The 112,357-nt window shown below is 56.8% G+C and carries 109 protein-coding genes, 7 tRNA genes and 2 pseudogenes (2 of these 118 running past the window's edge); 39 read left to right on the forward strand and 79 right to left on the reverse strand.

Annotation, left to right across the window (positions count from 1 at the left end; translation table 11 throughout):
- From nuoC to lrhA, 4 genes are all read right to left on the reverse strand, one after another.
- Positions 1-908 carry the 5' portion of an NADH-quinone oxidoreductase subunit C/D gene (nuoC, locus tag JEM67_RS19235; protein WP_004947275.1) on the reverse strand. It extends 889 nt beyond the left edge of the window, so the window shows 908 of its 1,797 coding nt (coding positions 1-908); it begins with the start codon at positions 906-908; its stop codon lies off the left edge, out of view.
- A gap of 96 nt (positions 909-1,004) precedes the next feature.
- Positions 1,005-1,679, reverse strand: a complete 675-nt coding sequence (locus JEM67_RS19240; protein WP_004947278.1) for a NuoB/complex I 20 kDa subunit family protein — start codon at positions 1,677-1,679, stop codon at positions 1,005-1,007.
- A gap of 29 nt (positions 1,680-1,708) precedes the next feature.
- Positions 1,709-2,146: an NADH-quinone oxidoreductase subunit A gene (locus tag JEM67_RS19245; RefSeq protein WP_004947282.1), complete on the reverse strand. Its 438-nt coding sequence runs from the start codon at positions 2,144-2,146 to the stop codon at positions 1,709-1,711.
- Between the two features lie 710 nt (positions 2,147-2,856).
- The gene (gene lrhA / locus JEM67_RS19250) at positions 2,857-3,792 is read right to left on the reverse strand and encodes a transcriptional regulator LrhA (protein WP_199636202.1); all 936 of its coding nucleotides are present in this window, start codon (positions 3,790-3,792) and stop codon (positions 2,857-2,859) included.
- Positions 3,793-4,653: 861 nt separating this feature from the next.
- Between lrhA and JEM67_RS19255 the strand changes: the two genes are divergently transcribed.
- Positions 4,654-5,868 (forward strand): pyridoxal phosphate-dependent aminotransferase, encoded by a 1,215-nt coding sequence (locus tag JEM67_RS19255; protein WP_013813895.1) that lies wholly within the window; start codon positions 4,654-4,656, stop codon positions 5,866-5,868.
- Between the two features lie 111 nt (positions 5,869-5,979).
- Entirely contained in the window at positions 5,980-6,579 is a 600-nt protein-coding gene (gene yfbR, locus JEM67_RS19260) for a 5'-deoxynucleotidase (RefSeq protein ID WP_013813896.1), read from the forward strand.
- A gap of 26 nt (positions 6,580-6,605) precedes the next feature.
- On the opposite strand, the pseudogene JEM67_RS19265 reads toward yfbR, so the two are convergent.
- The 4 genes and pseudogenes from JEM67_RS19265 to yfbV form a co-directional block, all read right to left on the reverse strand.
- A pseudogene (locus tag JEM67_RS19265) lies at positions 6,606-8,438 on the reverse strand (SLC13 family permease).
- A 99-nt stretch (positions 8,439-8,537) separates the two neighbouring features.
- Entirely contained in the window at positions 8,538-9,194 is a 657-nt protein-coding gene (locus JEM67_RS19270; RefSeq protein ID WP_013813898.1) for a sugar phosphatase, read from the reverse strand.
- A gap of 17 nt (positions 9,195-9,211) precedes the next feature.
- Positions 9,212-9,706, reverse strand: coding sequence for a YfbU family protein (locus JEM67_RS19275; RefSeq protein ID WP_006326874.1), 495 nt, complete (start codon positions 9,704-9,706; stop codon positions 9,212-9,214).
- Positions 9,707-9,851: 145 nt separating this feature from the next.
- Entirely contained in the window at positions 9,852-10,307 is a 456-nt protein-coding gene (gene yfbV / locus JEM67_RS19280; RefSeq protein ID WP_013813900.1) for a terminus macrodomain insulation protein YfbV, read from the reverse strand.
- A gap of 356 nt (positions 10,308-10,663) precedes the next feature.
- Here yfbV and ackA point away from each other — a divergent pair, with 356 nt between their 5' ends.
- Both ackA and pta read left to right on the forward strand, forming a co-directional pair.
- Positions 10,664-11,866 carry an acetate kinase gene (gene ackA, locus JEM67_RS19285; RefSeq protein ID WP_013813901.1) on the forward strand — a complete coding sequence of 401 codons (1,203 nt, stop codon included), beginning with the start codon at positions 10,664-10,666 and terminating at the stop codon, positions 11,864-11,866.
- Positions 11,867-11,939: 73 nt separating this feature from the next.
- The gene (gene pta / locus JEM67_RS19290; protein ID WP_013813902.1) at positions 11,940-14,096 is read left to right on the forward strand and encodes a phosphate acetyltransferase; all 2,157 of its coding nucleotides are present in this window, start codon (positions 11,940-11,942) and stop codon (positions 14,094-14,096) included.
- A 72-nt stretch (positions 14,097-14,168) separates the two neighbouring features.
- Here the strand turns inward: pta and yfcD are convergent, their stop codons facing one another.
- Positions 14,169-14,726, reverse strand: coding sequence for an NUDIX hydrolase YfcD (gene yfcD, locus JEM67_RS19295; protein ID WP_004947308.1), 558 nt, complete (start codon positions 14,724-14,726; stop codon positions 14,169-14,171).
- 90 nt (positions 14,727-14,816) lie between these two features.
- Positions 14,817-15,368 (reverse strand): phosphodiesterase, encoded by a 552-nt coding sequence (yfcE, locus tag JEM67_RS19300; protein ID WP_199636201.1) that lies wholly within the window; start codon positions 15,366-15,368, stop codon positions 14,817-14,819.
- A 314-nt stretch (positions 15,369-15,682) separates the two neighbouring features.
- Between yfcE and yfcG the strand changes: the two genes are divergently transcribed.
- The 3 genes from yfcG (at position 15,683) to JEM67_RS19315 (ending at position 17,730) form a co-directional block, all read left to right on the forward strand.
- A complete protein-coding gene (gene yfcG / locus JEM67_RS19305) occupies positions 15,683-16,312 on the forward strand; it encodes a GSH-dependent disulfide bond oxidoreductase (RefSeq protein ID WP_199636200.1) in 630 nt (209 codons plus the stop codon).
- A 104-nt stretch (positions 16,313-16,416) separates the two neighbouring features.
- Complete coding sequence (folX, locus tag JEM67_RS19310; RefSeq protein ID WP_004947317.1) at positions 16,417-16,788, forward strand: dihydroneopterin triphosphate 2'-epimerase; 372 nt, start codon at positions 16,417-16,419, stop codon at positions 16,786-16,788.
- Positions 16,789-16,815: 27 nt separating this feature from the next.
- Complete coding sequence (locus tag JEM67_RS19315; RefSeq protein ID WP_199636199.1) at positions 16,816-17,730, forward strand: TIGR01777 family oxidoreductase; 915 nt, start codon at positions 16,816-16,818, stop codon at positions 17,728-17,730.
- Between the two features lie 42 nt (positions 17,731-17,772).
- Here JEM67_RS19315 and hisP read toward each other — a convergent pair whose 3' ends face one another.
- The 15 genes from hisP to JEM67_RS19390 all read right to left on the reverse strand — a co-directional run bounded on the left by hisP (position 17,773) and on the right by JEM67_RS19390 (position 32,449).
- Positions 17,773-18,546, reverse strand: a complete 774-nt coding sequence (hisP, locus tag JEM67_RS19320; protein WP_006317049.1) for a histidine ABC transporter ATP-binding protein HisP — start codon at positions 18,544-18,546, stop codon at positions 17,773-17,775.
- A gap of 18 nt (positions 18,547-18,564) precedes the next feature.
- Entirely contained in the window at positions 18,565-19,269 is a 705-nt protein-coding gene (locus JEM67_RS19325; RefSeq protein ID WP_199636198.1) for an ABC transporter permease, read from the reverse strand.
- Complete coding sequence (locus JEM67_RS19330) at positions 19,266-19,952, reverse strand: histidine ABC transporter permease HisQ (protein WP_004947330.1); 687 nt, start codon at positions 19,950-19,952, stop codon at positions 19,266-19,268. Before JEM67_RS19330 ends, JEM67_RS19325 begins: the two co-directional genes overlap by 4 nt.
- 85 nt (positions 19,953-20,037) lie before the next feature.
- Positions 20,038-20,820 carry a histidine ABC transporter substrate-binding protein HisJ gene (gene hisJ / locus JEM67_RS19335; protein ID WP_004947333.1) on the reverse strand — a complete coding sequence of 261 codons (783 nt, stop codon included), beginning with the start codon at positions 20,818-20,820 and terminating at the stop codon, positions 20,038-20,040.
- Positions 20,821-21,122: 302 nt separating this feature from the next.
- Entirely contained in the window at positions 21,123-21,695 is a 573-nt protein-coding gene (locus JEM67_RS19340) for a UbiX family flavin prenyltransferase (RefSeq protein ID WP_013813906.1), read from the reverse strand.
- Positions 21,696-21,827: 132 nt separating this feature from the next.
- On the reverse strand, positions 21,828-23,345 hold the full coding sequence (purF, locus tag JEM67_RS19345; protein ID WP_013813907.1) for an amidophosphoribosyltransferase: 1,518 nt from the start codon (positions 23,343-23,345) through the stop codon (positions 21,828-21,830).
- A 21-nt stretch (positions 23,346-23,366) separates the two neighbouring features.
- Complete coding sequence (gene cvpA, locus JEM67_RS19350) at positions 23,367-23,867, reverse strand: colicin V production protein (protein WP_004947341.1); 501 nt, start codon at positions 23,865-23,867, stop codon at positions 23,367-23,369.
- 233 nt (positions 23,868-24,100) lie between these two features.
- On the reverse strand, positions 24,101-24,904 hold the full coding sequence (gene dedD, locus JEM67_RS19355; protein WP_199636197.1) for a cell division protein DedD: 804 nt from the start codon (positions 24,902-24,904) through the stop codon (positions 24,101-24,103).
- The gene (gene folC, locus JEM67_RS19360; RefSeq protein WP_199636196.1) at positions 24,905-26,170 is read right to left on the reverse strand and encodes a bifunctional tetrahydrofolate synthase/dihydrofolate synthase; all 1,266 of its coding nucleotides are present in this window, start codon (positions 26,168-26,170) and stop codon (positions 24,905-24,907) included.
- Between the two features lie 208 nt (positions 26,171-26,378).
- Complete coding sequence (gene accD / locus JEM67_RS19365) at positions 26,379-27,287, reverse strand: acetyl-CoA carboxylase, carboxyltransferase subunit beta (RefSeq protein ID WP_004947349.1); 909 nt, start codon at positions 27,285-27,287, stop codon at positions 26,379-26,381.
- A gap of 234 nt (positions 27,288-27,521) precedes the next feature.
- A complete protein-coding gene (locus tag JEM67_RS19370; RefSeq protein WP_013813910.1) occupies positions 27,522-28,184 on the reverse strand; it encodes a DedA family protein in 663 nt (220 codons plus the stop codon).
- Between the two features lie 208 nt (positions 28,185-28,392).
- A complete protein-coding gene (gene truA / locus JEM67_RS19375) occupies positions 28,393-29,214 on the reverse strand; it encodes a tRNA pseudouridine(38-40) synthase TruA (protein ID WP_199636195.1) in 822 nt (273 codons plus the stop codon).
- Positions 29,214-30,224, reverse strand: coding sequence for an aspartate-semialdehyde dehydrogenase (locus tag JEM67_RS19380; RefSeq protein WP_013813912.1), 1,011 nt, complete (start codon positions 30,222-30,224; stop codon positions 29,214-29,216). Before JEM67_RS19380 ends, truA begins: the two co-directional genes overlap by 1 nt.
- 151 nt (positions 30,225-30,375) lie before the next feature.
- Complete coding sequence (pdxB, locus tag JEM67_RS19385) at positions 30,376-31,497, reverse strand: 4-phosphoerythronate dehydrogenase PdxB (protein ID WP_199636194.1); 1,122 nt, start codon at positions 31,495-31,497, stop codon at positions 30,376-30,378.
- A 178-nt stretch (positions 31,498-31,675) separates the two neighbouring features.
- The gene (locus JEM67_RS19390; RefSeq protein WP_199636193.1) at positions 31,676-32,449 is read right to left on the reverse strand and encodes an AraC family transcriptional regulator; all 774 of its coding nucleotides are present in this window, start codon (positions 32,447-32,449) and stop codon (positions 31,676-31,678) included.
- A gap of 123 nt (positions 32,450-32,572) precedes the next feature.
- Between JEM67_RS19390 and JEM67_RS19395 the strand changes: the two genes are divergently transcribed.
- Complete coding sequence (locus JEM67_RS19395; RefSeq protein ID WP_199636346.1) at positions 32,573-33,472, forward strand: DMT family transporter; 900 nt, start codon at positions 32,573-32,575, stop codon at positions 33,470-33,472.
- Here the strand turns inward: JEM67_RS19395 and JEM67_RS19400 are convergent.
- The 3 genes from JEM67_RS19400 to JEM67_RS19410 all read right to left on the reverse strand — a co-directional run bounded on the left by JEM67_RS19400 (position 33,469) and on the right by JEM67_RS19410 (position 36,078).
- Complete coding sequence (locus tag JEM67_RS19400; RefSeq protein WP_199636192.1) at positions 33,469-34,887, reverse strand: sensor histidine kinase; 1,419 nt, start codon at positions 34,885-34,887, stop codon at positions 33,469-33,471. The genes JEM67_RS19395 and JEM67_RS19400 overlap by 4 nt on opposite strands.
- Positions 34,874-35,548: a transcriptional regulator TctD gene (gene tctD, locus JEM67_RS19405; protein WP_013813917.1), complete on the reverse strand. Its 675-nt coding sequence runs from the start codon at positions 35,546-35,548 to the stop codon at positions 34,874-34,876. The genes JEM67_RS19400 and tctD overlap by 14 nt, the downstream gene beginning before the upstream one ends.
- A gap of 203 nt (positions 35,549-35,751) precedes the next feature.
- Entirely contained in the window at positions 35,752-36,078 is a 327-nt protein-coding gene (locus tag JEM67_RS19410) for a hypothetical protein (RefSeq protein ID WP_199636191.1), read from the reverse strand.
- 276 nt (positions 36,079-36,354) lie between these two features.
- On the opposite strand from JEM67_RS19410, the gene JEM67_RS19415 reads away from it, so the two are divergent.
- From JEM67_RS19415 to JEM67_RS19425, 3 genes are read left to right on the forward strand one after another with little or no spacing between them, the layout of a single operon-like run.
- Positions 36,355-37,335, forward strand: a complete 981-nt coding sequence (locus JEM67_RS19415) for a Bug family tripartite tricarboxylate transporter substrate binding protein (RefSeq protein ID WP_013813919.1) — start codon at positions 36,355-36,357, stop codon at positions 37,333-37,335.
- A gap of 14 nt (positions 37,336-37,349) precedes the next feature.
- Positions 37,350-37,781: a tripartite tricarboxylate transporter TctB family protein gene (locus JEM67_RS19420; protein ID WP_004947383.1), complete on the forward strand. Its 432-nt coding sequence runs from the start codon at positions 37,350-37,352 to the stop codon at positions 37,779-37,781.
- An 11-nt stretch (positions 37,782-37,792) separates the two neighbouring features.
- Positions 37,793-39,310 carry a tripartite tricarboxylate transporter permease gene (locus JEM67_RS19425; RefSeq protein WP_041416268.1) on the forward strand — a complete coding sequence of 506 codons (1,518 nt, stop codon included), beginning with the start codon at positions 37,793-37,795 and terminating at the stop codon, positions 39,308-39,310.
- Positions 39,311-39,348: 38 nt separating this feature from the next.
- Here the strand turns inward: JEM67_RS19425 and JEM67_RS19430 are convergent, their stop codons facing one another.
- Together JEM67_RS19430 and JEM67_RS19435 are read right to left on the reverse strand one after the other, a co-directional pair.
- On the reverse strand, positions 39,349-39,978 hold the full coding sequence (locus tag JEM67_RS19430; RefSeq protein ID WP_199636190.1) for a CatB-related O-acetyltransferase: 630 nt from the start codon (positions 39,976-39,978) through the stop codon (positions 39,349-39,351).
- Between the two features lie 156 nt (positions 39,979-40,134).
- The gene (locus tag JEM67_RS19435; protein ID WP_199636189.1) at positions 40,135-41,130 is read right to left on the reverse strand and encodes a DMT family transporter; all 996 of its coding nucleotides are present in this window, start codon (positions 41,128-41,130) and stop codon (positions 40,135-40,137) included.
- 170 nt (positions 41,131-41,300) lie between these two features.
- Between JEM67_RS19435 and JEM67_RS19440 the strand changes: the two genes are divergently transcribed.
- Positions 41,301-42,758, forward strand: coding sequence for a PLP-dependent aminotransferase family protein (locus tag JEM67_RS19440; protein WP_199636188.1), 1,458 nt, complete (start codon positions 41,301-41,303; stop codon positions 42,756-42,758).
- An 8-nt stretch (positions 42,759-42,766) separates the two neighbouring features.
- Here the strand turns inward: JEM67_RS19440 and JEM67_RS19445 are convergent, their stop codons facing one another.
- Genes JEM67_RS19445 through JEM67_RS19460 form a run of 4 tightly spaced genes read right to left on the reverse strand, consistent with a single transcriptional unit; the run spans position 42,767 to position 46,424 of the window.
- Positions 42,767-43,267 (reverse strand): protein disulfide oxidoreductase, encoded by a 501-nt coding sequence (locus JEM67_RS19445; RefSeq protein ID WP_004947398.1) that lies wholly within the window; start codon positions 43,265-43,267, stop codon positions 42,767-42,769.
- Positions 43,260-43,976: a DsbA family protein gene (locus JEM67_RS19450; protein WP_199636187.1), complete on the reverse strand. Its 717-nt coding sequence runs from the start codon at positions 43,974-43,976 to the stop codon at positions 43,260-43,262. The genes JEM67_RS19445 and JEM67_RS19450 overlap by 8 nt, the downstream gene beginning before the upstream one ends.
- Complete coding sequence (locus JEM67_RS19455) at positions 43,973-46,009, reverse strand: protein-disulfide reductase DsbD family protein (protein ID WP_199636186.1); 2,037 nt, start codon at positions 46,007-46,009, stop codon at positions 43,973-43,975. Before JEM67_RS19455 ends, JEM67_RS19450 begins: the two co-directional genes overlap by 4 nt.
- A 49-nt stretch (positions 46,010-46,058) precedes the next feature.
- Positions 46,059-46,424 (reverse strand): copper resistance protein, encoded by a 366-nt coding sequence (locus JEM67_RS19460; RefSeq protein ID WP_199636185.1) that lies wholly within the window; start codon positions 46,422-46,424, stop codon positions 46,059-46,061.
- 182 nt (positions 46,425-46,606) lie between these two features.
- On the opposite strand from JEM67_RS19460, the gene flk reads away from it, so the two are divergent.
- Positions 46,607-47,638 (forward strand): flagella biosynthesis regulator Flk, encoded by a 1,032-nt coding sequence (gene flk / locus JEM67_RS19465; protein ID WP_013813927.1) that lies wholly within the window; start codon positions 46,607-46,609, stop codon positions 47,636-47,638.
- A gap of 4 nt (positions 47,639-47,642) precedes the next feature.
- Here the strand turns inward: flk and JEM67_RS19470 are convergent, their stop codons facing one another.
- Complete coding sequence (locus tag JEM67_RS19470; RefSeq protein ID WP_199636184.1) at positions 47,643-48,098, reverse strand: rhodanese-like domain-containing protein; 456 nt, start codon at positions 48,096-48,098, stop codon at positions 47,643-47,645.
- A gap of 92 nt (positions 48,099-48,190) precedes the next feature.
- Here JEM67_RS19470 and JEM67_RS19475 point away from each other — a divergent pair, with 92 nt between their 5' ends.
- Positions 48,191-49,624 carry a PLP-dependent aminotransferase family protein gene (locus JEM67_RS19475; RefSeq protein ID WP_370576162.1) on the forward strand — a complete coding sequence of 478 codons (1,434 nt, stop codon included), beginning with the start codon at positions 48,191-48,193 and terminating at the stop codon, positions 49,622-49,624.
- 22 nt (positions 49,625-49,646) lie between these two features.
- Here the strand turns inward: JEM67_RS19475 and JEM67_RS19480 are convergent.
- Both JEM67_RS19480 and JEM67_RS19485 read right to left on the reverse strand, forming a co-directional pair.
- A pseudogene (locus JEM67_RS19480) lies at positions 49,647-50,167 on the reverse strand (arabinose transporter); the annotation flags it as partial.
- Between the two features lie 44 nt (positions 50,168-50,211).
- Complete coding sequence (locus tag JEM67_RS19485; RefSeq protein ID WP_199636182.1) at positions 50,212-51,108, reverse strand: endonuclease/exonuclease/phosphatase family protein; 897 nt, start codon at positions 51,106-51,108, stop codon at positions 50,212-50,214.
- Between the two features lie 216 nt (positions 51,109-51,324).
- Between JEM67_RS19485 and pepT the strand changes: the two genes are divergently transcribed.
- Positions 51,325-52,557: a peptidase T gene (gene pepT, locus JEM67_RS19490; protein WP_199636181.1), complete on the forward strand. Its 1,233-nt coding sequence runs from the start codon at positions 51,325-51,327 to the stop codon at positions 52,555-52,557.
- Positions 52,558-52,592: 35 nt separating this feature from the next.
- On the opposite strand, the gene JEM67_RS19495 is transcribed toward pepT, so the two are convergent.
- A complete protein-coding gene (locus tag JEM67_RS19495; RefSeq protein ID WP_199636180.1) occupies positions 52,593-53,705 on the reverse strand; it encodes an SLC13 family permease in 1,113 nt (370 codons plus the stop codon).
- Between the two features lie 155 nt (positions 53,706-53,860).
- Here JEM67_RS19495 and apbE point away from each other — a divergent pair, with 155 nt between their 5' ends.
- Entirely contained in the window at positions 53,861-54,892 is a 1,032-nt protein-coding gene (gene apbE / locus JEM67_RS19500; RefSeq protein WP_199636179.1) for an FAD:protein FMN transferase ApbE, read from the forward strand.
- A 66-nt stretch (positions 54,893-54,958) separates the two neighbouring features.
- Here apbE and JEM67_RS19505 read toward each other — a convergent pair whose 3' ends face one another.
- Both JEM67_RS19505 and fabB read right to left on the reverse strand, forming a co-directional pair.
- Positions 54,959-55,180: a hypothetical protein gene (locus JEM67_RS19505; protein ID WP_004947462.1), complete on the reverse strand. Its 222-nt coding sequence runs from the start codon at positions 55,178-55,180 to the stop codon at positions 54,959-54,961.
- Positions 55,181-55,387: 207 nt separating this feature from the next.
- The gene (gene fabB / locus JEM67_RS19510) at positions 55,388-56,602 is read right to left on the reverse strand and encodes a beta-ketoacyl-ACP synthase I (RefSeq protein ID WP_199636178.1); all 1,215 of its coding nucleotides are present in this window, start codon (positions 56,600-56,602) and stop codon (positions 55,388-55,390) included.
- 170 nt (positions 56,603-56,772) lie between these two features.
- Between fabB and mnmC the strand changes: the two genes are divergently transcribed.
- Positions 56,773-58,794, forward strand: a complete 2,022-nt coding sequence (mnmC, locus tag JEM67_RS19515) for a bifunctional tRNA (5-methylaminomethyl-2-thiouridine)(34)-methyltransferase MnmD/FAD-dependent 5-carboxymethylaminomethyl-2-thiouridine(34) oxidoreductase MnmC (protein ID WP_199636177.1) — start codon at positions 56,773-56,775, stop codon at positions 58,792-58,794.
- Positions 58,795-58,838: 44 nt separating this feature from the next.
- On the opposite strand, the gene JEM67_RS19520 is transcribed toward mnmC, so the two are convergent.
- The 6 genes from JEM67_RS19520 to prmB form a co-directional block, all read right to left on the reverse strand.
- Positions 58,839-59,120 (reverse strand): YfcL family protein, encoded by a 282-nt coding sequence (locus tag JEM67_RS19520; protein WP_013813937.1) that lies wholly within the window; start codon positions 59,118-59,120, stop codon positions 58,839-58,841.
- 32 nt (positions 59,121-59,152) lie between these two features.
- Positions 59,153-59,710, reverse strand: coding sequence for an elongation factor P hydroxylase (locus tag JEM67_RS19525; RefSeq protein WP_199636176.1), 558 nt, complete (start codon positions 59,708-59,710; stop codon positions 59,153-59,155).
- A 66-nt stretch (positions 59,711-59,776) separates the two neighbouring features.
- The gene (locus JEM67_RS19530) at positions 59,777-60,577 is read right to left on the reverse strand and encodes a sulfite exporter TauE/SafE family protein (RefSeq protein WP_062868135.1); all 801 of its coding nucleotides are present in this window, start codon (positions 60,575-60,577) and stop codon (positions 59,777-59,779) included.
- Between the two features lie 3 nt (positions 60,578-60,580).
- Positions 60,581-61,408, reverse strand: coding sequence for a penicillin-insensitive murein endopeptidase (mepA, locus tag JEM67_RS19535; RefSeq protein ID WP_199636175.1), 828 nt, complete (start codon positions 61,406-61,408; stop codon positions 60,581-60,583).
- A gap of 5 nt (positions 61,409-61,413) precedes the next feature.
- Positions 61,414-62,499, reverse strand: a complete 1,086-nt coding sequence (gene aroC / locus JEM67_RS19540) for a chorismate synthase (RefSeq protein ID WP_199636174.1) — start codon at positions 62,497-62,499, stop codon at positions 61,414-61,416.
- A 61-nt stretch (positions 62,500-62,560) separates the two neighbouring features.
- Positions 62,561-63,493, reverse strand: a complete 933-nt coding sequence (gene prmB / locus JEM67_RS19545) for a 50S ribosomal protein L3 N(5)-glutamine methyltransferase (protein ID WP_006326964.1) — start codon at positions 63,491-63,493, stop codon at positions 62,561-62,563.
- A 183-nt stretch (positions 63,494-63,676) separates the two neighbouring features.
- Here prmB and smrB point away from each other — a divergent pair, with 183 nt between their 5' ends.
- The gene (smrB, locus tag JEM67_RS19550) at positions 63,677-64,207 is read left to right on the forward strand and encodes an endonuclease SmrB (protein ID WP_013813943.1); all 531 of its coding nucleotides are present in this window, start codon (positions 63,677-63,679) and stop codon (positions 64,205-64,207) included.
- A 67-nt stretch (positions 64,208-64,274) separates the two neighbouring features.
- Here the strand turns inward: smrB and sixA are convergent, their stop codons facing one another.
- The 4 genes from sixA to JEM67_RS19570 form a co-directional block, all read right to left on the reverse strand.
- Entirely contained in the window at positions 64,275-64,757 is a 483-nt protein-coding gene (gene sixA, locus JEM67_RS19555) for a phosphohistidine phosphatase SixA (RefSeq protein WP_199636173.1), read from the reverse strand.
- 408 nt (positions 64,758-65,165) lie between these two features.
- Entirely contained in the window at positions 65,166-67,331 is a 2,166-nt protein-coding gene (gene fadJ, locus JEM67_RS19560) for a fatty acid oxidation complex subunit alpha FadJ (protein ID WP_199636172.1), read from the reverse strand.
- Positions 67,331-68,641, reverse strand: a complete 1,311-nt coding sequence (fadI, locus tag JEM67_RS19565; protein WP_199636171.1) for an acetyl-CoA C-acyltransferase FadI — start codon at positions 68,639-68,641, stop codon at positions 67,331-67,333. The genes fadJ and fadI overlap by 1 nt, the downstream gene beginning before the upstream one ends.
- Before the next feature lie 191 nt (positions 68,642-68,832).
- Positions 68,833-69,129: a YfcZ/YiiS family protein gene (locus JEM67_RS19570; protein ID WP_199636170.1), complete on the reverse strand. Its 297-nt coding sequence runs from the start codon at positions 69,127-69,129 to the stop codon at positions 68,833-68,835.
- A 405-nt stretch (positions 69,130-69,534) separates the two neighbouring features.
- Between JEM67_RS19570 and fadL the strand changes: the two genes are divergently transcribed.
- Entirely contained in the window at positions 69,535-70,857 is a 1,323-nt protein-coding gene (fadL, locus tag JEM67_RS19575; protein WP_199636169.1) for a long-chain fatty acid transporter FadL, read from the forward strand.
- Positions 70,858-70,963: 106 nt separating this feature from the next.
- Here the strand turns inward: fadL and mlaA are convergent, their stop codons facing one another.
- The 10 genes from mlaA to ccmA form a co-directional block, all read right to left on the reverse strand.
- Positions 70,964-71,725, reverse strand: a complete 762-nt coding sequence (gene mlaA / locus JEM67_RS19580) for a phospholipid-binding lipoprotein MlaA (protein WP_013813948.1) — start codon at positions 71,723-71,725, stop codon at positions 70,964-70,966.
- A gap of 35 nt (positions 71,726-71,760) precedes the next feature.
- Positions 71,761-72,972, reverse strand: coding sequence for a c-type cytochrome biogenesis protein CcmI (gene ccmI, locus JEM67_RS19585; protein ID WP_199636168.1), 1,212 nt, complete (start codon positions 72,970-72,972; stop codon positions 71,761-71,763).
- Positions 72,972-73,439 carry a cytochrome c-type biogenesis protein gene (locus tag JEM67_RS19590; protein WP_006326986.1) on the reverse strand — a complete coding sequence of 156 codons (468 nt, stop codon included), beginning with the start codon at positions 73,437-73,439 and terminating at the stop codon, positions 72,972-72,974. Before JEM67_RS19590 ends, ccmI begins: the two co-directional genes overlap by 1 nt.
- Positions 73,436-73,987, reverse strand: a complete 552-nt coding sequence (locus JEM67_RS19595; protein ID WP_199636167.1) for a DsbE family thiol:disulfide interchange protein — start codon at positions 73,985-73,987, stop codon at positions 73,436-73,438. Before JEM67_RS19595 ends, JEM67_RS19590 begins: the two co-directional genes overlap by 4 nt.
- Positions 73,984-75,954, reverse strand: coding sequence for a heme lyase CcmF/NrfE family subunit (locus tag JEM67_RS19600; protein ID WP_013813952.1), 1,971 nt, complete (start codon positions 75,952-75,954; stop codon positions 73,984-73,986). Before JEM67_RS19600 ends, JEM67_RS19595 begins: the two co-directional genes overlap by 4 nt.
- On the reverse strand, positions 75,951-76,445 hold the full coding sequence (gene ccmE, locus JEM67_RS19605) for a cytochrome c maturation protein CcmE (RefSeq protein ID WP_004947520.1): 495 nt from the start codon (positions 76,443-76,445) through the stop codon (positions 75,951-75,953). The genes JEM67_RS19600 and ccmE overlap by 4 nt, the downstream gene beginning before the upstream one ends.
- Complete coding sequence (gene ccmD, locus JEM67_RS19610; protein WP_004947521.1) at positions 76,442-76,678, reverse strand: heme exporter protein CcmD; 237 nt, start codon at positions 76,676-76,678, stop codon at positions 76,442-76,444. Before ccmD ends, ccmE begins: the two co-directional genes overlap by 4 nt.
- Complete coding sequence (locus tag JEM67_RS19615) at positions 76,675-77,412, reverse strand: heme ABC transporter permease (protein ID WP_013813954.1); 738 nt, start codon at positions 77,410-77,412, stop codon at positions 76,675-76,677. Before JEM67_RS19615 ends, ccmD begins: the two co-directional genes overlap by 4 nt.
- Positions 77,413-77,530: 118 nt before the next feature.
- The gene (gene ccmB / locus JEM67_RS19620; RefSeq protein ID WP_004947525.1) at positions 77,531-78,190 is read right to left on the reverse strand and encodes a heme exporter protein CcmB; all 660 of its coding nucleotides are present in this window, start codon (positions 78,188-78,190) and stop codon (positions 77,531-77,533) included.
- Positions 78,190-78,810, reverse strand: coding sequence for a cytochrome c biogenesis heme-transporting ATPase CcmA (gene ccmA, locus JEM67_RS19625; protein ID WP_062868144.1), 621 nt, complete (start codon positions 78,808-78,810; stop codon positions 78,190-78,192). The genes ccmB and ccmA overlap by 1 nt, the downstream gene beginning before the upstream one ends.
- A gap of 253 nt (positions 78,811-79,063) precedes the next feature.
- Here ccmA and JEM67_RS19630 point away from each other — a divergent pair, with 253 nt between their 5' ends.
- The 3 genes from JEM67_RS19630 to dsdC all read left to right on the forward strand — a co-directional run bounded on the left by JEM67_RS19630 (position 79,064) and on the right by dsdC (position 81,352).
- The gene (locus JEM67_RS19630; RefSeq protein WP_199636166.1) at positions 79,064-79,993 is read left to right on the forward strand and encodes a formate/nitrite transporter family protein; all 930 of its coding nucleotides are present in this window, start codon (positions 79,064-79,066) and stop codon (positions 79,991-79,993) included.
- A 129-nt stretch (positions 79,994-80,122) separates the two neighbouring features.
- Positions 80,123-80,197 (forward strand) — tRNA-Arg (locus tag JEM67_RS19635).
- 225 nt (positions 80,198-80,422) lie between these two features.
- A complete protein-coding gene (gene dsdC / locus JEM67_RS19640) occupies positions 80,423-81,352 on the forward strand; it encodes a DNA-binding transcriptional regulator DsdC (RefSeq protein WP_199636165.1) in 930 nt (309 codons plus the stop codon).
- A gap of 31 nt (positions 81,353-81,383) precedes the next feature.
- Here dsdC and JEM67_RS19645 read toward each other — a convergent pair whose 3' ends face one another.
- From JEM67_RS19645 to JEM67_RS19655, 3 genes are all read right to left on the reverse strand, one after another.
- Positions 81,384-81,686, reverse strand: coding sequence for a hypothetical protein (locus JEM67_RS19645; protein WP_199636164.1), 303 nt, complete (start codon positions 81,684-81,686; stop codon positions 81,384-81,386).
- Between the two features lie 3 nt (positions 81,687-81,689).
- Positions 81,690-82,613 carry a DMT family transporter gene (locus JEM67_RS19650; protein ID WP_199636345.1) on the reverse strand — a complete coding sequence of 308 codons (924 nt, stop codon included), beginning with the start codon at positions 82,611-82,613 and terminating at the stop codon, positions 81,690-81,692.
- Between the two features lie 95 nt (positions 82,614-82,708).
- A complete protein-coding gene (locus JEM67_RS19655; RefSeq protein WP_199636163.1) occupies positions 82,709-82,999 on the reverse strand; it encodes a hypothetical protein in 291 nt (96 codons plus the stop codon).
- A 422-nt stretch (positions 83,000-83,421) separates the two neighbouring features.
- Between JEM67_RS19655 and JEM67_RS19660 the strand changes: the two genes are divergently transcribed.
- Entirely contained in the window at positions 83,422-84,573 is a 1,152-nt protein-coding gene (locus tag JEM67_RS19660) for a porin (RefSeq protein WP_199636162.1), read from the forward strand.
- Positions 84,574-84,629: 56 nt separating this feature from the next.
- Here the strand turns inward: JEM67_RS19660 and mltB are convergent, their stop codons facing one another.
- Positions 84,630-85,718, reverse strand: a complete 1,089-nt coding sequence (mltB, locus tag JEM67_RS19665; protein WP_199636161.1) for a lytic murein transglycosylase B — start codon at positions 85,716-85,718, stop codon at positions 84,630-84,632.
- 286 nt (positions 85,719-86,004) lie between these two features.
- Between mltB and JEM67_RS19670 the strand changes: the two genes are divergently transcribed.
- The 3 genes from JEM67_RS19670 (at position 86,005) to ypdK (ending at position 87,606) form a co-directional block, all read left to right on the forward strand.
- Positions 86,005-86,454, forward strand: coding sequence for a DUF805 domain-containing protein (locus JEM67_RS19670; protein WP_199636160.1), 450 nt, complete (start codon positions 86,005-86,007; stop codon positions 86,452-86,454).
- 75 nt (positions 86,455-86,529) lie between these two features.
- Positions 86,530-86,970, forward strand: coding sequence for a hypothetical protein (locus JEM67_RS19675; RefSeq protein ID WP_199636159.1), 441 nt, complete (start codon positions 86,530-86,532; stop codon positions 86,968-86,970).
- Between the two features lie 561 nt (positions 86,971-87,531).
- On the forward strand, positions 87,532-87,606 hold the full coding sequence (ypdK, locus tag JEM67_RS19680; RefSeq protein ID WP_086012885.1) for a membrane protein YpdK: 75 nt from the start codon (positions 87,532-87,534) through the stop codon (positions 87,604-87,606).
- A gap of 66 nt (positions 87,607-87,672) precedes the next feature.
- On the opposite strand, the gene JEM67_RS19685 is transcribed toward ypdK, so the two are convergent.
- From JEM67_RS19685 to JEM67_RS19695, 3 genes are all read right to left on the reverse strand, one after another.
- Entirely contained in the window at positions 87,673-88,197 is a 525-nt protein-coding gene (locus JEM67_RS19685) for a cytochrome b (protein ID WP_199636158.1), read from the reverse strand.
- 110 nt (positions 88,198-88,307) lie between these two features.
- Positions 88,308-89,543 carry an alanine transaminase gene (gene alaC, locus JEM67_RS19690; protein ID WP_199636157.1) on the reverse strand — a complete coding sequence of 412 codons (1,236 nt, stop codon included), beginning with the start codon at positions 89,541-89,543 and terminating at the stop codon, positions 88,308-88,310.
- A 116-nt stretch (positions 89,544-89,659) separates the two neighbouring features.
- A complete protein-coding gene (locus JEM67_RS19695; RefSeq protein ID WP_199636156.1) occupies positions 89,660-90,199 on the reverse strand; it encodes a GNAT family N-acetyltransferase in 540 nt (179 codons plus the stop codon).
- 171 nt (positions 90,200-90,370) lie between these two features.
- Between JEM67_RS19695 and JEM67_RS19700 the strand changes: the two genes are divergently transcribed.
- The 3 genes from JEM67_RS19700 to JEM67_RS19710 all read left to right on the forward strand — a co-directional run bounded on the left by JEM67_RS19700 (position 90,371) and on the right by JEM67_RS19710 (position 94,148).
- Positions 90,371-91,615, forward strand: coding sequence for a DUF1479 domain-containing protein (locus tag JEM67_RS19700; RefSeq protein ID WP_199636155.1), 1,245 nt, complete (start codon positions 90,371-90,373; stop codon positions 91,613-91,615).
- Positions 91,616-91,725: 110 nt separating this feature from the next.
- On the forward strand, positions 91,726-93,417 hold the full coding sequence (locus tag JEM67_RS19705; RefSeq protein ID WP_233527712.1) for a sensor histidine kinase: 1,692 nt from the start codon (positions 91,726-91,728) through the stop codon (positions 93,415-93,417).
- Positions 93,414-94,148 carry a LytR/AlgR family response regulator transcription factor gene (locus JEM67_RS19710; protein WP_013813970.1) on the forward strand — a complete coding sequence of 245 codons (735 nt, stop codon included), beginning with the start codon at positions 93,414-93,416 and terminating at the stop codon, positions 94,146-94,148. Before JEM67_RS19705 ends, JEM67_RS19710 begins: the two co-directional genes overlap by 4 nt.
- Before the next feature lie 9 nt (positions 94,149-94,157).
- On the opposite strand, the gene JEM67_RS19715 is transcribed toward JEM67_RS19710, so the two are convergent.
- Positions 94,158-94,499, reverse strand: coding sequence for a DUF2502 domain-containing protein (locus JEM67_RS19715; protein ID WP_006327015.1), 342 nt, complete (start codon positions 94,497-94,499; stop codon positions 94,158-94,160).
- Between the two features lie 396 nt (positions 94,500-94,895).
- Between JEM67_RS19715 and JEM67_RS19720 the strand changes: the two genes are divergently transcribed.
- Entirely contained in the window at positions 94,896-96,122 is a 1,227-nt protein-coding gene (locus JEM67_RS19720; protein ID WP_199636153.1) for an L-lactate MFS transporter, read from the forward strand.
- Between the two features lie 65 nt (positions 96,123-96,187).
- Here the strand turns inward: JEM67_RS19720 and glk are convergent, their stop codons facing one another.
- Positions 96,188-97,153, reverse strand: a complete 966-nt coding sequence (gene glk, locus JEM67_RS19725; RefSeq protein WP_143760067.1) for a glucokinase — start codon at positions 97,151-97,153, stop codon at positions 96,188-96,190.
- A gap of 342 nt (positions 97,154-97,495) precedes the next feature.
- Between glk and JEM67_RS19730 the strand changes: the two genes are divergently transcribed.
- Positions 97,496-98,743, forward strand: coding sequence for an ion channel protein (locus tag JEM67_RS19730; protein ID WP_199636152.1), 1,248 nt, complete (start codon positions 97,496-97,498; stop codon positions 98,741-98,743).
- Here JEM67_RS19730 and JEM67_RS19735 read toward each other — a convergent pair.
- Positions 98,740-99,432 carry an aspartate/glutamate racemase family protein gene (locus JEM67_RS19735; RefSeq protein WP_199636151.1) on the reverse strand — a complete coding sequence of 231 codons (693 nt, stop codon included), beginning with the start codon at positions 99,430-99,432 and terminating at the stop codon, positions 98,740-98,742. The two genes, JEM67_RS19730 and JEM67_RS19735, sit on opposite strands and share 4 nt — an antisense overlap.
- 67 nt (positions 99,433-99,499) lie before the next feature.
- Positions 99,500-99,952, reverse strand: a complete 453-nt coding sequence (locus tag JEM67_RS19740; RefSeq protein ID WP_199636150.1) for a multidrug/biocide efflux PACE transporter — start codon at positions 99,950-99,952, stop codon at positions 99,500-99,502.
- A gap of 157 nt (positions 99,953-100,109) precedes the next feature.
- Between JEM67_RS19740 and JEM67_RS19745 the strand changes: the two genes are divergently transcribed.
- On the forward strand, positions 100,110-101,000 hold the full coding sequence (locus JEM67_RS19745) for a LysR family transcriptional regulator (protein ID WP_199636149.1): 891 nt from the start codon (positions 100,110-100,112) through the stop codon (positions 100,998-101,000).
- On the opposite strand, the gene JEM67_RS19750 is transcribed toward JEM67_RS19745, so the two are convergent.
- Positions 100,976-102,637, reverse strand: coding sequence for an alpha-keto acid decarboxylase family protein (locus JEM67_RS19750; RefSeq protein WP_199636148.1), 1,662 nt, complete (start codon positions 102,635-102,637; stop codon positions 100,976-100,978). The two genes, JEM67_RS19745 and JEM67_RS19750, sit on opposite strands and share 25 nt — an antisense overlap.
- Before the next feature lie 249 nt (positions 102,638-102,886).
- Between JEM67_RS19750 and mgrA the strand changes: the two genes are divergently transcribed.
- Both mgrA and JEM67_RS19760 read left to right on the forward strand, forming a co-directional pair.
- On the forward strand, positions 102,887-103,876 hold the full coding sequence (gene mgrA / locus JEM67_RS19755; RefSeq protein WP_199636147.1) for an L-glyceraldehyde 3-phosphate reductase: 990 nt from the start codon (positions 102,887-102,889) through the stop codon (positions 103,874-103,876).
- A 220-nt stretch (positions 103,877-104,096) separates the two neighbouring features.
- Complete coding sequence (locus JEM67_RS19760; protein WP_013813979.1) at positions 104,097-104,498, forward strand: DUF2502 domain-containing protein; 402 nt, start codon at positions 104,097-104,099, stop codon at positions 104,496-104,498.
- Positions 104,499-104,532: 34 nt separating this feature from the next.
- On the opposite strand, the gene JEM67_RS19765 is transcribed toward JEM67_RS19760, so the two are convergent.
- Entirely contained in the window at positions 104,533-105,765 is a 1,233-nt protein-coding gene (locus JEM67_RS19765; RefSeq protein WP_199636146.1) for an Nramp family divalent metal transporter, read from the reverse strand.
- A 378-nt stretch (positions 105,766-106,143) separates the two neighbouring features.
- Here JEM67_RS19765 and JEM67_RS19770 point away from each other — a divergent pair, with 378 nt between their 5' ends.
- Complete coding sequence (locus JEM67_RS19770; RefSeq protein ID WP_013813981.1) at positions 106,144-107,331, forward strand: NupC/NupG family nucleoside CNT transporter; 1,188 nt, start codon at positions 106,144-106,146, stop codon at positions 107,329-107,331.
- Between the two features lie 115 nt (positions 107,332-107,446).
- Here the strand turns inward: JEM67_RS19770 and JEM67_RS19775 are convergent.
- The 3 genes from JEM67_RS19775 to gltX form a co-directional block, all read right to left on the reverse strand.
- Positions 107,447-107,522, reverse strand: a tRNA-Ala gene (locus JEM67_RS19775).
- Between the two features lie 60 nt (positions 107,523-107,582).
- Positions 107,583-107,658: transfer RNA gene (locus JEM67_RS19780), tRNA-Ala, on the reverse strand.
- A 254-nt stretch (positions 107,659-107,912) separates the two neighbouring features.
- Positions 107,913-109,328 carry a glutamate--tRNA ligase gene (gene gltX / locus JEM67_RS19785; protein ID WP_004947608.1) on the reverse strand — a complete coding sequence of 472 codons (1,416 nt, stop codon included), beginning with the start codon at positions 109,326-109,328 and terminating at the stop codon, positions 107,913-107,915.
- 292 nt (positions 109,329-109,620) lie between these two features.
- Between gltX and JEM67_RS19790 the strand changes: the two genes are divergently transcribed.
- The 4 genes from JEM67_RS19790 to JEM67_RS19805 all read left to right on the forward strand — a co-directional run bounded on the left by JEM67_RS19790 (position 109,621) and on the right by JEM67_RS19805 (position 110,010).
- Positions 109,621-109,696: transfer RNA gene (locus JEM67_RS19790), tRNA-Val, on the forward strand.
- A gap of 40 nt (positions 109,697-109,736) precedes the next feature.
- A tRNA-Val gene (locus JEM67_RS19795) sits at positions 109,737-109,812 on the forward strand.
- A 39-nt stretch (positions 109,813-109,851) separates the two neighbouring features.
- Positions 109,852-109,927: transfer RNA gene (locus JEM67_RS19800), tRNA-Val, on the forward strand.
- Positions 109,928-109,934: 7 nt separating this feature from the next.
- Positions 109,935-110,010: transfer RNA gene (locus tag JEM67_RS19805), tRNA-Lys, on the forward strand.
- A gap of 204 nt (positions 110,011-110,214) precedes the next feature.
- Here the strand turns inward: JEM67_RS19805 and dhbA are convergent.
- The 3 genes in view from dhbA to JEM67_RS19820 are tightly spaced (at most 3 nt apart) and all read right to left on the reverse strand, a layout consistent with a single transcriptional unit that may run on beyond the window.
- On the reverse strand, positions 110,215-110,973 hold the full coding sequence (dhbA, locus tag JEM67_RS19810; RefSeq protein ID WP_199636145.1) for a 2,3-dihydro-2,3-dihydroxybenzoate dehydrogenase: 759 nt from the start codon (positions 110,971-110,973) through the stop codon (positions 110,215-110,217).
- Complete coding sequence (locus JEM67_RS19815; RefSeq protein WP_199636144.1) at positions 110,973-111,827, reverse strand: isochorismatase; 855 nt, start codon at positions 111,825-111,827, stop codon at positions 110,973-110,975. Before JEM67_RS19815 ends, dhbA begins: the two co-directional genes overlap by 1 nt.
- A gap of 3 nt (positions 111,828-111,830) precedes the next feature.
- Positions 111,831-112,357, reverse strand: the 3' end of a protein-coding gene (locus JEM67_RS19820) for a (2,3-dihydroxybenzoyl)adenylate synthase (RefSeq protein WP_199636143.1). 1,102 nt of this gene lie beyond the right edge of the window; 527 of the gene's 1,629 nt are visible here — the last part of the coding sequence; its start codon lies beyond the right edge, outside the window — the gene reads right to left on this strand; it ends in the stop codon at positions 111,831-111,833.

Here is a 112,357-nt window from a genome sequence, read left to right on the forward strand (position 1 = left end):
GTATCAACGCGATCCGGTACCTTGATCCCGGCCAGTTTCTCAACTGCCAGCACGTAAGGCATTTCGTTTACGCAGCCACCAAGGTATTCGATGCGGTCGGTGTACGGAATGTAGCTGTGCCAGGACTGGCGTTCGCCCATTTTCTCGGCGCCGCGGTGGTGATAACCGATATCCGGCACGCAGTCGACGATCTCTTCGCCGTCCAGCTGCAGAATAATACGGAACGCACCGTGCGCAGACGGGTGGTTCGGACCGAGGTTGAGGAACATAAAGTCCTCGTTTTCGGTGCCGCGTTTCATGCCCCACTCTTCTGGTTTGAAAGTCAGCGACTCCATTTCCAGATCTTCTTTCTGTTTGGTCAACACAAAGGGATCGAACTCGGTGGCGCGTGCCGGATAATCTTTACGCAGTGGGTGGCCTTCCCAGGTCTGCGGCATCATGATGCGCGTCAGGTGCGGGTGACCGTCGAAGGTAATACCGAACATTTCCCAGGTTTCACGCTCATACCAGTTGGCATTCGGGAATACCTTGGTCGCCGTGGGCACGTGCAGGTCTTTTTCAGACAGCGCCACTTTCAGCATGATGTCGCGGTTACGTTCGATGGAAATCAGATGGTAGAAAACAGAAAAATCCGCGGCAGGCAAACCATCGCGGTGGGTGCGAAGACGCTCGTCTACGCCATGCAGATCGAACAGCATGACATAAGGCTTCGGCTGTTTTCTCAGGAACGTCATTACTTCCAGTAACTGGTCAGGTTTAACCCATACCACGGGCATTCCGGTACGGGTGGGCTGAACAGTAAAGGCTTCCGGCCCAAAGCGGTTGCGCAGTTCGCCAATCACCGGATCGTCTTGGTGATCCCTGGTTTGCCATGATGGCAAGGCGTCGTGCGTCGTTGAATCTGTCATAATTTTTTTTCACCACACTAAAGGGTTATTTCGCCGCAAGTTCACTTTTCGCTGTGTTAACCAATAGCGCACTAAGATGGACGTTAAATGAACGTCTTAAATCTCGTCAGGCGTCCGAAGGTTGGTCACCGCGATACGCTCGCCGTGTTTACGCTCTCTTTCAGACTGCATGTTGGCGCGGTACACGCCCTGATCGCCGACAACCCATGACAACGGACGACGTTCCTTACCAATGGATTCCTGCAACAGCATCAGCGCTTGCATGTAGGCTTCCGGGCGCGGTGGGCAACCAGGAATGTACACGTCGACAGGCAGGAACTTGTCCACGCCCTGCACGACGGAATAGATATCGTACATGCCGCCGGAGTTGGCGCAGGCGCCCATCGAAATAACCCATTTTGGTTCCAGCATCTGTTCGTACAGGCGCTGAATAACCGGGGCCATCTTGGTGAAGCAAGTACCGGCCACGACCATCAGGTCAGCCTGGCGTGGCGATGCACGCAATACTTCGGCACCGAAGCGCGCCACGTCGTGAACGGCGGTAAACGACGTCACCATCTCTACGTAACAGCACGAAAGGCCGAAGTTGTATGGCCAAATAGAGTTCTTACGCCCCCAGTTCACCATGTCATGCAGCGCATGCTCGAGTTTACCCATGTAAACCGTGCGGTGAACCTGTTGGTCCAGGGGATCGGCGACGATCTCCTGTTTTTGCAGGGGGTAACGGTCATTCTCACCGTTCGGGTCTATGCGGGTGAGCGTATAGTCCATCTTAATGCCTCGTTTTTAACCACAAATGACTACTGCGGATGACGGTTGGTGTTAGTGATTGTGCCTGGTTTACTGAGACGTTTGGAACGCGACGGCGTCCAATCCAATGCGCCGATACGCACCAGATAAACCAAACCTGCCAATAGCACCAAAATGAAAATGGCGGCTTCGATAAAGCCCACCCAACCACTCTCGCGAACGGAGACCGACCAGGCATACAGGTACAAGGCTTCAACATCGAAAATGACGAAGAACATGGCGACCAGGTAGAACTTGGCGGACAGACGCATACGCGCCGTACCGACCGAGTCGATCCCGGATTCAAACGGGGTGTGTTTCGCGCGCGCGCGGGCTCTCCCGCCCAGGAAAAACGCACCCAGCAGCATGAGGCCGCAAAGCCCGATAGCCATGACAAGAAATACGGCGAACGCCCAGTGATGAGCGATAACTTCAGTGGTAGTTGACATACTCTATGCTTACTCATCAAAAGTGGCGTCGATCGCACTGCTCTTGTAACTGGCAGTTAGTGCACCACATCGATTTAAGGGAAGGATAAATTAACCACACAAACAAACTGCTTTTACAGAGAGTTAGGCAGCGTTTTACTGTGGGCTTTTTACTCCTTTCTATAACCTTTTGTCAACTTTGACAAAAGTATCTACACACTAGTTTACATACCCATCATTTAATTAACATTTGATGCGACTGGCTTAGGCTAAATCGTGTCAGTCAATTGCCGTGTAGAAACAGATAGATATAAACCAACATGCTTATTTCAGTTTTACTATACCATTGTCTCAGGAATCTCCTGTTCTTCCACTCACTACCTAGGGGTATTTTTTTGATCCAGGACACGTTTTCAGCATAATTCCTCAAAAAAAGTGTGGGCCTTTAACAAATTTTGTCAAATTCAGACGTAAAAACATCCGCAATAAATTACCAAAATAACCATATTAATTCCAGGCCTTTACGCGCATTCCTTTAAGTTCAAAAAACAAGCAAAACCATTTATTCCTCACCTGATAACGGTTCTCATTACCGAAAGTAGTTAAACAAACAGCCACTTCGATAAACAAATCCACTCTAACCTTCATAAAGTCAATTTTTCCGAAATTACGGCCAAAAAAAACCTCCACCGAAGCAGAGGTTTTAACGTGCAGCTTAACGCGCCGGGAGATTATTCCTCGCCGTCGGCCAGGCAAGTATCATCCTGCTGGGATGAACTCGCTCCATTGAAGCTGTAACTGTCGTTGCCGTTTTGTACGGCGCTGAAAATCGCCATCGCCAGTTCGTTGCCACACTGCGTGTCCTTGCACAGGGCATATTGGGTGTCTGGCAATGGCGGTAAACCTTCTACCGCACCCAGCACCCGCAAGTCAGGGCTCATCATCTCGATAGGCCGGACCGTGATCCCCAAGCCGGCCTTGCAGGCAGCGCGAACGGCTGAAAGCGTCGAGGCCACATAAGCGATGCGCCATGGGATCCCGGCATCATCCAGGTGTTTGATCGCCATCGAGCGGAACGGGCTGGGTTCGTCCATCACCACCAATGGGATCGGCTCACCGGCCTGATAACGGTAATCTGCAGAGCAATACCACAGGGTCGGCGAAGTGCGCAGCACAATGTGCGGATGCCCCTCGGTTTCCACCGTCGTAATCGCCAGATCGACTTCGCCGTTTTCCAGCATATCGAGCATGAACGGGCTGCGTTTCACCCGCACATCAATCGCCAGCTTAGGATAAACCGACGTGACGCGGTTAAGCAGGAAAGGCAGGATGGTATCGGCGGTATCATCAGAAGCGCCGATAGTCAAAACACCTTTTATATTGTTGTACATCAGAGAGGCACAGGCTTCGTCGTTGAAGCGCAGGATTTTCCTGGCGTAACCGAGAAGCTGAATACCGTGTTCGGTCAATAATTTGTTGCGCCCGTGACGGGCAAACAACTCTTTGTCAACCAGTTGCTCTAACCGCTGCATTTGTTGACTGACGGCTGATTGGGTACGACAAACGGCTACTGCCGCCGCCGCAAAGGTGTTCAAATCAGCAACAGCCACAAAGGTTCTTAGCAGATCGAGGTCGAGATTAAGTATCGGACGATTTGCAGTTGTCATAGTGTTTTCTTCACTTTTTGAATTCTAATTTACAAACTACCCTGGTGTGTTTCTAAGACATCGTTTTAAAGGGACGATGCCTGACATGACAGTACCCCACTCATTAGTGGAGGGCAAAAAAATTACTTATATTTCGTTACCTCTATCGCCTTTTAAAATGCGATCTATCTCGGATGCTTATAGAACGCTGTGCTTTATTACTAGTGAAAGTGTTTAATTTTTACCGAACCAAAGATTTTACTCATTCACAATGCTGGATTGCCACACCAATCGTGCTGCGCGACTTCCGCGAACTGATAGGCTTTAGCTCCCCTATCTTCGAGAAGAAGTAAGTTATTTACTGCGTTGCGCAGGCCCATCTATTGATGATTTTAATAAATTCAATTAGTAACATTTTCCACGTGAATAATATGGGAACAATTAGTTAAATTTTACTTAAGAAAGAGACTGAAATATTACTAATGTAATATCACCATATTACTCAGTTTGGGTTGCCGATTGACAACCCGCTATCAGACTACTCCGGTATTATCATTTCTTTACAGTTTATCCGGGTAATCCTCCCCTCTGGCTTATCAGTGCGCAAAAATCTGCCGCCCCCAGCTTTCTGAGCAGGGTCAATAATGTTAACACAACGCCATGAAAACGGGATAAAAAACCAATAATCCATTGTTATGGAATATTAAAAACCAAATAAATACTTTAACATTGCTTATCATCGCTGAAATTGGCCTTTGGACCACTCGTTTGCACCAAAGGCGTGCATAACCCTTCAAAAGCGCCAGCGCCAGGAGTACATTGAGCGGGTTGCGGTGTTCCACGGTAGGAATGCCCCCATTCCAGCAAAAGGCTCAACTTTCTATGTCCCCCATTGAGAAATCCCACAAACTGGACAACGTCTGTTATGACATTCGCGGCCCGGTGCTCAAAGAAGCTAAACGTCTTGAAGAAGAAGGCAATAAAGTCCTCAAACTGAACATCGGCAACCCTGCCCCGTTTGGTTTCGACGCCCCTGATGAAATCCTGGTCGATGTGATCCGCAATCTGCCGACGGCGCAAGGCTACTCCGATTCCAAAGGGCTCTTCTCGGCACGTAAAGCGATCATGCAGCACTACCAGGCGCGTAATATCCGTGACGTGACCGTTGAGGATATCTACATCGGCAATGGGGTTTCTGAGCTGATCGTGCAATCCATGCAGGCACTGCTGAACAGCGGTGACGAAATGCTGGTGCCGGCACCGGATTACCCGCTGTGGACTGCCGCTGTGTCACTGTCCGGCGGCAAGGCCGTGCATTACCTGTGCGATGAGGAGGCGGGCTGGTTCCCGGATCTGGACGACATTATCAGCAAAATCACTCCACGTACCCGCGGCATTGTGATCATTAACCCGAACAATCCGACCGGCGCGGTATACAGCAAAGAACTGCTGGAGCAGGTTGTCGAGATCGCCCGCCAACACAACCTGATCATCTTCTCGGATGAGATTTACGACAAGATCCTGTATGACGAAGCCGAACACCATTCTATCGCCGCGCTGGCGCCGGATCTGCTGACCGTCACCTTCAACGGGCTGTCCAAGACCTACCGCGTTGCAGGTTTCCGTCAGGGCTGGATGGTCCTGAACGGGCCGAAGAAACACGCCAAAGGCTATATCGAAGGGCTGGAGATGCTGGCGTCCATGCGCCTGTGCGCCAACGTGCCGATGCAGCACGCGATCCAAACTGCACTGGGTGGCTACCAGAGCATCAGCGAGTTTATTCAACCCGGCGGCCGCCTGTATGAACAGCGTAACCGTACCTGGGAACTCCTGAATGACATTCCAGGCGTTTCCTGCGTGAAGCCTCAGGGCGCACTGTATATGTTCCCGCGCATCGATGCCAAACGCTTTAACATTCATGATGACCAGAAAATGGTGCTGGATCTGCTGCTGCAGGAAAAAGTGCTGCTGGTGCAAGGCAGCGCATTCAACTGGCCGTATCCCGACCACGTGCGTATCGTTACTCTGCCGCGCGTCGATGAACTGGAAATGGCCGTGGGCAAACTGGGCCGCTTCCTGGAAAGTTATCGTCAGTAATCTCAGCGGGCGCAGCCGGTTGCTGCGCCCCTTCCCTGCACGCCCCGGTTGCATAACCCGTCGTCACTGCTCACAATGGAACCCTCACTTGCCGTTGTAGAAGAGAGCACCATGAGCCAGAGCCATTTCTTTGCCCACCTGTCCCGCTTGAAACTGATCAACCGCTGGCCGCTGATGCGCAACGTACGTACCGAGAACGTTTCCGAACACAGCCTGCAAGTGGCGTTTGTCGCCCATGCGTTGGCGGTGATCAAAAACCGAAAATTCAATGGCAACCTGAGCCCCGAACGCGTCGCCCTGCTGGCGATGTACCACGATGCCAGCGAAGTGATTACCGGCGATATGCCAACGCCGATCAAGTACTACAATCCGCAGATCGCCCACGAATATAAGAAAATCGAAAAAATCGCCCAGCAGAAGCTGCTGGATATGATCCCGGCGGAATTACGTAACGATTTCCGGTCGATTCTCGATGAGCATTACTACACCGAAGACGAAAAGCTGGTGGTGAAACAGGCCGATGCGTTGTGTGCCTACCTGAAATGTCTGGAAGAGTTGTCTGCCGGCAACAACGAATTCAAGCTGGCGAAAGCCCGACTTGAAAAGACCCTGCAGCAGCGCAGCAGCCCGGAAATGGACTATTTCATGAACGTGTTTATCCCCAGTTTCAGCCTGTCGCTGGATGAAATCAGCCTGGACTCTTCCCTGTAACTGCCCTGGCGCAGCCCGCTGCGCCGTTAAAATGCATACAGCCACGGCACAATAATCACGCTGACCAACATAACCAGCAGCGTGAACGGCACGCCAATCCGCACAAAATCACCGAACTTATAGTTCCCCGGCCCCAGTACCAGCGTGTTCACCGGCGAAGAAACCGGCGTCATAAAGGCGGCCGAGGCGGCAATAGCAATAACCATGGCGAACGGGTATGGCGAAACGCCCATCTCGCGCGCAGCGGCAATGGCGATCGGCGCCATCAGCACGGCGGTGGCGGTGTTGGAGATAAACAGACCTATCGTGGCACACAGCGCAAACAGGCACACCAGCATCACACGTGGCCCGGCACCGCCGGCAACGTCCATCAATCCACGCACGATCAAGTCCACCCCACCGGTTTTCTGCAACGCCTGGGCGAACGGCATCATGCCGACAATCAAAATGATGCTCGGCCAGTGAATCGACTTATAGGCACTTTCCATATCGATGCAACGGAATTTTCCCATCAGCAAGCAGGCAATCAGCGCGGCGATCGGATTGGGGATTTAATCGGTCAGCATCATCGCCACCATCAGCGCCAGGCAAAACAGCGCGTGCGGCGCCTGGGTGATGGCCGGGGCTACCTCGTCCACCTCTGCCGGCAAATTGAGGACAATAAAATCATGGGTTTTCGCCTGCAGTTGGCGGATCGCCTTCCAGTCGCCGATCACCAGCAGGATATCGCCCAACGTCAGCGATTCATCCACCAGTTTGCCCGACAGGGTTTCGCCATTGCGGCGAATGCCGACCACGTTCAAATCATAGCGACTGCGGAACGTCGATTCGCGCAAGCTTTTGCCCAGTAGCGTCGAGTCCGGAATCAACGACACCTCCGCCATGCCGACGTTGCGCGCCTGTTCGGAGAAATAGTCGCCGCGCAGCACCATCGGCTCCAGTTGCTGCTCGCTGCAAAACTCGCGCAAGTCGATCTGGCTGTCCGACATGTCGATCAACAGTACGTCGCCTTCTCGCAGTTCGGTACTGCCGGATGCGCTGACCATCACCCGCCTGAAGCGCTTCCAGCGTTCGATCCCCACCACGTTGGCCCCGTAGCGGGCGCGCAGATGCAATTCATCCAGCGAGCAGCCCACTAGCGGTGATCCGCTGCGGATCGCCAACCGGCGTGCCCTGCCGGTCAGTTTATAGTCGCGGATCAGATCGCGGAAGGTGCGGCGTTGCCAGGTTTCCCGGCTTTTATCCCCGTCGTTATTGCCCAGCCAGCGCCGCGCCACCAGCATATATCCCACGCCCAGCACCAACACCACCAGCCCAACCGGCGTCACGCCAAAGAAACCGAAGCCGTCGATACCCTCGCGCACCAACTCGCTGTTCACCACCATGTTCGGCGGTGTTGCCACCAGCGTCATCATACCGCTGATCAGGCCGGCAAAACTCAGTGGCATCATCAGCCTGCCCGGTGCGATTTTCATCCGTGCCGCCACGCTGAGCACCACCGGGATAAAGATCGCCACTACGCCGGTCGAGCTCATAAACGCCCCCAATCCCGCCACGGTGATCATCAGCAACATCAGCATTTTGGTTTCACTGCTGCCGGCGACTTTCACCAGCCAGTCGCCCACCTGATAGGCCACGCCGGTACGCACCAGCCCTTCGCCGATCACAAACAACGCGGCAATCAGGATCACGTTAGGATCGCTGAAGCCCACCGTCGCTTCCTGCAGGGTCAGCGTACCGCTCAACACAAAAGCGATGATCACCAGCAGCGCCACCACGTCCATCCGCAGCTTATTGGTGGTAAACAGCACGATGGCAATCAACAGTAAACTCAGCACCCACAGTAATTCGCTGTTCAAAACGGCCTCATCCGGCAGACATAGTCAAGGTCTTAAAAACTAGCATAAAAAAACCCCGCCGATGCGGGGTCTAATCAATTTGGGTGAAGATAAGGCCCGTCAGGCGACCCGATCGACTACGGCGCCCTGCTCTGTCTTCCTCACCGCGATTTGCTCCAGGGACGACAGCAGCAGATCGACCTGATCCAGCTTAGGAGCATCGGCCGGTGCATTTACCGCGATCACCTGGCAGCCTGCCGCCAACCCTGAAAGGATCCCGGCAGCCGCATCTTCAACCACCACGCAATCCTGCGGTGCCAGCCCCAGGCGCTCGGCACCCAGCAGATAGGCGTCCGGCTGAGGCTTGCCATGTTTTACCTGCTCGGCGGTGATAAACACCTCAGGTTGCGGCAAGCCAGCGGCGTTACGGCGGGCGGTGGCGACCGGAATAGAACCGGAGGTGACGATCGCCCACGGAATGTCGAGTGCGTTCAACCGAGCCAGCAAGGCAGCGGCCCCCGGCAGCGCGGTGACGCCGTCGGTATCTTGCGCTTCTACCTGTTCCAGCAGCAGAAACTCCTGCTGAATGGCAGCCTCATTTTCACCGGGCATAAAGTGGCGCAACGAGGTAATGGCCTGTTTACCGTGAATAAAATCCAGTACGTCCTGCGGATTAATGCCACGGCGTTTGGCCCAATTAATCCAGGCACGCTCCACTGCCGGCAGAGAATCAACCAACGTCCCATCAAGATCGAACAGAAAACCCTTACACTCCACAGGAAACCTCTTTTTAATCAGGCATTGATAATTTGCGCAATCTCAACGGCGCTCAGGTGATACTGACGTGGACATGACAGCCAGATTGCCAGCATACGCTGGTATTTTTCCCACATTTTGGTTTGGGCGTTAAAGCCGTGGCTGCCGGAATCGAAATGAGTATAGCGCCCCTCGGTGGTAACCAGGAAACGCACATAGCTCAGATGGCGCGCTTCTGTGGCGGCATCAAAGCCGAGAAAAGCCAGGCGACGCGCCTCAATACCCTGTTTGTCTTTCAGATTATCCCAGGAGACCTGCAAGGCGTGGTGCATCTCCATTACGTTGATGATCGTGCGGCATACCTCTTCGCTCATTTCGCCGAAATCGCGATCCAGCTCGCGCATCTGCAAGCCAAAACCACGCTCGATGATCGTCTGCAAACGGCGGTAACGTTCAGTGTTGTCCGGGTCGAGCAGCGTCATCATCTTGTACTGGTTCGACAGGATCAATCGTTGGGCATGGGTCATTTCCATCATAATTTCCTCGGTAAATTGCTTATGACGAAAGCATCGCACAGCGCAATATCGCAGGAAATCACAACTCGACCGTTCTTTGATTTAAACCGGGGTTATTGGCGTTATCACGAAAAAGGCCGCTATCACTGCGGCCCTTTAAGGCTTAAAGATCGTCCAGGAAGGTTTTATCCAACTGCTTGAAGGCACGTTTCAGCAAATCCGCCAGCGTTTGATAAGTCGGAGTGCCTTCCACCGGTGCGACCGCCTGGCCGGCTTCCGCCAGTCTGTTGCGCACTTCATGGAACCACTGCAGCAGCGTTGGCGGCAACGGCGTGACCGAACGACGCCCCAACCACCACAACCCCTGCATCGGCATGCTGCAGGCGAACAACGCGGTGGCGATCGCCGGGCCGAGCTGACCGCCCAGCGCAATCTGCCAGGTCAGGGTAAACACCGCCAGCGGTGGCATAAAGCGGACGGCAAAGCGGGTGGCGCTCGCAACGCGATTCTCCGGAAAGACCGGAGCCAGACGTTTGTCTGACGGCCAGGTTTTCATATAATGCTGCCCGCGCTGGAAGACCTGAAACCAGCTTACGGAACCGGACGGTTTGCTCGTCATCGCGTACCTCAACGTCACGTAGTAAAAATGGGGGGTACTGCAAACACAATACTAAAAAATTTGAAGCTTTAAATTTATTTTGTGTTTGCTGCAGGCTATCGGTATCCTAGGCCGGCCTTTTGGCCGGTAGAAGATGACAATAATTCTGTCAACTTTTAGCCCTATAAAAATGAAGATTACTTAAACCGCAGAGAAATCATCGGTTTTTTCATCGTCATGTGATTTGTGCACTTCACATGATGTTAATCATAAATGTCAACGGCATTATGCGCTACGCTTGTTGTCTGATTGACGATTAATTCACCACGTGTTTGGGTTTTCCTTTAACAACACGAACTATTTAAGTAGGTACTTCCATGTCGAGTAAGCTAGTACTGGTTCTTAACTGCGGCAGTTCTTCCCTGAAATTCGCTATCATCGATGCTGTCAACGGTGAAGAACACCTCTCCGGCCTGGCCGAATGTTTCCACCTGCCTGAGGCTCGCCTCAAGTGGAAGATGGACGGCGCCAAACACGAAGCGGCTCTGGGTGCCGGCGCTGCGCACAGCGAAGCACTGAACTACATTGTTAATACTATTCTGGCACAAAAACCGGAGCTTTCTGCCCAACTGACCGCTATCGGTCACCGCATTGTGCACGGCGGCGAGAAGTTTACCGCTTCTGCCGTGATCAATGATGAAGTCTTGCAGGGTATCAAAGATTCGGTGCCATTTGCACCACTGCATAACCCAGCGCATTTGATCGGTATTGCTGAAGCGCTGAAATCCTTCCCTAACCTGGCGGATAAAAACGTTGCCGTGTTCGACACCGCATTCCACCAGACCATGCCGGAAGAATCTTTCCTGTACGCCCTGCCGTACAGCCTGTATCGCGATCACGGCGTTCGCCGCTATGGCGCGCACGGCACCAGCCACTTCTACGTGACCCAAGAAGCCGCGAAGATGCTGAACAAGCCGGTTGAAGAAGTGAACGTGATCACCTGCCACCTGGGTAACGGCGGTTCCGTTACCGCAGTGCGCAACGGGAAATGCGTTGACACCTCCATGGGTCTGACTCCGTTGGAAGGCCTGGTGATGGGTACCCGCAGCGGTGACATCGATCCGGCGATCATCTTCCACCTGCACGACTCCCTAGGCATGAGCGTTGATCAAATCAACAAAATGCTGACCAAAGAATCCGGCCTACTGGGCCTGACCGAAGTCACCAGCGACTGCCGTTATGTTGAAGACAACTACACAAGCAAAGCCGACGCCAAGCGTGCGATGGATGTGTTCTGCCACCGTCTGGCCAAATACATCGGCGCTTACAGCGCACTGATGGACGGCCGTCTGGACGCGGTGATCTTCACCGGCGGCATCGGCGAAAACGCCGGTATGGTACGTGAGCTGACCCTGGATAAACTGGGCCTGCTGGGCTTCGAGATTGACCACGAGCGCAATATGGCCGCCCGTTTCGGTAAATCCGGCACCATCACCAAAGACGGCAGCCGCCTGGCACTGGTTATCCCGACCAACGAAGAGTTGGTCATCGCGCAAGACGCATCCCGTCTGACCGCGTAACGCTCTCCGACACCGTCAGCCCAGGCTGGCGGTGCTGTTTTAGCCTCATGTTAATCGTGAAGAGGACTATTCTGTGTCACGTACAATTATGTTGATCCCCACTGGCACCAGCGTCGGTCTGACCAGCGTCAGCCTGGGTGTCATCCGCTCCATGGAGCAGAAAGGCGTTCGTCTGAGCGTGTTCAAACCTATCGCCCAGCCACGCACCGGCGGCGACTCTCTCGACCAGACCACCACCATCATCCGTAGCAACTCCACCATTCCGGCGGCCGAACCGCTGCGCATGAGCTACGTTGAGGGCCTGTTGGGCTCCAACCAGCAAGACGTGCTGATGGAAGAGATCGTGGCTCGCTACCATGAGAACACCAAAGACGCGGAAGTGGTGCTGATCGAAGGCCTGGTGCCGACCCGTAAACACCAGTTCGCCAACGCGCTGAACTATGAAATCGCCAAAACCCTGAATGCGGAAATCGTCTTCGTCCTGGCGCTGGGCAACGATTCCCCGGCACAGCTGAAAGAACGCATTGAGCTGGCTCGCAGCAGCTTCGGCGGCAGCAAAAACAAAAACATCACCGGCGTTATCATCAACAAATTGAATGCTCCGGTTGACGAGCAGGGCCGCACCCGTCCTGACCTGTCCGAGATCTTCGACGACTCCACCAAAGCCAGCGTGACTAACGTTGATCCTGCTCAGCTGTTTGCCAACAGCCCGCTGCCGGTGCTGGGCTGCGTGCCGTGGAGCTTTGATCTGATCGCCACTCGCGCCATCGACATGGCCCGTCACCTGAAGGCTACCGTGATCAACGAAGGCGATATCATGACTCGCCGCGTGAAGTCCGTGACCTTCTGTGCGCGCAGCATTCCGCACATGCTGGAACACTTCCGTCCGGGCTCCCTGCTGGTCACCTCGGCAGACCGTCCTGACGTGCTGGTTTCCGCCTGCCTGGCGGCGATGAACGGCGTGGAAATCGGCGCCATTCTGTTGACCGGCGGCTATGCCATCGATGCGCCGATCAAAAAGCTGTGTGAACGCGCCTTCCAGACCGGCCTGCCGGTATTTATGGTCGACACCAACACCTGGCAGACTTCGCTCAGCCTGCAAAGCTTCAACCTCGAAGTGCCGGCGGACGACCATCAGCGTATCGAGAAAGTGCAGAACTACGTGGCCAGCCACATTAACGCAGAGTGGATCGAGTCGCTGACCGCCACCTCCGAGCGTTCACGTCGTCTGTCTCCACCGGCGTTCCGTTACGAGCTGACCGAGCTGGCACGCAAAGCCGGCAAACGTATCGTACTGCCGGAAGGCGACGAGCCACGCACCGTGAAAGCGGCGGCCATCTGTGCTGAACGCGGTATCGCGGAATGCGTCCTGCTGGGCAACCCGGAAGAGATCCAGCGCGTAGCTGCGGCTCAGGGCGTTGAGCTGGGCAAAGGCATCGAAATCGTTGATCCGGTCGCCGTGCGCGAGCAGTACGTGCCGCGTCTGGTTGAACTGCGCAAAAGCAAGGGCATGACTGAAGTGGTTGCCCGTGAGCAGTTGGAAGATAATGTGGTTCTCGGTACTCTGATGCTGGAGAAAGGCGAAGTCGACGGTCTGGTTTCCGGCGCGGTCCACACCACCGCCAACACCATCCGCCCACCGCTGCAGCTGATCAAAACCGCTCCGGGCAGCTCGCTGGTGTCCTCCGTGTTCTTCATGCTGCTGCCTGACCAGGTTCTGGTCTACGGCGACTGCGCGATCAACCCGGACCCAACCGCCGAGCAGTTGTCTGAAATCGCGATTCAGTCTGCAGACTCTGCTGCCGCCTTCGGTATCGAGCCGCGCGTGGCGATGATCTCCTACTCTACCGGCAACTCCGGTGCGGGCAGCGACGTCGAGAAAGTGCGCGAGGCAACCCGCCTGGCACAGGAAAAACGTCCTGATCTGATCATTGATGGCCCGCTGCAGTACGACGCCGCTATCATGGCCGACGTCGCGAAATCCAAAGCGCCGAACTCGCCGGTTGCCGGCCAGGCTACCGTGTTCATCTTCCCGGATCTGAACACCGGTAACACCACCTATAAAGCGGTACAGCGTTCTGCTGACCTGGTATCCATCGGGCCAATGCTGCAAGGCATGCGCAAGCCGGTGAACGACCTGTCACGCGGCGCACTGGTCGACGATATCGTTTACACCGTGGCATTGACCGCCATTCAGTCTGCACAGGCTGATGCAGCCGCCAAAGCCTGATAACCCCAGCGTTATCGGATAAAAAAAGCCGGTCATATGACCGGCTTTTTCATGTTGACGACCTGGCGACTATCAGGCGTTTTCGTCGGTGTCGCGTAGCGGTTTACCGTAAGCCTGCTCGTTGTTGCGCGTCAGCCACAGCGACAGCGCCTTCAGAGAATCCGGTGTGAATTCGTCGCAGCGGGCGGTGATCTCTTCCGGCGTCAGCCAGCTCACCTCAACCACTTCTTCTTCCTGCAGGGCGAAAGGTCCGTGGGAAACGCAGCTAAACAGTGCGCCCCATACCCGGCACTGTTCTTCTTCAAAATAGAACAAGCCATGTTCGGCGAAAGGCACGCCGGCAATACCCAGTTCCTCTTCCGCCTCGCGGCGTGCGGAATCCAGCACGTTTTCGCCGCTTTGTACTACTCCGCCCGCGGTGGCATCCAGCCAGCCCGGATAGAAGTCTTTAATGTCGGTGCGACGCTGCACCAGAATTTTACCCATTCCATCATGCACCACAATATAGGTAGCACGATGACGCAGCCGTTGAGCACGCATTTGTTGGCGACTTGATTGAGCAATCACTTCGTTTTGCTCGTTGACGATATCAACCCACTCGGTATCTGCAGCCTGACCCTGTTCCGCCATCCTCTAAAACCTTCTATTTTGGCGCGTTGCATCCCGCGCGCTGGTTAATCAATGAGTGTTTTTCAAAGATTTTTATTGTGTGTGTATAAATTAGTGCGTTAATGCCACCTCTGCAACAGCCTTGCCGCCCTGCAGGGTAACCACACTTAAAATGCCCTCCTCCAGTATGCCATAACTGGCGGGAAAGCCCTCCTTCGGAATGCTGACCGACCCTGGATTAAAGCAGTAAATCTCTCCCTGCCGTTCCGCCTGCGGTACATGACTGTGGCCATAGACCAGGACATCGCCGGAAGATAACGGCGGCAGTGCCGTGGGATGATAAAGGTGACCGTGGGTTAAAAACAATCGTCTTTTTTGCAGCAACACCTGCTGCCAGGATGCGGTGATGGGAAACGTCAGCAACATTTGATCAACTTCACTGTCACAATTGCCGCGAACGGCGATGATCTTGTCGCTATAGCGATTCAATTGTTCGGCAACCTGAGCGGGCTGATAACCCGCCGGCAGCGCATTTCGCGGCCCATGATTCAGCAAATCGCCCAGAAGAATCAGCCAGTCGGCGCCGCTTTGTTCAAAGCGATCCAGGACACTTTCAGTGGCGGGGAGTGAACCGTGTATATCAGAGGCGAATATCAGCTTCATAACCATTCCTTTAGCATGGATATATGCGCTATTTTATCGCAGTGGCCAAGGACGGCAAGGCTGACGAGAGGTTAAGCCTCATTGGCCTGAAATTGTGATGTCTCTTGCGGATATAGCATCAGACGAATCTCACATAGCCTGCTATTCTTAGCTGCTATTGTTGGTAACACTATATGCCCGTTGTCTTTCAAGCTACATGTTGACTACAACTTGAAATTCATAGGGTATAGCTGAATCTCTGATATACCTTTGTATGCGGCGAAGACCGCTGCAACGTGTAATGACTTACAGATCACTTTACCGCAGGAGGCACCATGATTGACCTGTATTACGCGCCTACTCCCAACGGTCACAAAATTACCCTGTTTCTGGAGGAAGTTGGCTTACCTTACCGTATCCATCGCGTAAATATCAGCGCTGGCGACCAGTTCAAGCCGGACTTTCTGAGCATTTCACCCAACAACAAAATCCCGGCGATTGTCGATCAGCAACCGGTTGACGGCGGTGCGCCTATCAGCCTGTTCGAATCCGGCGAAATCCTGCTGTATCTGGCGGAGAAAACCGGCAAGTTGTTGAGCAAAGGGCTGCGTGAGCGCGCCGCCACGCTGCAATGGTTGTTCTGGCAGGTGGCGGGCTTTGGGCCCATGCTCGGGCAGAACCATCATTTCAACCATTACGCGCCGCAGCCGGTGCCTTACGCCATCGAACGTTACCATCTGGAAACCAAGCGCCTGTATGGCGTGCTGGAAGCCGAATTGCAAAAGCATCCGTACCTGGGCGGCGACAATTACAGCATTGCCGATATCGCCACCTATCCCTGGGTGGTTTCGCATCCGCGCCAGCGCATTGATCTGGCGGATTATCCGGCAGTGCGCAACTGGTTCGAACGCATCAGCAACCGCCCGGCGACCGGGCGCGCCTACAAGCAGGCCGAACAGGGTTAACCGTCCGACTCCCCGGCTTCCGGGGAGTTTCCTCCAGCTCGTTATCTTTTCCCTACTTTCCGTGTATTCTGAGCGCCAATAATCAGACCTGTGGAGACTCTCTGATGTCATTCAGTCAACCCGACGCCATTATTCGTATCAAAAATCTGCGGTTGCGTACTTTCATCGGTATCAAGGAAGAAGAAATCAACAACCGCCAGGACGTCCTGATTAACGTAGCCATCCACTACCCGGCGGATAAGGCGCGCAATAGCGAAAACATCGACGACGCGCTCAACTACCGCACCATTACCAAAGCGATCATCCGCCATGTTGAAGATAACCGCTTCGCTCTGCTGGAAAAATTAACTCAGGATGTGCTCGATATCGTGAAAGAACATGCCTGGGTAACCTATGCTGAAGTAGAGATCGATAAACTACTGGCCCTGCGTTATGCCGACTCGGTTTCCATGACCATGAGTTATCGCCGGGGCTGAAACAATAGCGTATCAGGGAGGTTGACCATGCGGATCCTGATCACCGGCGCCACAGGATTGATAGGGAGCAGCCTGACGCAGCGGCTGCTGAGTCTGTCTCACTCGATCACGGTACTGACCCGTGACGTACAACGTGCGCATGAACGGTTTGGCGAACAAGTCAGCTACTGGTCAACGTTGCAAGACCAAACGTCGCTGGATGGCTTTGACGCCGTGATCAACCTGGCCGGTGAGCCTATCGCCGATAAACGCTGGAGCAAGGCGCAGAAAGAGCGCCTGTGCCACAGCCGTTGGGATCTGACCGAACGGTTAGCGGCGCTGATTAACGCCGGCAGCTCGCCGCCCGGCGTGCTGATTTCCGGTTCCGCCGCAGGCTACTATGGCGATCAAGGCCAGGCAGTGGTCACCGAAGATGAAGCTCCGCATGACGAATTCACCCATCAGCTCTGCCAACGGTGGGAATCCCTGGCGCTGCAAGCGCAAAGCGACGCGACCCGAGTCTGTCTGCTGCGCACCGGCGTGGTGCTGGCAAGCAAAGGCGGAGCACTGGCGAAAATGCTGCCGCCGTTCCGTCTGGGGCTGGGCGGGCCGATAGGCAATGGTCGCCAATATCTGCCCTGGATACATCTGGACGACATGGTCAACGGCATACTTTATTTGCTGGAACACGCCACCCTGCAGGGCCCCTTCAATATGGTCGCCCCCTACCCGGTACATAACGAGCAATTCGCAGCCCAACTCGCCAACGTGCTCGATCGCCCGGCGTTTTTGCGCGTGCCGGCATTTGCCATGCGTTTACTGATGGGGGAAGCGGCGGTGCTGGTCCTGGGCGGTCAACGGGCGGTGCCAAGACGGCTGGAGGAGGCGGGGTTCAGTTTCCGTTTTCTGGAGCTGGAACAGGCGCTGGATGACGTTATCAATCAACGGAACGACGCCCGCTGAGGGGAATGCCGGGGCCCGACGGAGCAGGGTCCCGGCAACCGATTATTTTAAAGCGCCGGAAAGAAACTGCTGCAGGCGCGGGCTTTTTGGATTGCCAAACAGCTCAGCCGGTGGCCCCTGCTCTTCAATAAGTCCCTTATGCAGGAAAATCACGTGGCTTGAAACGTGGCGCGCAAATTCCATCTCGTGCGTCACCACCACCATGGTTTTCCCCTCTTCAGCCAGCTTCTGCATGATGCGCAGCACCTCCCCCACCAGCTCCGGATCCAGTGCCGACGTCGGTTCATCAAACAACAGCACCTCCGGTTCCATCGCCAACGCACGGGCGATGGACACGCGTTGCTGCTGGCCACCCGACAAGTGCACCGGGTATTTGCCGCGCGCGCGTTCGTCGATACCCACCTTATCCAGATAGCGCACCGCGCGCTCGCGCGCTTCGGCCTTGCTCAACCCCAGCACCTGCACCGGCGCTTCCATCACGTTCTCCAGCACCGTCATGTGGCTCCACAGGTTAAAATGCTGGAACACCATGGTCAGACGAGTACGCAGCAATTGCAGCTGTTTCTTGTCAAACACCTTCAGTTGGCCGTCCTTGTCGCGCACCATGCGGATATCTTCGTTGTTCAGGCTGATGGAGCCTTCGCTGGGTTTCTCCAGGAAGTTAATGCAGCGTAAAAAGGTGCTTTTACCGGACCCCGAAGAGCCAATAATGCTAATCACATCCCCTGCATTCGCCGCCAGTGACACGCCTTTCAGCACCTCGTGTTCCCCATAACGCTTATGCAGTTCAGTGACGGCTAATTTATTTTCAGACATGGTTTTTCCCCGTCATTATCAGTGATTAACGTGCGCCATCCAGCGTTTTTCGGCCTTGCGGAACAGGCTGATCAACACGTAGGAGATCGCCAGATACAGCACCGCCGCGATGCCGAAAGCGTAGAACGGCTGATAGGTCGCCGCGTTGATATCTCGCGCTATCTTCAACAGATCCGGCACGGTGGCGGTAAACGCCAGAGCCGTGGAGTGCAGCATCAGGATCACTTCGTTGCTGTACGCCGGCAGCGCGGTGCGCAGCGCCGAAGGCAGAATGATGCAGCGGTACATTTTGAAGCGAGAGAACCCATAGGCGCTCCCCGCCTCAATTTCACCGTGCGGCACCGCGCGGATCGCCCCGGCGAAGATCTCTGCGGTGTAGGCGCAGGTGTTCAGCGTCAGCGCCAGAATGGTGCAATTAAGCCCGCTGCGGAAGAACGCGTTGAGGAAATCCGTACCCCGCACGATCTCCAGACTGTACATCCCCGAATAAAACACCAACAACTGCACATACAACGGCGTGCCGCGGAATATGTAGGTGTAGAGCCACACAGGAAAACGCACCCAAGGGATGGAGGAAACGCGCGCCACCGCCATCGGTATCGCCAGCAGGCCACCCATCACCACCGATGAGATCAGCAGCCACAGCGTGACCGCCACACCGGTGAAACGGTAGCCGTCGCTCCACAGCAACGATTGCCAATACTGTTGCAAAATCTCGATCATAATTCGGCCCTCTTGACGCCCAATGAATAACGCCGTTCAAGCCACAACAACACGCCATTGGAAACGGTGGTAAAAATCAGGTAAACCACGCCGGCCACTATCGCAAAGAAGAATGGCTGATAGGTGCCTTTGCCGGCCAGTTGAGTGGCCTTCACCACGTCGTTAAGACCCAGAATCGACACCAGCGCCGTCGCCTTGAGGATCACCTGCCAGTTGTTGCCGATGCCCGGCAGGGCAAAACGCATCATTGCAGGGAACAAAATGCGGCGGAAAATCTGTGAGCCTGAAAAACCGTAGGCGGTAGCCGCCTCGATCTGCCCCTTCGGCACCGCCATATAAGCGCCGCGAAAGGTTTCCGTGAAATAGGCACCATAGATAAAACCGAGGGTGATAATCCCCGCGCTGAGCGGATCGATATCAATTTGCGAAAAGCCGAGCAGTTCTGTGAGGTTGTTCAGCGCAATCTGCAGGCCGTAGAAAATCAGCAGCATCAGCACCAAATCAGGCACGCCGCGGATCAGCGTGGTATAGGCACCAAACAGCGTAGAAAGCAGGCGGTTATGGGAAAGCTTGCCGCCGGCACCGATCAAACCAATCACCAGCGCCAGCAGTACGGAACTGAGGGCCAGTTCCAGCGTCACCAGAGCGCCCTCAAATATCAATTGGGAATAGCCTTGCAGCATCTACTTCACCCTGTCGTCATTGGAGCCCGAACCATCGGGGCCAGCAGGCTGGCCCCGTAGTCACACCATGGAACGGTACGTGGGATTAACCGCCGTAGACGTCAAAATCGAAGTATTTTTTCGCAAACTTGTCGTAAGTGCCGTCTTTGCGCATGTCGGCAAAGGCTTTATCCAGCGCCGCCTTCAGTTCGGTATCGGTCTTGCGCAGCCCCATACCTGTGCCCACGCCAAAGAACTTGTCATCCTTCACCGATTCGCCGGCGAAAGCGTAATCCTTGCCCGGAGGCTGCTTCAGGAAGCCGTCGCTGCCCGCCACTTCATCCTGGAAGGCGGCATCAATGCGGCCGGATGCCAGGTCGGCATACACCAGGTCTTGGTTCTGGTAAGGCACCACGGTGATGCCCTTAGGCTGCCACATGGCGTTCGCGTAGGCTTCCTGGGTAGTGCCCTGAAGCACGCCCACGCTCTTGCCTTTCAGCGCGTCTACCGTTGGCAGCAGCTTCGAGCCTTTCGGCGCGATCAGGCGGGCGTTAGCGGCGTACAGCTTGTCGGTAAAGGCAATTTCCTGCTGGCGTTTTTCGGTGATCGACAAAGAAGAGATGATGGCGTCAATTTTCTTCGCCTTCAGAGAGGGGATCAGCGCGTCAAAATCGCTTTCCACAAAGGTACATTGGGTATTTATGCGTTTGCACAGCTCTTTGGCCAGATCGATATCAAAGCCGACCAACTCACCTTTGGCATTTTTGGATTCAAATGGTGCATAGGTCGGATCGGTACCTATCTTCAGCGTCGATGGTAGCGCGGCAAATGCGCTGCTTACTGCGCTCAAAGCCAAGACTAAAGGAAGAACCTTAACCAGCTTTTTCATAAATTACCCTCAAATTGATTTTTTTGATGCCACTGCGGGCATTACTTTCCCACCAAATCAATTTGCAGTAATCGTGCCACATTTGTTGCTGTAGGCGGAGGGAACGGCTCCGGCCTTCACAAAACTGTTTCCTGGGACGATAACCGCAAAAATAAATCGGCCAGTCAGGGCCGCGTCACGGGCAATGACAAAATGCCAGAGCCTTGAAACAGTGAACGTGATGGAGTGAGATCATTATGGTGCATGCGCCGCCCTAATTCAGTGCGGTGTTGCACAAATGTGCCAAATTGGGGATGAATTTGTTAATTGGAGCCTTGCCAGCGGGTGAACAAATCTTTCGGTAATTCAATATCGAACTGATCGACCACCCGATTCACGGTTTGATCGATGATGTCATCGACGCTTTTCGGTTGGTGATAAAAAGCCGGTACCGGTGGCATGATCACCGCGCCCATTTCCGCCGCCTGCGTCATCAGGCGTAAATGGCCTATATGCAACGGGGTTTCACGCACGCACAGCACCAGCCGGCGGCGCTCCTTCAGGACTACATCGGCGGCGCGCGTCAGCAGGCCGTCGCTATAGCTGTTGGCGATACCGGATAACGTCTTGATTGAGCAAGGTAAAATCACCATACCCAGGGTTTTGAACGAACCGGAAGAAATGCTGGCACCGATGTCGCGTGCGTCATGCACCACGTCAGCCAACGCCTGCACTTCACGCAGGCCAAGCTCGGTTTCCAGCGAAAGCGTTTGCCGCGCCGCGTTACTCATCACCAAATGGGTTTCCACCTCTGCGACGTCGCGCAATGCCTGCAACAGGCGCACGCCGTAGATTGCGCCGCTGGCGCCGGAAATACCGATGATGAGTCGTTTCATAAAGCTGGCCTCTGCCGAAGAGAAAGTAGGATCAGGCAGACTTTGCCGGAATGGCGGTACATAAGCAAGTCGGGGGGAGGATAATGCACCACGACAAACGCCGCGGTGCACCTTTTTGGCTAGCGCTTCGGCTTAACCTTCGTTATGCATTTCCAGATTTTCTGCTTCGGTCTGGCCACGCATCGCCTGGGCGTCGTCGTTACGCAACGATTCCAGATACTCGAGATAGTTCTGGTCTACGTCCTTGGTGACATAGATGCCGTTAAACACCGAGCATTCGAACTGGCTGATGTCCGGGTTCTCTTCGCGCACCGCTTCGATCAGATCGTCCAGATCCTGGAAGATCAGGCCGTCGGCACCGATGATTTGGCGGATTTCATCCACTTCACGGCCGTGGGCAATCAGCTCGTTGGCACTCGGCATGTCAATGCCGTACACGTTCGGGAAACGAATTTCCGGCGCAGCCGAAGCCAGATAAACGCGTTTCGCCCCGGCGTCACGCGCCATCTCAACAATCTGCTCGGACGTGGTACCGCGGACGATAGAGTCATCCACCAGCAGCACGTTCTTGTCGCGGAACTCGGCGCGGTTGGCGTTCAGCTTGCGGCGTACCGATTTACGACGCGCCTGCTGGCCCGGCATGATGAAGGTACGGCCGACATAGCGGTTCTTCACAAAGCCCTGGCGATACGGCTTACCCAGGATACGCGCGATTTCCAACGCGATATCGCAGGACGTTTCCGGGATCGGGATCACCACGTCGATGTCCAAATCTTCCCATTCACGGGCAATCTTCTCACCCAGCTTCTGCCCCATGCGCACACGGGCGCTGTAGACCGAAATCTTGTCCATAAAGGAATCTGGGCGTGCGAAGTAGACGTATTCGAACAGGCACGGGTTGGTTTTCGGGTTCTCTGCGCACTGGCGGGTGAACAGTTGGCCCTTCTCGGTGATGTACACCGCTTCGCCCGGCGCCACGTCGCGCAGGAACTCGAAGCCCAACGTATCCAGCGCTACGCTCTCGGAAGCCACCATATACTCGTTACGGCCATCTTCCAGCGTGCGTTTGCCGATCACCAACGGGCGGATGCCGTTCGGGTCGCGGAATGCCAGCAGACCGTGGCCGATGATCATCGCCACGCAGGCGTAAGCGCCACGCAGTTGCTGATGCATGCCGGCAACGGCGGTGAAAATGTTGTCTGACTCCAGCGGATAATCCTGGAAGCGGTCCAGCTCACTGGCCAGTACGTTCAGCAGGATCTCGGAATCGGAGGTGGTGTTGATATGGCGACGACCGCTTTCAAACAGCGATTGGCGCAGCTCATGGGCGTTGGTCAGGTTGCCGTTATGGGCCAGCGTGAGGCCGAACGGCGAGTTTACATAGAATGGTTGAGCCTCTGAGGCACTGGAGCTGCCAGCCGTCGGGTAGCGCACATGGCCAATACCCATGTTGCCCTGCAAGCGCTGCATATGGCGTGCCTCAAACACATCCTTCACCAGACCATTTGCTTTACGCAGACGGAACCCGTTGTGGGCATCTATGGTGACGATGCCTGCGGCATCCTGGCCACGGTGCTGAAGCACCATCAACGCATCATAAATCGACTGGTTTACCGGCATAAAACCGGCGATACCGACAATACCGCACATGTTGTCTTTTCCTCATCAGCGCTACCGCCCCGGTAAATGGGTCGGTAAGAAACTCGACGTGCTCTGCAGGTAGTCAAAGAACCACCTGATGATATAACTGAACTGGGGAATGAGCTGTGACTGTTTCCAGTCGTCACTTTGCGAGAAGCCGGTAAAGGTATCCAGGAAAAACAGCATCGCCGAAACGATCAACACGCCGCGCAGTGCGCCGAAACAGACGCCCAGCACCCGGTCGGTGCCTGATAACCCGGTTTTCTCTACCAATGAGCTAATCACATAGTTGACAATGGCTCCTACGATCAGGGTCGCGATAAACAAGATGGCAATCGCGATGCCGTTTCGCACCAGTTCATCTTCAAAACGAGTGAAGTAGACCGCAAGGTAAGAGTAGAAATGGCTGGCAACAAAAAACGCACATCCCCATGTCACAAGTGACAATGCTTCGCGAACAAACCCTCGGATCAGGCTCACCAGAGCCGAAAATCCAATCACCGCTATAATGACGTAATCAATCCAGACCATGAACTATTCCAATGATGAATCGCCCCTGCATCCAATTCGCGGCGAATTCTAACAGAAAAAGAAAACGTTTGCGTAGGGGATTTCCTAGCACGTTACAAATAAAAAACGGCGATAAAAAAATTCCCAATCGCCGCACCTACATAGGCCGTTTTGCCTGTGAAAGGCACATTTTTAATAGTGATTACACCAGCACTCATCGATTCAGGGGCACAGCATGCTGTGCCCCAATTCTGTCAACGTGTGCCGTAGGGCTTCACCTGGCCGCTCAAACCGCTGATGGAGTTCAGCGTAGACAGCGAGGACTGCAGCTTCTGTTTCGAGGCGTCCGGGCCAACGTAGATCCGGGTGATCTGCCCCTGTACCGGCGTTGACGGCACGGTGAAGGCGCGATAGCCGGACAGCCTGAGCGACGCCACGACCTCATTCACCTTGGCGGCGTTTTTCAGCGCACCCAGTTGCACCACATAAGCCTGCCCTGCCGGCGCTTTCTCTTCTGCGGCCGGTTTCGGTTCTGGTTTAGGTTCCGGTTTAGGTTCTGGCTTCGGCTCAACTTTGGGCTCAGCTTTAACCTCCGGAACAACCTCAGGCTTCGGCTGAACAACCGGTTTCGGCTGCTGCACCGGCTTTGGCTTCACTTCCACCGGTTTGGTTTCAACCGGTTTTGGCTTCGCTTCCACCGGTTTGGTTTCGACCGGCTTCGGTTTCGGCTGTTGCACCGGGCGAGTTTCGACCGGCGGCGCGACCTGAACCGGCTGTTGCGCCGTCTGGCGTACGGCCTGCTGCGAGGCCGCTTCGTTCGCCGCCTGCTGCTCGACCAGTGCGCCCGCCCCTTCCGGCGGCTGCGCCGGCAAAGACTGGGTTACCGGCGGCACCACGTCGTTTTCTTCCACATCACCCGGTTTCGGCACCAGGGGAATGGCCGCGAACTCATCCTCGTAATGTTTCTTTTTTCCATCCAGCAGCCCTGGCAGGATGATGACCCCCAGCGCGACCAGAATAACGGTTCCTACCAATCGGTTTTGAAATTTGCTTGCCACTCACACTCCCCGCATCTCGTCTAACGCCGCCATCACGTGCGCAACGGTGTGGAACGATCCACAGACGATCACAATATCCTGAATATCAGCGTCCTGCATAGCCTGACGCCAGGCAGTTTCGACATCGGCAAACTGCCGCGGTTCCGTCAAATGTTGCGCCAGCGATTCAACGCTGGCTCCACGCGGCCCTTCCAGCGGCGCGCAATACCATTCATCCACTTGCTCGCTCAGACAAGCCAGCGTGCCGGCGATGTCTTTATCCGACAGCATGCCCACCACGGCGCGCACCTTGCCGCCCTTGCGCGGCAATTTCGCCAAACGCCCGGCCAGATAGCCTGCGGCGTGCGGATTATGCGCCACGTCCAGGATCAGCATCGGATCCTGTCGCACAATCTGGAAGCGCCCAGGCAGCGTCGCCTGCTGCAGGCCGGTGAAGATCGCCCGCTCATCGATTTCCAACGCGGAATAGTGCAACGCCGCCAGCGCGGTCGCGGCATTGGCTAGCGGGACGTTGGGCATCGGCAGGTCGGTCAGCAGCGTGCCGCCGCCTTCCCACTGCCAGCGTTCGCCCTGTTCGCTGAAAGTCCAGGCTTCGCCACGGCGATACAGCGTCGCGCCCAGCTTTTCCGCCACCTCGCGAATGGTGTCAGGCATATCCGGCTCGCCTACCACCGCCGGCTTGCCGCCGCGGAAAATCCCGGCCTTCTCACGGCCGATGCTTTCGCGATCGTTGCCCAGCCAGTCGGTATGATCCAGCGCGATACTGGTGACCACCGCCACGCTCGGATCGACGATGTTGGTCGCATCCAGCCGGCCGCCAAGGCCAACTTCCAGGATCACCACGTCAAGCTTAGCCTGTTTGAACAGTTGCAGCGCCGACAGGGTGCCAAATTCGAAATAGGTCAGTGAGGTTTCACCCCGGCCCGCCTCAATGGAGGCGAACGAACGACAGTGCTCCGTTTCGCTCAGTTCGTCGCCCTGAATGCGCACCCGTTCGGTATAGCGCACCAGATGCGGCGAGCTGTAAACGCCAACGCGCAGACCGGCCGCCATCAAAATGGCTTCCAGAGTCCGGCAAGTCGTGCCTTTGCCGTTGGTACCGGCAACGGTGAACACCGTCGGTGCGGGAGTGAGTAAATCAAGATGTGCCGCAACGCGCTGTACGCGTTCCAGGCCAAGTTCGATCGCCTGGCTGTGCAGACGTTCAAGATAATAAAGCCACGAGCTCAATGGCGACGTGGCTTGGGGAATTTGGTGGTTTTGCATGAGTCCCATCACTGATTGGGTTCATTGATCCATCAGGGCACCACCCTCACCGCGGTAAAGGCGATGCTCTCCGTAACACCCGTCACCTTTCAAGCTGCAGCGAATTGACCGCAACGTGAAATTCATAGGGCATATCAGCCGGCATTTAGCCACAAAATGACGGCTGAACCCCGCGCGGGCTTGCACCTGCGCGGGTGATTTATTGGCCTCAGGCGTCGGCCTGATTTTCCTGTGCGACTACCGGCTCTGCCTCATCGAAATGCGGCTGCGGCTGGTTGGTCAGCTTGGAAAGGATACTCGCCAGAGTGCGGCGCATTTCCGGACGGCGCACGATCATGTCGATGGCGCCTTTTTCAATCAGGAACTCACTGCGCTGGAAGCCCGGCGGCAGTTTTTCACGCACGGTCTGCTCGATAACGCGCGGGCCGGCAAAGCCGATCAACGCTTTCGGCTCGGCGATGTTGATATCGCCCAGCATCGCCAGACTGGCGGAAACGCCGCCCATGGTCGGGTCGGTCAGTACCGAAATGTACGGCAGACCACGTTCCTGCAGTTTCGCCAGCGCTGCGCTGGTCTTCGCCATTTGCATCAGCGACATCAGCGCTTCCTGCATACGCGCACCGCCACTGGCTGAGAAACACACCAGTGGGCAGTTGTCTTCCAGCGCCTGTTCAACCGCGCGCACGAAACGTGCACCGACCACGGAAGACATGGAACCGCCGATAAAAGCAAATTCGAAAGAAGCGGCGACAATCGGCATGCCGTACAGCGTGCCTTTCATCACGACCAACGCATCTTTCTCGCCGGTCGCTTTCTGTGCGGCAACCAGGCGATCTTTATACTTTTTGGAATCCTTGAACTTCAGAACATCTTTCGGCTCCAGTTCGCTGCCCAGTTCTACCTCACTGCCCTCGTCAAGCAGGGTATGCAGGCGCATGCGCGCAGTCATGCGCATGTGGTGGTCGCACTTAGGACACACTTCCAGATTACGTTCCAGCTCGGCGCGATAGAGAACCTGACCGCAGCTGTCACATTTGGTCCAGACCCCTTCAGGAATGCTCGCCTTACGGGTTTGTGTAATATTGCTCTTGTTAAGAATTCGTTCAATCCAGCTCATCGATGACCTTTCTGTTTGAACCTGGCACATGCCAGTCCGCTGTTCATGCTTTAACAATCCCCCCGCAGACAGACCCAATGAAAAAGTGCCCGAGTGAAACGCGACAAACGCGTGACCGAGGCACTGGATTCAGGGTTTGTTCGCAGGAACAGACCATAAATGTCGCTCATTAAACCATATCGGCCCGACACTGTGGATAAAAAACTGGTCGAACCGACAGGTTAAGCGATGTTTTTACTGTTTTTGCTGGCGGGCAGCCGCGCGCTTATGGCGCCAGATTTCAATGATGCCCGGCAAAATTGAAACCAGGATGATCGCTACGATCAACAGTTTCAGGTTTTCCTGCACGATCGGCAAATCACCGAAAAGGTAGCCAGCATAAGTGAAGAGCAGCACCCAAACCAGCGCGCCAATCACGTTGTAGGCAGCAAAATGACGGTAGGACATCTTCCCCATACCGGCGACGAACGGCGCAAATGTACGCACGATCGGCACAAATCGCGCCAGAATAATCGTTTTCCCGCCGTGTTTTTCATAAAACTGATGGGTTTTATCCAGATAGCTGCGGCGGAAAATTTTCGAATTCGGGTTACTGAACAGCTTATCGCCGAACAGCCGACCAATAGTATAGTTCACCGCGTCACCGAGGATCGCAGCCCCGATCATCAGCGCAACCATGGTATGCACATTCAGATCGTTAGTCGGCAGCGCCGCCAGCGCACCGGCGACAAACAGCAGAGAATCCCCCGGCAGGAAAGGCGTAACCACCAGCCCGGTTTCGCAAAACAGGATCAGGAACAAAATGGCATAGACCCACATGCCGTATTGCGCAACCAGTTCGGCCAAATGCACGTCAATATGCAAAATAAAATCAATCACAAACTTGATGATGTCCATAGATTCTCTCTTTTTACCGGGTGTCTCACCCACCCGGCAGATGTACAAGGGAGCAACGCGTCGGGCGCGCCAGCGTCTATACCCGTCGCCTTTCAAGCTGCAGCGTTGTTACCTGCACTAACTCATCTCAGTTACTTGACTTTAGTAAGCGCCTGGATGAGTGAGCTGGGCGCCTAGCTGCAACTCGAAATTCATAGGGTACGATTGTTTAATCGTCGGGTAAAAACAGCGGCCCCATTGGCGGCCGGGGCAAACCAAAATGCTCAGGATAATCGACGGAAACCAAATACAACCCTTCGGCACGCGCCGTCGCCGCAGCCAGATTCCGATCCTTCAGCGCCAGCAGTTCGGCCATCCAGTTCTCATCCTGATTGCCGCAGCCGATTTCCATCAGGCTGCCGACAATGTTGCGCACCATATGGTGCACAAAGGCATTCGCCTTAATATCTACCACGATATACTCGCCGTAGCGCGTAACCTTAACGTGTTTTACGTTACGCCATGGCGTACGCGACTGACATTGCACGGCGCGGAACGACGTAAAATCGTTCTCGCCCAGCAGCGCCTGCGCCGCCCTTTCCATCCGTTCGGCATCCAGCGGGTGATAAAAATGGGTCATCCCCTGCTGCAACACCGCCGGGCGGTAGCGGTGGTTATAAATAATGTAGCGGTAACGACGCGCGGTGGCGCTGAAACGCGCATGGAAATCCTCGGCCACGCCGGTCACCCAACGCACCGCAATATCCGGCGGCAGGTGAGTATTGACTCCCATCGTCCAGGCGGCGTCCTTGCGCTGCGCGGTGGTTTCAAAATGCACCACCTGGCCGGTAGCGTGCACGCCGGCGTCGGTACGACCGGCGCACAATACGGCAATCGGCGCATTCGCCACCTTGCTCAACGCCTGTTCCAGACAGGCCTGCACGCTGGCGACTTCCTGCTGACGCTGCCAGCCGTAATAACGGCTGCCGTCATATTCAATCCCCAGCGCGATTTTTAACCTCGGCTGGGAGGGCAAGACAACGTCAGACATCAGTACATCTGCTCCTGCACCAGACGCTCTGCGGTTTCGATAGCCATCAACGCGCCGCCGAAGCGCACGTTGTCCGCCACCGACCAGAACTGCAGGATTTCAGGAATGCCGTAGTCATTGCGCAAGCAGCCGACGCTCAACGCATCGCTGCCGGACGCTTCCGTTACCTGAGTCGGGTAGTCGTCTTCTTCGCTCAGTTGGATATCATCCACCTGCTCCAGCTCGCTGCGCGCTTCTTCGGCAGACATCGGGCGCAGCGCTTCCAGGTGAACCACTTGCGCGTGGCCGTAAAACACCGGCGACTGTACGCAGCTCACGGAAATCGGCAGCCCTTCGTCCTGCAGAACTTTACGCACCTGATCGACAATCAAACGTTCTTCGCGCACGCTGCCCTGCTCGTCGGCCAGCAACGGTAACAGGTTGAACGCCAGTTGCTTGGCGAAAACGCCCGGCTCAGCCGGAATGCCGTTCAGCAAGCGCGCGCTCTGGCCGGCCAGATCGTCCACCGCCACTTTGCCGCGTGCCGATACCGACATCAGGGTGGTGACGTGCAGACGGGAAAGCCCGGCCTGTTCGGTCAACGGTTTGATCGCCGTCAACAGTTGGCTGACCATGCTGTCGGCCACGGCGACAATATTACGGTTGCGGTAGTCGGCCAGCACCTGCGGGTTAACGCCAGGCACCACCAGCGGTACATCCGGCTCCAGCGCAAACAGGCCGCTGGTGTCGATCACCAGGCAACCCATGTTGCCGGCTTCTTCCGCATAGCGGGCCGCCGCCTCGGTACCGGCGACAAAGAACGCCAGTTGCGCCTGCGACCAGTCAAATTCTTCCGCTTTTTGCACCAGCACCGACTTGCCGTTGAAGCGTACCGTTGCCCCGGCGCCGCGTTCACTGGCCAAAGGATAGAGTTCGCCCACCGGGAACTGGCGTTCCTGTAATAATTCCAGCAACGCTTCACCTACCGCGCCAGTGGCGCCAAGCAGAGCGATATTCCAGCCGTCAGACATTGGGTTTCTCCAGAGTATTCATTTAAAAAGCAGACGGGCAGTGTTGCCACCGCCCGATAATCCTTTGCCGCTTACTGTAGCGGCGATTGCTTAAGGCAACCTTACGTATTGGGCCGATGCCTTTTTGGCAAGGGACCGGCATGCCAGCCCCTTACAGCACGCTGAAGCCCAGCTTGTGCAGCAGTTCCGCACTGGCGCTGTCATTGCACTGGACGCGCAATGAGGACCATTCACGGCGCTCCTGATAATGCTTGCGCAGGCGATCAAACTCGCCCGGTTGCCCAGCCACTTTACGCAGCGGCGCATCATCGCGGCGCACATCATACACCAAGTGCATCAATCGTTTTAATTTGCCTTCATCTAGCGGCCCGTTCAACTGGATCTGGCTGAACTCCGGCACCGGCAGCAGCGAGGCCAGCTCAATCTGCTGTGGCTGCCCCACGTGGCGGCTGAAGGCCTCGAACACCTGAGTGGTGCCCCGCGCCTTGCCTTCCAGCGTGTAACCGGCGATATGCGCGGTGCCAATATCCACCCGTGCCAGCAGTGGTAATGAAAGCTCCGGTTCCGGTTCCCAAACGTCCAGCACCGTGCTCAGCTTTTTGCCTTTTTCCAGCGCCTGCAGCAATGCGGCGTTATCCACCACCTCGCCACGGCAGGCATTGATCAGGATACGGTTGTCGGGCAGCGCCGCCAGCAACTCGGCGTCAACCAAGTGCAGCGAGTGATAGGGACCGGATTTATTCAGCGGCGTATGGAACGTCAGCACGTCGGCTTCCGCCACCAGTTTTTCCAGCGGCCAGAACTCACCGACGTCACCACGCTCTGCGCGCGGCGGATCGCACAGCAGCGTACGTATACCCAAGGCTTTAAGGCGGGCATCCAGGCGCGAACCTACGTTGCCCACACCAATAATGCCGACGGTTTTGTCGCGCAACTGAAAACCGTCGCGTTCGGCCAGCAGCATCAGCGCAGAGAACACATATTCCACCACCGCAATGGCGTTACAGCCTGGCGCTGCGGAAAACCCGATGCCCTGCTGTTTCAGCCAGGCATCATCCACATGGTCAGTACCGGCGGTGGCGGTGCCGACAAAACCGATGCGAGTACCGGCCAGCAAATCTTCATTCACTTTAGTCACCGAGCGCACCATCAGCGCATCGGCATCCACCAGCGCATCACACGGGATCGGGCGGCCAGGCACAGCCTGCACGTCCCCCAAACGACTGAACAATTCAGCCGCGTACGGCATATTTTCATCAACCAGGATTTTCACTTGTTGCTCCGACGGTTTACGACTATTTATCCCCAAAATAATTGACGTTGCATCAAGGCGGCAAGAGCAGGAGTCCCCAGGAGCTTACTCAAGTAAGTGACTGGGGCGAGTGCTCGCAGCCAACACAGAGGCGGCGTCAAGTATGAAGAGGTTATCTGGGAAAGAGTGTGCCACCGAATCAGGCCCGGCGAAAGCGTTCGGGAGTGCTGCCGGCGATTTGCTGAAACATGACGATAAACGCCGAGGCCGAGCTGTATCCCACTTCCAGCGCAACGTTCTGCACGGTTTTGCCCTGTTCAAGCAGCGAAACGGCATGCAGGAAACGCAACCGCTGGCGCCATTCACTGAATGACATGCCCAGCTCTTGCTGGCAACGGCGTGACAGGGTGCGTTCGGTGGTATAGACCCGGGCGGCCCAGACGGCGAGCGAGGTGTTGTCCGACGGACAATGCTCCAGCGCTTCCAGCACCGGCGCCAGGAATTTATCTTCGGACGACGGCAAATAAGTTTGCTGGACCGGCGACAGATGCAGTTGATCGATCAGCGCCCGGCACAGACGCAAATCCTGCTTGCCTTGCGGGATATATTGCTTGCGTGCGTAAAAATCTTCGGCGATGGCGCGGAAAACCGGCGTTACGCTCACCAGGCAGGGGTCGGCCGGCAACCCGACGCACAGCGACTGCATGATATCCACCATGCGGCACTGCGCCAGCCGCTGGTTGTAGCAGGAGTGCTCGATCCCCGCCGGCGCCCACAGCACAAATTCCGGCGGCGCCAGAAAACGTTGATTGCCGACCTTCATCACCATCACCCCGGCTTTCACCCACATCAGTTGCCCCCAACGGTGGCTGTGCGGCTGGAATTCCGTGCGGGCATTAAACTCCTCGCAACGAAACTGCACCGGGCGCGGCGCCGGGATCAAGGCTTCAGGAAAGTGACGGATTTCGGACATGGTTGCACACCGTGATTTGTCTTGTTGACACAAAATATTGTCTGGATATCGCTATATATAATAAACCGGACACGAGTAGACTAGCCAGCATGTCCGTCGTTATTGAGAATAATCATCGTGAATATGCTCTTCCCGCTGCTGGCGGTGCTGATCTGGTCTGTCAACGCCGTCGTCAGCAAACTCTCCGCCACCGCAATCGATCCGGCCGCCATCTCGTTTTACCGTTGGCTGCTGGCGCTGATCGTCCTGACCCCGTTCGTCTTACCCGGCGTGATCCGCAATTGGCGCGAGGTGCGCGCCAACGGGTGGAAATTGCTGATCCTAGGCCTGCTCGGCATGGTGCTGTACCAAAGCCTGGCCTACTATGCGGCACACAGCGTCAGCGCGCTGTTTATGGGTATCATTGTGTCGCTGATCCCGCTGCTGACCATCCTGATCAGCATCGTACTGCTGCGCATTGCACCGACCGTCGGCGTGGCAATCGGCAGCGTGTTGTCCTTCGGCGGATTGATCTGGCTGGTCAGCGCCGGTCATCCAGGCGAGCTGCTGCAACATGGCATCGGCAAGGGAGAACTGATGATGTTCGCCGCCGCCGCTTCCTATGCGCTGTACGGCGTGCTGACCAAACGCTGGATGATTGCTCTGCCTAATTGGCAGGCGCTGTATGTGCAAATCCTGTTCGGTGTCGTTCTGTTGCTGCCCAACTTTCTGATGGCGCAGGATGTCGGGCTGAACAGCCAGAATATCCCGCTGGTGCTGTTCGCCGGCATCCCGGCTTCGATCATCGCGCCTTTCTTGTGGATCCAGGGCGTGATGCGTCTCGGGGCCAATACCGCGTCGATATTTATGAACCTGTCGCCGGTCTTTACCGCCGTCATTGCCGTGCTGTTCCTGCATGAACAGCTGCACAGTTACCATTTGATCGGCGGTGGCGTCACGCTGCTGGGCGTAATTTTGTCGCAGCGCCTGCGCACGCCGTTAGGGCGCAAGGCAAAAAGCCCAGCGGCCGAAGTAAAGTCCTAAGGCAACAGCTGAAAACGCACCCGCACCAGCAGGCCGCCCAGCGCGGCCGAGGTCAACAGTTCCGGGCGGGTGCCGTGATAGCGGGTAATGTCGCTGACCAGCGCCAGCCCCAGTCCGGCACCGGGCTGATCGCCCACGTTATCCAGCCGATGAAAGGGTTGCAGCGCCTGCGCGGTATCCTGCTGAGCAATACCTGGGCCGTTATCTTCTATTTCCAGCACGCACTCCCCGGCCGGTTTATCGAGCGTCAGACGCGCGGTGACCACGCCTTGATTCGGCACGTATTTCAGCGCGTTATCCAGCAGATTGGCGCACAGCTCGGTGAGCAACAGCGTCTCACCGCCGACCCAGCATACCGACTCCCCTTCATAGCCTAAATCAATGCGCTTGCTGCGCGCCTGCGGCAGGCGCGAAAAACAGGCATCGCGCAGCACCTGCGCCAGATTCACCGGTTGCAGCTTGCGATCGGCATGATGTTCATGGGCTTTAAGCCGCGAGAGATAGAGCAGGCGATCGGTCAGCGCCGCTGTGTTATCCAGCGTGACGCTCATCGCCGCCAGGCTTTCCCGCCACTGCTCCGGCTTATCGCTGGCCAGCGCCACGCCCACCTGAGTTTTCAGCACCGTCAGCGGCGTGCGCAGTTGATGAGAGGCGTCGGCGCTAAAACGCTCCTGACGCGCCACCATTACCCGCAGCCGTTCGATATAGCGGTTGAACGCCAGCAGCAGAGGCTGCATTTCCGACCAGGGCAACACCATCGGTAACGGCGTCAGTTCGCCCGGATCGCGCCGCAGCATGATGCCGGAAAGCTTGCGCATCGGCTTTAGCACTCGCTTGAGCAAGGCGAAGGCCAGAATCATCGTCAGCACCACTACGGTCCCTTGGCTGAGCAAGGCGGAAAGCATCATCTGCCGAGCCAGGTAACGGCGCGACTCCAGCGTTTCCGCCACCAGGATCGTCGCCATGCCCATTACGCCCGATTCATTGACCGGCTGGTACAGCGCAGCCACGCGGATCGGCCGACCGCTGTATTCGGCGTCATAGAAATGCACCAGCGCCGGATACAGGCTGGAGCGCAGGATATGCGGCGGCATCGGCGGCAGATCGTCATAACCGGAGATGCTTTTGCCTTGCGGAGAGATCACTTCGTAATAGAGCTGATCGTTCATGTTGCGCTCAAAGCTGTCGAGCACCACGTAAGGCACATCCACTTCCAGGCGGCCATTGCGCACCACCAGCCGCTCCGCCACGGTGCGCGCCGATGCCAGCAGCGTGCGATCGTAAGCCAGCGTGGCGGCATTCATGGCGCTGAAGTAATGGGTGTAAATGGAGATACCGCCCAGCACCAGCAAGGGTAAACCGAAAAACAGCAACAGTTGATAAAACAGGGAGCGCGGTGCGTTAAACCACCTCATTGCAGAGCTCCAGGCTGTAGCCCAGACCGCGCAGGGTGACGATCGCCACGTTGCTGCCCTGCAGCTTTTTCCGCAGCCGGTGCACGTATAGCTCAATACTCTCCGGATTGGCCTCGTCGGACAGGGTAAACACCTGTTCAAACAACTGCTGTTTGGCGACCGGCCGGCCGCGCCGGTGGATCAGGGCGGTCAGCACCGCCAACTCACGCGGCGTTAGCGACAGCGGTTTATCGTCCAGTTGAAAATAGCCTTCATCGTGATAGGTCAGCGCGCCATATTGCAGCGCCTGCTGGGTAACGCCGACGCTGCGGCGCAGCAGCGCCCGAATGCGCGCTTCCAACTCATCGAGTTCAAAGGGTTTGGTGAGATAGTCATCGGCCCCCAGATTCAGCCCTTTGACCCGATCGGCAACGTCAGTTCTGGCGGTCAACAGCAACACCGGCAGGTCCTGGCCGCGCTTACGCAGGCGGGCCAGCAGATCCAGACCATTCAGACGCGGCAGCGCTACGTCCAGCACCACCAGCGCATAGCGTTCGTTTAACAACAGATGGTCAGCCGCCAACCCGTCCGGCGCGATGTCCACGGCAAAACCGGCGCCGGTCAGCGCTTTTTGCAACCAGTGGGATAACTCGGGATGGTCCTCTACCAATAACAGCCGCATTTTTCCATTCCATTGATTTATCTGTACAAGCAGGATGAATACAGCGCCATATCGTCAAGAGACGACATATCGCTTATTAACACGTTTATAACAGCAGGATGGCATGGAAGGCGGCGTGATAGAAGGGTGGCGCAGAGCCCGTTTTGAGAGCTGGTACACAATTACGGTATAGAACAACGGGTGCCACCGGCACCCGGTTTATTTCAACATGGAAGCCCACTGTCGGCCAAGGCGATATCAAGCACCGGCCTCACTTTGGCCAGGCTGAACGGCGGAGAAACCAACACAGAGCGATTGTTGGCGGCAAAAACGATATCTACGCCGGTGATGCAGGCGGTCATTTGGCAGGCATGTTCCTCGCCGTTGGCCGCAGAAAAATGCAGTTCAAAAACGCCGATCTCCGGGCGCAGGCGTTTTAGTCGACAATGCCCCGCCTCCCCAATCATTTCAGCATAGGCCGCCGGTAACATCTTGATAGCGCTCACCTTGGTACTGTCCCTGCCACCGAATAATTTCCCGAGTAAAAACATAATAATGCGTCCGTAATAATTTTATTTTTTATTATTTTACCCCAAGACCAACACAACAAAACTGACATTACACATGTTTTAAGCCAGGTTTACGGGCTGTTCTTGCCACGCCGTATGTGCTAGCGCACGGGCGGTTGGCCCCCAGACAGGAGACGCTTATCACATCTTGTAAACTTTCCCTTCGACTGAAAGGTAAATGAAAGGTTGTTGATTTAACAATTTAGCAACCCGTATCGGCGGGGATTCACACCGACAGAAAATACCTTGGGGAAAGCAATGAAAAAAATAATCACCCGTACTCTGACCGCAACCGCCCTGCTGCTGGCGGCCAATCAGGCCTTTGCCGTGGAAGCGCCGAAACGCACCGAATGCATCGCCCCCGCCAAGCCCGGCGGCGGTTTTGACCTGACCTGCAAACTGATTCAGGTGTCGCTGCAGGAAACCCAAGCCATCGACAAACCGATGCGCGTTACCTATATGCCCGGCGGCGTCGGCGCGGTGGCCTATAACGCCATCGTCGCCCAGCGCCCTGCGGAATTCGGCACCGTGGTCGCCTTTTCCGGTGGCTCCCTGCTCAACCTTTCGCAAGGGAAGTTCGGTCGGTACAACGTCGATGACGTGAAATGGCTGGCCGCCGTCGGTACCGACTACGGCATGATCGCCGTGCGCGCCGACTCGCCGTACAAAACCCTCAAAGACCTGATGAACGCCTTCCAGAAAGATCCCAACAGCGTGGTGTTCGGTGCCGGTGCTTCGATCGGCAGCCAGGACTGGATGAAAACCGCCCTGCTGGCGCGCGAGGTCGGGGTCGATCCTCACAAGATGCGCTACGTCGCGTTCGAAGGCGGTGGCGAGCCGGTCACCGCGCTGCTCGGCAACCATATTCAGGCGGTGTCCGGCGATTTGAGTGAAATGGTGCCCTACCTGCAGGGTGACAAAATTCGCGTGCTGGCGGTGTACTCCGAACAGCGTCTGCCTGGCCAGTTAGCCGACGTGCCGACCGCCAAAGAACAAGGGTTCAATCTGATCTGGCCGATCATCCGCGGTTTCTATGTTGGCCCGAAGGTCAGCGAAGAGGAGTACCAGTGGTGGCTCGACACCTTCAAGAAAATGATGGCAACCGACGAATTCAAAAAGCAGCGCGACCTGCGTGGCCTGTTTGAATTCACCCTGGCCGGTAAGGAACTGGATGCCTACGTGAAAAACCAGGTCAATCAGTACCGCGAGCAGGCCAAAGTCTTTGGCCTGGCTAAATAACCGGGGGAATTACCATGAGCGATCGCATTTTTGCCGGTTTCTGGTTGCTGCTGTGCATCGGCGGCCTGTTTATCGGTTGGGGCATTCAGAGCGAATACAGCTATGAACCCTTGGGGCCGCGCCCCTTCCCGCTAGCCATCCTCAGCCTGATGTCGTTGTGCGCGGCACTGCTGCTGCTGAACAAACCGCAGGCCGTCGAATGGCCGCACAACAAGGTGATGCAACGCCTGTTGGTGCTGGTGATCACGCTGGTGCTGTACGCCTGGGGCTTCGAATGGCTGGGCTTTCCGCTGGCCACCGCCCTGCTGACCTTCAGCATTGGCCTGCTGTTCCAGGCCAGCCTGCTTGCGGCAGCGGTCTCCGGCGTGGTGATGGGCGTTGCGCTGTATTACGCCTTTGACCAATTACTCGACGTAACACTGCCACTCGGCGTTTGGCTGAGCTAACGGGGGCAATGATGGAAACCTGGATGTATTTAACCCAAGGGTTCGAGGTGGCGCTGGTGCCGCAGAACCTGATTATCGCGCTGATTGGTTGCTTCGTCGGCACCATTGTCGGCCTGCTGCCGGGGCTGGGGCCAATCAACGGCGTGGCTATCCTGCTGCCGCTGGCGTTTGCTCTCAAGCTGCCGGCCGAGTCCGCGCTGATCCTGCTGGCGACGGTCTATATCGGCTGCGAATACGGCGGCCGCATCTCGTCCATCCTGCTTAACGTACCCGGCGATGCGGCGGCGATCATGACCGCACTGGACGGCTACCCGATGGCACAACAGGGCCGCGCCGGCGTGGCGTTGTCGATCTCGGCGGTCAGCTCTTTCGTCGGTTCCATGATCGCCATCGGCGGCATTATCCTGTTCGCCCCGTTGTTGGCGCGCTGGTCACTGGCGTTCGGCCCGGCGGAGTACTTTGCCCTGATGGTGTTCGCCATCGCCTGTCTGGGCAGCATGATGAGCCAAAACCCGCTGAAGTCGCTGCTGGCAGCACTGATTGGCCTGGGGTTGGCGACGGTAGGCGTAGACGCCAACACCGGCGTTTACCGCTTCACCTTCGACAGCGTGCATCTCTCCGACGGCGTGCAGTTTATCGTGGTGGTGATCGGGTTGTTCTCGGTCAGTGAAATCCTGCTGATGCTGGAAAGCACCAGCGGCGGACAAAAGCTGGTGCGTAAAACCGGTCGCCTGTTGTTTAACCGCAAAGAGGCCGCCGAGTGCGTTGGCCCGACGCTGCGCTCTTCGGTGATCGGCTTCTTCGTCGGTATTCTGCCCGGTGCCGGTGCCACCATCGCCAGTGCCCTCACCTATATGACCGAAAAGAAAATCAGCGGCAACAGCGAGACCTTCGGCAAGGGGGATATTCGCGGCGTCGCGGCGCCGGAAGCCGCCAACAATGCTTCGGCCTGCGGCTCGTTCATTCCGATGCTGACGCTGGGCGTGCCGGGTTCGGGCACCACGGCGGTGATGATGGGCGCACTGACGCTGTACAACATCACGCCAGGCCCGGCGATGTTCACCGAGCAGCCGGACATTGTCTGGGGCCTGATCGCCGCATTGCTGATTGCCAACGTGATCTTGCTGATCATGAACCTGCCGCTGGTCGGCCTGTTTACCCGCATGTTGACCATCCCGCTGTGGTTCCTGGTACCGGCGATTGCCGCCGTGTCTGCGGTGGGCGTTTATGCGGTGCACAGCACCACCTTTGACCTGCTGTTGATGGTCGGGTTGGGGGTGTTCGGTTATATCTTGCGGAAAATGCACTTCCCGATGTCGCCGCTGATCCTGGGTTTCGTGCTGGGGGAAATGCTGGAACAGAACCTGCGCCGCGCGCTGTCTATCAGCAACGGGGATTTTGGCATTCTGTGGAGCAGCGGTATCGCGCAAACGCTGCTGGTATTGGCGGTAGCGGTGCTGGTGTTGCCGCTGTTGCTGCGTATAGTGCGAAAACGCCGCACGGTGGAAGAAACGGCGAAGGCCGAGTAAGTAAAATGGGCGGGGATATTACCCCGCCCTTTTCAGTTTTAACGCTGAATGTCGTTTATCGCCCATTCCAGGGCGGCAATATCATTATCGGCCAGCCAAGGTTGCACGCGGGCAAAATCCTCCGCCGACAAGTCATAAATGCGCAACGCGAGCAGCCGTGCGATCGTCTCCGGAGCAAATCGCAGTTTGATCGGCCGCGCCGGGTTGCCGCCCACGATGACGTAAGGTTCGACATCCGCAGTCACTATGCTGCCTGCAGCCACCACCGCCCCTTCGCCAATAGTGACGCCCGGCATCAGCATCGCCCGCATGCCTATCCAGCAGCCGTCTCCCAACCGGGTATCGCCCTTCGGCTGATAAGCTGCCTGGATGCTCTCCATAAACGGGTACAGGCTCAGCCAATCGATACGATGTGTATGATTGCCGCCCATCAGGATCACCGCCTCGGCGGCTATGCAGACATAATCACCGATCAGCAATTTGTCTATGGGCCCCAACGGTTGCCACTGTTGGCTGACCGCGTCGCCGTGTAAATAACGCACGACGGAGCGTTCGAAGCCGCTATCCCAGCAGTCGCTGTAATAGCTGTGGGTTCCCTTGACGATAATATTGGGATTGGTCACCGTTTGGTGCAGCAGTTCTGTTTTGGACCAGTGTTTTTCAGACATGGCGCTTTCTCTTTTGCTGGTTGCAAGAGCCACGGAACGAGATCTGTGGCCGTGTTTTCGTTCACCCAACACGGCCTGTTTAAGCGATGATCGCCTTTTTTAATCTTGGATTGTCAGTCATGATTGCCCCTCCAGCGAGGCATTAAGGGTAACAAATCAGGCCTGAGCCGTCTTCTTCTTCAGCATCAACACCCCACCCATCACCAGCGCGCTGCCCAGCAGTTGCAACTGGTTCATGTTTTCCCCCAGCAGGAAATAGGCAATGACCGCCGTGAACACCAACTCCAGCGACAAAATCAGGTTTGCAACCGCCAGCGGCAACGTCTTCAGGCTGATATTGTACAGGCCAAACCCCAGCAGCGTCGGCCCGGCGGCCAGGATCACCAGCAACAGCCAGCCGCTCCACTCAATGCCCTGCGCCCCCTGGGACAGGAACCACAAAGAGCCGGTCATCCCCTGAAATGCCGGCAGGGGAAACAGCGTCAGCGCGGTGTTGAACAGCCATTGGTAAACCGCCGAAAAACCAAACACATACAAAATGGTATTCCACACCGGGTAACGCCGTTCCGTGGCTACGCGCCCTCCCAGGGTGTAAAGGGTATAGCCGATACCGGACAGCATGCCGATCAACAGCCCCAGCAGGTTGAAATGGGTGTTGCCCAGGCTGTCGCCGTTACTGACAAGGAAGCAGCCGCCCAGGCTGACCACAATCACCAGCAGTTGACGCAGACTTAGCCGTTCGCTGTACATCACCCAGCCAAGAAATACGGTAAAACCTACCGAGCAGTAAGTAAGAATGGTCGCCACCGACGCGCCATTCAGGGCTACCGACAACGTCCAGAGGCTGTTGAACACCGCCAGCAGCAGGCCATAACAGGCATAAAAAAGCACCTGCGCAGGCTGCAAGCGCGCCCATTCGGGTTTGACCAGCAACAGCAAAGGCAATAACACCAGGGCAACCAACGCCGCACGCCAAAAGGCCAGTACGAAGGTGGGCAGGTGATAATGCTCCGTCAGCACGCGGATGATAATGGCGGTAAAGGCCAGCAGCATGGCGCTGATGATGGCAATGACATACCCCTGGCTGCTGCCCTGCAAAATACGCGCGCCGGGGAAAACCGGCCTTGCTGAAATACCCGACGGTAATGACATGATACCCTCAAAAAACGGCGATAACGGACTCAGGCGGGAATTCTAACGCGGCGAAATTTTGCCGCCAGAGCCACTTTCCCCCGTTGTTATGCAGGCCACTTTTATCCGCTTGAAGCCCGATAGCCATGAGGTATAGTAAAAATCATTGCCCTTTACCGAGCCAATTCCCCATGCATATCCCGTTAGACCGCCAGCAGGATGTCCCGCTGTATCTGCAAATTGAAGAGGCATTGCGGCGGGCGATATTGAGCGGCGTCTTTGTCGATGGCGACAAACTGCCGTCCACCCGCACATTGGCGTCCGAACTGGCCGTCAGCCGGTTGACGGTCGACAATGCCTATGCCGAACTGGCGTCCAAAGGATTTCTGCGCCAGCGGCGCGGCAGCGGCGCCTATGTTCTGCATCCGGGCGCACTGCCCGCTCAACCGCAGCCGACGTCCGATACGCCGTTCCCGGCAGAGCGTTTCACCACGCTGACCTCGCGGCTGGACGGCTACCCCGACACGCCGCTGCCGGATAACATCATCAACTTTGCCGCCGGCGTCGGCAGCCCGAAGGTTTTTCCCCAGGAGGAATTCCGCAAGATATTGCTGTCGGTGCTCAGCCGCCATGCGGAAGAGGCTTTCGGCTATGGCGAATACTGCGGTTACTACCCGCTGCGCGATACGCTGGGACGGATCCTCACCGCCCAGGGCATCCCCACTCACGCGGAACAGGTGCTGATCACCAACGGCTCGCAGCACGCCATCAGCCTGATTGTGCAAAGCCTGCTTGAGCCGGGAGATACGGTGATCGTCGAAGAACCCACCTACGCCGAAGCGCTGGGGCTGCTACGCCTGCACAGGATCAATATCGTCACCATCCCCAGCGATCGACACGGCATGCGGGTTGAACAACTGCCGGCGCTGCTGGAAAAGCACCGACCAAAACTGATTTATACCATCCCCAACTTTCATAACCCGACCGGACGTTGCATGAGCGAAGCCCGCCGCCGACGCCTGCTGGCGCTGGCTCAACATGCCGGCGTGCCGATCCTGGAGGACGATTTTGTCGGCGATCTGCGCTACAACGGCAAACAGCTGCCGTCACTGCGGGCGCAGGCTACGCCGGGCGCGGTGATGTATGTCAGCACCTTTTCCAAAATGCTGCTGCCCAGCATGCGCATCGGCTACCTGGTCGCAGACAGTGAGCAATATCAGCGGGTAGCACGGTTAAAACACGTCGACAGCTTTACCAGCTCCAACCTGATCCAGCGGGCGCTGGACGCCTTCGTCACCATAGGCCGCTATGACAAACAACTGCGGCGTGCCGGGCGGATCTACCGCCAGCACCGCGACGCTATGGTAACCGCATTGCAGCAGCATCTGCCGCACGGCTGCCACTTTGAAACACCTGAAGGCGGATTATTTATCTGGTTGACGCTGCCCGCTGCGGTTAACAACGAAACGCTGATGCCGGTGGCCTGGCGCCACGGCGTCACCTTTGCACGCGGAGAGTGTTTTTATGCTCAGGAACAACGTGGTACGCATGGCCTGCGATTGAATTTCGCCGCTAACACACCGCCGCTGATTGAAGAAGGTATCGCCCGACTATGCCGGGCGATTAATGAGGTAATCACCGCCAAATAGACCGGTGCTTACCGTCCGGCCCACCAAAGACGCAGTTTCATTCCCCAGTAGCTGGTCCAGCCGGTGGTGCTCTGCACCACCTTGCCCTGGGAAATGACCACCAGCGTCGGGGTGACGCCAACCTGCCACTGCGCCGACAGCTCGCCACGCGGATCGTTAACCACCGGCAGCGTCAGCCGCTTGCGCGCCAGCCACTGTTCAACCTGCAGATCGTCACCGGAACGCAGCGCCACGGTCAGCACATTGCCGCCCTCCTCCGCCAGCCTGGCAACATACGGCGTGGTAAAGCGGCACACGCCGCACCAACTGGCCCAGAAATAGACCAGCAGCGGCTTGTCCCGGCTGAGCTGCGCGAGTGAAACCCGCTCGCCGCTCAATGTGGTCAACGCCTGTGCATCGAAAGCTGCCGGCGCCTGCGGTGCGCGCAGCCAGTCCATCGCCATCACCACCGCCAGCACAATCAGCAGCAGGATCAAGAGTTCGCGCCCCCAGCGCCGCAGCTTAGCCATTTTTGGCCTTCGCCAATTGCTGTTTCACTATCGCCTCCAACTCCTCGTAAGACACCGCACCCGGCAGCATTTGGTCGCCAATCAACGTCGCAGGCGTTCCCTGCACACCCAGTTTTTCCGCCAGTTCCATATTGGTGCGCAGCGTGGTCATGCTCAGCTCGCTCGGTGCCACCGCTTTCACTCCGGTTTTCTGCTGAGCGGCGGCGATGCTGGCGCTGTCGTGGAAGCCCTTTTTCGCCATCAGCCGCTGGTGCAACGCCCAAAACTGGTCCGGATGTTGCTGCCAGGCAGTTAAAGCGACACGCGCCGAGCTGACCGAGCTTTCGCCCTTGAACGGCAGCAGTTTCACCACCAGCGCTACCTCCGGATTTTGTTTGACGATTTTTTCCAGCATCGGATCAAAACGCTTACAGTACGGACAGTTGTAATCCGTGAACACCACCAGCGTCAGTCTGGCGTTGCCGGCCCCCAGGCGTGGGCTGGCAGGGTCTTCATACAAAGCTTTGGCGTTTTGCTTAATCGCCTGATCGATCTGCTGGCCGGTGGTCTGCTGCTGCCAGGCATCGACCGCCTGCGCCAGAATATCCGGGTTCGACACCAGGGTTTCGCGGATCAGTTCCTTAATGCGTACCTCCTGCTCTGGGGTAAAGGGGGTTGCGGCCCAGACGGGAACGGCAATCAGCATCAATAACATCAGTAACTTTTTCATTGTGAATTTCCTTTGGCGGCGGACAGGGTTTGCAGCACGGCATCGCGGGTTAACAGCGGGGACAGCACCACACCGTCAGGGCTGCCGGGGCCATAAATCTGGTTAAAAGGCACGGCAACGCTGCCGCGCCGTTGCAGGAAAGCGCTAATCTCGGCAGAAGGACGGCTCCAGTCTCCCCGCAGAGCGACCACGTCTTCGGCATTCAGCGCTTTCTGCACATCGCCACGCAACAGTACGTTGAATTTATTGGCTTTACAGGTGACGCACCAATCGGCGGTGACGTCGATAAACACCCGTTTTCGATCGGCCAACGCCTGGGTGATCGCCTGCTCGCTCAGCGGCTGCCAGCGTACCTTGTCCTGCAACGGCTGACGCCACAACCCGGCGGTGAGCGAACCGGCCAACAACGCCACACCGAACAGCACCAGCGTGACGGCAACCCATCCGGCAGCAAGGCGCACGCCATGCCGTCGCCATACCGCCAACAGCAGAGCCAGCAGCGCTATGCCGCCCACGCCCAACGTCGGGGTTGCGCCAATATGATTCACCATCAGGCTCAGCAGCCACAGCGAAGAGGCCAGCATCAGCAACCCCATTGCCCACCGTAACGCGTTCATCCAACGCCCCGGTCGCGGCAAACGCAGCGCCAGCGCCGGCCAGGCGGCGATCAGCAGCCACGGCAGGCTCATACCGATGCCCAACGCGACAAACATGCCCCACAGCACCGGCAGCGGCGCGGCCAGGGCAAAAGCCACGGCGGTGCCAAGAAACGGTGCAGAACAGGGCGTCGCCAGCAAGGTGGCAAAAGCGCCCTGCCAGAAATGCCCGCTCAGGCCGTGCCCGTTATGGGTCGCCAGTTTGGTATTCAGCGAAGAGGAAAGCTGCACGTGGAACAGGCCGAACAGGTTGGCGCTGAACAACAGCGTTACCAGCACCATAAAGCCGATAAACCACGGGTTTTGAAACTGAATGCCCCAACCGAGCGCCTGATTGCTCAACCGCAGCGCCGTCATCAGCAACGCCAACGCCATAAACGACGCTACGATGCCCAACGACGAAGCCAGAAACTGCAGCCGGATGCTGCGCCGATCTCGCAGTTCTACCTGCAAAATCGCGCCCAGTTTGATGCCGAGCACCGGCAGCACGCAGGGCATCAGGTTGAGGATCAGACCACCGGCCAGCGCCATCAGCACCGCCTGCCACAGCGGGAAAGCCGCCGCAGCCGGGGAAACCAGCGGCCCGCCAATCGGCAATTGAACCTGCTGCGCGATGCCGCCGTCACTGATGACCAACGTCAGGGTCTTGCCGCGCAAGTCCGGTGCGGTATCCCCCCAGCCATCGCTGACCGGTACCCGCGCCAACATCCGGCTGCCGTCGGCGCTGATCTGCGGTTTGCCGAGATCGGCATCCTTCAGCGTATCGAAGAACAACTCGGGCTGCCGCCAACCGGCGGTGCGTTCGGCGCTGATCTGCAGTTCCCCGCGCTGATAACCGGCTTTAATGCCGTCAACCAGGCCATCGGCAATCGGCACCTGCCCCATCGCCTGAGCAAAGTCGTGGTTAAACTGCGCGTCTTGCGGCGCGCCGAGATCGAGACTGAACGGATAGTCGGTCAAAATGCAGACGTTACTGCAGGTAGACAGCGTCAGGGTGCCCGCCAGTTGAGGCGGCGCAGCGCCCTTTATCACCATCGGCAGTTCAACTCGATCGTGATAACCCTGAGTGGAAATGCCGGCTACGTCAAAACGCTGCGGCGTCGGCCAAAACCAGGTGGCCGGCGGCGGATTGCCTTGCCAGCTTATCGTCGGCGCAATACCGCCTTCGCCGGGTGAACGCCAGTAGGTTTTCCAGCCTTGTTGCAACTCTATTGCCAGCAGCAGCCGGGTTTCCCCGCGGTGCGACGTGTCGGCGCGCAGCCGCACTTTGGCGTGATCGTTGGCCGGGCTTTGCAGCCAGCCGCTGTCTGCCGCCTGCAAAGCGGGCAGCCACAGCATTAACAGGCAGGCAAGCGCCGACCTGATGATATTCAACATGTTTTTTCTCCATAAATGAGTCAATCACCAAAAAGGACGGGCGATTAATTCATTCACGGAATACGCATAATCGGAGGTGGACCCTGAGAGTCGTGGGAGAAATCACTCTGGGAGGGGGAATACGCAGACGCGCGGCCACGGTGGGTGCCAGCAGCACCAACAGCAGGCCGAGACCGAACAGCAGGGTTTCGAACATCACCGGCGGCGCGGCCAACAGGGATTTGGCGCTCAGTTCGCAGGGCTTGGGCTGAAGTGCGACGTCGTCATCGGTGACGAAGGTTGCGGCGCTGGCAACGGGCAGGCCCATCACCTGCTGCAACGCATGCAGACCCGCCATGCGTTGAGTCATGCAGGTCAGCACCACCAGGCAAGCCAGGCATAAAAACCATTTCGCAATCCGCTGCTGTTTAACCATGCTGCCCTCAATGCCAAGTCTGGGCTTATCTTAGCGGCGCAGACGTGATTAGCAATCATTTTGCCTGTAAAGAAATGTCTGAGGGCGGTATTGATAGCGGCCATTTACAGGTATCATGGAGGCACACCTGCGCTTTTCGCCGGGTACGACGATTTTTCGATACACAGCGAAGGACTGGTGATATGCAACCTTTGAGTGGACCGGGCACCCCGATCGCCAGCGATCGCCCTCCGAACCCGGGCAAAACCACAACCACCGACGACAGCCCGCTCTCTCCGGCGCAGCGCACTACGCTGGAGAAGTTGATCGTTAAGATCATGGCGCTCAGCCCGGCCAAGTCCGCAGAAATCTGGGCCACGCTGCGTCACGATCTCGGGGCAGACCATAATAGCAGCGAACTGCAGGCTCGCCATTTCCAGCCGGCCGAGCAACTGTTGCAAAACCGCCTGAACCAGGTGCAGCAAAGCCATGCCAGCCGCCAGTTGCTTCAGCAGCTCACCGAACTGTTGCCGCAGGGCAATAATCGCCAGGCCGTCAGCGATTTTATTCGCCAGCAGTTTGGCCACACGGTACTGAGCCAATTGAGCCACCCGCAATTGCAACAGGTGTTGAACCTGCTGCAGACCGGCAGCCTGGCCATTCCTCATCCGCAGCAGACTGCCACCAGCGATCGCCCGTTACTGCCAGCCGAACACCAAAGCCTGCAACAACAGGTGACCAAACTCAGCGCCGCTACCGGCGAGTCGCCGATCAAGATCTGGCAGACGCTGTTTGACCTGGCTGGGGTAAAAACCAACGACCCGCTACCGGCTCGCCATTTCCAACTGCTAAACCAGTTTTTGCAGGTCAAAGTGGCGCTTAGTCCGCAGTCCGCACCGACGCTGAACAGCCTGCTGGCGGTACTTAAACAACCGGCCGACCCGCAGGAACAACAACAGTTGAATGACTACTGCCAGTCGCGTTTCGACTGCAACGCCAGCGCACCGCTGACCCACCCGCAGATGAGCGATGCCATCAACCAGCTGTTTGCCCGCCGCCTTGAAAAAACCGGCCCCACTCAGCCGATAACCGGCGGCCCTGCCGAACCGCAGCCGTTGCTCAATCCGTTGATCGCCGCGCTGCCCCAACCGCTGCAAAAGGCGCTGAACAAGCCGGCAGTAGCGTTTATCCTGCTGATTCTGGTGCTGGCGGTGATATTGGCGCTGGTGTTTTAACCCATCAGGCACAGCCGCAGTCTTCCCCTGCTGCAGTGCCCCGCAGCGAACCCGGCTGCTCACCGGTGGCCAATGGATGGCCATCGCGTTTCCAGAAATCCAGCCCGCCAATCAGCTCCTTCACTCTGAATCCCAGTAGCGCCAGCTTATACGCCCCCTTGGTTGAGCCGTTGCAGCCGATGCCGTCGCAATAGGTGACATAGACTTTATCGTGCGCCAGATGCGCCGTGCCGGCCTCGTCCATCAGCCGATGCGGCAAACTGATAGCGCCGGGAATATGCCCCGCCGCATACAAGGCTTGCGCTCGGGTATCTATCACCAGGATCTCGCTGACGCCGTTGCGCAGATCTTCCGCCACGTCCCATGCGTCCGCGTAATAACTCAATTTCGCCGCAAGATAATCCAGGCTTTGCGCCGCCGGCCCAGGGGGAAATGCCAAAACCAATGAAGATGCCGCCATAAAATTCACTCCTGTGGATGAGACTGATGACAATATTGCCTGATTTTGGTCTTATGATTGATACCCATTACTGCCACAAGAAAAGACCCATTATGACCCGTGCGCTAATCTCGCTTTTCCAACGGCCGGAACAGGACGCAGGCACCTTGCGTGAACGCGTTTGCGGCACGCTGCGCCGCGCTATTCATAACGGAACGCTGAGCCGTGGGCAGCGGTTACCCTCATCACGGGTTCTGGCGGGGGATTTAGGCGTCTCGCGGGTGACCGCAGAAGCGGCGTACAGCCAGCTGGAGGCTGAGGGATATCTGCAGAGGCGGGTCGGCCAGGGCACCTTTGTGGCGATAGACGTCGTTAAGTTCCCTTCTGCCAGCAAAATTACGGGTGAGCCTCGCTTGTCATCACGTGGCCGGCAGATCGTGCACACCGGTGGCTGCCGCGATCCGCAGCAACCGCTGCCGTTTGCCGCCGGCTCACCGGATCTGCGCGCCTTCCCGCTAAAACTGTGGAAGCAGCTCACCGCTCAGCAATTGCGCCTGCGGGGAGAAACCCTGATGCGCTATGGCGACCCTCAGGGTTACCTGCCGCTGCGTGAGGCCATTGCCGGTTACGTTAGCCAGGCGCGCGGGGTCAACTGCGACGCGCAACAGGTCATGGTGCTGACCAGTTCGCAACAGGCGCTACAGTTGATCGCCGCCCTGCTCTTGGACAGCGGCGGCAAGGTATGGATGGAAGAGCCCGGTTATGCCGGCGCCAGAAACGCCTTTACCAGCGCAGGTGCAGAGCTGGTACCGGTCCGCGTGGACGAAGCCGGTATGCAGCCACACGAGCAGTTACCCAGGCCGCAGTTGATTTACCTGACGCCCTCGCACCACTATCCCACCGGCGTGGCACTGAGCCTGGCGCGGCGACTCCAACTGTTGGCGTTGGCCCAGCAGCAGCGAGCGTGGATTATTGAAGACGATTACGACAGTGAATTTCACTATGATGGTCAGCCGATGCCGGCGATGCAGGGGCTGGATCGTCAGGGCAACGTGCTGTATTTAGGGACCTTTTCCAAAGCGCTTTTCCCTTCTCTGCGGCTGGCCTATCTGGTGGTGCCGCCCGCGCTGGTGGAACCTTTTACCACCGCACGTACGGTTTACGACGGCCACAGCGCCCAACTGATGCAGGCGGTCACCGCCGAATTCATCCATCAAGGGCATTTTGCCGCTCATATCCGCTACATGCGCCAGCTGTACCGCAGCCGTCGTGACCTCTTGCTGCAGGAAGTGCAGGAAAAGCTGGGGCATTATGCCACCCCACAGCAGGCAGGTGGCGGATTGCAACTCAGCGTCTGGCTGCCGCCGGGCCAGGAAACGGCCCTCACCCGCCAGGCGCAGCAGCTGGGTGTGGTCACGCCCGGGCTGGCGGCACAGTATCAAACGGCGCAGGCGCGGCGCGACGGCTGGCTGTTGGGTTTCGCCGCCCTGACGCCGGGGGAAATCCGCGCCGCCGTCGAACGGTTGGCTCGGATTATTCCCGCTTAGCGTTGCTGCGCACAAACAACAGCGTGAAAGCCAGGCCGGCATGCCCCCAGCCATTCGCGGTAAAATACAGCGACACAAAGGTGCCAATCACCGCAAAACCCACGCCCTGCAATGCCAGCGCTACGCCCGGTTGCCAAATGCTGCCCACCATTTTCCACAGCGAAGGGCGTTCACCGTGCGTTGGCGCCACCGCCTCGACACGCATATTTAGCAGCATGGCGATCAGCGGCAGCAGCAAGGTAGACACGCCTAACGCCACAAAATCCCAGTGCTGATGCAACATCAGGCCGATAGGTGCGCCTGCTGCCAGCGAACCCTAGATCGCCATGCCGGTCCAGGACATTACCTTACCGGAGCGGGCGGTCCCCACCAGACCAAAACCCCAGGTCAGGGTGCCGGTCAGCAGCAGGCTTTCGCCGTAGCCTAAAATCAGGCGTCCGAGGGTCAGCAGGACGAATTTAATCTCTGGCGACGCCGGCCAGCGCACAGTCGCGCCGAACGCTTGCCGCCAAAGCGGTCAGCTAGCCGACCGGCGTAACCGCGGGCTCTGCAACTGTCAATCGCCAACCCGCGTTTACTCAGGCCCTTTACTGCTCGGTCAGTCGCAGCTCGGCAACCACCGGCAGGTGATCGCTGACCGCAGGCCAGTGAATGCCATTCCAGTCACCGCTGGTGTTAGGCACCGTCAAGCTGTCGAGATGCCAGCGTTGGGCATTGCCGCTAAAGATATAATCGACTTTGATTTCCGCATTTTCCGCCGGCCAGCTGCGGCCATCTTGCGTCGCGGGCATGATGTCGTTCCAGTAACGGCTCAGTTCGGTCCAGGTGATGCTGCCCGGCACGTCGTTCATATCGCCGAACAACAGCTTGATGCCGCGTATTTCAATGGTGCGATCGTTTAATTCACGCACTTGATCCAGGCGCATGGCCGGGTCTTCCTTGGTGTCCAGATGGGTATTGATCAGAGTGATCGGCGCCGGAAACTCGGGCACGTCGGTCTGGGCGCTAAAGGCAATGCGCTGTTCACGCTGGCCGGAGGGCAACGGATAAATCTTGCTGTCATGCAATGGGTATTTTGACAGAAACGCCAGGCCATATTCGCCGCCGTCAAAGTCTATCGCCCGACCAAAGGCTACGTGCATGCCGGTCAGCTTGGCCAACTCCGCCGCCTGATCGAGTTTCCCGCTGCGGCCGGTGAGCTTATCCACTTCCTGCAGCGCCACCACGTCGACGTTCATCGCCTTGATCGCCTTGGCGATGGCGGTCATGTCGCTGACCTTGCCGGCGGCAATATTGAAGCTGGCGATGCGGATCTTCGGCGCCTGCTCCAGATTATAGGTTTTGTTCTTCAGGCCGCCGAGTGCGCTGGCCACTTCGCGGCTGTTGACGTTGCTGTTGGCATTGCCGGCAGCGGTGGATGACCAGGCGGCATGAGACATTCCCAGGGATAACAGAGTAATAAGCAAAGCATTACGTGAGCGCATCGGTTCTCCTTTAACGATAAGATTTTTTGTTGGGGCACCCTTTCCCCCACAGCTAACAACGATTCTGCCGCAGATACCTGCGACTATTTCCTAGTTGCGCCGCTATTTTTTTATTCTGCGCGGCGTCTCGCATTCCGACAGCGAAAGCATTGCAGCAATGGACAACCGGCTGATTTAGCATTAAAACCGATAGACAGCTTATCGAGAGGAACCCGAATGACCAGCGCCATTGCAGAACAGCTTACCGAACGTTTCTTTCGTTATCTGGCGGTCACCAGCCAGAGCGATGCCGCCGTCAACGCCCTGCCAAGCACGCCCGGCCAGCATGATATGGCAAAGTTGCTGGCAGCCGAGTTGCGCCAACTGGGGTTGAAGGACGTGCAAATCGACGAACACGCCACCGTGACCGCCCGCAAATCCGGCAATCAGCCTGGTGCGCCGCGTATCGGTTTTATTACCCATATCGATACCGTCGATGTCGGCCTGTCGGCGCACATACATCCTCAGCGTCTGCACTATAGCGGCCAGGATCTCTGCCTGAACGCGGAGCATGACATTTGGCTGCGCGCCGCCGAACATCCGGAGATCCAGGCCTATCCGAACGAAGACATTATTTTCAGCGACGGTACCAGCGTGCTCGGCGCCGATAACAAGGCGGCGGTTACTGTCGTGATGACGTTGCTGGCTAACCTGAGCGCCACAGACCGCCACGGCGATATTGTGGTGGCCTTTGTGCCGGATGAAGAGATCGGTCTGCGCGGTGCCAAAGCGCTGGATTTGGCGCGCTTTGACGTAGATTTCGCCTACACCATCGACTGCTGTGAACTGGGTGAAGTGGTTTATGAAAACTTCAATGCGGCGGCGGCGGAGATCCGTATCGAGGGCGTGACTGCGCACCCGATGTCGGCGAAGAACGTGCTGATCAACCCGATTCGCATCGCCACCGACATCATCAATCAGTTCGATACCCTGGATACCCCGGAACATACCGAGGGGCGCGAAGGTTATTTCTGGTTCAACGACATCACCGCCAACGCCAATCTCGCCACGCTGAAAGTGTCGATTCGCGATTTCGATCTGACGGCGTTTAACGCGCGTAAGGAACATATTCAGGAGGTGGTGCGGCAGGTGGCGGCGAACTACCCGCGCGCCAGGGTGAGTTGCAGCGTTACGGATATCTACAGCAATATCAGCAATTCAATCGGTGATGATAAGCGCGCCATCGAACTGATTTTCGGCGCCCTCGCCGCACACGGCATTCCGCCGAAGGTGATCCCGATGCGCGGCGGCACCGACGGTGCAGCGCTGTCCAGCCGTGGCGTAGTGACGCCGAACTACTTCACTGGCGCACACAATTTCCATTCGCGTTTTGAGTTTCTGCCGGTCAGTTCCTTTGTGAAATCTTATCAGGTGACCCGCAGCATTTGTTTGCTGGCGGCGCGTGGTTAGAAAAGCGTTGGCCGCGCAGCAAAGCGCGGCCGGTGTCAGGCCAATAGCCAGCCGAGCAGCGCACCCCAGGCCAGCAATGGCAGCGAGTAGTAATGGAATTTCAGCCAGATCTTGCGCTCCCCTGCCATACGCAGCGCAATCAGGTTCGCCAGCGAGCCAATCGCCAGCCCAAAGCCTCCGGCGTTCACCGCATAGGCCACCAGTTGGCTGGAAGGCACGTAGTTGAGCAGCAGAATGGTCGCCGGCACATTGCTGATGATCTGCGACAGCCCAATCCCCAATGCGTAAATGCCGCCGTCATCAAGCCGGGCGATATCGGCGAACCAGGGCTGAATCGCCTGCAATTGGGTAAACAGACCGACGTCGATGAACATGGCGATAAAGACAAAAATCAGGCTCCAGTCGATCTGCAACAGCACCCGGCGCGCCAATAGCAAGAAACCGGCAAACACCGCCAACAGGCCGTACAGCGGCAAGCCGATATCCAGACACAGCAGAAAAATCGCATACAGTGCCACGCAGCTCAGCAACAGCGGCCGCTGATAGGGGTAGCCCTCAGTATGCGGTGCCTTTACGATATCCCGCGCCGGGAAGCTGAACCAGGTCAGGACCAGCAGGCTGACCATCATCGCCGCGCCAAACGGCGCCATCTGAATGATAAAGCCCAGGAAAGAGAGCGACGACTTGCTCCACAGCAGAATGTTTTGCGGATTGCCGATCGGCGTTAGCAGCGAACCGGCGTTGACCGCCAGCGCCTGGAAGATAATCAGCCGACTGATCGGCAGCGAGGAAAGTTTTTTTAGCGTAATGGTCAACGGAATGGCGATAAACAGCGCCACGTCATTGGTCAGGAACGAAGACAGCAGCGCGGCGGAAAACACCAAAAACAGCGCCAGCCACCGTTCACTGTGCAACGTGTTGATGATTTTACGGCCAACAAAATCAAAATAGCCGCTGACCTCAACGCCCTTGGTCAACAGCATCAGCCCCAGCAGGGTAATAATGGTGCGCCAGTCGATAAAACCAGCTAGCGCGGGCAACTGCTGCGGGTTTAGGGCGGCCATCACCACACCGGCCAACAGCAGGATATGCAGGAAACGATCTTTCAGGAACGGCTGGAGCAGCCGGGCAGCGGCGTTTGAACTCATGGTTATCGCTTCAAAAATCAATCTGGAATCAGGAGCCAGACGTTAGCGGAAGCGCGGCGGCAATGCCAGCAAAATGCTATTTTACCTTTCTGCACTTTTCATTTACCGCGCTTTACTTTATTTGTAGCGCCTTTCTACGCTTCTAAGGATTTTTCATGGTCAACGCTATCGCCAAAGGGCTGTTGCTGAGTACCGCGCTCAGCCTGCTTGCCGCCTGTAACGATCAAGAAACCCATACGCAGATCGACCTCGAAGGCAAAACCATGGGCACCTTCTACAGCGTCAAAATCAGCGGTGACGTTAAGATCAGCAAGCCGTTGCTGCAACAGCAGGTCGACGCCTTGCTCGAACAGGCCAACGATGATATTTCCACCTACCGCCCCGCTTCGGTGCTGTCGCGCTTCAACCAATCGCACAGTACAGACCCGCAACCCATCCCACGCGGGATGGCGGATATTATCCTGATGGCCCAGCGCATCGGCCGCGATACACGGGGCGCAATGGATATTACCGTCGGTCCACTGGTGAATCTGTGGGGTTTTGGCCCGGACAAACGCGCAGTCAAGGTGCCGGAGCAGCAGCAGATTGAAGCCGCGCAAAAAAAGACTGGCCTGCAGCATCTCAAATTGCTCAGCGACAGCCGTGGGGAGTGGCTGCAAAAAGATCTGCCGAACATGTATGTCGATCTTTCGACCCTGGGTGAAGGCTACGGCGTTGACCAGCTTGTTAAACTGATGGCGCGCAACGGTATCACCAACTATCTGGTGTCGGTCGGCGGTGCGGTGTCCTCACGCGGCGTCAACGGCCAGGGCAAACCGTGGCGGGTAGCGATCCAAAAACCGACCGACAGGGAAAATGCGGTGCAGGCGCTGGTCGATCTGCAAGGTTACGGTATCAGTACCGCCGGCAGTTATCGCAACTACTTCGAACAGAATGGCCAGCGCTATTCGCACGTTATCGATCCCGGTACCGGCCGGCCCATTACCCACCGGCTGGTCTCCGCCACAGTGATCGCACCAACGGCGCTGGAAGCCGACGGCTGGGATACCGGGTTGATGGTGCTGGGGACGGAAAAAGCGCTGAAGCTGGCGGAAGAAAAAGGGCTGGCGGTGTACCTGATCAGCAAAACCGATGAGGGTTTCAGCGCCGTGATGACGCCGCAGTTCAAAGCGTTTCTGGTGAAGTGATGTGAAGAAGCCCGGTAATTCAAAATTACCGGGCTTCTTTTATCACCACGAGATTTGGCGCGAAGGTTATTTCGTCAGTGCGATAATACCCAGCGTCAGGCCGGCAACCGCCGCCGCACCACCGGCGATAGCGCCCGCAGTTTCCCAGTTATCCTGCGTCGTACCTTTCATGCAGGTGTTAGTGTGCACCAAACGCCCCTGATCGTCATAAACCGGGACACAAGGTGACTCAGTCGCGCACCCCGCCAGAAACACTGACAGTAACCCAACCGCAATTAACTTTTTCATACTCATGCCTCTCAAGGTTCGATCACTCTGAAAACGCTACGCCGAGTGATAATCGCGTTATCGGGCTATTGTATGCGTAAAAGGCTGAACGGGGCGTTAATGATCTGCCAAGAGATGTAATTTGGGATAACTCTGAACGGCCAGCGACAGGCAATAAAAAGCCCGCAGCAAAGCGGGCTTGTTCAACTGGTATGGCTTGCGGCTAAATTACTTTTGCAGCTTACGCATCACCAGCGTGGCGTTGGTGCCGCCGAAACCGAAGCTGTTGGACATCACGGTAGTCAGCTCGCGTTTAGTCGGCTGAGTCACGATGTTCATGCCTGCGGCTTTCTCATCCAGGTTGTCGATGTTGATGCTCGGCGCAATAAAGCCATGCTCAACCATCAACAGACTGTAGATCGCTTCCTGCACGCCGGCGGCGCCCAGAGAGTGACCGGTCATGGCCTTGGTGGAAGAGATGGCCGGAGTGTTGTCGCCAAACACTTCACGGATTGCGCCCAGTTCTTTCACGTCGCCAACCGGCGTGGAAGTCCCGTGCACGTTCATGTAATCGATTGGGGTATCAACGCCCTGCATCGCCATCTTCATGCAACGCACTGCGCCTTCGCCCGAAGGCGCTACCATGTCAGCACCGTCGGAGGTCGCGCCGTAACCGATGATTTCAGCATAGATGTGCGCGCCGCGCGCCAGAGCGTGTTCCAGCTCTTCAACCACCACCATACCGCCGCCGCCGGCGATGACGAAACCGTCACGCGCTGCGTCATAAGTACGGGAGGCTTTTTCCGGGGTGTCGTTGTAACTGGTGGACAGTGCGCCCATCGCATCGAACTCACAGGCCATTTCCCAGCACAGTTCTTCACCGCCGCCGGCAAATACCACGTCCTGCTTGCCCAATTGGATCAGTTCCACCGCGTGACCGATGCAGTGTGCAGAGGTTGCGCAGGCAGAGCTGATGGAGTAGTTAACGCCACGAATTTTGAACGGGGTTGCCAGGCAAGCGGAAACGCCTGAAGCCATGGCCTTGGTCACCATGTAAGGACCAACGCCGCGCAGGCCTTTGGCGCGCATGCCGTCGGAACCGGCAACCTGGTTGCGCGGAGAGCCGCCACCAGAGCCAACCACCAGACCGGTGCGATCGTTGGAAACCTGATCGGCAGCCAGACCGGAATCCTTGATGGCCTCTTCCATGGAAAGATAGGCATAAACGGACGCGTCGCTCATAAAGCGCATCACTTTACGGTCGATCAGACCGGTAGTGTCCAGTTTAACATCGCCCCATACGTGACTACGCATGCCGGAATCTTTCAGCTCCTGGGAGAAAGTGATCCCAGAACGTCCTTCCTGCAGGCTCGCCAGGACCTCCTGCTGGTTGTTACCAATGCTGGAGACGATTCCCAGGCCAGTAATCACTGCACGTTTCATTCAGTACCTCTTCCACAATTTTACATTCGGGATTTTGCATCGCACTTTAGCGTACAGATGTACGCCGAACAAGTCCGATCAGCGTTTTTCAGCTTTATTCTTATCCAGTTTGCGCCATTTCGCCAGCCCCGTTAGAATCCCGTCACCCCTTGAGTTACGAGCAACTAACCGTGAGCCACGCCCCGATCCAAACCGCAGCGTTATCCTGGAACGAACAGGGTACACCTGTTTCGAAACAGTTTGATGACGTCTACTTTTCTAATCAGGATGGGCTGGAAGAAACCCGTTACGTATTTCTCAGGGGCAACCGGCTGCCGCAGCGTTTCAGCGAGCACTCGCGCCCGCTGTTTATCGTCGCGGAAACCGGTTTTGGCACCGGGCTCAACTTTTTAACCCTGTGGCAGGCGTTTGCCGGTTTTCGTGCTGCAATGCAAGATGCCCCACTGCAACGGCTGCATTTTATCAGTTTTGAAAAATTCCCGCTGTTGCACGCCGATCTGGCGGCCGCGCACGCACGCTGGCCGGAACTGGCCCCCTATGCCGATGAGCTCCGCGCTCAGTGGCCGCTGCCGTTGCCGGGCTGCCACCGCCTGCTGCTGGCGCAGGGCCGCATTACGCTGGATCTGTGGTTCGGCGACGTCAACACGCTGCTGCCGCACTTTGACCCCAGCATGAATCACCAGGTCGACGCCTGGTTCCTCGATGGCTTTGCGCCGGCGAAAAACCCGGATATGTGGACTGAGCAGCTGTTCGCCGCCATGGCGCGTTTCGCCCGGCCGGGAGGCACCTTAGCCACTTTTACCGCCGCAGGTTTTGTACGGCGCGGATTGCAGCAAGCCGGTTTTGACGTCACGAAAAGCAAAGGTTTCGGTCAGAAACGTGAAATGCTGATCGGCGAGTTGCCCGCTGATTCACCGGTGGTCCCGCACCCCGCACCCTGGTTCCTGCGCCCGGCGGCGGAAAACACTGACGATATCGCTATCATCGGCGGCGGCGTCGCCAGCGCGCTTACCGCCCTCGCCCTGCTGCGCCGTGGCGCGAAGGTAACGCTGTACTGCGCCGATCCGCAAGCGGCCGAAGGCGCGTCAGGCAATCGTCAGGGTGCGCTCTACCCGTTGCTGAACGGCCGCGGTGACGCGCTGGAAACCTTTTTCAGCGCCGCCTTCCCGTTTGCCCGCCGCCAGTACGATGCGCTGTTGCAACAGGACGTGGCATTCGATCATCAATGGTGCGGCGTCAGCCAGTTGGCCTTTGATGAGAAGAGTGCCGGGAAAATTGCCAATATAGTGGCGGTTGAATGGCCTTCGGCGCTGGTGGCACCGGCCGATCGCGCCACGCTCAGCGCGCTGTGCGGCGTAGACAGCGGTTTTGGCGGCGTCAGCTACCCGCAAGGCGGTTGGCTATGCCCGGCTGAGCTGACGCGGGGAGCCATTGCGTTGGCGCAACGTCAGGGGATGCATTGCCATTACGAGTACGACCTAAACAACCTCACGCACACAAACGGCAATTGGCAGCTCGGCTTCGGCAATGGCGAAACCCGCCGGCATGCCACGGTGATTCTGGCCAATGGTCACCGCCTTTCCGAGCTGGCGCAAAGTGAAGCGCTGCCGGTATACGCGGTACGCGGCCAGGTTTCCCATATACCCACCACCCCGGCGTTGAGCGAATTGAAGCAGGTACTGTGTTACGACGGCTATCTGACGCCGGTCAATGCCCATAATCAACAGCACTGTATCGGTGCCAGTTACCAGCGCGGCGAGACGGCCACTGAATACCGCGAGGAAGAGCAGCAGGATAACCGAGCGCGTCTGTTGCGCTGCCTGCCGGAACAGGCATGGCCACGAGAGGTGGACGTCAGCGCACACCATGCCCGCTGCGGCGTGCGCAGCGCTACCCGCGATCACCTGCCGATGATTGGCGCAGTGCCGGACTATCAGGCTACGCTGACGCAATATCAGGATTTGCAACGCCGCCGTCAGCTTGGCGAGACCGTGGCGGACGCCCCGCTTTATCCCAACCTGTTTGTTCTTGGCGCACTGGGTTCACGCGGGCTGTGTTCGGCACCGCTGGCGGCAGAGATCCTGGCGGCGCAGCTGTTTGGCGAACCCTTGCCGGGCGACGCGGAGATGCTGGCGGCATTGAATCCGAACCGGATGTGGGTGAGAAAATTGCTAAAAGGGCGTGCGGTTTAATGCAGAAGTTACAGGGCGCTTTTAAAGCGCCCTGTAATAGGCCATCAGGCGGTCGGCAGTGCGGTCTGGTACAGATTTTCCCACATACCGCGCACCAAAATCTGGTCCGGCGGCGACAACTCACCGGCGGTTATGGCTTTGTGCAGGCTGTTTTCCACCCGCGCTTTCAGCGCTTCGGCGGTGTGCTCGCCGTGCTCTTCCGCCTCTGCCACCGCCAGCGTCAGATGACCGCGCAGGTAGCCACCGGCAAACAGTTCATCATCGCTGGCGTGCTCTACCATGTCATCAATCAGCGCCAAAATGCGCGCTTCGAATTCTGCGATCATCAAATTTCCTCTTTAAATAGCAAGCTGTGGCGTTAACAGAAATCTTCCGGATAAGGAAAATGCCCGGCGGCCAGCGGGGGCGTATTGTAGAACGATTGTAACGCCTGAATAAAGCGCGTGGGTCTTGTGGGTATTCCCTGTTCCAGCAGTGACAGCACCCGGTCGCGCACCTTGCGCAGGAAGGCGATACGATCCGGCTCGCAGTCGCCGTTCAGGTTGTCGCAGCTGACGTTAAACGGAAAACCGGCGGCCATGCAGAACATCCACTCCAGCGCCTGCGGTTTGATTTCTACCGCTTCGAATTCGCTTTGCGTTTGCGCATCGCGCCCATCCGGGCAATACCAGTAGCCGAAATCCACCAATTTGCGGCGTTCTTCACCGGCAATGCACCAGTGCGAGATCTCATGCAGGCCGCTGGCATAAAAACCGTGGGCAAAAACGATGCGGTGGTACGGCAACTCATCGTCGGCCGGCAGGTAGATCGGCTCATCATCGCCCTTGACCAGCCGCGTGTTGTAGTCTTCGCTAAAGCATTGATTAAATATATCAATCAGCTGCGTGTATTGATGGGTAGTCTGTGTGTCTGACATAAATAAAAACTCTATAACCACAAAAATAAAGAGGTAATTATTCCACTTTAGTGCTCGCCTGGCATGTTAAATATGCAGCGCCAGCCACTGCTGAATTTCTGCGCCGTGGTTGTCGTACAACAGCTTGCAGCTCATCACCAGCGAGACGATGACGATCATGGGCCGAATCAGCTTCTGCCCGCGGGTCATCACCATATGTGCGCCCAGGCGGGCGCCGAGCACTTGCCCAACCAACATCACCAGGCCAATGCCCCACACCACTTTGCCGCCGATGATAAAAAACGTCAGGCCGCCAACGTTAGAGGTGAAGTTCAGCACCTTGGCATGCGCGGTGGATTTGGCCAGATTGAAACCGCACAGCGTCACGTAAGCCAGCGCATAGAACGAACCGGCGCCGGGGCCAAAGAAACCGTCGTAAAAACCGACGCAGCCACCGGCCACCAGCCCGAACGGCAACGCGCTCAGGCGGCGCTGACGATCGCTTTCCCCCAGACGCGGGGTCAGCAAAAAGTACAGGCCGATGCCAATCACCAGCAGCGGCAGCATTTGTCGCAGCAGATCGGCGCGCATATGCTGCACCAGAATCGCCCCGGCGATGGAGCCGATCAGCGCCAGCAGGATCGTCAGTTTCTGATCGTTAAGATCCACCGCCCGCCGACGGATAAAGTAAAGGCTTGCGGAAAATGAACCGCCCACCGATTGCAGTTTGTTGGTTGCCAGCGCCTGCGCCGGGGAAACCCCCACCGCCAGCAGCGCCGGCACGGTCAGCAGGCCGCCGCCTCCGGCAATGGAATCGATAAAACCCGCCAGCAACGCCACCACAAACAAAACCCCGAGCATCTCGGGGCCAACGACGAACCAATCCATTTATTATTCCGCAGCGAAATGGTTATCTAACAAAGCCTGACAGGAAGGCGGCAATGGCGGTGGGACCGGCTTGCCCGGTTTGGCGCTGGGTTGATGCGGCACGAACCAGCTCGCCAGCTCCGCCCCACAGCCATCGCCCGGCGGCGGGGTATCTTGTTCTTGACACTCCAGGCTGCCTGCCGGACAACGCAGACGCACGTGCATGTGCGCGCGGTGGCCGAACCACGGTCGCACCTTGTGCAACCAGTCGCGGTCGGCGCCGGCATCCAGACACAGGCGTTGCTTGATCGCCGGGTTGACGAAGATGCGCGTCACTTCCGCATCCTGCGCCGCCATTTTGATCAGAGATTCAATCTGCGGTTGCCATTGACGCGCCACTACCTGTTTACCGTCGCCGGAAACCAGATCGATCGGCTGCGGTTTGAGCAGTTGCTGCGCGCTCCAGCGCTGGCGCGGCAGCTGTAACCAGATGTCGACATCCAACCCGGACTGATGGCTGGCGTGGCCGCTGCTAAAGCGCCCGCCGGCCGGCATCGCCATATCGCCGATCAGCACCGTGCCCAGGTTCTTTTGGGTGGCCTTACCGCTCAGGCGCTGAATAAACGCCAGCAGATCGGGGTGACCGAAATAGCGGCGCTGATCGGGGCGCATCACCTGATAATCCGGTGAGTTCAGCGGCAGCGGCTGAGCGCCGACGATGCAGCCATTGGCAAAACCGCCAATCGCCTGCGCCGCACCGGCCACCGGGTGGTCGATTTTCTGCCACGGCGTCAACGCCATGGCAGAACCTGATGCTATCAGGGCAACGATGCCTAACATCCAGTTTTTCATCGCAATTACCAGCGCGGAACGTTAGAAACCACATCACCGTTTTGCGCACGCTGGCGCAGCAGGTGATCCATCAGCACAATCGCTATCATCGCTTCGGCGATCGGAACCGCGCGAATGCCTACACAGGGATCGTGACGGCCACGGGTCACCATTTCTACCGCTTCGCCCTGACGATTGATGGTACGGCCCGGCACCATGATGCTGGAGGTCGGTTTCAACGCCAGATGAGCGACCACCGGTTGGCCGCTGCTGATACCGCCGAGAATGCCGCCCGCATGGTTGCTCTGGAAACCTTCAGGCGTGATTTCGTCGCGGTTTTCGCTGCCGCGCTTGGTCACCACGGCAAAACCGTCGCCGATTTCCACGCCTTTTACCGCGTTGATGCTCATTAACGCATGCGCCAGATCGGCATCCAGGCGGTCAAACACCGGCTCACCGAGGCCTACCGGCACATTTTCGGCAATCACGCTGACCTTGGCGCCGATCGAGTCGCCCTCTTTTTTCAGCGCGCGCATCAGTTCGTCCAGCGCTTCCAGCTTGTCCGGATCCGGGCAGAAGAACGGGTTCTGTTCGACCTGATCCCAATCTTTCAGTTCGCAGACCACGTCGCCGATCTGCGCCAGATAGCCGCGTACCTGTACGCCGAATTTCTGCTGCAGGTATTTCTTGGCTATCGCCCCGGCCGCTACGCGCATCGCGGTTTCACGCGCCGACGAACGGCCGCCGCCACGGTAATCGCGTACGCCGTATTTCTGCTCGTAGGTGTAATCTGCATGGCCCGGACGGAACACGTCTTTGATGGCACCGTAGTCCTGCGAACGCTGGTCGGTGTTTTCAATCATCAGCCCAATGCTGGTGCCGGTCGTCACGCCTTCGAACACGCCGGAAAGAATGCGCACCTGATCCGGTTCGCGGCGTTGAGTGGTATAGCGAGAAGTCCCCGGACGGCGTCGGTCCAGATCGTGCTGCAAATCGGCTTCGGTAAGCGGGATACCTGGCGGCACTCCGTCTACGATACATCCCAGCGCCACACCGTGAGATTCACCAAATGTGGTGACGCGGAAAATCTGCCCAATACTGTTTCCTGCCATCACGGCTCCTTACCGTTAATGATTATCTTTGTGGGCCCGCCAGAGCAGACCCGAAGAAGTCTTAGCTGCGGTAGATGCTGAAGTGTTCTTTGCAATCGACCAGTTGCTGTTTGGTCAGCATGAATACGCCGTCACCGCCGTTATCAAACTCCAGCCAGGTGAACGGAATATCCGGATATTGTTCCATCAGATGTACCATGCTGTTGCCCACTTCACAAATCAGCACGCCGTCGTCGCTCAGGTAATCCGGCGCGCAGGCCAGAATGCGGCGCACCAGCTTCAGGCCGTCGCTGCCCGCCGCCAGGCCCAGTTCCGGCTCAAAGCGGAACTCCTGCGGCAGATCGGACATGTCTTCCGCATCCACATACGGTGGGTTGGTGACGATCAGATCGTACTGGATCGCGGGAACGTCGCGGAACAGATCGGAGCGGATCGGGATAACCTGATGCTCGACGCCATGCGCCTGAATATTGCGCTCGGTCACCGCCAGCACGTCGCTGGAGATATCCACCGCGTCCACTTCCGCTTCCGGGAAAGCGTAACCGCAGGCGATGGCGATGCAGCCGCTGCCGGTGCACATGTCCAGAATGTGACGCGGTGGGTGCGGGATCAGCGCGCTGAAGTGATCGTTGATCAGTTCGCCAATCGGCGAACGCGGTACCAGCACACGTTCATCGACATAGAACTCCATGCCGCAGAACCAGGCTTTATTGGTCAGGTAAGCTACCGGGATGCGCTCGTTGACGCGGCGAATCACGCGTTCAACGATGCGATGGCGCTCGCTGGAGGTCAAACGTGCGGTGTGCATGTCCTCTGGAATGTCCAGAGGCAGGAACAGGGTTGGCAGCACCAATTGCACCGCTTCGTCCCACGGATTATCAGTTCCGTGACCATAGTAGATATTGGCGGCATTGAAGCGGCTCACAGCCCAGCGCAGCATATCCTGAATGGTGTGCAGTTCATTCACTGCTTCGTCGACGAAAATTTTGTCCAATTTGCCCTCCGGCAGGCACTGTGATTCATGATTTAGCCGCATAGTTTGCCATGAAGCCCGCGACAAATCAGCAGCAATAGTCGCGTTAAGACATTCTCATTTTCATTCGGACGGGAGTTTTGCGTCGACAGATACCCGCGACACGGTAAACTGTCGTGATAAATGATTTCCGGTGAATAAAAAATGAAGAACAAGCACCCTCTGAGCAAAGATGAATTGCAGCTCTTCAGAGAGTCGATAGCAAGCGCAAAAAAACTGCGTCAGGATACCGTTGTCCACCCTAAGCCCAGGCCAAAAACCCGGCAAATGGCGCCGCAGCGCCTGCTGCAGGAGCAGGTGGATGCCAGCTATTATTTCTCGGATGAATACCAACCGCAGTTGGAAGAGGAAGGACCGACACGCTACGTGCGTCCCGGCTACAGCGCGTTTGAGCTAAAAAAACTGCGGCGCGGCGATTATTCACCGGACCTGTTTCTCGATCTGCACGGCCTGACCCAATTGCAGGCCAAGCAGGAGCTGGGCGCACTGATTGCCGCCTGCAAGCGTGAGCATGTGCACTGCGCCTGCGTCATGCACGGCCACGGCAAGCACATTCTCAAACAGCAGACGCCGCTGTGGCTGGCGCAGCACCCTGACGTACTGGCGTTCCACCAGGCTCCCAAGGAATGGGGCGGCAACGCGGCAATTTTGTTGCTGGTCGAACTGGCCGAGTAAGCAGCAAGAATGACAAAGGGCGATGTTAAACATCGCCCTTTTCTGGTGGGACCCAAGACACGGCGTCCTACACTTTAGCCATCACCTGCGACGGGCTGACCTGCCATTCAAACTTGCCGTTGCTGCCGTCGGCCGCCAGATCGACATTGGCGATCGCGGAGGTCGCAAACATCGGCGGGCATTCGCCCGGACACAGTTCGGCGACCAGATACCCCACCAGCGGCAAGTGGGAGACGATCAACACGGAGCTGACCCCCTGCTGCGCCAGCGCCTGCAGATAACTCCCCACCAGACCGGCATCACCGCCCGGTGTCAGTTCAGGCAGCACTTCTTCGCTTTCCGGCAGCGCCAAGGCTTCGCGCACCGTTTCCAGCGTCTGTTCGGCCCGCAGGTAGGGGCTGACCAGTACTCGTTCAATATCCACAGACTTGGTGTTTAACCAGGCCGCCATCTGACGTGACTCATCACGGCCACAAACGGTAAGAGGTCTTACCGAATCGCTGGCCGCATCGAGTGCCGCCTCTCCGTGACGCATAATCAAAACTTGCATATTGCACCGCTGTTGTTGACAAAATAACGCTATACAGAAACGCCGAGCGTGCTGTATCGCCGAGTTTTACAACCCCAAAGCAAAGGCTTTGAAACGATAACGCGCCGTCTCTTTTTATGGCGGCCGGGCATTTTGCCTGAAAGTTCACGTAAAGAAAATGCTGTTTTTTACATCAACGTCGTCCTGACATGAATATGGCGCTCACATAACAACCAATTCAACGGGTTAAATTTTAACCTTTCCATCATGAAACTTATTGATGGCGATCGGTCTTTCGGCGCTATCCGGTTACGTTACGCCGTCGCTATCTCCCTGTATAGCATCCGGGATTGCAGGTATTTCAAGGAGTGATAGCGATCACACTGCGGCCCTGATCCAACTCTAGTACAAATCAGGCCGCCGCGCCGCTCACTCCCCTTGCGGATAAAAGCGTTCGCCCTGCTGCGCCATGCGCTGCAAGCGTTCGCAGGGGGCAAAGTTTTCGCCGTATTGCTGCTGCAGGTATTGCAGCGTTTTAACCACCTTCTCAGCACCGAGTTCGTCCATATAACGGAACGGCCCCCCGAGGAACGGCGGAAAACCGATACCGAATACCGCGCCGATATCCCCATCACGTGCGCTGCGAATTACACCTTCGTCCAGACAACGAGCCGCTTCATTCAACATCATCATCACGCAGCGCTGGGCGATGACCGCCGGCTGCAAATGCGACTTCGGCGTGATGCCCAGCAGAAGATATACCGAGGTATCGGCGCGCTTGCCCCGCTGACGTTGCTGACCTTCGCTCGGATACAGGTAGAAACCCCGGGCATTTTTACGCCCTTTGCGCCCGTCTTTCAGTACCGCATCGAAGGCGGCCGGCGCGGCGAAACGCGGACCAAGCTGTTCCACCAACACCGGGATAATTTTGGTGCCCACATCAATGCCCACTTCATCAAGCAAGGTAATCGGCCCCACCGGGAAGCCGAAATTCACCAGCGCCTTGTCCAGCGATTCGATCGGTTCGCCTTCCAGCAGACAACGCGCCGCTTCATTTATATAAGGAGCCAGAATGCGGTTGACGTAGAAACCGGCGCGATCGGCCACCACAATGGCCGTCTTGCCCTGTTTGTGCGCCAGCGCCACGGTGGTGGCAATGGTTTCCTCACTGGTGGTGGCATGGGGAATCACCTCTACCAGCGGCATTTTGTCGACCGGGCTGAAATAATGCAGGCCGATCACCTGCTGCGGCCGCTGCGCTTTGGCGGCAATCTGGCCAATCGGCAACGACGAGGTATTGGAGGCGAAAATGGTATGCGGCGCGGCGTGCCGTTCAATCTCGGCCACCATGTTCTGCTTCAGGGCCAGATCCTCAAACACCGCTTCCACCACGATATCCACCCGCTCAAAGCCGGTGTAATCGGTCGAGCCGGAGATCAGCATCATCTGTTTTTGCCGTTCCGCCGGACGCATGCGTTTGCTGCGTACCCGCTTGCCAAGCACCTCCCAGCTGTATTTCAGCGCATGGTTGATGCCGGTTTCATTCACGTCTTTAATCCGTACCGGCAGGCCACCGCGCGTGGCGGTCACGCAGGCAATTCCGCCGCCCATCAGGCCACCGCCCAGAATGCCGACGCGGTGCAGCGCATGGGGTTGCGCATTGCCGCCGCGCTCTTTCTTCAAGGCGGTAGAGGCAAAGAACAGGCTGCGCAACGCCGCCGACTGCGGCGTCATGGCCAGTTCGCCGAAGGCCCGCGCTTCGGCTTCATAACCGCTGGTACTGCCGCTGTCCAGGCCGGTACGTACCACCTGAATGATTTTTTCCGCTGCCGGATAGTTGCCGTGGGTTTTCTCCAGCGTTTTTTTGCGCACAATGCTGAACAACAGGCTTTTCCCCAGAGGACCGTTGAGCAAGCGTTCCTGCCACGGCAGTTCACGTCGGCTCTGCCAGCCCTGTTTGACCCGCTCAATGGCGGTCTGCAACAAAATCGCCTGCGGCACCGCATCGTCCACCAATCCCATCCGCAGCGCCTGACGCGCACGGATATGCTTGCCGGTCAGCATCATGTCCAGCGCCTTGCTGGCGCCGATCAAGCGCGGCAATCGCTGAGTACCGCCGGAGCCTGGCAGCAGGCCAAGCTGAACTTCCGGCAGGCCGAGAGCGGTTTTGTCATCCAGCGAACAAACGCGACCATGGCAGGCCAGAGCCAGTTCCAGCCCGCCCCCCAGGCAAGCACCGTGAATAGCCGCCACCACCGGCACCGGGAAAGCGGCAATCTGCGCCAGCGTGCTTTGCCCTTTCTTCGCCAGCGTTTCGGCCTCTTTGGCACTGGTGCAGGCGGCAATCATGGTGATGTCCGCCCCGGCAATAAACGAATCGGGCTTGCCGGAAATAATCACCAGCCCTTCCAGCGCAGTATGCTGCTGCGCGCGGATCAGTACGTCATTCACCTGCTCGACGAACTCGGCTTTCAGCGTATTGACCTTGTCACCCGGGACGTCGATGGTAATCACGCCGATGTTGTCCGGGCGCAGCGTCAGTTGAAAAGCCGAGGGTTTGGCCCGCTGTTCATGCAATGCGTTTTCAAAGCTCATTATTCCACCTCTACAATCATCGCAGCCCCTAACCCTCCGGCAGCGCAGGCGGTGGTCAGCCCCAACCCGCCGCCACGGCGTTTCAGCTCGTGCAACGTTTGGGTGATCATACGCGCGCCGGTAGCGGCAAACGGGTGGCCATAGGCGATCGAGCCACCCAAGACGTTAAATTTATCCATATCTACTGTGCCGATCGCCCTGCTGCGCCCCAGCTTTTGTTGGGCGAATTCATCGCTGGCGAACATCTTCAGGTTTGCCAGCGTCTGCGCGGCGAAAGCTTCGTGCATGTCAATCAGAGTCAGGTCGGCCAGGCCAATACCGGCGCGATCCAGCGCCAACGGCGTAGCGTAGGATGGCCCCAGCAGCATGTCTTCCCACACGTCGATGGCGGAAAAAGCAAAACTGCGCAGGTAGCCCAGCGGTTGCAGCCCCAATTCTTTCGCACGTGATTCGCTCATCATCAGCACCGCCGCCGCGCCGTCGGTCAGCGGCGTACTGTTGGCCGCAGTGACGCTGCCATGTTTGCGATCAAATGCCGGTTTCAGTTTAGCGTATGACGCCAGGCTGGAGTCTTTGCGAACGTTGTTGTCTTCGGTGATTTGCGCGCGGTACGGCGGCACGTAGGCGGTCATGACTTCATCGCGCAGCAGCCCCTGTTCCCAGGCTTTGGCCGCCAGTTGGTGAGAGCGGTGCGCCAGCGCATCCTGCTCTTCGCGGGTGATACCGTGGCTTTTCGCCATTTGTTCGGCGGTATCGCCCATGCGCAGACCGGTCGAGTATTCCGCCACCGCCGGCGGCACTGGCAGCAGATCGCGGAACTTCAACCGGCTAAACAGTTTGAGGCGTTGCGACAGGGTGCGCGCCTTGTTGACGTCCACCAACGTGCGCGCCAGCGCTTTGCTGACGCCGATCGGCAACACCGAGGAGGAGTCTGCACCGCCGGCAATGCCGATACTGATGCTGCCCGCCATGATGCTTTCCGCTACGTTGGCAATCGCCTGGAAACTGGTGGCGCAGGCGCGCGACACGCTGTACGCATCGGTATGTACGCTCATGCCGGTGCCAAGGACAATTTCACGCGCGATATTCGGCGCTTCGGGCATTTGCACTACCTGGCCGAACACCAGCTGTTCGATGAGCGCCGGTTCAATCCCGCTGCGGGCCAAGAGTTCGCTCACCGCCATTTTCCCCAGATCCACTGCCGGAATGCCGTGATAAGCGCTTGCCTGTTTGGCAAAGGGGGTACGCAGTCCATTTACAATCGCGATACGGTCACCGTGACGGGTCACCAACGGCAGTGCCTTACTCATAAACGCTCCTGAAAAAAATAACGTCAGCGCGACGGGCAAAAAGAGGTCTGACCTGATGAGGTCATTGTTAACCAAATGTTTACATTTGGCAAACCGTCAGAAGTGAAAACTGAGAGCAGGAGCAACTTTCTATTGGGGGGAAAACGGAGAGGCGGCGGCGCGGGTTTACCCCGCACCGTTTTGGGCGGGAATTAACGCAGGCCGAGCTGGAAAATCAGGGTTTCCGCCTGGCAGGCAAAGGTGAAGTCCACCGTGAGTTGCACACCACCGTCAACCGGTTTAATGCTACTGCTGATGTCACAAGGGTCAGACTCCACGCCACGGGCTTTTTCCGTCAGCGCAGCCAGCGTTTTCTCGGCATCTTGTTGATTGGCAAACACCTGGCTGTAGGATGCAGTGCAATCGGTGTTGTCCATCACGGTACCGACATCGACACAGCAACAAGCTGCGGTTTCCTGGGCACTGCATTTATTCATTGCATCAGACATGTTTAATTCTCCTCAGGGACCGCCATTACGCGAGTCCAAACTGCCATTAACTTTCTGGCGCAAAGACGCAAGATTCTGCGTTTATTTTACCCCGCAGCGAAACCCATCGCTAGCACTTACTTTTTATAGGTGTTTTAAGTGATGGAAATCACAAATAAAAATCGTCGTCTGCTAAGGAATGGTAAGAGATTTGTTATTCACTGCTGGTTTTTTGTTAAGCAGATCTCTTTTTTGATACCAATATTGAAATATCTCAAAAACAAAGTTGCAACATTCCAACAGGTCGGACCTATAATTCAGCCACTGGTCTGATTTGTCTGAATGATAACGGACCCTACAATCCCGCGCTCCTTGTTACCTTGTGTAACATAGTTTAAATAATAAACACATAATGAGGTTTTGGTCATGAGCCAGAAAAACCTATTTACTAAATCAGCTCTCGCAGCTGCAGTGGCAATTATTTCTTCAAACGTGTCTGCCGCAGGATTCCAGCTGAATGAGTTCTCATCAGCGGGTTTAGGACGTTCGTATTCTGGTGAAGGCGCCATCGCGGATACTGCAGCATCCGCCAGCCGCAACCCGGCCCTTTTGATGATGTACACCCGACCAGAATTCTCGATCGGCGCCGTATTTATCGATCCGGATGTGGACATCACCGGCAAGTCCCCGTCGGGTGCCAGCCTGGATTCCAAAAACATCGCGCCAACCGCCTGGGTGCCGAACCTGCACTATGTTCACCCGATTAACGATCAATTCGCCGTGGGCGGCTCGGTCACCAGCAACTATGGTCTGGCCACCGAATTCAACGACGGTTACACCGCAGGCGCTTACGGCGGCAAAACCGACCTCGAAACCCTGAACCTGAACCTGAGCGGCGCTTATCGCCTGAACCAGCACTTCAGCTTCGGCCTGGGTTTTGACGCGGTTTACGCTAAAGCCAAACTTGAGCGTTATGCAGGCGAATTGCCGAAACTGATTGCTGGCTCAGGCCAATTGCCACCTCAGTTAGCCGGCCCGGTGTCACAAATTCCGGCTGATACCCAGATCTCTCACCTGAAGGGGGATAAATGGGGCTATGGCTGGAATGCCGGCATCCTGTATGAAGTGGATGAAAACAATCGCTACGGTTTCACCTACCGGTCCGAAGTTAAAATCAAATTTGACGGTGACTACAAAAGTAGCCTGCCATCCGCCTATAACCCGCTCCTGGGCGCTCTCGGCCTGCCTATGGGCACCAACGGCACCACCATCCCCGGCTCTTTGGATCTGAACCTGCCGGAAATGTGGGAAATCTCGGGCTACAACAAGGTGGCGCCGCAGTGGGCGGTCCACTACAGCCTGGCTTATACCAGTTGGAGCCAGTTCCAGCAGCTGAAAGCCACCGGCAACAACGGCCAGACGCTGTTCGAGAAGCATGAAGGCTTCAGAGACGCCTACCGCATCGCGCTGGGTACCACTTACTTCTACGATGATAACTGGACCTTCCGTACCGGTGTCGCATTCGATGACAGCCCGGTGCCTGCCCAGAACCGCTCTATCTCGATCCCGGATCAGGACCGTATGTGGATCAGCGCCGGTACCAGCTACGCGTTCAACAAAGACGCGTCGGTCGACGTCGGTGTTTCCTACATGCACGGCCAAAAAGTCACCATCAAAGAAGGCCCATATACCTTCAATTCGGTGGGCAAGGCCTGGTTGTATGGCGCCAACTTCAACTACCGCTTCTAAATCTGTCGTTCAAAACGCTTAAGCGCCCTGCGGGGCGCTTTTTTATTGCCGTTTTATAACAAAAAACCCGCCTGGCGGCGGGTTCTCATATTCTCTTGGCGAGAAATTATTTCGCTGAATCGATTTCGTCCAGATCGCCCTGGATCGCCTTGGCGTTCGGGTTTTCTTCCGCCTTCAGTGAACCGCCGCGCGCCAGGAAGTCATGACGCTGGAAGTAGGCTTCACGCACCATCACGTAAGGATCGGAAGAGTTATGCAGCAGGCCGTCGGAATCCAGCAGTTGGGCGCGGGTTTCAATCCCCTCAACCACCCATTTACCCGCCGACATCCAGAAGGTCAGGTAGCTCAGTACCGGATAGACCGTATCCGCCCAGTCGCCGCCGTCTTCACGCAGGGTGAAGCTGCCATAGGCAGGTAACATCACATAAGGGCCGTAGCCGACATCGTAATGCCCCAACGTGCTGCCGAAACGGTTCGGTTCTTCGCGCGCCAATTTCGGGTTCGCCATCCCCGCCACGTCGATCAGACCGCCCATCCCCAGCAGGGTGTTAAGGAAGAAGCGGTTGAAGTGAATCATCCCGCGATACGGATCGCCCTTCAGGAAGGCGTTGACCATGCTGGCAGGCTCTTCCAGGTTCGACGTGAAGTTACTTAAACCGTTACGCGCCGGCATGGGCACATAGTCGCGCCAGGCCACGGCCACCGGGCGCAATACATACGGATCCAGAACGTTATAGTTAAAGTCGAACATCGTCCGGTTAAATCCTTCCAGAGGATCGGATCGCCCTTGTGGTTCATCTTGCGGCGCGCTGGCGCAGCCCACCAATAACACAGTTGCGAAAGCCAGCCCAGTCAGGCGAAAGTTCATATTTTTCTCCATGAAAACACGTTCGGTCTTTTTATTCAGGGAACCTGCTTGTTAATCTGAACGCTAACCTGCTCTTTGCCGCTGAAATTCTGCAGCTCGCTCTCACCAAACCAGTCGCCCGCCTGCGGCGTGGCGAGGCCGTCGTGAGAAATCCGTACCCGCACCTTCACCTGATGCAGCGCCGAAAGCAGGCGTTCGGGCATCATGGCGTTGCTGTCATCCAGAGAGAATGACAGTGGGAAACGGCTTAAGGGCAGTTGTTTTACCGCAACCGGCACCGGGTTGGCGCCATCGGTCACCGAAATTACCAGCGTCCCCTGCTGCGGTAAAGCGTTAGTCGCCTCGGGCGATAACGTCACGTTTACATTCAGTTTAACAGTTTCTTCGCCCGCCTGTGCTTTTGCTTGTGCAATACTGCGCTTTAACACTTCGGTGCGCTGATCGTTGGCCGGCAGCAGTTTCAACATCACCTGCCAGGCACCGATCGCCTGTTTGAAATCACCCTGTTCGAAGGCATTGAACGCCAGCAAGCTCAATACGCGCAGGTTGGTATGATCGTCGGCGATCATCTTGCGCAGCATCTGCGTAGCTTGCTTGTTATCCTCCGGATCGTTGGATCGCGTCAACACCTCCGCATAGCCGAGGCGCACTTCCAGATTATTCGGATCCAATTGATAAGCATGAGCAAATGCCTGTGTCGCCGTTGTGGCGTTATTCAGCGCCATGCCGACGCGGCCCAGCATCATCCAGTCGTTGATGTTGCGATCGTCTTGTTGGAGTGCGGTGCGCAGCCCCAGCCCAAGGCGAGCAATCTCTTCCATGCTCAGCGGCTGAGCACGCTCATTGGCGACACGCGCACGCAACTCCGGCATTTGGGCTTGCACCTGCTGCCAGTCCATCACCTGCGCCAGCCCACCGGTTTTCAGATAAAACCCCAGGGTAACCACCACCAGCAGCAACACGCCAGGCACCAGGGCCCACCGGGTGATCGGTTTCGTCTGCTCGTCCTGTTGGCCGGGAATGTCGTTCAGCAGGTTCTGTTGCAGTTCTTTTACCAACTCCGGGCGCTCGGCAACCACGCCCTGCGCTTCATCCTGCTCCAGCTCGTGCAGGCGATCCTGATAAAGCGCCTTATTCAATGCGTCGCGGCTGGTGGCCGCGCCCTGCTTGCTCTGGCGCATCGCAGGCACCACCAGCAGCGCCGTAGCGCCGGCCAACAGCACAATAATAATCAGCCAAAAAGCCATTAGGGTTTCTTCCTGTCAGTCTCTTTCAGCAGCGCCGCCAAGCGCTGTTGCTCCTGCTCGGAGAATTCATCGTTAGCAGCGCCGGCGCGGCGGCGGCGAGTGCGCAATATCACCACCGCACCGCCAATCAGCACAAACAGCAACGGGCCAACCCACAGGATCAGCGTCGCCGGGGTCACCGGCGGTTCATAGGTGACGAAATTGCCGTAGCGCGCCACCATATAATCAATGATCTGCTGTTTGTTCTGCCCCTGCATCATCAGCTCGTACACCTTGGTGCGCATGTCCGCGGCGATGATGGCGTTGGAATCTGCGATGCTGTTGTTCTGGCATTTCGGGCAGCGCAGCTGTTCCGTCAGCTCACGGTATTGCTGTTCCTGCTCAACCGAGTTGAATTTATAGGTATCGATCGCCGCCGCCGCGCTCCAGCTCAGCAATGCGGCAAACATCAGGGCAATCAGCCTCATACTTCACCCCCGTATTTTTTGTACAGCGGCAACACTTCCTGCTGCCAGACGCGCTCGTTCATATCCCCGGCATGGCGGTAGCGAATAATGCCCTGCCCGTCGATCAGGAAAGTTTCCGGCGCGCCATACACGCCAAGATCCAATCCCAGCATGCCATCGCCGTCATACAGGCTGAGCGCATAGGGATTGCCCAATGAATTCAGCCAGGTGACCGCTTTGCTGCGGTCGTCCTTATAGTTCAGCCCCACCACGCGAATGCCGCGCGCCGCCAGGGTATTGAGGTATTGATGCTCGGCACGGCAGGTTGGGCACCAGGTCGCCCAAACGTTCAACAACATCGGCTTTCCGGTACGCAACACCGCCTGATCGAACGTTTTTCCGGGCTGGTCGAGCGACTCCAGCTTAAAAGTGGGCACCGGTTTGCCGATCAGCGCAGACTCCAGCATAGTCGGATCCTCGCCACCGGCATTGCGCGTCAACTGCACCATAAAGGCCGCTACCAGCAACAGGAACAGGATTAACGGGATAAACAGCAGCTTGCGGTTCATGCCTGCTCCTCCAGCTTGCCTTCACGCTTGAGTTTTTTGCTCATCCGATAGCGCGGATCGAGAATGCACAAGATGCCGCCAATCGCCATAAATACCCCGCCGAACCAGATCCAGCGCACGAAGGGTTTGTAATACAGCCGCACCGCCCAGGAGCCGTCGTCCAGTTCTTCCCCCAGCGCCGCATACAGGTCGCGGCTGAAACCGCCGTCGATAGCCGCTTCGGTCATCATGCTGCGCGCCACGCTGTAGTAGCGTTTTTCCGCGTGCAGCGTGGCTTCCGGCTTGCCGTTGCGCGTGACGTCGATAATACCGACGCCGCCGCTGTAATTCGGCCCGCGAATGTCGTGCACGTCGCGGAACACAAAGTGGTAGCTGTGAATGTCCACGCTGTCGCCGGCCTTCATGCGCACATCGCGCTCCACGCTGTAGTTCTGGCTGAACGCAATGCCGATCACCGTCACCGCGACCCCGAGGTGGCCCAGCACCATGCCCCAGTGGCTGCGGGAAAGGTGGCTCAGGCCGCGCCAGAAACCGTGGCGATGGGTAGCGCGCTCATGCAATTCCATCAGCGTCAGAATAATCACCCACACCGCCATGATCAGCCCGACCACCGTCATGCCGGCGATGCTGTCTTGTAACAGCCACGGCAGCAGGATCGACAGCACCAGCGTGATCGCCAGCGCCACGCTCAAACGACGCCACAGCTTGGTCGGTTCATCGCGACGCCAGCGCACCAGCGGGCCAATGCCCATCAGCAGCGCCATCGGCGCCATCAGCCAGGTGAACATGGTATTGAAGAAGGGTTCACCGATAGAAATGCTGCCCAGGCCCAGCTGTTTGTGCACCAGCGGCAGCAACGTACCCAGCAGCACAACCAGCATGGCGGCAATCAACAGCACGTTATTGCCCAGCAGGAAGGTTTCGCGCGAGAAGGTTTCATGCTGCACCCGGCTGCGTACCTGCCCGCCCTTGACTGCGTAAAGCAGCAGAGAACCACCGATCACGATCACCAGATAGGCGAGGATAAACATGCCGCGCGCCGGGTCGGAAGCAAAAGAGTGCACAGAAACCAGAACGCCTGAACGCACCAGGAAGGTGCCCAGCAGGCACAGCGAGAAGGCGGTAATGGCCAGCAGCACCGTCCAGGCCTTGAAGGTACCGCGTTTTTCGGTCACCGCCAGCGAGTGCATCAGCGCCGTACCGGCCAGCCAAGGCATAAAGGACGCGTTTTCCACCGGATCCCAGAACCACCAGCCGCCCCAACCCAGTTCGTAATAGGCCCAGGCGGAACCCAGTACGATCCCCAGAGTGAGAAACACCCAGGCCGCCGTGGTCCAGGGCCGCGACCAGCGCGCCCAGGCGGTATCCAGCCGGCCGGCCATCAGTGAGGCGATGGCGAAGGCAAACGCCACCGAGAAGCCGACATACCCCATGTACAACAGCGGCGGATGGAAGATCAGGCCGATATCCTGCAGCAGCGGGTTGAGATCGCTGCCGTCGATCGGGAAGTTCGGCAGCGTGCGGGTAAACGGGTTGGAGGTCATGATAATAAACAGCAGGAAACCTGCGGTGATCATGCCCATCACCGACAGCACGCGCGCCACCGCATCCTGCGGCATTGAACGGCTGCACAGCGCCACCGCCAATGACCAGCAACTGAGCAACAGCACCCACAGCAGCAGCGATCCCTCATGCGCGCCCCAAGTGGCGGCGATGCGGTAATACACCGGCAGTTGGCTGTTGGAGTTGGCGGCCACATAAGCCACGGTAAAATCATTCACGACAAAAGCGTGCACCAGGCAGATGAACGCCAGCGCAATGGCGGCGAACATGCCGTAGGTCAGCGGGCGCGCCACCGCCATCATGCGGCTATCCTGACGCGCCGCGCCCCACTGTGGATAAATGCTCAGCAGCAGCGAAATCGCCAATGCCAGGCACAGCAGAAAACTTCCCGTTTCCGGCATCATGACTTGCCGCCCTCATTTTGCGGGGCGGTGTAGGCCGAAGCCGGCCCCTTATGGTTTTCTTTCATTGCGTCTGCCACTTCCGGCGGGGTGTATTTTTCATCGTGTTTCGCCAGCACTTCACGCGCGTTAACCACGTTGCCTTCACCCAGCACGCCTTGCGCCACCACGCCCTGCCCTTCACGGAACAGATCCGGCAGAATGCCGGTATAGGTGACATCAATCACGCCGCGCGCATCATAAATCTTGAAGTTGACCTGCAGCGTTTTCTGATCGCGCTTCACCGAGCCGGGCATCACCATGCCGCCAATGCGCAGGCGTTGGCCCACCTCCGGTTTTTCGTGATCCTCGCCCTTGCCTTGCAGAATTTCACTCGGGGTATAAAACAGATCGATGTTGGAGCGCAGCGCGTACAGCGTCAGGGTAGCGGTCAGCGCCACGCCGATCAGCACGACAATCGCCAGATACAGGCGGCTTTTACGACGTGGATTCACAATGATTTCTCCCGCGGATCAGCGGATTTTTGTTTCGACTGCTGCGACTGACGGATGCGTCGTTCGCGCGCCTGACGGCGGCTGACTTCATCCAGCAGTTGCCTGCGCTGCCAGCAGGTGTGGGCCACCAGGCCCAGCAAGGATAACAGCGTGACAGCCACCGCCAGCCAAACGTAAAAGGCGTAGCCGCCCATGGCAAAAAACGCCGACCAGGAGGTAAATGCGGCATTCATGGTTGGCGCTCCTTGTTGACCAGCCCGGCAACCCACGGGCGCTGACGCTCCTGGGCCAGGATCAGATTGCGCAACCGCATCAGGGTCAGCGTGATAAAGAACAGCAGATAGCCGAGGATCGCCCAGCGCAGCGGGGTGCGCATGCTTGGCGCGATGCTCTGTTGCATATTGGTGGAGCCCTGGTGCAGCGTGTTCCACCATTCGACAGAGAAATGAATAATCGGGATGTTCACCACCCCCACCAACACCAGAATACCGGCTGCGCGGCCGGCCAGGCGGCGGTCTTCAAAGGCGTTATACAGCGCAATAATGCCCATATAAAGGAACAGCAGCACCAGTTCAGAGGTCAGACGCGCGTCCCACACCCACCAGGTGCCCCACATAGGTTTGCCCCAGGCGGCCCCCGTGACCAGCGCGATAAAGGTAAATACCGCGCCGACCGGCGCCATCGCCGCCACCACGGAATCGGACATTTTCATCTGCCACACCAGGCCGATAAACGCCGCCACCGCCATCGAAGCGTAGATGCCCATTGACCACATGGCAGCCGGCACATGGATATACATGATGCGGAAGCTGTCGCCCTGTTGATAATCCTTCGGCGCAAAACCAAAGCCCCATACCCAGCCGATCGCCAGGCAGAGGGCACCGGCCAGCCCCAACCACGGGACAAAACGGCCGCAGACACGATACAGCCGTTCAGGCTGGGCGAATTGATGTAACCATTTCCACATTGTCGTCATTGCTCACGGTAAATGTTTTAAGGTGGCCCCCCTATCGTGGGGCGACGAAAATAGCTTTCGCGGTGGAACACGCTCTTAACGGCGTTAACCCGCATGTTAATCAGTGATGCTAGTGCACGCTCACTCGCAGAGCGGCGGCGGTGGCAAAGGGGGCCAGCGTTATGCTGCCCGCCAGCATGGCGCCCAGAATCGCCAGATACCCCGCTATCGGCATGCCCATGGAGGCGGCGTCGATAGCGGCGGTGGAAAATATCAGCACCGGAATATACAGCGGCAGCACCAGCAGGCTGAGCAGCACGCCGCCTTTGCGTAACCCGACGGTCAGCGCCACGCCGATGGCACCGACCAGGCTCAGCGTCGGGGTGCCCAGCAGCAGCGTAAACGCCACCGCCAGCCAGGTCTGCATATCCAGCGACAGCAGCAGCGCCACCAACGGCGACAGGATTAGCAGCGGCAACCCCGTCACGACCCAGTGAGCACACACTTTGCCTAACACCGTCATCGGCAGCGGCGTCGGCAACAGCAGCAGTTGCTCCAGCGAGCCATCGAGAAAATCGTCGCGAAACAAACGCTCCAGCGACAACAGCGAAGCCAGCAACGCCGCCACCCAGATAATCCCCGGCGCAATGCGCGCCAGCAACTGCGGTTCAGGCCCAATGCCCAACGGAAACAGTGTGATAACGATCAGGAAGAACCACAGCGGGTTAACGATTTCCGACCCTTTGCGAAAGGCAATTTTCAGCTCGCGGCGCAATACCGTCAAAAACATCAGAGAGTCTCCGCCAGGCTGATTTTACCTACCGCCTGCGTCGTGCCGGCCAGATCCTGGTGCGTGGTCAACAATACCATGCCGCCTTGCTGCGCATGTTGCTCAAAAAGGCTAATCAATTCAGCCACGCCTTGTTTATCTATTGCCGTCAACGGTTCATCCAGGATCCACAGTGGGCACTCACTTAACCATAAACGCGCCAGCGCGACCCGGCGCTGCTGGCCGGCGGAAAGCTGCGCCACCGGCAAATCCTCGTAACCGACCAACCCCACCTGCTCCAGTGCCCGCCAGATGGCCTGACGATCGGGCGCAGCACGTACCGCCTGGTAAAATTGCAGGTTCTCGAAGGGCGTCAGCATGGTTTTAATCCCCGGCTGATGGCCGAGGAACAGCAGATCCTGATGATAATTCTCACGGTGGCGCAGCGTATTTTGCCCACGCCAGCACACTTCGCCGCTTTCCGGCTGCGCCAACCCGGCCAGAATGCGCAACAGGCTGGTCTTGCCCGCGCCGTTCGGCCCTTCCACCTGAATAATCTCGCCCGGCTTCACCGTAAAGCTTAACTCGCTAAACAGGATGCGTTCATCACGGACGCAGCTCAGACTTTTAGCTTCCAGCATCGGGAGAACTCATATTTTTCTTTGGGATAGCGAATCATAGCATAAGGCGCCTGCGGCACGCAGCCCGCCACCGGCCGCTCGGCTACTCCAATAGGGGTAATATGACGGCCCAGATCAATAATGCGTAGGAAAAACCGACGGCGTTAAACTCTTGTTACTTTTTTCCGCCATTTTCCGCATTTCTGTCGCGCCGCCCGTGTGCCAACTACGCTTGATAAATAGCCTTGGCGACCTCTGACGGAGAAAGTTAATCATGAGCGACGAACAACCCCGCACAACAGCGAATGCCGATGATCCTCTAAAAGTAGAAAGCAAAGAGCACGAACAGGGCAAATCAGAAATCGAGGTAAAAGAAGAGAACCTGCCCTCCCGCGCGGCGGCGGTGCATGAGCTCATCCGTATGGAAGGCGAAAAAGAGCTGGAACGCGACTGGGTGGCGCTGCTGTGGTCCGCCGTGGCCGCCGGGCTGTCGATGGGCGCGTCACTGGTGGCGAAAGGCATTTTTCACGCCCGCTTGCCGGACGAGCCCAGCCGTTTCTTTATCGAGAATATTGGCTACACCTTTGGCTTTATCATTGTGATTATGGCCCGCCAACAGCTGTTTACCGAAAACACCGTCACCGCCGTGTTGCCAATCATGCACAAACCGACGCCGAAAAACTTCCTGATCCTGTTCCGCCTGTGGGGCGTGGTGCTGCTCGGTAACCTGATTGGCACCGGACTGGCGTCGCTGGCGTTTATCCATATGCCGATTTTCGACGACAATACCCGCAGCGCCTTCGTCAGCCTGTCGGAAGAGGTGATGAAAAACTCGCCGTCAGAAATGTTCGCCAACGGCATTCTGGCGGGCTGGATCATCGCCACCATGGTGTGGATGTTCCCCTCCGCCGGTGCGGCCAAGATTTGGATAATTGTGCTGATGACCTATCTGGTGGCGATTTGCGACCTGACCCACATTGTGGTCGGTTCGGTCGAGATCCTGTATCTGGTGTTTAGCGGCGCTCTCCCCTGGCAGGAATTTTTCTATCCGTTCGCCATTCCGACGCTGGCGGGCAACATTATCGGCGGCACCTTTATCTTCGCGCTCATCAGCCACGCGCAGATCCGTAACGATATGAGCGTTAAAAACAAGGCGGCGAAGCTGGAGGCAGAAAAAGGGGCCGCCAAGGCGAAAAAACCGTGATCGCAGCCGGGGCTACGTACAAAATTCACCGCATATTGGCGAGGGAATGAGCAAACGCACCGCTAAGCGCTTATTCTGCGGGTAAAAAAAGGTATACTGCCCCGGCAGCTCAGGTTGCCGGCCCGCAGGGTCCCCGTAGTTAAACGGATATAACAAGCCCCTCCTAAGGGCTAGTTACTGGTTCGATTCCAGTCGGGGACACCATCACCACGCAAAAAATACTTTTACGACAGCGCCCCCTTCCCTCGGTACTCAGCAAGACGCCTTGCCCATATTTAATAGCAAATCCTGAACTCCAACCTAATGACCCGCTCGGTCAGCCAGATAACGTCATTAATCTCAACCGTTAGTTGTAAATAAGAGAAATCGCGTTTCAGCCGCGTTAAATTAAATGCTAAAATTGTTTAATTATAAGCATGGAGGCATGACATGTTCCCCGAAAAAAAATATTTTCAACGCGCAAGCCCGCTGACCAGCTATCAATTTTCACGCCTGCATACTTTTGAATGCGTCGCCCGCAATTTATCTTTTTCACTGGCGGCGGAAGAGCTGTCTATTACGCCCAGCGCCGTGAGCCACAGAATTAATCTGCTGGAAAAAGAGTTGGGTTTTCTTTTATTTCAACGTTTCCATCGCAGAATTACGCTGACACCGGAGGGCGAGCGCATGCAATGGGCATTAAGCCGCTCCTTCGATACGCTGAATCAGGAAATTCTTGATATTAAAAACCGTGAGTTGACGGGCAACCTGACTATTTATTCGCACCCTTCCATCGTGCAGTGCTTGCTGATACCGCGGATCGGCGATTTTATTGCCCAGCACCCCACCATTCATTTGAGTATAGTCACCGGGCAGGAGATCATCAGCCTGGCCAATCGGGGCGTTGATTTAGCCATGTACTTTGGCAAGCTGCCGTCCGGGAAACAAATAGACGAAGCTTTTATGCAGGAATCTATAGTCCCGATCTGTACTCCGCAGTACGCCAAGGCACATAACCTCTACGGCGCACCGGAAAACCTGGCACGCTGCACGCTGCTGCATGACAGGTACAACTCCGGCGAAGACGAATGGTTGACCTGGTCGCAACATTTTGATTTGGCGCTGGATACAGCAAGCAAAAGCATGGAGTTCGATCGCTCGGATCTGGCCGTGCTGGCGGCGACCAAACACCTCGGCGTCGCCATGGGGCGGCTTAATCTGGTGCAAGACTGGATCAAAAGCGGCGAACTGATTATCCCGTTCAGCAACATGACCTTGCCTTGCGAACACTGCTATTTTATGTCGACCATCTCCGAACGCCAGTGGCCGAAGATCCTCGCTTTCAAAGAGTGGTTGATGAAGATAGCGCCTCTGGCCTGATGGCCGGAGGCATTGGCAGGTTTTCTTAAAATCAGCGCCATTTCTTTGGGGTATAAGAAAAATCCAGCGCGCAGTTATATAACCTTCCGGCCTTTGAATAATAAATATGCTTGCGGCTATTATCCCAGGCCACAGCATAGTTATTAGCAAAGGTGATGACTTCAACCGGCATCTGGTTGGATAACCGCATCCGTCTGGTGCTTTTCACCACGGAAAAATCACCATTATCGTAGAGAGTTATCAAAGGATCCCCCCAGGCATACCTGGATATTTGTACGGTGAGGGTGAATTGGCTTTCACAGCTTATTTGATAGTTATGAACATTAACATCCATGGATTATATTTTTGGTGCAACGCCTCTATTGACATAAAATAAATAAGAACAGCTTACGACAATAAGCCCGAAGACGATCAGTACAGAACCCAGTACAAATTCAATTTGCAGCGGCTCACCCAAAATCACCACGCCGGCTAAAATGCCAAAAATGGGTGTCATAAAGGTCAGAATACCCAGCGAAGAGGCCTGATAATTACGCAGCAGAGAAAACCAAATCAGATAGCTGAGGAAAGAGACGATAATCGTTTGGAATATCAGGCTGGTCCAGGCCACAGAACTCAGGTTGAAATGAAGGTTCTCCATCGTCATCGCCAGCAGAGATAACAGCAAGCAGGCCCCTGTAAGCTGGAACAACAGCGTCTGTTTGGACGAACAGTTCGCCAGGCGCGTGGTGCGAATGACTATCGTCGAGCCGCCCCAGGACATGCCCGCCAACAGGCCATAAATATCGCCACGGAGCTGCGCCTCACCGCCGGAACTGCCGCCCATCCCCGAGATGGCGAGCACCACGCCGCCAAAAGCCAGAGCGATGCCGGCCCACTGCACGACCGACAAGCGCTCGTGCCTGATAAAAAAATGCAGCCCTATGGCGGAGAATAAGGGCGCGGTGTACAAGAAGACCGCCATATGCGACGCGCTGGTATAGCCTAAACCTTCAGAGACGAAAAAGAACTCTAACGCGAACAATAAGCCAACGCCCAAACCGGCTAACAACGTGGGGCGATCGAATACGAACCTTTCCCTTTTGTAACGCGCCAAAAGGTAGACCGCCAAAGCGGCCACGCCTGACCTGATGGCGATTTGCAGTACGGCGGATATGTCCGGCTCGGCCGCCTTGATCGCGACCTGCTGCAGCCCCCATATGGCGCATATCAGCGTCATGGCGGTAGCCGCTTTGCTGTCTATGCTGTTTCTGGAAATCATCATGCCTCCCGCAAACCGCTCTGCTCAAAATACAATGATCCCTCGCCGCGAATAAGAACGGTGATAGAGAATAAAATCACAGGGATATCTAAAGGCTACTCTTTATAAACCACTATTTCCTGGTACATCTTAATGACTTCATTATCGCTATCGGTGTCGCCGGTATATTCGGTTTGTTGCTCCACATGAATAACCTTCCAACCCCGCCTCGCCAAATCAGGAATAGTGACGCGGCCAACATTACGGCAGGTAAATACCGTATCATCACTCAACCTGAGCTTACCAATACTAGCATAATCATAAACTTGAGACTGGCACACGTGCGACTCCGCCGCCATCATCGGCAATGAAAACAAACCAATAAATAACGCCAACAAAGCTTTCATAGTCATCTCCCGATCCCTTATTAATCCAATCCATCTAACCGATATCGGCAAAATTAATTCCGCTACCTGTCGGCTTATTTAATGCCCTCATGTCGATTAAATTACACGGCATCTGCCATTCACTGACAAGTGAAAAATATAAGGCTATGCGTTAGTTGAGTTCATCCGAGTATTGTCGTCATGGCTTAGCCACTACGCTGAGCATGACCCCGCGTCAGGCTACGCCGCCCTCTCCCGCCAACGATTAATATCCAATCAAATAATTAGCAAGAAAAGTAACTTTTTGTGACGCACATCGTGTTACATATGCGCTTCGCTTCAACCACGCCAAAAAACAATGAAAACGCTCAGAAAAAACCTGAACAAATCACCGATGCCGGTGCGTCGGTGATGTTGGCAATCAATAACAGGGATAAAAACACATGACTTTCACATTGCGCGCATTGACTCAGGCGGTCGCTTTGGGGCTGGTGATGGGCACCACCTCTTTCGCTGCCCAAGCTGAAATCACCCTTCTCAAACAGGATCCTCAGGCGGGCGATCCGCTGAGCCGCCTCAACTTTACCGTCGGCGGCAGCATCCGCCCGCAGTTCAACAACATGACCGGCGATGGCGATAAAGGCTCCTATAAACGCAACGGCTTCGACGGTGGCACCCGTTTCCGCTTTGCCGCGGACTACTACCTGTTCGACGACATCAGTTGGATCAGCTACTACGAGCTGGGGGTGAATATCCCTGCGCTGTTCGACTGGGATCACCACTATGCCGACGGCGCCAATAACACCAGCCGCCGCATGCTGTACACCGGCCTGAAAAGCAAAACCTGGGGGCAACTGACCTTTGGCCAGCAAAATAGCGTGTACTACGACGTAGTGGGCGCCAAAACCGATATCTGGGATTACGACATGCTGGCCCAGGCTCCGGGCAACGGCATCAACGGTGACTACGACGGCTCTTACCGTTCGCGCAAAATGCTGAAGTATAAAAATACCTTTGGCGATGCGGACGTTTACGCCTCTTACCTGTTCAGCGATAACGACTATCTGCCGGGCAACGGCCTGCGCTACAAGCGCAAAGGCGGCGGCTCGCTGGGCGTGGATTACCACCTGACGCCGGATCTGACCTGGGGCACCGCGTGGAACTATACCCGCGCCGAAATGCGTAACCCTTCCACCAGCGGCTCGAAAGACTATGATCAGAACATTGTGGGCACCGCGCTGAGCTGGAAGCCTGACAGCTGGACCCTGACCTTTGGCGGCGGCTGGTACAACAACTTCCTGACCACCAAAAAAGCCGACGTTGACAACTACTTCGCCGGCGACGCCTGGGGCATTGAGTATCTGGCCGGTTATACCGTGCCGGTGGGCCAATACGCGGTGAAATCCGTGATGCCGTACTTTATGGGCGATCGTCTGGAGTATGTGAGCGGCCGCAACTATCAGCGTATCGATAACGGCCTGGGCGTTACGGTGCAGTTTGATTACGGTTTCCGTGTCGATGTGGAACACGTGCTGACTTCAAGCACCGATAATCTCGGTGATATGACGCTGGTGCGTCTGCGCTACGATTTCTGATCGGTATAGCCGTAAAAAAGGCCGTTTTCACGGCCTTTTTCATTGTTATCAGCGCATCAGAACCCGCCGCGTGCCGAACGGCCCACCGCTTCGCCCAACTGCCACACCGCCATGGCGTAATGGGTGCTGTGGTTGTAACGGGTAATGGCGTAGAAGTTCGGCAACCCGTACCAGTATTGGTAGCTGGTACCCATATCCAGCCGCAGCAGGCTGGCTTCCTGCTCAGTGCCAAGCGAGCCTTGCGGGGTCAGCCCGGCCGCCGCGAGAGTGTCAAGCGAGTAGCGAGTTTTAAAACCGTTATCCAACCCGGGCGCCTGGCCGCTGGCCGGTACCGCCACGGCCTCGCCACTGTTCCAGCCATGTTCTTTAAAGTAGTTGGCGACGCTGCCGATCGCATCCACTGGATCCCACAGGTTGATGTGGCCATCACCGTTGAAATCAACCGCGTAGCTCTTGAACGAAGAAGGCATAAACTGGCCGTAGCCCATGGCGCCGGCAAAGGAGCCGCGCAGATCCAACGGGTCATCCCCTTCGGCGCGCGACATCAACAGGAAAGTTTCCAGCTCGCCGGCAAAGTAATCGGCGCGGCGCGGATAGTCGAAGGCCAGCGTGGACAAGGCATCGATAATGCGGGTTTTCCCCATCACGCGGCCCCAGCGGGTCTCAACGCCGATAATGCCGACAATGATCTCCGGCGGCACGCCGTATACCTGCTGGGCGCGCTGCAGGGCTTCCTGATACTGATTCCAGAACTGCACGCCGTTTTGCACGTTATCCGGCGTAATGAACTTGTTGCGATAGCGCAACCAGGATCCGTTCGGCACGGACGGCGCCTGAGTGGTGGTGGGGGTCGGCGCCTGGCGATCCATCAACCGCAGCACCGAATCCAGCCGTTTTGCCTGGGCCAGCACGTCATGCAATTGCTGACGATCGAATCCGTGTTCCTGCACCATTTTATCGATAAAGCGGGCAGTGTTTGGATTATTGGCAAAATCACCGCCCAACGGCTGGCCGCTATGCGCCGGCGTCAGCAGGAAACCGCCTTTTATGGCGTTAGCCTGAGGAGCTGCTGGGATAGGCTTCGGCCCGCTGCTACAGGCTGCAAGTAAGGTAAGCAGAGGAAGAAGGGCAACTAAATGACGCATCGGATATCCATATAAGCCAGGCCAGTGATAAGTGAGCGTTATGTTAATCCATTGTCCGGTGCGAACAAACTGGATTATGCCGCTCATCTCAGTACCGGAAGCTAAAATCTTGCAAATCGTGATAAATCGCACAGAAAACCAAAACCACTTAGGGTAGGAAGGCAGGATCCTAAACCTTAACTAAATGAGAAAGATTATCATATTGACTCACCGTCGAATGCCACTAAAATACGCCCCCCTTGGCTGACGACCCGGCCAGCGCTGACTGCTACAACGGAATGTGACTTTGGACTCCCTCGGACAGATCGCTAGAAACGTCTTTAAACGCCGCATTACGCGTAAAAACTATGTTTTCTCCCTGGTTATTTTCGCCACCGGCCTGACATTGCTGTCATTCCTGTCCCCCTATCTGGATAAAAACCTGTTCCGCGCCTATGCGCACAGCGACATCGCCGCGTTTTTTTCGGTGTTTGTCTACCTGCTGTGCATCATGCTGTGGTCGCTGTGTTGGATCGGCCTGACGCTGTGGTTTGTCGCCCGCACCGCATTCCGACTCAATGACGTCGGCACGCCCGGTTGGCCGCTGGCGTTAGCGCTGTATGCGCTCAGCGTGGTGAATAACTACCACCCCGGCCCGGTTGAACGCTGGCTGATCGTCATCAGCCTGATTGGTGTCCTGTGCGCGCTGGTGCTGCCATCTGCCCGCCGGGCAGGTAAACCCGAGCCGGCCGGCTAGCGAAACCCGGTACTGGCTATCTGCAGGCCAAGCGGTCACAATGCCGCATAATCCACGCGCCATACAGGAAACATCATGTCTTGCCACTACCCCGCCCATTACGCCTTTGATAACGAAAGCGACGCCTGGCAGATTCATTTTCGCGATTTTCCTGAACAGCAGGCCGCCTGCTATAAACGTGAAGATATCGAACTGGAAGCCCAGGAAAGCCTGCTGATCGCCATCGCCACGGAAATGGAAGAAGGTCGCCCGGTGCCGCCGCCCTCCCGCGCCCAGCCGGAAGACCTGGAAATCCACGTACCTGTGCTGGTCAAACTGAAGCTCGAGTTGCATAACATCATGCTGGCCGGCGCCACGTCCAAAGCCGATCTGGCACGCAAACTGGGCTTTAACGGCGGCCAAATGGATCGTCTGCTGGACGTAGCCTATGCCTCAAAAGTGGAAGCGCTGGAACAGGCTCTTTACCTGCTGGGATATGAGGTGCGGGTCTCGGTAGCAGAAATTCGGCAACAGTAAGAAAAATATTATCGCCGGAGACTAAATATTCTCCCTTTTTTGCCGATGTGTTCGTTACCGAATCACCAAGAGCAAAAAGTGAAGGCTAAAAATGGAGTGGAGTCGCCGTAATATCTGGACCGTTATTCTGCTGTCGTGCCTTGTCTTCTGGGCTATCCTGCTGACGGGTGCCAACGCCGTCGCCTGATCCCTTTTCATAACATCACAGCAAACATAATTATAAAGCCCGCACCAGCGGGCTATTCCTCTTTTTTGCCCCGCTAAAAACGTAAATAAAACTCGTTTAAAAACAGTCAGGGCTGAGCAAAAAACCGCCAAAAAGTGTGATCAAAAACACAGTATTGTAATCAGGCTGGCATTGGGAGTACATTAGCGCCGATCCTGTCGTGGTTCATGCTTTACCTCACGGACGTTGAAGCACGACAACCGGGTAATCCGTGGTCAAGGACGTTGTTCTTCCTGATTGAAGAACCCGCCAATAAACCGCAGGTTATCCACAAAATACTCAGCACAACAATCGGGATCATTGGCTTGCGAGGGACTCCAGACGGGAGTTGTTCAATGAAATATTTTGTTATGGGCGTTTCGTTCATGCTGGTAGCGTGGATTGGCACCTTTATGCTGATGGTTGCATAACCTCAGCATGAACGGGAACATAGATAAAGGGGCGCAGAAGCGCCCCTTTGTTGTTTCTGAATGCGGTTATTTGCCCGGCATCATGCGGCGCAAGGTGTCATCCTTGCGCAGATAATGGTGATACAACGCCGCCAGCGTGTGAGCGCCGATGATAAAGTAACCGGTATTGGCGAGCGTTTCATGTGTGCTCTTGATAATGCGGCGCAGCGCCGGGTCCGGCGTGACCCATTGCGGCACCTGCCAGCCCAGCAACACCCACTCCTTTCCCCCGTAGGCCAGCGTCAGTACTCCCAGCACCGGCAACGCCAGAAACATGACATAGAGCAGCACGTGGAAAATCTTGGCACCCAACTCCTGCCATTCTTCCAGCTGCGGCGTGGTGGCCGGAGTGGCATAACGATGACGCAGCCCCAGCCGGATAAACATCAGCAAAAATACTGCCAGGCCAAAGTTAAAATGCAGATTTTTCACCAGTGACGCCATGTCATCCGGCACCGAATCCTTCAGCAGCATTGCCGCATAGGTCAGGATCACCATCAGCAGCGTCAGCCAGTGTAAAATAATTTGCGATCTCGCGTAGCGGTTGCCCATACACTCTTCCTGATTAATTAAAAAAGATTAGTCGAGCATAGTGGGGAAATGATGAAGAAAACCTTAGCGTTGAGAAAAAAGGCCGGCGCGAATGTGCCGGCCTGAAGCGATTATTTTACGGCGGGGGGAGTGCTCTTGGCCGGTTTGATCAAGCCGTCGGCACGGAACATGGCTTTGATGCCACGCACCGCCTGACGGATGCGATCCTGATTTTCTATCAGTGCAAAACGCACGTGGGTGTCGCCGTAGTCACCAAAACCAATGCCCGGCGATACGCAGACCTTGGCTTCCGCCAACAGGCGTTTGGCGAACTCCAGCGAGCCGAGATGCGCATAAGGCTCAGGTATTTTTGCCCATACGTACATCGCCGCTTTCGGGTTATCGACCATCCAGCCAGCTTCGTGCAGTCCTTTCACCAGCACATTGCGGCGCTGACGGTACTGCTCTGCAATATCGCGCACGCACTGCTGGTCGCCTTCCAGCGCGGCGATAGCCGCCACCTGCAACGGAGTGAAGGTGCCGTAATCGTGATAGCTCTTGATGCGCGCCAGCGCGCTGACCAGCTCCGCATTACCGACCATAAAACCGATGCGCCAACCCGCCATGTTGTAGCTTTTCGACAGGGTGAAAAACTCCACCGCGATGTCCTTAGCACCCGGCACCTGCATAATCGACGGCGCTTTCCAGCCGTCGTACACGATGTCGGCATAGGCCAGATCGTGGATCACCAGCACGTTGTACTGTTTGGCCAGCGCCACCACCCGCTCGAAGAAATCCAGCTCAACGCATTGGGCTGTCGGGTTGGAAGGGAAACCGAGGATCATCATTTTTGGCCGCGGGATGGTTTCACGAATGGCGCGCTCCAGCTCACCAAAGAAATCCACGCCGTCCACCAGCGGCACTGAACGCACCTGCGCGCCGGCGATCACCGCACCGTAAATATGGATGGGATAGCTTGGGTTCGGCACCAGCACGGTGTCGCCGTGATCGAGTGTCGCCAGCATCAGGTGCGCCAGCCCTTCTTTCGACCCTATGGTGACAATGGCTTCGCTTTCGGGATCAATATCCACCTGGTAGCGATCGGCGTACCAGCGTGAAATGGCGCGGCGCAAACGCGGGATGCCGCGCGAGGTAGAGTAGCCGTGGGTATCGTCACGCTGCGCAACGGCACAGAGTTTTTCCACAATGTGCGGTGGCGTCGGGCCGTCCGGGTTACCCATGCTGAAATCGATAATATCTTCGCCGCGGCGGCGAGCAGCCATCTTCAGTTCGGCGGTGATGTTGAATACATAAGGGGGAAGACGTTCAATACGCGTAAAACGGCGTTGTGGACTGTTATCAGCCATAGATTCCTCGAAGAGACGTTAGCGCCCGGACCGTCCGAGCGACGCTGACCAGCTTGTGGTCAGATATCGAACATATCGCAGCGGCGACGGGATTGTCGATACCCGCCGCGATATTTTTATTTTTCCGCCTGAAACTCCGCCGCCAACAGCCCGAACATCCAGTCCGCGTGCCACTGCCCGGCCAGGCGGAAATTATCGCGCAATGTGCCTTCAAGCTGAAAACCGCACGACTCCAGCAAGCGGCGCGAAGCGATATTGCCTGCGGTGACGGTAGCCGTCAGCTTGTGGAAACCGCAAGCGTTAAAGCCAAAATCCAGCACCGCCCGCAGCGACTCCTTGCCGTAGCCCTTGCCGTGTCCGAACGGCAAAATGCCGTATCCCACTTCCGCCTGTTGGCAAGGCAGCCACATCGGACGAAAACCCGTAATGCCCACCGCCTCACCACTCGCCTTTTCGCGCATCACCAGGCACAGCCATTGTTCCCCATGCTTGTCCCAGGCCGGCAGCCGCGTCTCAAAGCGCGTGCGTATTTCCGCTTCGGTCAGAGGATCGGCGATATAGCGAATCACGTCAGGGTCCTGATACAGACGCAGAAACAGTGGCCAATCGTCGGTGGTTATCGACTGCAGGGTCAAACGCTCAGTGACCAATTTCATTGCACTAATCTCCGAAAAACGAAAACAAGGAAGTTACGAATGAAAGTCATCCCTTTATTTTCCTCTATTAAATCCAGATAATCGTTAACGTCAAAACAACAAAACCATAACGTCTTGCTCCGTCCTCTACAACCGTCCATCGTTGCCCACAGGCAGCGTGAGGAGAACACCATGGCTTCATTACGCATTGACGACATCCCCACCGCCATTAAAACCGTAAAACAGCAACTGCGTCAGGCTCTGCCCAACTACCGCGAGGTGTTTCTGGCGCTGGAAGACCACATTCGCCAACAGGTCGAACAAATCCGCCAGGCGTTGGCCGCCGGCCAAAACCCGGTGCCGCAAATCGATGCGGAGGATATTTTGCAGCAGCGGGTCAGCGAGCAGCAAAAGGCTTTGATCAAACAGCGCGGCGCCTGCGCTATCCGTGGCGTGTTCCCCCGCAGCAAGGCCGAAGCCTGGAACCGGGAAATCGGCAGCTATCTTGAGCGCAACAACTTTGTCGAACGCCTGAAAAATGCCGCCGAAGACAACTATTTCGGCAAACTGGCCGCCGGCAAACCGCAAATCTACGGCATTTACTGGTCAAAACCGCAGGTGGAAGCCCGTCAGGACGCCCGCATGCACGCCGTGCAGGTGTTTCTCAACAGCCTGTGGGAAACCGAAAGCAACGGCAAACAACATTTTGACCCGACTCGGGTCGCCACCTATGCCGACCGCACCCGCCGTCGCCCGCCGAACTCGTCTTCTCTGGGCCTGTCGCCGCACGTGGACAGCGGCACCATTGAACGCTGGCTGGATGAAAATTTCCGCTATGTCTACCGCCACGTGTTCTCCGGCGACTGGCAAGCTTACGATCCGTTCGCCGCCGATGGCCGTACCGAAGTGCGCGAAATCGCTTCGCCGGCCGTCTGCTCAATGTTCCGCACCTTCCAGGGTTGGACGGCGCTGACGCCGCAACGCACCAATGCCGGCACGCTGAATCTGGTGCCGATAGCCAACGCCATGGCCTACGTTCTGTTGCGCGCATTGCAAGATGACGTCGCCGAAGACGATTTGTGCGATGCCGCCCCAGGACGCGCGCTGTCAATCTCGGAAAAATGGCATCCCCTTTTAATCAGCGGGATTTCCCCTATTCCCGATTTAGAACCGGGCGACACGGTGTTCTGGCACTGCGATGTGATTCACGCGGTAGAAAACGAGCATAACGGCGAGTTCGACAGCAACGTGATGTATATCGCCGCCGCGCCGGGCTGCGAGAAAAACGATGCCTATCTGCAACGCCAACTGCCCAGTTTTATCGCCGGCAAAACGCCACCGGATTTCGCGCCCGACGATTTCGAAGTGGATTTCAACGGCCGCGCCACTGTCGATCTGCTGACACCACTCGGTAAGGAACAGCTCGGCATTAAATAACCCGGAACCCCGTGGTGCGCCGCCCGGCCGCCACGGGGCTCCTGTGCTGTGATATACTCCTGCGCATCTGTCCGCCGCAGCGAGAGCCCGTCGTGCACCCTTTTTTTGAAATGCTGTTAGCGGTGTTTGATCGCGCCGCACTGATGTTAATCTGCCTGTTCTTCCTCACCCGTACCCGGTTGTTCCGCCAACTGCTGCAAAAAGAGGACCACTCGCCGCTTGAACTGGGCATGGTCACGGCGATCTTCTCGCTGTTCGCGCTGTTCAGTACCTATTCCGGCATCAACGTCGAAGGTTCGCTGGTCAACGTGCGGGTCATTGCCATTATGGCCGGCGGCATCCTGTTCGGCCCCTGGGTGGGTATCATCACCGGCATCATCGCCGGGGTACACCGCTACCTCATTGATATCGATGGCATCACCTCCGTTCCCTGCCTGATCACCAGCATCATTGCCGGCATCAGCGCCGGTTATATCAATCTTAAAGTGAAAAAAGAGCAACGCTGGCGCGCCGGGATCCTCGGCGGCATGCTGTGCGAATCCCTGACCATGCTGCTGATCGTACTGTGGGCCAAGCCGACCGAGTTGGGGCTGGATATCGTCTCCAAAATTGCGCTGCCGATGATCCTCGGCACGGTATGTATCGGCCTGATTGTGCTGCTGGTGCAAAGCGTGGAAGACGAAAAAGAGGTGATCGCCGCCCGGCAGGCCAAGCTGGCACTGGATATTGCCCGCAAAACCCTGCCCTACTTTCGCAATATCAACAGCGAAACCCTGGCGACCATTTGCGACATCATCCGCCAGGACATCAAGGCCGACGCGGTGGCGATCACCGATACTCACCAGGTGATGGCCTATGTCGGCGTGGGGGAAGAGGCTTATCCGATTGGCCGCGAAGGCTTGAGCCGCGTGACCCGCGAAAGCATCCGCCACGGCAAGATCATCATCAAAAACAACCTGGAAAACCCGGCCACGCCGCAAATTCACTCGCAGTTGGTGATCCCGCTGTGGGAAAAAGGCGAAGTGACCGGTGCGCTGAAAATTTACTACTGCCATGCCCATCAGATCACCAATACGCTAAAGGTCATGGCGGTGGGCCTGTCGCAGATTATCTCCACCCAAATGGAAGTCTCGCGCATTGAACACCTGCGCCAGATGGCGGACAAAGCCGAAATGCGCGCGCTGCAGAGCAAGATCAACCCGCACTTCCTGTTCAATGCCCTGAATGCCATTTCCTCGTCGATCCGCATCAATCCGGACACCGCACGCCAGCTGATTATCAACCTGTCACGCTACCTGCGCTATAACCTGGAGCTGAACGACGAACTGATCGATATCCGCAAGGAGCTGCACCAAATTCAGGATTATATCGCCATCGAACAGGCACGATTTGGTGCCAAACTGACGGTAATTTACGACATCGACGACGATATCTCGGTGCGTATCCCCAGCCTGCTGATCCAACCGCTGGTAGAAAACGCCATCGTACACGGCATTCAGCCGTGCAAAGGCAAAGGTGTGGTCGTGATTGCGGTGAAGGATCAGGGCGCTCGGGTCAAGATTTCGGTAAAAGACACCGGTAACGGCATCAATCAGGAGGTCATCGACCGGGTGGTGCGTAACGAAATGCCGGGCCACAATATCGGTCTGCTGAACGTGCATCACCGGGTGTCGCTGCTGTATGGCGAAGGGTTACGCATCCGTCGGTTGGAGCCGGGCACCGAAATTGCCTTTTACATCAGCAAAAACGGCGGCAAACTGCAGATGGAAAACAGCGCACTGCCGGCCGGGGAGCCATCATGAAAGCCATTATCGTTGAAGACGAATTCCTCGCCCAGGAGGAGCTCAGTTACCTGATCAAAAAGCACAGCAACATCGTCATCGAAGCCACCTTCGACGACGGGCTGGACGTGCTGAAATACCTGCAGAATCATCAGGTCGACGCCATTTTTCTCGATATCAACATTCCGTCGCTGGACGGCGTGCTGCTGGCGCAGAACATCAGCAAGTTCGCGCACCGGCCTTCGATTATTTTCATCACCGCCTATAAAGAACATGCGGTGGAAGCGTTCGAAATCGAAGCGTTTGACTACATCCTCAAGCCCTATCACGAAGCGCGCATCGTCACCATGTTGCAAAAACTGGAGGCGCTGCATAACCGGCCCGCTAACGCCCCGGAACAAGCCAGCGCGCCAAACCGCAGCAGCCACAGCATTAATCTGATCAAAGACGAGCGGATTATCGTCACCGATATCAACGACATCTATTATGCCGCTGCCGATGAAAAAGTGACGCGGGTCTATACCCGCCGCGAAGAGTTCGTGATGTCGATGAACCTCACCGAGTTTTACGGCCGCCTGCCGGAGGAGCATTTCTTCCGCTGCCACCGGTCTTACTGCGTCAATCTGTCGAAAATCCGCGAGATCGTGCCCTGGTTCAACAACACCTATATTCTGCGGCTGAGCGACCTGGAGTTTGAAGTGCCGGTCAGCCGCAGCAAGGTTAAAGAGTTCCGCAAATTGATGCGTTTATAACCGCGCGCGTTACCAGCGCGGCCCGGGGCCGTAGTAATACCCCGGTGGCGGCGGTGGAGGTGGCGGCATGCGACGATAATGCGGGCGATCGCGCCATTCGTGTCGCGGCTCCTCGTAATAGATCACGCGGGGCGGCGGCCCGTAGTAATACTCGCGTGGACGCTCATAGACGCGGTGTTCAGACCACCAGCGCGGATCGCGCCAGCGGTCACCGTCCCAGTAATGGCCGCGATCGTCGCGGTCGCCAATGTGCAATGAAATACCCGGAACGTTCACGCCAATGGATACGTCCGCCTGGCTGACCAACGGCAACGACAGCAGCGCGGCCAACAACAACAGTGTTTTTTTCATCTAATGACTCCTGCAGAGCGGAACCCGTCCGTTCACCGATAACATAGGCCCCCCGCTATCGCCGCTCTATAGGAATAATGCCCATTTACCCATTCCAGACGTTTCCTTCACAATTTGAGCACAATCCTGGGCACCTGGCCGACAATAAATCGGGGCTATCTTTGATGTAGATCACGTGGCGCAAGCGGCATTTCATCCCCTTTCAACCGCTAAAACGGCAACTCATGCGCCACCAGATGCATTTCATTCCTTCCTCCGTGCAACTCATTCCCGATCCGCCGCCGAGTGGTATTACCAGCCTTATACTATGCCCATACCGCGGGGCCTCTGAGGTTCTCCGCAAATTTCCGCCAACGGCTGACCGCCCGGCAACGCACACACAGAAGGAGACCGGCCATGAACACCAAACCGGCAAATCGCAGCTTAATCGTTCTGGGCACCATCATCTGCCAGATGGGGCTCGGCACTATCTATACCTGGAGCCTGTTCAACCAGCCGCTGGTCGACAAATTCCATTGGGGCCTCGGTGACGTCGCCACCACCTTCTCCATCACCAGCTTCTTTCTGGCCTTCGCCACGCTGTTCGCCGGCAAGCTGCAGGAACGCTTCGGCATCCGCAACCTGACGCTGTGCTCAGGCATCCTGGTCGGCCTGGGCCTGATCGCCAGCGCCCACGTCAGTTCATTGGATATGATCTATCTGTTGGCCGGCGTCGTGGTTGGGTTCGCGGTGGGTATCGCCTACATCTCCACCCTGTCCAACCTGATCAAGTGGTTCCCGGCCAATAAAGGACTGATCTCCGGCATCTCCGTTGGCGCATTCGGCAGCGGCAGCCTGCTGTTCAAATACGTTAACGCCGCGCTGATTGCCGACGTCGGCGTGTCCGCCGCCTTCTTCTACTGGGGTGCGATTGTGATGGCGTTGATTGTGCTGGGTTCTCTGCTGTTGAAAGAACCGGTGCTCACCAGCCAGTCCGCTCAGCAAAAGGCCGGTACTTTGGGTAACGACTTCAGCGTGCGCCAGATGCTGGCGACCAAAGAGGCCTACCTGTTGTTCATCATTTTCTTCGCCGCCTGCATGAGTGGCCTGTACCTGATTGGCATCGTGAAGGACATGGGCGTACAGCTGGCCGGGATGGATTTAGCCACCGCCGCCAACACCGTTTCCGCCGTAGCGATTTTCAACACCGCAGGCCGCATCATTCTGGGTACGCTGTCGGATAAAGTAGGCCGCATGCGCGTCATCAGCTTCACCATGCTGGTTACCGTGCTGGCGATTGTCTCGTTGAGCTTCCTCACCCTGAACCATACGCTGTTCTTTATCTGCGTCGGCGCAGTCGCCTTCTGCTTCGGTGGCAACATTACCGTGTTCCCGGCGATTGTCGGCGACTTCTTCGGCCTGAAAAACCACAGCAAAAACTACGGCATCATTTATCAGGGCTTCGGCCTGGGCGCGCTGGCTGGCTCGTTCGTCGCCAAATACTTCGGCGGTTTCCATGCCACTTTCATGGTCATTGGCGTCCTGTCCATCGCTTCCCTGCTGATTACCCTGTTCATCAAGGCGCCAAAAGCGGTGGAGCAGGAAGAAGACAGCCGCGAGCCGGCAGACATGGTCAAAGCCTGATTTTTAAATAGCAAAAAGGGGCGCAATCCGACGGGTTGCGCCCCTTTTTTTATCGCTGATGCAGGTTACAAATGCATACCCAACGTCTGGCGCAGATGGGCACCGGCGCCCAACAAGCCCGGTTGTGCATGGGTAATCATAAAGACCGGGATATCATGCACATAATCCTTGAAACGCCCTTTATCTTCAAACGCCGCGCGGAAACCGGATGCCTTGAAGAACTCCATAAAGCGCGGCACGATGCCGCCGGCGATGTAAACGCCGCCGAAAGTGCCGAGATTCAACGCCAGGTTGCCGCCAAAGCGCCCTAAAATAACGCAGAACAGCGACAAGGCACGGCGGCAGTCAATGCAGCTGTCGGCCAGCGCGCGCTCGGTGATGTCCTTTGGCTCGAGCTTTTCCGGCAGGCGTTGATCGGACTTGACGATAGCGCGGTAGAGATTGACCAACCCCGGGCCGGACAACACGCGCTCGGCGGAGACGTGCCCCACTTCTGCCCGCAGCACCTCAAGAATGCTATCTTCCTCTTCGCTGTTCGGCGCAAAATCAACGTGGCCGCCTTCCCCCGGCAAGCTCACCCAGCGGCGGTTAACGTGCACCAGGTGCGCCACCCCCAGGCCGGTGCCTGCGCCGTACACCGCAATCGGCCTGTCTTTCTGCGCGCTGCCGCCGCCGAACTGCAACACATCGTCTGGCGTCAACATCGGGATCGCCATCGAGACGGCGGTAAAGTCGTTGATCACTTCCAGATGGCTAAGCCCCAGGTTGGCTTGCATCTCTTTGATCGAGAACGCCCAGGTGTGGTTGGTCATCGCCACCCAATCTTCGGTGACCGGGCAGGCAATCGCGATGCAGGCGTCCTGCACCTGAATATCCTGCTCCTTCAGATAGTGGCGGATCACCGCCTCCAGGCTGTCAAACTCCAGGCCGGAATAGGTTTTTGCCTGGGTAATTTCACCCGTCGCCACAGTGCACAACGCCAGGCGGGCATTCGTCCCGCCAACATCACCTACGAGGGCATAGGTCATCAGTATCTTCTCCGCAAAATGAATAATTGAAAGCTGCCCACACTGTAAAATCCCGCTGCAAAAACAACAATCACCATCCTTCGCGCTGCCATCCATTAGCGATCCAGATCACAAAAAACGTTTCAGCTTGGCGGTTATGCCGCAGTTTGAAACAAATTGCGGCAAAAAAACGTGCCGTGGCGGCTGTTAACCGTCATAACAGAGAGGCACTATTAATCAGCTGGCGCCCTTTGCCTGTCGGCCATTGCTTTACGTGCCGACGTCCCTTTTTGTCTGGCAAGCGGGGCACAACCCAATCACCCATTCTCCCTGCCGCTCAGGGGGCCATTCACAAGGGATCCTTGCATGCTGCACCCGCGCGCCAATACTATGTTGGCTTTCGCCCTGCCCGCTCTCGTTATCGGTTCAGCCTCAAGCCTGGTGCTTATTCTGGTGATGAAGTTCGCCGACGCGCTGCAACGGCTGCTTTGGGTGAACATTCCCGCAGCCTTGAATATCGATACCCACTCGCCCTGGTGGCTACTCAGCATTCTGACGCTGGCCGGTATCGCCGTCGGGCTGATTATCCGTTATATGCCAGGCCATGCGGGGCCGGATCCGGCTACCGAATCGCTGATCGGCATGCCGTTGCCGCTTTCTGCCGTGCCCGGCCTCGGGCTGGCGTTAATCATTGGTCTGGCGGGCGGCGTGAGCCTGGGGCCGGAAAACCCCATTACTGCCATCAATATTGCGCTGGTAGTCGCTGTAGGTTCACGGCTGTTGCCGAGAGTGCCGCGCATGGACTGGATTATTCTCGCCGCCGCCGGCACCATCGGCGCGCTGTTTGGCACCCCGGTTGCCGCCGCGCTGATCTTTTCGCAAACGCTGGCCGGCAATAACGACGTGCCGCTGTGGGATCGGTTGTTTGCCCCGCTGATGGCGGCAGCAGCTGGCGCGGTGACCACTCAGCTGTTTTTCGCACCGAACTTCGCGCTGCAAATTGACGCCTATGCCGCCACCCGGCTGACGGATATTTTCAGTGGCTCCATCGTCGCCCTGATCGCCATCGCGCTGGGTATGGTAGCGCTGTGGAGCTTCCCCCATCTCCATCGCCTGTTCCATTCACTGAAAAACCCGGTGCTGATGCTGGGCCTGGGCGGTTTTGCGCTCGGTGTACTGGCGCTAATCGGCGGGGAGATCACGCTATTTAAAGGGTTGGACGAAATGAAGCGGCTGGCTGCAGGGGAGAACTTCTCGGTCACGGCGCTGCTGCTGATTACCCTGACCAAACTGGCGGCGCTGGTGATTGCCGCCGCCAGCGGTTTTCGCGGTGGGCGTATCTTCCCAGCGGTGTTCGTCGGCGTGGCGTTGGGCCTGATGCTGCATCAGCACGTCCCGGCTGTACCGGCGGCCATCACCGTCTCCTGTGCCATTATGGGGTTGGTACTGGTGGTCACACGTGACGGCTGGCTCAGCCTGTTTATGGCCGTCGCGGTGGTGCCGGAGCTGCACCTGCTGCCGGTGCTGTGCATTGTGATGCTGCCCGCCTGGCTGGTTCTGGCGGGCAAACCCTTGATGCTGGTGGGCAAACGCCTACCGCCGCACGACGATTAGGCCAGCGCGTATTCTGCGGCAGCGCGCGCATGGATAGCGGTAGTGTCGAACACCGGCACCGAAGCATCCTGCGCGCTGACCAGCAGGCCAATCTCGGTACAGCCGAAAATAATACCCTGCGCGCCCTGCTGTTCCAGATCAGCGATGATGCGGCGATACTCATCGCGCGACGCGTCGCGGATTTTCCCCAGACACAGCTCTTCATAAATAATGCGATGCACGATATCGCGATCGGCCGCCGTGGGCGTAACCACCTCGATGCCGTGCCGCTCTTGCAACCGCCCGCGATAAAAATCCTGCTCCATGGTAAAACGCGTGCCGAGCAGCCCGATGCGGCGGATCCCCTGTTGACGCACCTGCAACGCCGTGGCGTCGGCGATATGAATCAGGGGCAGGCCGCTGGCTTGTTCAACCGCATCCGCCACCTTGTGCATGGTGTTGGTGCAGATGACGATGGCCTCCGCGCCTGCGGCTCGTAACGACGCGGCTGCTGCGGCCAGCAGACGCCCCGCGCCGTCCCAATCCCCTTGATGCTGCAGGCGTTCAATCTCGTGAAAATCGACGCTGTAGAGAACGATCTTGGCCGAATGCAGGCCACCAAGACGCGCCTTCACCTGTTCATTGATCATGCGGTAGTAAGGGAGGGTTGATTCCCAGCTCATACCGCCCAACAAACCCAACACTTTCATCGTTTTTTCCCCGCCTCGTTGCCGTATCTCTCCGACACTACCGGAGAATCGCAGTGATGACGATGCCTTATTTCACGCCGGAACTGGCCGGTTGACGCGCTTCGAACCAGCGTTGACGCAGCGTGTCGTACACCCAGTTATAAATCATGGTGTACGGCAGGAAGAACAGGAAGAAACCGATCTCCAGCATAAAGGCCTGCGCGAAGGAAATATTCAGCATCCAGGCAGCAATCGGCACGCCGATCAGGACAAACCCGGCCTCAAAACCCAGAGCGTGGAACCCCCGCACTTTAAGATTACGCACCACACGGCCCACCGGCCACAGGCGGTCAAACACCGTGTTATAAATCATGTTCCAAAGCATAGCGACGGTCGACAACATCACCGCCAACGCACCGATCTGTACCATAGAACGGTTGAGCAACCAGGCACCCAGCGGGGCGCAAATCATCACGGCAATGGCTTCAAAACCGACGGCATGGACGATACGTTCAACGAAAGACTTGTTTTGCAGTTGCATACATCACCTGTTTTTTTACCCTATGAATCTGTCGGGGAGCGGCAAGCCGCCCCGCATTAATCGGAGCTGATTTATTCGCCCCCAACTAAAGCCAGGTGATTATCATCGATTTTTTGGGTAGATTAAAAATAGGTTCCATCGATAAAGTAGATACATCATGCGCTATTCACCTGAAGCCCTGCAGGCATTTGTCGAAGCCGCTGCCCTGGGTTCTTTTTCTGCCGCCGCGCGCAAGCTGCGTAAAAGCCAATCGACCATCAGCACCGCCATCGCTAACCTGGAGGCGGATCTCGGCTTGCAATTGTTCGATCGCCAGGCACGGCAGCCAGTCTTGACCGCCGCCGGCCGTAAAGTGCTCGGCCATGTGCAGGAGATCCTCGCCGCCAGCGAACGGCTTGACGCGCTGAGCATCCGCCTGGCGGACAAGACAGAACCCCGGTTAACCATCGTATTTTCCGATACCTACCAGCCGAATCACCACGACAGGTTGATGCTGCACTTTGAGCGGCGCTATCAGGATATTGAACTCGAATGCATGATTGCCGAGGACGGGGACGTGCTCGATCTGCTGCAAAGCGGGCGTGCTCACCTTGGCATGGTAGAGGTTCAGCCCAGTTATCCGCCGGATATCGCCTTCGCACGGCTGCCGGAGCAAACTGAAATGGGGCTGTTCGTCGCCCGCTCGCACCCGCTGGCGCAAACGGCCTCGCCAACGCATGAGCAGTTATCCAGCACGCGCCAGCTGTATTTGAATACCTACACTGGCGCAAGCGCGGCACGGCCCCAGGGGTTGGTATGGTCCGCGCCGAGCTATCTGATGCTGCTGGAAATGGCGGAACAAGGTTTTGGCTGGGCCGCGTTGCCAAACTGGCTGGTGAAACAGTACGGCCACGACAAATTAGCCGAGCTGAAGCCGCGCGGTTGGCCGAAGCTGATTTCCGTGGATGCGGTGTGGTCGAAGTTGTCCCCGCCGGGGCCGGCGGGGTACTGGTTGCTGGAGCGCTTGCTGGAAAGCGCGAAAGATCAGGCCGCCGCGTTGCGTGATTGAATGGCGCGCGAAACGGTATCCAGCAATTCGGGAATGTCCATCTTCGGCAGCACCACTTCCACGAAGGCCAACTGCTGACTATCGCCCACTTCGCGCAATGCCTGGCGTAGTTGCTCCGGTTCGGTGACCCGCAGCGTTTTCACCTGATGCTCGCCGGCCAGCGCCTGCGGCAGTTGCGTCCAGTTCCACTGGGCGATGTCGTTGTAGCGCTGCTCCGGCCCATGAATCGCCCGTTCGACGGTATACCCCTCATTATTCAGCAGGAAAATCACCGGTTTCAGCCCGTCGCGCAGCATCGAGCCAATCTCCTGCGCAGTGAGTTGTGCCGATCCGTCACCGATCAGTAACACCACCCGGCGAGCCGGCTCCGCCGTCTGCGCGCCAAACGCCGCCGGCAAGGTGTAACCGATAGACCCCCACAGCGACTGAACGATAAACCGGCAACCCTGCGGCAGGCTCAACGCCGCAGCGCCAAAACAGGCGGTGCCTTGCTCGGCGATCACAATGTCGCCCGGCCGCAAGAAGTCCTGTATCTGTTGCCAGAAGCCATGCTGGTCCAAACCACTGCCGTTCGGCTCCGGTAATACCGGCCGTTTGATCACCGGCAACTGCCATTGTTTCGCCAACGACAGTGTCAGCTGGTGCAACGCTTTCACCGCATCACGCATCGGGATCTGGCTGAACACCTGCTGTCCGACCCTCGCCTCAAAGGGTTGAATATCGATACACTTCTCCGCCGGCAAGTGATGGCTAAAGCCGGCGGTAATGGTATCGGTAAAGCGCACGCCGACGGTAATCACCGCATCGGCATTCTCAATCAACTGCTTCACCTGCGGATCGCTGGCCGCACCGGCATAAGTGCCGGTAAAGCAGGCATGGGTTTCATCCAATACGCTCTTGCCGAGCAGCAGCGTCGAATGCGGCATGTCTACCTCATTCATCCACTGTTCCAGCACCCTTTCGGCGCCAAAACGTTCAGCCAGGAAATCGGCCAACAGAGAAACCCGCCGTGCTGGCAGCAGCATTTCCCGCGCTGCGGCGATAAACGCCTGCAACGATGCCTGTGAAAGATGGGCCTGTCGCAGCATCAGCGGCGCCGGCCGTGACGCCAGCGGCGCCTCCGCCACGTCGCTCGGCAACATCAGGTAAACCGGGCGGCGTTCAAACAGCGCGGTGGTCAGCAGGCGATCTATTTCCGCCTCGGCGTTGGCGGCGGTGAGGCTGGTCTGGGCGACGGTCACTTCTTTGGCCATGCGGGCAAAGTGGCCAAAATCCCCGTCCCCCAGTGAGTGGTGCAGTAAATCGCCGGCCCGCTGCGCGCGCAGCGCCGGTGCCCCAACCACGTGGATCACCGGCAAATATTCGGCATAGCTGCCGGCAATACCATTTACCGCGCTCAGTTCGCCCACGCCAAAGGTGGTCAGTAAAGCGGCTGCCGGTTTGCAGCGGGCATAACCGTCCGCGGCATAGGCGGCATTGAGTTCGTTGGCACACCCCACCCAGGTGATCTGCGGGTGAGCAATCACGTGATCGAGAAACTGCAGGTTGTAGTCTCCGGGCACACCAAAGAAGTGCCGGATGCCGATCTGGGCTAAACGATCGAGTAGGTAATCGGCCACCGTATAGCTTTTACTCATGATCATCACCTGCCAAAGGTTACAATTGTTAGTTTTAAGTATCAAATATGTTGTAAAAATGTCGAGTATTGTATTTAAAAAGCGGATGGAAACCCTGCGTTACATCTCCGCACTCGCCACGAGCATTTACCCGCTTGATGGGCCGTATTTAAAAAATTGACGGTGATTTAGCGTGATCGCGGGCTCTGACAGCGAGAGTGAAAACGCATACACTAAAACTCACTCTCACCTCTGCCGAAAAGGGTTTGTATGCTTTACCAGGCTGATTCTTCGCGTTATCAAAATATGGAATATCGCCGCTGCGGACGCAGCGGGCTGAAATTGCCCGCGGTTTCGCTCGGCTTATGGCACAACTTTGGCGACACCACCTTGTATGACAATGCGCGCAAACTGATTCATTGCGCGTTAGATCGCGGCATCACCCACTTCGATCTGGCCAATAACTATGGACCGCCACCCGGTTCCGCCGAGGAGAACTTTGGCCGCATCCTCAGTGCAGATCTGAAACCCTGGCGCGATGAGCTGATCATCGCCTCGAAAGCCGGTTATACCATGTGGCCAGGCCCTTACGGCGACTGGGGTTCGAAGAAGTATCTGGTCGCCAGCCTGGACCAAAGCCTGCAACGCATGGGGCTGGAATATGTGGATATTTTCTATCACCACCGCCCGGATCCGGATACGCCGCTGGAGGAAACCATGGGCGCGCTGGATCTGCTGGTACGCCAGGGCAAGGCGCTGTACGTTGGGCTGTCCAACTACCCGGCCGACCGCGCGCGCCAGGCATTCGAGATTCTGCACCGGCTCGGCACGCCTTGCGTGATCCATCAGCCGAAATACTCCCTGTTCGAGCGCTGGGTTGAACCGGAGTTGCTGGATACGCTCGAAGAACATGGCGTCGGTTCCATTGCATTCTCCCCGCTGGCCGGCGGCCTGCTGACCGATCGTTACCTGCACGGCATTCCGCAAGATTCACGTGTCGCCAGCGGCAGCCAGTTCCTGCAACCCGATCAGCTCACCGACGCAAAACTGGAAAAGGTGCGCCAGCTTAATACCCTGGCGCAACAGCGTGGGCAGAAGCTGTCGCAGATGGCGCTGGCCTGGGTATTGCGCGGCGATCGCGTGACTTCGGTGCTGATTGGCGCCAGCAAGACCAGCCAGATTGAAGATGCCGTCGGCATGCTGGCTAACCGCACTTTCAGCAGCGACGAAATCGCCCAAATCGAACGGATATTAATGTAATCGCTTACAATTATCGCCGGGCGCATGGCCGGCGATAACCTCCGCAGTGCCAGACAAATCTTAAATCCTCATCTCATCGCCGCTTTTCAGAATCCCACTAAGATTCAACCCTATCCGCAGGCGCTAATATACCGATATTGCAGTAAAAAAATTATAAGGCCGGTTAATGATGAACGCGCTTCATTAACCGGCCAACCCGCTGCGGCGGAAAGGAGAAGCCATGTTTAAACCTCTGTTATTGGCCGCCTTATTGGTGGCGTCGACGGTACCTGCCATCCAGCAGGCGCATGCAGAAGGCCTCAGTATCAATCTGATGCCGGGCGTATCGCTGCGCATTGGCGAGGAAGATAATCGCGGCCGTTATTGGGACGGCTACGACTGGCGCGACCGCGACTGGTGGCAAGGCCATCAGGGCCGCTACCTGGGCGATCGCAGCCGCCGGGGCTATTACTGGGATGGTTATCGCTGGCGCGATAACGATTACTGGCGCAAAAATTATTACTATCATGATGGCCGCTATCGCAAATTCGATAAGCATTACTACAAGCACCACGAAAAACATCATTGGAAAAAAAATCACCATGATGACGATCGCGGTCGTCGCCATCACGACGATGATTGATGCCAAAAGGCCAGCGTAACGCTGGCCTTTTCGATCACAGCACACTGCTGACCAGCAGATAGCCGTTCAGGCCGACGACCACCAACACAATCAGTTTACCCAGCGTCTGTATGCTCCGGCTGTTCACCATCTCCCCCATCAGTTCCCGGTTACCGGTAAAGGCGAGCAGCGGCACCAGCGCCAACGCAATGCCGAAGCTCAGCAGCACCTGGCTCAACACCAGAATGCGCGTGGCATCCATCCCCAGCATAATGACGATAAACGACGGCAGCATAGTGACCACCCGGCGCACCCACAGCGGAATGTAAAAGCGTACGAATCCCTGCATCACCACCTGCCCTGCCAGCGTCCCCACGACGGTGGAGGACACACCGGCGGCCACCAGGCTCAGCCCGAAGAGCGTCGCCGCCGCCGGGCCCAGCACCGGCTGCAGTGTCAGATAGGCCAGATCAAGATCGGCCACACCGCTGTGCCCATTGAAGTGGAAGGTCGCAGCGGCGGTTGCCATCATTGCCAGGTTAACAAAACCGGCGATGGTCATGGCGATGGCGACATCGACCTTGGTGGACGCATACCGATCCGCCTTTGAATTCTCGCCGGCAGCCTGGGTTAGCGACGAATGCAGATAAATCACGTGTGGCATGATGGTAGCCCCCAGCACACCGGCGGCCAGATATACCGCATCGCCATTCGGCAGATCCGGGATCGCCATGCCTTTTAACAGCGGGCCAAGCTGCGGTTGGGAAAACGCCAGTTCCACCATATAGGCAGCGGCAACAAACAGCAGCAGCCCGCCGATCGCCATCTCCAGCGGTTTTTGGCCGCGTTTTTGCAACATCAGGATCAGAAAAGTGGCGATACCCGTCAGGATGGCGCCCTCAAGCAGCGTAACGCCCAACAGCAGCTTGAAACCTATCGCCGCGCCGATAAACTCCGCCAGGTCAGTGGCCATCGCAATGATTTCCGCCTGCACCCAATAAGCCCATACGGCCGGGCGTGGAAAGCGATCGCGGATGTGTTCCGCCAGGTTTTTGCCCGTGGCGATACCGAGTTTGGCGGACAGCAACTGGATAAGCATCGCCATGACGTTGGCCCAGACCACGACCCACAGCAGGCTGTAACCCAAAGAGGCGCCAGACTGGATATTGGTGGCGAAGTTGCCGGGATCGATATAACCGATGGCCGCGATAAATGCGGGCCCCATCAGCGACAGTTTGATTTTTCTGGACGGGCGACGGGTGTTCTCAACCACGCGACTGTTTGGCATACCCTGAACCCTTACGTCTGATAAACTAAGGGTTATTTTATGCAAATGAGAATAATTATCAAGCGCATTTGTGACGGTAAAACTTATCTCTGTAATCGGGGATAACTCAGGTTTTAACGAAGGGTGTAACGTGCAGGTTACACTTTTCAGCCCTTCAGCGAGGCATATTCCAAACGAAATACGCCTGATAATCAAATTAGCACAAGAATAGGAATTTCATATGGATTCAGTAACCCATTGATTTTTTATGTTTTAGTGTAATAATTTAAGACATTTCCCATTACGACTTTCCATATTTGCAATGGACCTCTCGTTTTTAAACGTGGCGTTACATAAAATGACATCCGAAATTCAGCCTGCCTCAAGTTTGGAGCAAACATGTCCCATATTGCGCACTTTGCGTTAGCGTTGGTGGTGGTTGCGATCCTGGCACTGTTAGTGTGCCGCGATCGTAAAAGCATCCGCATTCGCTACGTTATTCAACTGTTGGTTATTGAAGTACTGCTGGCCTATTTTTTCCTGCATTCGGAAGCGGGTTTAGGCTTTGTAAAAGGATTCGCGGCGCTGTTCGACAAGCTGCTCGGGTTTGCGGGGCAAGGGACTGATTTTGTATTCGGCGGTATGGGTGATAAAGGTCTGGCCTTCTTCTTCCTGAAGGTACTGTGCCCAATCGTCTTCATCTCTGCGCTGATCGGTATTCTGCAATACATCAAAGTGTTGCCGTTTATCATCCGGATTATTGGTACCGTGCTGTCAAAAGTAAACGGAATGGGCAAGCTGGAGTCGTTTAACGCCGTCAGCTCGCTGATCTTGGGCCAATCTGAAAACTTCATTGCCTATAAAGATATCTTGGGCAAGATGTCGGAAAAACGCATGTACACCATGGCGGCAACCGCGATGTCTACGGTTTCCATGTCCATCGTGGGTGCTTACATGACCATGCTGGACGCCAAGTTTGTGGTTGCGGCGCTGGTACTGAACATGTTCAGTACCTTTATCGTGCTGTCATTGGTCAACCCGTATGACACCAGTAAAGAAGAAGAACTGCATCTGGGTAATCTGCACGAAGGCCAGAGCTTCTTCGAAATGCTGGGTGAATACATTCTGGCAGGTTTCAAGGTAGCTATTATCGTTGCTGCCATGCTGATCGGCTTTATCGCCCTGATCGCTGCGCTCAACGGTCTGTTCAGCGCCATCTTCGGTCTGAGCTTCCAGGAAATCCTGGGCTACTTCTTCTATCCATTCGCCTGGATTATGGGGATTCCTAAGCACGAAGCCCTGCAGGTGGGCAGCATCATGGCGACCAAATTGGTCTCCAATGAGTTCGTGGCCATGATGGAGCTGCAGAAAGTCTCTGCCGAGCTGTCGCCACGCAGCATGGGCATTCTGTCGGTGTTCCTGGTTTCCTTCGCCAACTTCTCTTCCATCGGTATTGTGGCCGGTGCGATTAAAGGGCTGAATGAGCATCAGGGCAACGTAGTTTCCCGCTTTGGTCTGAAGCTGGTTTACGGTTCTACGCTGGTCAGCCTCCTGTCTGCGTCCATCGCGGGCCTGGTTCTGGGCTAAGCCGAAACGGCAACAACGGAAAGGTCGCTTCGGCGGCCTTTTTTATTGCCCACAGTTTAGAAAGCAGGAAAGACAGAAAGCAAAAAGCCGACCCTGAGGTCGGCTTTTTAAAGAGTGGTGGAGCTAGACGGGATCGAACCGTCGACCTCTTGCATGCCATGCAAGCGCTCTCCCAGCTGAGCTATAGCCCCACAAAAGTGGTACGCTTTGACCGGCGTTACGGTATTCCCCAACCTTTCTGAGATAAAGGTTGGTGGAGCTAGACGGGATCGAACCGTCGACCTCTTGCATGCCATGCAAGCGCTCTCCCAGCTGAGCTATAGCCCCAATCCACAAACACAAAATCCTGTGAACGGGGCGCATAATATGAAACCCCCGAAACACTGTCAACGGCTAAATTGAATTACTCGATCAAGCGCTGAAAAAGCCGCCAAATCAGCGCGTTTAGCGCTAAAAAATAGCCATTGCGGATAAAAATCAGCCAGACATAAAAAAAGCCCTGCGGATCGCTCCACAAGGCTTTATCTGTTATCGCGTCATCTTGCCACCGGCTTACAACCTGGCGGCACGGGGTCAACCTATCAGGCCTGAGCTTCGCGCCCAGCGATGTAGGCCAGCGCCAGGTCGATACGCTGCAAAGAACGCGCCTGGCCGATTGCATGCACGGTCACATCCATACCCGGCGACTGACCGGCGCCAGTCACCGCTACGCGCAGCGGCATGCCCACCTTGCCCATACCTACGCCCAGTTCATCAGCGGTGCCCTGAATGGCGTCATGCACGTTCTCCGGCGTCCAGGCACTGACAGCAGCCAGTTTGGCGCGTACCGCTTCCAGCGGCTGACGTGCCACCGGGCGCAGGTGCTTCTTGGCGGCGTCAGCGTCGAATTCGCTGAAGTCTTCATAGAAGTAGCGGCAGGACTCGGCCATTTCCTTCAGCGTCTTGCAGCGCTCGCCCAACAGCTTGACGATATCTTTCAGCTCAGGGCCGTTACGAGTCTCAATGCCAAGCTGTTCAACATGCCACGCCAGATACACCGCAACTTCTTCCGCCGGCATATGGTTAATGTAATGGTGATTCAGCCACTGCAACTTCTCGGTATTGAAAGCGCTGGCGGATTTGTTGATCGCTTCCAGGGTGAAGAACTCTTTCATCTCATCAATAGAGAAGATTTCCTGGTCACCGTGAGACCAACCCAGGCGCACCAAATAGTTCAGCAACGCCTGCGGCAGGTAACCGTCATCGCGGTACTGCATCACGCCCACCGCGCCATGGCGTTTTGACAGTTTTTTGCCGTCATCGCCCAGGATCATGGAAACGTGCGCATATTCCGGTACCGGCGCACCCAACGCTTTCAGAATGTTGATCTGGCGAGGGGTGTTGTTGATGTGGTCTTCACCGCGGATCACGTGGCTGATTTCCATATCCCAGTCGTCCACCACGACGCAGAAGTTGTAGGTTGGCGAACCGTCGGTACGGCGGATGATCAGATCGTCGAGCTCCTGGTTGCTGAATTCGATAGGGCCGCGGATCTTGTCATCGAAGATAACCGAGCCTTCCTGCGGGTTACGGAAACGCACCACGCACGGCTCATCATCGGTGTGGCTGTCCTGGCTGTCGCGGCAGTGGCCGTCGTAACGCGGTTTTTCACCGTTTTCCATCTGCGTTTCACGCAGCGCTTCCAGACGCTCCTTCGAGCAATAGCATTTATAGGCGGTATCCTGCACCAGCATGTCGTCAATCACCGCGTTATAACGGTCAAAACGCTTGGTCTGGAAGTATGGACCTTCGTTCCAATCCAGGTTTAACCAGTTCATGCCATCCATAATTGCGTCGATAGCGTCCTGCGAGGAACGTTCCAGATCGGTATCTTCGATACGCAGAACGAACTCACCGCCCGAATGGCGGCTGAACAACCAGGAGTAAAGCGCAGTACGGGCACCACCGACGTGAAGATAGCCGGTTGGGCTCGGTGCAAAACGGGTTTTGATTTTCATTGGTTTCACTGCCTTATTACGCAACGCGGGTCGGCGGTTGCCGACGATTGCTCGGAATTGAAAAAAGTGGGCAACATTGTACCACCCCCCGCTAATTCCTCAACGCCGACACGATATTGCCGCACCTGTTTTCGTTATCGCTGCGGCGAATTTCGCATAACAATGTGCAAAGAATCATCATTGGCGGTGATAAATATCGCATCCTGTTTAAATTTGCGGCGAACGATTGAAATCATTTTAAAAACCGTTGACTCACTTTCAACTATCCCTATAATGCGACTCCAACAAGACGGGGCGATTAGCTCAGTTGGTAGAGCATCTCCTTTACACGGAGGGGGTCGGCGGTTCGAGCCCGTCATCGCCCACCATCTTGTTGAGCAGTAAAGCAGTAAGAAATGAGAAGAATGAGGGTGATTAGCTCAGTTGGTAGAGCATCTCCTTTACACGGAGGGGGTCGGCGGTTCGAGCCCGTCATCACCCACCACTCATTCTCTTGTTTAGCAGTACCCGGAAGTTCTGAAGTGGGTGATTAGCTCAGTTGGTAGAGCATCTCCTTTACACGGAGGGGGTCGGCGGTTCGAGCCCGTCATCACCCACCACTTCTGCGGGTCGTTAGCTCAGTTGGTAGAGCAGTTGACTTTTAATCAATTGGTCGCAGGTTCGAATCCCGCACGACCCACCAATACAGAAAAAAGCGCCTTACGGCGCTTTTTTCGCATCTGTAGCCCGGAAATCACCACAACCTCTATTACCTGATCCCCCTTTTACCGCCCATAAAAAAGGCGCTGCAAGCAGCGCTCTATAGTCATAAATAACAAGTAACCCTATACCCTAAATAATTCGAGTTGCCGTCAACACCGCCACAGCTCGAAGTATGACGGGGATATCAGGCCGCCAACGTCGCCCCGCCGTCAATCACGATATCCTGCAGGGTGATATGGCTGGCGCGATCGGAAGCCAGGAACAAAATGGCATCGGCAATTTCCTGCGGTTGGGCGATCTTGCCCAGTGGGATACCCAGCTTGAACTGCTCCGGAAAACCGTTAATGGTGTTCTGTTCACCGCTTTCGTCCTGCCACATGCCACGCTGCATCGGCGTGTTGGTCGAACCGGGCGAAACCAGATTGCAACGCACGCCATAAGGCGCCATTTCCAACCCCACGGTTTGGCACAGGCTGCGCAACGCCGCCTTGGAAGCGCAATAGGCCGCCATGCCGACGCGCGGCACATGCGCCGCGTTAGAGGCTACGCTGACAATCGCGCCACGCCGCTGGCGACGGAACATCGGCAAGGCATGGCGGAACATATTGAACGCCCCGCCGGCATTGACCGCCATACAGGCCAGCCAGTCTGCAGTGCTGGTTTCATCTGCCAGCCCCATGCGCAGAATACCGGCGCCGTTCACCAGCACGTCCAGTGCTGGCTGTGCTGCCAGCAAACGCCCGCACAAACTGTCTACCGCATCGCTATCGGCGACATCCAGCACTTCGGTGCGGAACGGGTATTCCGGTTCGTCGAAACGCAGGTCGAAGCCAATTACCTCGGCACCGGCCCTAACAAACGCCAACGCCGTCTCCAGGCCAATACCGGCACCCGCGCCGGTAACCCAGACCCGCTTACCGGCAAAATCCCCGTCTTTATCCATCAGGATTTCCCCTGCGACAACATTGCCCACCAGCTGTCAATGGTCGGGTTCTTGGCCAGCGCGATAAAATCAATATCGCTGCGGATTTTACGCCAGCGCGCGGCCAGCTCCATGATACGCACCGAATCCAGACCGTAGTCGATCAGGTTCTCATCGTCGCCCATGTCTTCGCTGTCTTCATCGAGGAACGGCATAATTTGCCGGCGCAGCGCAGCTTTGCTGGCGATGCCCGGCAGCAGCTCGGCGGTAGTCACCACGCGGCCACAGCGGCCTGCGGTGTAACGCAGCGCCATCAGGTGTTCGTCGCGGGAGAAATCCGCCAGACCGTCAGCCACCATAAACGGCTGGATATTGCGCATAAAGGCATCGATAGCGGTAGTCATGCAGCCGATATGGGCATACACGCCGCAAATGATCAGTTGATCGCGCCCTGACTCCTGCAGAATTTCCTGCAGCGGCGAACGGTGGAAGGCGCTGTAACGCCACTTCACCAGAACCGTATCGTCATCTTCCGGTGCCAGAGCCTGAACCACCGCCTGCTGCTCCGGGTGCTTATTCAGCCCCGGCCCCCACATATCGTTCAGCAACGCGCGGTCTTCGTCGCTTTGCTGATTGGGCTGCGCGGTGTAAAACACCGGAATACCCTGTGATTTGCAGTAGCGGCGCAGATTGGCAATATTCTCTACCACCTGTTTAATCAGCAGGCTGTCTTCACCCCAGAAATTCAGAAAATACTGCTGCATATCGTGGATCAGTAACGCAGCCCGCTGCGGTTCTACCGTCCAGCTCACTTTGTTGGTCGGCAGTTCAGCCTGCGTAGGCAGCGCGTAATCATTAAGTTTAGGAATGGCCATGACTTATTCTCCCTGGGCCTGAGTCAGTGATTGCGTCTCCAGGCGTTGACGCAACCGTTTTTTATCCACTTTTCCTACCGGGGTGAGCGGCAGCGTATCGACCTGTATAAAGCGGTCCGGTAATTTAAATTCGGCCACGCCCTCTGCACGCAAATGGCGGCGCAGCACCACCGGCTTCAACGCGCTGGTGGCGATAATAAAGGCGCAGCTCTTCTCGCCCATCAGCTCATCCGGCATGGAAACCAGCGCCGCATTGATCACCTCCGGGTGGCGCAACAGCAGGTTTTCGATCTCCTCGGCGGCGATCTTCTCCCCACCGCGATTGATCTGATCTTTCTGACGCCCTTCCACCTTCACATAGCCGTCTTCAGTCAGGCTAATCAAGTCACCGGAACAGTAAAAACCGTCTTTATCAAAGGCGGCGGCGTTATGTTCCGGGCTTTGGTAATAACCGCGGAAGGTGTAAGGGCCCCGGGTCATCAGGCGCCCGGTTTGCCCCACCGGCAGCGGGTTACCCTCGTCATCGGCCA

The sequence above is a fragment of the Serratia sp. PAMC26656 genome, assembly GCF_016469055.2.
GTDB lineage: Bacteria > Pseudomonadota > Gammaproteobacteria > Enterobacterales > Enterobacteriaceae > Serratia > Serratia plymuthica.

Excerpts from the sequence above, each read along its gene's own strand:
- JEM67_RS19700 (WP_199636155.1), top strand. The coding sequence starts at position 90,371 with ATGGCTTCATTACGCATTGACGACATCCCCACCGCCATTAAAACCGTA.
- JEM67_RS19595 (WP_199636167.1), bottom strand. The coding sequence starts at position 73,987 with ATGAACCGCAAGCTGCTGTTTATCCCGTTAATCCTGTTCCTGTTGCTG.
- JEM67_RS19415 (WP_013813919.1), top strand. The coding sequence starts at position 36,355 with ATGAAAAAAATAATCACCCGTACTCTGACCGCAACCGCCCTGCTGCTG.
- yfbR (WP_013813896.1), top strand. The coding sequence starts at position 5,980 with ATGAGCCAGAGCCATTTCTTTGCCCACCTGTCCCGCTTGAAACTGATC.
- JEM67_RS19390 (WP_199636193.1), bottom strand. The coding sequence starts at position 32,449 with ATGTCCGAAATCCGTCACTTTCCTGAAGCCTTGATCCCGGCGCCGCGC.
- truA (WP_199636195.1), bottom strand. The coding sequence starts at position 29,214 with ATGTCTGACGTTGTCTTGCCCTCCCAGCCGAGGTTAAAAATCGCGCTG.
- JEM67_RS19530 (WP_062868135.1), bottom strand. The coding sequence starts at position 60,577 with ATGGATTGGTTCGTCGTTGGCCCCGAGATGCTCGGGGTTTTGTTTGTG.
- cvpA (WP_004947341.1), bottom strand. The coding sequence starts at position 23,867 with ATGGTCTGGATTGATTACGTCATTATAGCGGTGATTGGATTTTCGGCT.
- fadL (WP_199636169.1), top strand. The coding sequence starts at position 69,535 with ATGAGCCAGAAAAACCTATTTACTAAATCAGCTCTCGCAGCTGCAGTG.
- JEM67_RS19455 (WP_199636186.1), bottom strand. The coding sequence starts at position 46,009 with ATGTTGAATATCATCAGGTCGGCGCTTGCCTGCCTGTTAATGCTGTGG.
- mepA (WP_199636175.1), bottom strand. The coding sequence starts at position 61,408 with ATGAAAAACTGGATGTTAGGCATCGTTGCCCTGATAGCATCAGGTTCT.
- folC (WP_199636196.1), bottom strand. The coding sequence starts at position 26,170 with ATGCAAAACCACCAAATTCCCCAAGCCACGTCGCCATTGAGCTCGTGG.
- JEM67_RS19645 (WP_199636164.1), bottom strand. The coding sequence starts at position 81,686 with ATGGATGTTAATGTTCATAACTATCAAATAAGCTGTGAAAGCCAATTC.
- hisJ (WP_004947333.1), bottom strand. The coding sequence starts at position 20,820 with ATGAAAAAGCTGGTTAAGGTTCTTCCTTTAGTCTTGGCTTTGAGCGCA.
- alaC (WP_199636157.1), bottom strand. The coding sequence starts at position 89,543 with ATGGCTGATAACAGTCCACAACGCCGTTTTACGCGTATTGAACGTCTT.
- accD (WP_004947349.1), bottom strand. The coding sequence starts at position 27,287 with ATGAGCTGGATTGAACGAATTCTTAACAAGAGCAATATTACACAAACC.
- JEM67_RS19450 (WP_199636187.1), bottom strand. The coding sequence starts at position 43,976 with ATGAAAAAGTTACTGATGTTATTGATGCTGATTGCCGTTCCCGTCTGG.
- ackA (WP_013813901.1), top strand. The coding sequence starts at position 10,664 with ATGTCGAGTAAGCTAGTACTGGTTCTTAACTGCGGCAGTTCTTCCCTG.
- JEM67_RS19420 (WP_004947383.1), top strand. The coding sequence starts at position 37,350 with ATGAGCGATCGCATTTTTGCCGGTTTCTGGTTGCTGCTGTGCATCGGC.
- JEM67_RS19340 (WP_013813906.1), bottom strand. The coding sequence starts at position 21,695 with ATGAAACGACTCATCATCGGTATTTCCGGCGCCAGCGGCGCAATCTAC.
- JEM67_RS19460 (WP_199636185.1), bottom strand. The coding sequence starts at position 46,424 with ATGGTTAAACAGCAGCGGATTGCGAAATGGTTTTTATGCCTGGCTTGC.
- JEM67_RS19275 (WP_006326874.1), bottom strand. The coding sequence starts at position 9,706 with ATGGAAATGACCCATGCCCAACGATTGATCCTGTCGAACCAGTACAAG.
- JEM67_RS19705 (WP_233527712.1), top strand. The coding sequence starts at position 91,726 with ATGCTGTTAGCGGTGTTTGATCGCGCCGCACTGATGTTAATCTGCCTG.
- JEM67_RS19400 (WP_199636192.1), bottom strand. The coding sequence starts at position 34,887 with ATGAGGTGGTTTAACGCACCGCGCTCCCTGTTTTATCAACTGTTGCTG.
- hisP (WP_006317049.1), bottom strand. The coding sequence starts at position 18,546 with ATGTCTGAAAATAAATTAGCCGTCACTGAACTGCATAAGCGTTATGGG.
- JEM67_RS19770 (WP_013813981.1), top strand. The coding sequence starts at position 106,144 with ATGTCCCATATTGCGCACTTTGCGTTAGCGTTGGTGGTGGTTGCGATC.
- JEM67_RS19245 (WP_004947282.1), bottom strand. The coding sequence starts at position 2,146 with ATGTCAACTACCACTGAAGTTATCGCTCATCACTGGGCGTTCGCCGTA.
- JEM67_RS19675 (WP_199636159.1), top strand. The coding sequence starts at position 86,530 with ATGTCTTGCCACTACCCCGCCCATTACGCCTTTGATAACGAAAGCGAC.
- lrhA (WP_199636202.1), bottom strand. The coding sequence starts at position 3,792 with ATGACAACTGCAAATCGTCCGATACTTAATCTCGACCTCGATCTGCTA.
- JEM67_RS19395 (WP_199636346.1), top strand. The coding sequence starts at position 32,573 with ATGCTCTTCCCGCTGCTGGCGGTGCTGATCTGGTCTGTCAACGCCGTC.
- ccmD (WP_004947521.1), bottom strand. The coding sequence starts at position 76,678 with ATGAATGCCGCATTTACCTCCTGGTCGGCGTTTTTTGCCATGGGCGGC.
- JEM67_RS19495 (WP_199636180.1), bottom strand. The coding sequence starts at position 53,705 with ATGAGTTCAAACGCCGCTGCCCGGCTGCTCCAGCCGTTCCTGAAAGAT.
- JEM67_RS19445 (WP_004947398.1), bottom strand. The coding sequence starts at position 43,267 with ATGGCTAAGCTGCGGCGCTGGGGGCGCGAACTCTTGATCCTGCTGCTG.
- JEM67_RS19570 (WP_199636170.1), bottom strand. The coding sequence starts at position 69,129 with ATGTCTGATGCAATGAATAAATGCAGTGCCCAGGAAACCGCAGCTTGT.
- yfcD (WP_004947308.1), bottom strand. The coding sequence starts at position 14,726 with ATGGCGGAACAGGGTCAGGCTGCAGATACCGAGTGGGTTGATATCGTC.
- tctD (WP_013813917.1), bottom strand. The coding sequence starts at position 35,548 with ATGCGGCTGTTATTGGTAGAGGACCATCCCGAGTTATCCCACTGGTTG.
- JEM67_RS19520 (WP_013813937.1), bottom strand. The coding sequence starts at position 59,120 with ATGATCGCAGAATTCGAAGCGCGCATTTTGGCGCTGATTGATGACATG.
- JEM67_RS19505 (WP_004947462.1), bottom strand. The coding sequence starts at position 55,180 with ATGAAAAAGTTAATTGCGGTTGGGTTACTGTCAGTGTTTCTGGCGGGG.
- JEM67_RS19255 (WP_013813895.1), top strand. The coding sequence starts at position 4,654 with ATGTCCCCCATTGAGAAATCCCACAAACTGGACAACGTCTGTTATGAC.
- ccmI (WP_199636168.1), bottom strand. The coding sequence starts at position 72,972 with ATGGCTTTTTGGCTGATTATTATTGTGCTGTTGGCCGGCGCTACGGCG.
- JEM67_RS19745 (WP_199636149.1), top strand. The coding sequence starts at position 100,110 with ATGCGCTATTCACCTGAAGCCCTGCAGGCATTTGTCGAAGCCGCTGCC.
- purF (WP_013813907.1), bottom strand. The coding sequence starts at position 23,345 with ATGTGCGGTATTGTCGGTATCGCCGGTTTTATGCCGGTAAACCAGTCG.
- yfcG (WP_199636200.1), top strand. The coding sequence starts at position 15,683 with ATGATTGACCTGTATTACGCGCCTACTCCCAACGGTCACAAAATTACC.
- pepT (WP_199636181.1), top strand. The coding sequence starts at position 51,325 with ATGACCAGCGCCATTGCAGAACAGCTTACCGAACGTTTCTTTCGTTAT.
- JEM67_RS19720 (WP_199636153.1), top strand. The coding sequence starts at position 94,896 with ATGAACACCAAACCGGCAAATCGCAGCTTAATCGTTCTGGGCACCATC.
- fadJ (WP_199636172.1), bottom strand. The coding sequence starts at position 67,331 with ATGAGCTTTGAAAACGCATTGCATGAACAGCGGGCCAAACCCTCGGCT.
- JEM67_RS19715 (WP_006327015.1), bottom strand. The coding sequence starts at position 94,499 with ATGAAAAAAACACTGTTGTTGTTGGCCGCGCTGCTGTCGTTGCCGTTG.
- JEM67_RS19380 (WP_013813912.1), bottom strand. The coding sequence starts at position 30,224 with ATGTCTGACGGCTGGAATATCGCTCTGCTTGGCGCCACTGGCGCGGTA.
- JEM67_RS19435 (WP_199636189.1), bottom strand. The coding sequence starts at position 41,130 with ATGTCATTACCGTCGGGTATTTCAGCAAGGCCGGTTTTCCCCGGCGCG.
- folX (WP_004947317.1), top strand. The coding sequence starts at position 16,417 with ATGTCATTCAGTCAACCCGACGCCATTATTCGTATCAAAAATCTGCGG.
- ccmA (WP_062868144.1), bottom strand. The coding sequence starts at position 78,810 with ATGCTGGAAGCTAAAAGTCTGAGCTGCGTCCGTGATGAACGCATCCTG.
- JEM67_RS19685 (WP_199636158.1), bottom strand. The coding sequence starts at position 88,197 with ATGGGCAACCGCTACGCGAGATCGCAAATTATTTTACACTGGCTGACG.
- JEM67_RS19325 (WP_199636198.1), bottom strand. The coding sequence starts at position 19,269 with ATGATCGAGATTTTGCAACAGTATTGGCAATCGTTGCTGTGGAGCGAC.
- JEM67_RS19525 (WP_199636176.1), bottom strand. The coding sequence starts at position 59,710 with ATGTCAGACACACAGACTACCCATCAATACACGCAGCTGATTGATATA.
- fabB (WP_199636178.1), bottom strand. The coding sequence starts at position 56,602 with ATGAAACGTGCAGTGATTACTGGCCTGGGAATCGTCTCCAGCATTGGT.
- JEM67_RS19730 (WP_199636152.1), top strand. The coding sequence starts at position 97,496 with ATGCTGCACCCGCGCGCCAATACTATGTTGGCTTTCGCCCTGCCCGCT.
- JEM67_RS19600 (WP_013813952.1), bottom strand. The coding sequence starts at position 75,954 with ATGATGCCGGAAACGGGAAGTTTTCTGCTGTGCCTGGCATTGGCGATT.
- JEM67_RS19655 (WP_199636163.1), bottom strand. The coding sequence starts at position 82,999 with ATGAAAGCTTTGTTGGCGTTATTTATTGGTTTGTTTTCATTGCCGATG.
- yfbV (WP_013813900.1), bottom strand. The coding sequence starts at position 10,307 with ATGACGAGCAAACCGTCCGGTTCCGTAAGCTGGTTTCAGGTCTTCCAG.
- JEM67_RS19330 (WP_004947330.1), bottom strand. The coding sequence starts at position 19,952 with ATGCTGCAAGGCTATTCCCAATTGATATTTGAGGGCGCTCTGGTGACG.
- JEM67_RS19430 (WP_199636190.1), bottom strand. The coding sequence starts at position 39,978 with ATGTCTGAAAAACACTGGTCCAAAACAGAACTGCTGCACCAAACGGTG.
- gltX (WP_004947608.1), bottom strand. The coding sequence starts at position 109,328 with ATGAAAATCAAAACCCGTTTTGCACCGAGCCCAACCGGCTATCTTCAC.
- apbE (WP_199636179.1), top strand. The coding sequence starts at position 53,861 with ATGGTCAACGCTATCGCCAAAGGGCTGTTGCTGAGTACCGCGCTCAGC.
- JEM67_RS19760 (WP_013813979.1), top strand. The coding sequence starts at position 104,097 with ATGTTTAAACCTCTGTTATTGGCCGCCTTATTGGTGGCGTCGACGGTA.
- JEM67_RS19590 (WP_006326986.1), bottom strand. The coding sequence starts at position 73,439 with ATGAGGCTGATTGCCCTGATGTTTGCCGCATTGCTGAGCTGGAGCGCG.
- JEM67_RS19695 (WP_199636156.1), bottom strand. The coding sequence starts at position 90,199 with ATGAAATTGGTCACTGAGCGTTTGACCCTGCAGTCGATAACCACCGAC.
- JEM67_RS19660 (WP_199636162.1), top strand. The coding sequence starts at position 83,422 with ATGACTTTCACATTGCGCGCATTGACTCAGGCGGTCGCTTTGGGGCTG.
- JEM67_RS19315 (WP_199636199.1), top strand. The coding sequence starts at position 16,816 with ATGCGGATCCTGATCACCGGCGCCACAGGATTGATAGGGAGCAGCCTG.
- fadI (WP_199636171.1), bottom strand. The coding sequence starts at position 68,641 with ATGAGTAAGGCACTGCCGTTGGTGACCCGTCACGGTGACCGTATCGCG.
- JEM67_RS19750 (WP_199636148.1), bottom strand. The coding sequence starts at position 102,637 with ATGAGTAAAAGCTATACGGTGGCCGATTACCTACTCGATCGTTTAGCC.
- JEM67_RS19815 (WP_199636144.1), bottom strand. The coding sequence starts at position 111,827 with ATGGCCATTCCTAAACTTAATGATTACGCGCTGCCTACGCAGGCTGAA.
- JEM67_RS19410 (WP_199636191.1), bottom strand. The coding sequence starts at position 36,078 with ATGTTTTTACTCGGGAAATTATTCGGTGGCAGGGACAGTACCAAGGTG.
- JEM67_RS19740 (WP_199636150.1), bottom strand. The coding sequence starts at position 99,952 with ATGCAACTGCAAAACAAGTCTTTCGTTGAACGTATCGTCCATGCCGTC.
- JEM67_RS19440 (WP_199636188.1), top strand. The coding sequence starts at position 41,301 with ATGCATATCCCGTTAGACCGCCAGCAGGATGTCCCGCTGTATCTGCAA.
- flk (WP_013813927.1), top strand. The coding sequence starts at position 46,607 with ATGCAACCTTTGAGTGGACCGGGCACCCCGATCGCCAGCGATCGCCCT.
- JEM67_RS19475 (WP_370576162.1), top strand. The coding sequence starts at position 48,191 with ATGACCCGTGCGCTAATCTCGCTTTTCCAACGGCCGGAACAGGACGCA.
- mlaA (WP_013813948.1), bottom strand. The coding sequence starts at position 71,725 with ATGAACTTTCGCCTGACTGGGCTGGCTTTCGCAACTGTGTTATTGGTG.
- dhbA (WP_199636145.1), bottom strand. The coding sequence starts at position 110,973 with ATGGATAAAGACGGGGATTTTGCCGGTAAGCGGGTCTGGGTTACCGGC.
- JEM67_RS19710 (WP_013813970.1), top strand. The coding sequence starts at position 93,414 with ATGAAAGCCATTATCGTTGAAGACGAATTCCTCGCCCAGGAGGAGCTC.
- JEM67_RS19470 (WP_199636184.1), bottom strand. The coding sequence starts at position 48,098 with ATGGCGGCATCTTCATTGGTTTTGGCATTTCCCCCTGGGCCGGCGGCG.
- mgrA (WP_199636147.1), top strand. The coding sequence starts at position 102,887 with ATGCTTTACCAGGCTGATTCTTCGCGTTATCAAAATATGGAATATCGC.
- mltB (WP_199636161.1), bottom strand. The coding sequence starts at position 85,718 with ATGCGTCATTTAGTTGCCCTTCTTCCTCTGCTTACCTTACTTGCAGCC.
- dsdC (WP_199636165.1), top strand. The coding sequence starts at position 80,423 with ATGTTCCCCGAAAAAAAATATTTTCAACGCGCAAGCCCGCTGACCAGC.
- JEM67_RS19650 (WP_199636345.1), bottom strand. The coding sequence starts at position 82,613 with ATGATTTCCAGAAACAGCATAGACAGCAAAGCGGCTACCGCCATGACG.
- JEM67_RS19485 (WP_199636182.1), bottom strand. The coding sequence starts at position 51,108 with ATGCGCTCACGTAATGCTTTGCTTATTACTCTGTTATCCCTGGGAATG.
- JEM67_RS19370 (WP_013813910.1), bottom strand. The coding sequence starts at position 28,184 with ATGGACATCATCAAGTTTGTGATTGATTTTATTTTGCATATTGACGTG.
- JEM67_RS19735 (WP_199636151.1), bottom strand. The coding sequence starts at position 99,432 with ATGAAAGTGTTGGGTTTGTTGGGCGGTATGAGCTGGGAATCAACCCTC.
- JEM67_RS19615 (WP_013813954.1), bottom strand. The coding sequence starts at position 77,412 with ATGTGGAAATGGTTACATCAATTCGCCCAGCCTGAACGGCTGTATCGT.
- smrB (WP_013813943.1), top strand. The coding sequence starts at position 63,677 with ATGAAGAACAAGCACCCTCTGAGCAAAGATGAATTGCAGCTCTTCAGA.
- JEM67_RS19630 (WP_199636166.1), top strand. The coding sequence starts at position 79,064 with ATGAGCGACGAACAACCCCGCACAACAGCGAATGCCGATGATCCTCTA.
- ccmB (WP_004947525.1), bottom strand. The coding sequence starts at position 78,190 with ATGTTTTTGACGGTATTGCGCCGCGAGCTGAAAATTGCCTTTCGCAAA.
- sixA (WP_199636173.1), bottom strand. The coding sequence starts at position 64,757 with ATGCAAGTTTTGATTATGCGTCACGGAGAGGCGGCACTCGATGCGGCC.
- JEM67_RS19425 (WP_041416268.1), top strand. The coding sequence starts at position 37,793 with ATGGAAACCTGGATGTATTTAACCCAAGGGTTCGAGGTGGCGCTGGTG.
- JEM67_RS19240 (WP_004947278.1), bottom strand. The coding sequence starts at position 1,679 with ATGGACTATACGCTCACCCGCATAGACCCGAACGGTGAGAATGACCGT.
- aroC (WP_199636174.1), bottom strand. The coding sequence starts at position 62,499 with ATGGCAGGAAACAGTATTGGGCAGATTTTCCGCGTCACCACATTTGGT.
- yfcE (WP_199636201.1), bottom strand. The coding sequence starts at position 15,368 with ATGAAGCTGATATTCGCCTCTGATATACACGGTTCACTCCCCGCCACT.
- JEM67_RS19765 (WP_199636146.1), bottom strand. The coding sequence starts at position 105,765 with ATGCCAAACAGTCGCGTGGTTGAGAACACCCGTCGCCCGTCCAGAAAA.